Here is a 115,343-nt window from a genome sequence, read left to right as displayed (position 1 = left end):
CAACAATTAATTATGCAGAAGCATATCAACAAGCAATTCAACAAGGATTTTATGATGGTCATCTTTATACAGCACCATTATGGAATTCACCATCAAATTCAATGATTACGTTTGATGGCGCCAAACACATTAAATTACCAAGATTAACCATTTTAGAAGGCCGTAAAAATCGAGCAAGACCTACTATTACTGACATTACGCCAAATTACAGCAATGAATGGGATACTTATGAGCTCAAAAATGAAAGATATTGGAGCACATTAGTTGACCCATCAGACGTAGATGAATCTAATTATGTTGTTTCAATGGCCAATATTACTCGTCGGTTTAATTTAGATGAAAAAATGCCTGAAATGGATAAGTACATGTTTAGCAAGCTGTTCTTAGAAAAGCAAACTAAAGATGGTGGTAAGGGAATTACTAATAATACGCTTGATGAAAAGAATATTTTAACGGCATTTGACAGCATGATGGTTGATTTTGATGAAGCTCGTATTCCAAACCAAAATAGATACTTGTATGTCACGCCAAAGATTAACGCAATTCTGAAGCGTGCAGAAGCATTGAATCGTGGCTTAACATTAAAAGACCCTAATAGTATTCAACGGACAGTTTACAGCTTAGATGATGTAACGATTGTGGTTATCCCATCCGATTTAATGCAGACTGCATATGACTTTACCGTTGGTGCCAAAACCATTGACTCAGCTAAACAAATTGAAATGATGTTAATTTACAACGGTGTTCAAATCGCTCCAGAAAAGTACAGTTTTGCAGGTTTCGACCAACCAAGTGCAGCTTCAAGCGGTAACTATCTCTACTATGAGCAATCATACAACGATGTTTTACTGCTAAATACTAAGACAGCAGGTATTCAATTTGTGATTGCTGATAAGCCAGCGCAAGGCGTTAGTGGTCAATCACTAGAAGATGGTACTAAAACTGCCAAAAGTGGGAAGTAAAAATGAACGATGAACGTAAGCAAAAAATTAAGGATAAGGTCACCCAATTGCTTAGTGGCAAGGTTAATGCCGACATAATAGACTTTAGCCTTGATCGAGTAATTCGATCAGTTGCAAACTACACCAACATTCCGATGGAGGAACTACCACCTGACATTGACACTACGATTGCCGCAATGTGTGTGCAATTAGTTCAGACACACAATTGGACCAGTTGCAACAATGACATGGTCAATTCAATTAGTGAAGGTGATGTATCGGTTAATTTTGGTTCGCCAGCAGAAATATACGCTAAAGTGCAAGAGATTAATCCAATTACAGACGACTTCTTTGTAGATTTGAACCATTTTAGGAGACTGCAATGGTAATTGATGCATTTAACAAGTTAAAGTACATTGCTCCTAAGTTATGGACTGATAAGGTGACCATAAAAACCACCAAAAAGGTAGTTAATGAGCATCATATAGCCATTAGTGAGCCGGTAACGATTATTTCAGATGAGCCAGCTAAGGTTATCCTCAAAGGACTAAAAAGCAGTGAGCAGTCGTTTTTTGGTACGGACGAATATGATGCTACTCTTCTAATTAGAACAGGAATTGACATTCCAGCAGGAGCAACAATTGAAGTTACTGATATCAATGGCAAGGTTACCAAGTACAAGCGTTCAAGTAAGGGATATTCGGGCTATGTTAGTCATCAAGAAGTAGCAATGACAAGGGACGAAAAAGCATGAGTGCATTTGGGAGTTTTGATGATGAAGAGTTTCAAGAATTTGCTAAACATGTTAATGCAGTAGTTTCAGGCGATCAATTAAAAACTGAAGTTAAAAAGAGCGTAAAAAATGTTGGAGAAACTTATAAGCGTAATGCTCAAGCAAACACACCAGTTAAAACTGGCGATCTAAGACGCAGTTGGCAACTCAAGGGACCATTCTTTTCAGGTTCAGACATAACAGTCGAATTGCGGAATAGTAAAAATTATGCTTCATTTGTGGAAAATGGCCACCGGCAAAAAGTAGGACAGTATGTGCCAGCTATTGGTAAGAGGTTGAAAGCTAGTTGGGTACCAGGTCAGCACTTTTTACAAAAAGCAACGGACCAAACAAGTAGTCAAATGCCAGAGCTATTAACACCGGTTGTTTGGGATATGATGAGGAGGTTGATGGATGATTGACAATAATTGAACGTGTTGCTGACGAGATTGCACGGATATTTCCAAATGCAATAATTTACACTGAAAATCAAGCAGATGGTTTTAGCGAGCCGTCTTTTTTTATTGAGAAAATCAGTACAATCGCTACTCCAGAATTGTTTGATAGACAGATGCGTAAGCAAAGCTTTCAAGTTATCTACTTTCCTAATCCAAACAATCCTAAGACTGATATGGAACGTGTCGAAGATTACTTGCTAAGCGGATTGTTAGAACTAAAAGACTATGCGCCTCTTAGAAACATTGAAGTTACTCAGCAAGAAGACAATACGCTAATTTACAAATTCGAAGTGTGGGGTAGGTTTTACCCTGATAAAAAAGACGAAGTAAAGTTACAAAATGAGAAATTGAAAGGACAAATTAAATGAGTTGGAAAACACAAAACAAACGCCGACCAGGTGCCTATATCAATGTTGTTGGTAAGGGTAAAGGTAATACTGGCGCTGAAATTGGACGCACACTATTACCGGTTAGCACACAACTTAACTGGGGAGCAAAGGGAATTATCAAATTAACTCATGAATCTAATTTTAAAGCTTTGTTAGGTCATGACCTTAATGAGCCAGAGTTGCAGACTCTACATGAAGTGCTAAAAGGAGCCGATACAGTACTTTTACTTAATAACAATGATGGACAACCTGCTTCTAAAGCAGACCCTGCCTTACCATGGACGATTACAGCTATTTATCCAGGTACTAAAGGCAATGAATTACATATCTCTGTGCAAAGACAAGACAGCAAAGTTACAGTATCAACTCTATTTGGTACAAAATTGGTCGACCAACAAGTTATTGACGTTGATAAACCAGAGAAGCTAATTGACAATGATTATGTGAAATTCAAGGTAAATGGTGAGTTGGCTCCACAGCCTAGCCCACAAGATGATAGTTCGGGGAACAATACGCCAACGGTTATGTTATCTAAACTAGAGCAATTGCAAAATCCTATAACTGTTAATTTAACAGGTGGCACCACGGTACCAGTACAAATGACTGAATTGCTTAATGATGCGCTAGAAACTGAAGACTATGACGTAGCCACTACGGCGGGATTCCCAATTGATAGTCCTATTCATAAGCAGTTAGTAGAAGAAATTAAACATTTACGTGAGGACAACGATATTAAAGTACGTGGTGTTGTCCCAGTAACAACTGACAAGGTCAATTATGAAGGCATTTCCACGGTTGCAAACGGTGTGGTCCTCGGTGATGGTACAGAATTAGATGCCACAGTAGCAGCGGGTTATTTTGCAGGCGCATCAAGTTCAGCAACAGCCGCTAAATCACTCACTTATGTAGAATATCCAGATGCTATTAGTGCTTATCCGAAACTCAGTAACGACAAAACTATTGATGCATTAGAAAAAGGACAAATTGTCTTTACAACTAAGCGGAATGAAGCGGTAGTCATTGAACAGGATATTAATTCATTAACTAAAATTACTGCTGAAAAGCCAGTTTTCTTTAGCAAAAATCGTGTGGTTAGAACAATGGATACGATTGTGACTAGAATCAAACGTACGTTTGAAGAAATGTTTATTGGCAAAATTACGAACAATTTAACTGGTCGTGATTTGTTCAAAGCTAATATCGTAAGTTATTTACAAAGCCTATCAGATAACGGGATAATTAACGGCTTTGATACCAATGATATTGCTGTTGAAGCAGGGGATGAGCGTGATTCTATTTTAGTCAATTTAGCAATCACTCCATTGGATTCGATGGAGAAGCTTTACATGACAATGGTAGTTCAATAATTTAGGAGGTAAAAATAAATGGCAGACGAAACAGTAAGTACAGTAGGCAGTTTTTTAAATGGCCGAGATACCATTTCAACTAAAGATGCGAAAGTATATGTCACGATTAACGGCAATGTTATCCCATTAATCGAATGCAATGAATTCAGCGCTAAGCTGGAAAAAAATAAAGAAGATGTTCAAACCTTAGGCAGTCGGTGGAAGCACAAGAAGGTCACGTCCGTGGAAGGTACTGGTTCAATTGGGGGCTATTTAATTAGTTCCAATTGGACAAAATACGCTTTGCCATACGTACAAGGCGGAAAAGACCTTTACTTTGAAATCACATTTACAATTAATGATCCCACTAGCCAGGCTGGAACCCAGACTATCCATTTGGGTGAAGTCAACCTTAATGATATTCCATTAGCAGACTTTAAGGCAGACGATGGAGTTATGCAGTGGAAAACTGACTTTACTTTTGAACAGATTAACTTAGTAACACCGTTCACCGGGTTTGATTTATAAGGAGAAATAATAAATGACTATCAAAAAAGAATACAACGTTAACGATTTTTTAGCAGAAAATGTTAAGCAAGAACGTCTGACAAAAGAAATTAAAATTACAGGCTATAAGGAGCCATTTGTAATTCAGAGCATTACTTCTGAAGAATTCGATCAATTGCAAAAGCAAGCGACTTCTAGAATGATTAGCAAGAAAACTTATCAAGAAGTTGAAAAGTCTGATAGTAATAAGTTTACCGATTTACTAATCGAAAAGTCTGTCGTAGTGCCTAATCTACATGACGAAAAACTACAAAAAAGCTGGGGCTGTATCGCCGAACCAGCTAAAATGTTGCGGAAAATGATTGCTAAGGCGGGAGAATACGGCGACTTATTAGAAGCTATTTCGGAAATTTCTGGCTTTGATGCGGATAAATTAAGCAATTTTGTGGAAATAGCAAAAAACTAATTGAGTCCAATCGGGACTTCAATTATTGCTATTACTGCATTAACGAATATCATTGGACACCTAGCCAATATGGCAATTTAACACTAAGAGAAAAAGCAATGGTACAGGCTACAATTGACTTACGTGTTGAAGCCGAAGAAAAGCAACAAAAAGAAGCAGAACGTGAGGCTAGAAGATATAAATAGAAAGGAGGTAAAAAATGGCTACAATTAGTGGGACTCTTAGGATTAATGATGCTTTTAGTAATGTACTAAATAGATTTAATTCGGGAATGCAGCGTAGTATGTCCGCTGCTAACAGGCTTAAAGCAGAAATGAACAAAGGCTCTACCGGTATTGAGAGAATGGGTCACAGTGCCAATACAGCCAATATAGGGCTTAAGCAATTAATTGCTGGTTCAGCAATCGGCAGTATGATTAGTTCGGCAATGGGTGCTGCTGGAAATGGTGTTCGTGCTTTTGTAGGTGAATTAAATGATTCAACAGTAGCTTGGTCAACATTTGAAGGCAACATGCGTCAGATTGGTAAGAGTCCGGCACAAATTTATGCCGCTAAAAATTCGTTGCAGAAGTTTGCCCAAGATACCATCTATTCATCATCTGACATGGCTCAAACATATAGCCAATTGGCTGCTGTTGGAACAAAAAACACCACGGCTTTAGTTAAAGGCTTTGGTGGATTGGCTGCAGCTGCTACTGATCCAAAACAAGCTATGAAAACGTTGTCTGAGCAGGCTACCCAGATGGCGGCTAAGCCAATGGTTCAATGGCAGGACTTCAAGTTAATGCTAGAACAAACGCCAGCAGGTATGGCAGCAGTCGGCAAAACAATGGGTATGAATACTAAGGAATTAGTTAAGGCTGTCCAAGATGGTAAGGTTAAAACGGAAGACTTCCTTAACGCAATTGCCAAAACTGGTACTAACGCTAACTTTAGTAAAATGGCCACACAATACAAAACTATTGGTCAAGCATTGGACGGATTAAAAGAGACGCTAGCCAACAAGGTTCAGCCGCAATTCAAAAAGTTAAGTGAGATTGGTATTAAGGCAATCAGTAGCATTACTGATAAATTGGGGAAGGTAAACTTTGCCAATTTTGCCGATAAGATAATTGACGGAATCAATCGTATAAAAACAGCTGGTAGTGCCTTTATTAAAGGCTTTACTAGCCAATTCAGTAAAAAACAATTTATTGACATAATTCGAGATATTGGAGATAGCATAAGGACGCTGTTTAGTAGCTTGTCTAATAATCAAGGTCTGAAAGGGCTGTTTAATAGTATTGGCCAAGGTGTTGGAAGGTTTGCATTAACCATGGCTTCTGGGATTGCCAACGTTGTGCAGGCGATATCAAAAATTAATCCTAGCGCACTAAAAATGTTAGCAACTGCGTTTGTAGCATTAAAACTTGGCGTTAATGGCCTTAAGCTTGCCGCAATAGCAGCAGGTTTGAAAATAATTGGCTCGTTAGATCCAGGTCAACTGCAGCACGTTGCAACTGCTGTCACTGCACTAGCAACCGCCTTTGTTGCAATGAAAGGTACCGGTGCTATAGCTAGCGTTTTCGAAAAATTGTCAAGTGGTCTAAGTAATTTTATTTCAACAATTTCAGCCATACTGACGTTGTCTCAGAAAATTGCTCAAATTGGTAGCATGATAGGGGGGGCCTTTTCTGCAATCACGGGGCCTGTTGCTCTTGTAATTGCAGGAGTGACTGCTCTAATTATTGGAGCTGTCTATGCTTGGCAGACCAATCTTTTTAATTTTAGAAACACAATGTCTAATTTGTTTAGCAATATCGGGACAATATTTGCACCACTAAGTAGTGCATTTAGTAATTTGGGTGAAGCACTTGCACCAGCGAGTGGAGTTTTATCAGTAATAGGTAAAGCATTAGGTACTATTAGTATTGGAGTTATTTACGGCATTGCTATTGGCGTTGGTGCGCTTGCAGATGCGCTGACAAGCATTATAAACATAGCTTCAGCATTTGTGTATTCATTAAGGGCAGCTGGGAATAGTGTTAGAGCATTTGGTTCTGCCATTAACGATATTAAAAACGGTGATTTTAGTTTCAGCGGGATGCGTAAGGCTTTTAGTGACGCGGGTAATGACATTGGTCATATGTTCGATTCTTTAAATCGCGCGCACGAATTCAAAGCAACGGGTACAGTGATTAGTTCGCTTAAGGGAATCGATGCTCAAGCTAAAACAACTAAATCTAGTTTAGACAGTATTAAGATGCCAGATATTGTTCAGCAAAACAAAAAAATCAACAATTTGGACAATGTATATGCCAACAAACAGCTTCTTAAAAAAGCCAAAGTTAAAGTTGATTATCAATTCACTGATCCAACAAAATTGAACAATTTGAAGTCAAAATCAATAAAAGCGAAAATTAAGCCTGAATTAGATTCGACTACTGATGTTCAAAAATTACTACAATCTAAACCGTTAAAGGTGAAGTATTCAACACCAAAAATACCAACGCCAAAGATTCCAAAAATTAAGCCTCTACACGCTAAGGTAGCCAAGCCTAAGGTACCAACGCCTAAGACACCTAAGATTAAAACTATGCACGCTAAGGTAGCCAGACCTAAGGTGCCACAACCAACAATGCCTAAAGTCAAAACAATCCATGTTAAAGTAGCACGACCAAAAGTGCCGACTCCAATAATGCCTACAGTTAGACCGATTCCGGGTCCTAGAATGGGCAGAGCAAAAACTGCTGAATTTTTAGCAAGCGTTCAATCCGCGATTAGTCGAGCGGCTGCAATAGCTCAAGCAGGAGCTGGTCCGATGTTTAGCGCAGGAGCAATGATTGGACAAGGATTAGCAGCTGGAATGCGGTCAGCAGTAGGCGAAGTTGCAGCCGCCGCTGATGCATTAGTTGCCCAGGCAGATCGTGCCGCACGGGCTAAAGCGAAAATTCACTCACCGTCAAGGCTTTTTGCTGAAATAGGTGGTTATCTCGGTAAGGGTATGGCTATTGGGATGAACAGTACACAAGGCTTAATAGCAAGCGCTAGTGACGCCATGATTGCTACTGCAACACCTGATACGGTTGGCGCTAACTATGATGGCAGTGTTAATCAATCTGGCAGACCTAGTGGTCTTACCAATGCAAGATTTGGCGGAAACAGTACAAGCAATGACAACCGCTCATCGACAATCACAATCGAGAGTGGTGCAATTCAAATTAATAGTTCGGGTAGTGCCGAGTATGATGCAGATACGCTTTTAGCGGCGTTAGAAAATAAAATTATTGCTCAACAAGAGAAATCTTTGGGCTAAAAAGATAGAGGGAGATATTAATGGATGGCTTTGGCGTTTTTTTGACATACTATAAAAATAACAAAACTATCCAATTGCCGGTTAACCCGGCTGAGTTAAAGCTTAAATATGAGGGAGATGACCAGAGTCAAACGGTCGTCAATCTTGGTGAGATTAATCGGCTGGGTAATCTAAAATTGGTTGATATAACAATTGAAAGTACGTTTCCACTAAATGAGACTACTTATATAGCTGTAGATGAGCTTCAAGAACCAGAGTACTATATTGATTTCATTAAAAAAATCCAAAAAACTAAAGGACATATGCAGGTTGTTGTGGCTAATACCAAAATAAGTTTAGCGATGACTATTTCTAGTTTTGAATATGGCTTTGAAGATGGCTACGATGAAGAGTACAAGTATACGCTCGAATTGAAACAGTATCGTGAATTTAAAGCAATCAAAGTTTCTACTTCTAAAAATAAAAAGAAGAAAAAATCAAAAAAAGGTAAAAAGCGGATTTCACCACCAAAGAAATTCGGAGTTGGCTCAAGTGTTGTAGTTAACGGTAGATTGTATATGGATTCAAATGGCAATGGTCCTGGTGGCTACGAAAAAAATGCTAAGAGAACTGTGATTAACATTGCCACTGGTCATAAGTTCCCAATATGTGTTGGCATAAATGGTTCTGCACGTGGTTGGGTCAGAAAAAGTGATGTGAAGAAAGCATGACAGTCACAACTTTTAAGCTTAAACGTCGTAGTAATATGTATCGTAAATCTAAAAGTAATGGTAAAGGTACCACATATGATTTGAGGCAAGTAGTGACCAATATTAAATGGTCTACTGACTTGAATTTTAGTGCTGGCGAATTAACTTTTGACTTGATTCAGAATGCTCATCAAATTATTCCTTACACGGGCGATATCATTACCTTCAGGTGGGACCACCACAAGATTTTTTATGGCTATGTTTTTAAATACGAAGTAAAAGAAGACAATACAGTGAGCGTAACGTGCTATGACAAATCAAGGTATCTCAAGAACCAAGATTCAATTGTTTGGCAATCTGGAACAATTGCTGATCGGTTCAACAATGTATGTAAACGTGCAGGTATTAATCACAAGGTGGTTGATAAGCCTACCCATAAGGTTTCGGCTGAAGTTTGTGATGGTAAGACTTACTTTGATATGGTCAAGAGTGCGATTGTCAAAACTAGGATAGCCACCAAGCATATGTATTACATATACTGTAATTATGATGTGGTGGAGTTACGCAGAGCACCATATAAGAAGTTAAAAATAATAATTGGTAGTAAGTCGGCAATGACCGGCTTTTCTTATGCCGTTGATATTAATAATACGGCAAATGTGGTCAAAGTAATTCAGAAAGATACCAAGAAATCACAAGCGAAATCAGCTACTGCCAAGCAAGACGATCCTAAGCGGACTAGTTTTAAGTCGGCCAGTGCTGCAGGTAAATCGTCTGAACAGTGGGGTAAATTGCAAGAAACAATTAATAAAAAAAATAAAGCTAATCATGCGCAGATGGTCAAGCAAGCTAAAGATGAGCTACGCAAGAAAAATAGAGCTAACAAGGAGTTAACAATTGACTGTATCGGGCATATTGATTTAGTAGCCGGTAACGCAGTTACGATTAAAATTAATGACCTTGGGAAAACTCTGAAAAACTGTCCAATTCTAAAGGCAGAACATAATTTTGGTACTGATTATAATTGTCATTTAACAATGAAAGTAGGTGCAGAATGGCTGGGGAGCTCTTAATCAAGATGCTAAAGGAGCGTGGTGGTAAAGATAGTGAATATTCTGATGTGGTTTATGGGGTTGTGAACTCAATTAAGCCTTTAAAAGTACAATTAGCTAACAACATAGTAATTGATGATAACTTTATAGTTCTAGGCAAGCATATTGGCAAGTTTAAACTGCCAGGCAAAGCAAAAATTGAAGTTAAATCCCACAGTGATCAGATTGGGAATGTATCGGGAAATCGTCCAACAGTCAGTGAAGATATTACCTTTAAAGAAATGGAATTCGACAATAGACTTAAAAAAGGTGACAAGGTCACGATGATACGCATGGACGGTGGTCAGCAGTTTTACTTGTTTGAGCGAGAGGAGGCATAGTCATGGATAACGAAGACAACATTGTAGTCACTGATGACGATAATGAAGTTGATGATGCAGAATTGGACGATGAAGATATCGATATAGATGATGACGATGACGAATCATTCGAAGATGAACCAACCTTAACTTTTAAAATCGAAAATGGTCGTATTCGTGGCAAGATTGACGAACAAGAAGCTATGATTCAAGCAGTTGACAAGATACTGCGCACAGAGCGTCTAGTTTTTCCCATCTATTCAGACCAGTATGGTAATGATTTCAATGATTTGATTGGCAAAAATATGGCTTTTGCCAAAGTTGAAGTAGAAAGAATGTTAAAAGAAGCTTTACTAGCAGACGAAAGAGTCATCGATCTCAAGCTTGATGAAGTGATGCAGACAGCCAATGATACGTTAGTTGTAAGAGGAATATGCATAACGGTTTTTGGTGATATTAATATAGACAGTGAGGTGAGTCTTGATGAATCCTGACGAGTTAGCTGCTAATTATATGGCACAAGATTTTGATTATTGGCTAAATCTAATGTTAGATAATGTGCCAGATGACATTGACCAACGTGAAGGCTCGATTATATATGATGCACTAGCGCCAGCCGCAATGGTAATGGCACAACAGTCATTAGATAGGGCTAACATCATTAAACAGACATATATCAAGACTGCGCAAGGACAGTTCTTAGATTACAGAGCCGCTGAGCATGGTACAGCCAGATATGCAGCAACACAAACGGAAGTTAAAGCTAAGTTTTTAGATTCTGACGGCAATCCTATTAATAACGTACAAATGGGCGATAAATTTGCCAGTATTGGTGAAACGCCTATTTTTTATACTATTCAAAAGGTCAACGATGATCTTACGGCTGAAATGACTGCAGATGAACCAGGAACAATTGCTAATTCTTACATAGGTCAAATTTTACCAGTTACGGCAAACGATTCATTAAACTGGGCAGAAATAACGGAGATAGTGGCTCCTGCAAGGGATGAAGAAACAGATGATCACTTGCGTGATAGATTGTTACAATCTGATGACTGGATTGCTTATGGTGGCAACATTACGGACTATCTTGCTATGTTGTCTAAGATTAAAGAAGTTGGAGCTGGACAAGTTTATCCCGTCTGGAATGGTGCAGGAACAGTTAAGTTAGTTATTGTTGATAACACTCTAATGCCTGCTAGTGCCGACTTAGTTAAAAAGGTTAAAAATATCATTGACCCTGCTGACAGCGAGGGTAATGGCTATGGTCTAGCACCAATCGACCATCAAGTAACTGTTGTAGCACCCACACCTTTTACGGTTAACATTTCAGCAACTATAAATATTGACGGCAATCATGGTGTAGATATTGTTAAAGCTAACATTAAGACGGCAATTGAAGCCTACTTTAAGCTGCTACGCCAGACCTGGAATAGGGTTGACCCCACAATAGGTCGTGGTTATGCGCAAACAATCTATCGCTCTAAGGTGCTGTCACAAATTATGATGATTGAAGGCGTGGTCAATTCATCTGTCCCAAAACTAAACAATGCTGATAATGATATAGTTTTAACTTTTAACAATCAGACATCACAACTGCCAGTACTAGGGGAGGTGGTGCTAGATGGCTAACAATTTAATGGATTACTTACCGGATTACTATAATGGTATTTATGAAATGGAAGCAATCATGCACGCTCAAGGCGGTGTGCTGGATAGAGCTGAAAGTGAGCAGTTAAGACTACTTTTAAACCAGTTTGTAACGCAAACAGACGCTAAAGGGATAGCCGTTTTTGAAGACCAAGTTGGTATTAAGCCAGCATCAGGTGATACTTTACAAATGCGGCAGAACAAGGTACTAATGCGCTTGTTACCGCCTAGACCAATCACAATTAGGTACATGCGAGAGCTGTTTGTAACATTGAAGATACCTGCCACTATAAGGGTTGACTATCCCAAAAGGGATGCAATTGTCGAAGCCAAAAGTGCAGAAATTACTAGCAAGCAGATTGATAATGTCAAGTATCTACTCAATATTTATTTGCCAGCTAACATGGTCTATGAAATTAGAGTGGCTTTAAACGAAGTACAAATTACCAATAATATCAAAATTGGGGCTGGTATATGGTCCAGAGCAGATGTAACTGTACAGGCTAACCTGTCGCAAATTAAAAATTAAAGGAAGTGATATTTTTGTCAGAATACAATAAAACGATATTAACCAACCAAGGTCTGGATTTAATGGCCCGTGCGAATAAGGGGACAATAAGGTTTGCAATTACTAGAGCGGCAACTTCGACTGAACAACTAGCTAATAAGAGTATGGCTGACTTACAGCAACTAACTGAGTTGCCTAGTTTAATGCAATATGGGGTCATAAATAATGTAGCTGATTCAACGCAAGATAAAAGTATTGTTATTGGTACTGAACTACTTTTTAATAATAAAGATTTAGGTAATGGCTATAACATTAATACGATTGGGCTTTTTGCCAAAGAAGATGGACAAGATAAAGAGATACTCTATGCTATCACAACAGCTATTGCGCCTGAGTTTATGCCGGATTATAAAAATAAAGTCCTATTTAAGTTTAGCTTGACAATGTTTGTCGCTGTTGGACGTACAGATAATGTATCGGTGATTGTCGACGACTCGAATTCAGCAACAAAAGCAGATTTGACTAAAGTCAAAAAAGAGTTAGACGGTAAAGTAAATGTTGGAGACGTTTATTCTAAAACTGAAGTTAACGAAAAATTAGATCAAGCTGGAAAGCTGAAAAAGATTAGCGTTAACGGTGATACGCCAGTTGAACCTGATGACAAAGGAGTGGCAAATATCGTTTTACCCGATTTAAATCATCCAGATTATACAATTACAACGTCGCCTTTTGACCTAGACCTAGCCGTTAACTTGGGTATTTATCGTCTAAACGGCGTTGATTTAACCACATCTAAACGTATTGATGCTCTTACGGCTTTGCCTTCGACTGCAATTAAAGGAGCTAAAGGGTTTTTGATTCAAAAAAAATACGACGATTATTATAATATGCAAATTTTAGTATTATATGATATGCCCAATAATACAGATATAACGTGGTCTTTTAGATGCATAGGTATAGGAACGAGTGACTATCGTGACACTTTTAAGCGAGTAACAACAGATATCGACTACACAACATTGCTTAATCAATTAAATCAAAAAGCCAATATAGTTGATGTTTATACTAAATTTCAAACAGATAATAGGCTAAGCCTTAAAGCAAATAATAGCGATATTTACACACAATCACAAATTGATAATAGGCTGGGCTATAAAGCAAATGCAAGTGATGTTTATATACGGTCACAAATAGATACCAGACTTTCTACTAAAGCCAATACGAGTGATGTTTACACGCAGTCACAAATTGACAATAAGTTAGCATCAATATCTGTTGGAGGCGATATTGATGCCATTAACAGGAAATTGGCTGATAAAGCAAATGCAGGTGACGTATACAGCAAATCGCAAGCAGATAGCAAATTTGGTGGCGCAATCAAAACCATTGACGGGTACTATCCAGACTCTCAAGGAAGATACTATCTTGCCAATACCTATGAAACCATCAATAACGTTAGCACAAAATTAAAAAAGAAATTAAGTAATTTGTCTAATCCGGACTACTCATATACTGGTACCACTTTAGACGTGGATAATATTATTAATCCAGGAGCTTATTTTTTTGAAGAAACTAAACTTACTAGCTCTAAAAATTCACATACTTTTGATGATGTCACTAGCTTCCCATATAATTGTGGCTACCTGATTGTTGATAATTGCTATTTTATATCTACCCGGTGTCAAGCTCAATTTTTGCTTAATTTTAATTTAAATAGTCCTGCAATATCAATCTATGTCAGGCTAATAATGCCCGGCATAGGGTTTTATAGTACAAAATTTAAGGCTGTAGTAAGCTAGTAGATTATTAGTTAAAGATATAAAAAAGGAAAATGAAAAATGACAGAAGAAACGTACAGTACATACTATTACAGCGACCCGACTAGTTCGGACAGTAATATGCATCACTTAGTAATACAATCAATTTTAAAATTGGATGACTTGCCATGGCGCTGGCATGCAGAAAAGCCTGATGAGTCAATGGTTGACCCAATATGGGACAACAAAACAAATGGTTGGGTTGAAAACGATCCAACTAGCAAGACGCAAATAATCGCTAATTTGCAAACTAAAGCAAAACAGTTAGAGCAAATGAACAAGAACCAAGAAACTAGCTTAACTTCAATCTCAAAAAATCAAGCCGAAATGCTAAAAATGATGGCGCCACTACTAGCCAAAGGAGGCAAAACTAATGCTTGATTACTTCAAAGAAATGAGTCGAGGATTTTATAATGACGGTTTTTATACTAAGGCGGATATTGCCTCCTTTGTAGAGCTAACTCTGCTTACTAGTAGCGACTATAAAGAAATCACAGGTGACGACTATGTGGCACAGACTAACTAATAATATTAATAAAAATTTTAACCAAGTAGTAATAGGCCTATCAATTGTATTAATTGGTGGGTTTTTATTTGCTGATAAAAATTACTTTACATGGCCACCCCAGTTGAGGCCAATGATGAATAGCGAGTACTCTGACATCTTTTTTATTATTCTGGGACTAGTGTTGCTCTATTGTGCCGTTACAGGAAATAAAAATAAAGTAATACATGATATTACAATTACTGTTGCTGGCAGTGCGATCTTTGTACTGCTGACAGAACAATTGTGGCACGTTTTATTTGCCCATAACATAGAGATGACAATGGCAGTGATTTTGGATGCTATCTTATTTATTTTGATTATCAGGTGTGCATATACAAGCTAGGAGGCGATCACTTGCACGATTTACAAGTGTTTGCCAGCGCTGTTGGTGCATTAGTAACTGCTATTGCTGTAGCACATAAAACTAACAGAGCAGACTATGATGCAATTTTTAAGGAAAAGGACGCAATCATTAAGAGCAAAGACTCAATTAATAAAGAACTTCGCCTCGAACGAGATGAATTTAAAAAAGACTATTATGAAGAAAAAGCTTTACGAAAAAAGCTAGAAAAAGAATTAAAGGAATTGAAAAGCACTAGATCATAGTATCTAGTGCTTTTTTAGAAAGGATTTAAAAATGACTCAAATTATTAATATTCTAAATTCGGTAATTGTACTGCTTGCTGTAGGGGTTGTGGCTATCTATCCATATGCAAGACAGCATAATCCGGCAATTGCGGACAAAATGAAGTGGCTATATGACGTTGCTCAGTATATCGTGGCACAGCAAGCCACGCGTGATGCTAGTGGTGCAGATAAAAAAGAAACGGCAACTACCGCCTTATTAGAGCAAGCAAAGCTATCTAAGACCAAAATCACTCGTGATACTGCAGAAGGCTTGATTCAAAAAGCATATAACGAAACCAAGGAGGTTAAATAATGAAGCGTAATTATAAATACGCTTTAAGCGATAATGAGGGCAGCTCACAGTTAGCAACACCGAGATTTATTATTGCTCACTCAACAGCAACACCTAACGGGGAAGCTTGGGCGATTGCACGTAATATGAAGACAGGTATCAATGTAAGCCAGACTTACGTGCATTTGGTAATTGACGACAAAAGCATATATCAAGTGGGAGAGCTTGGCTATGTAGCATGGGGTGCTGGTAGTCCAGCTAATAGCTTGGCACCAGTACAGATTGAGTTGTGTGAGTTTAGCAATCACAGAAGAGCCCTGAAAGCATACAAGCACTATGTAAACTGGCTCAGATGGTCAGCTAAAAAGTATGGCATACCATTAGCTCTAGACACTAACTCATATCGTGGCATCAAAACTCACTCTTGGCTTGTACAGCACGGCTACAGCAATACCGACCACGTTGACCCATGGCAATATATGCCAAAAATTGGCATATCACGGGCTAAGTTTGCTAAAGACCTACAAAAAGGTTTTAGCGGTGTCAATATTGCACTAACTAAATAAACTAAAAAGAAGACCGCCTATAGAGTTTGATTACTCTATGGGCGGTTTTTTTGTCAAAAAGTTTTTAAAAATCAATATTTTTGTTCGCTATTTGTGAATTAATCTTGTAGAATTATACAAGAAGTAGAGGTGAAAAATTATGGCAACCTGTAATTTATCAATAAGATATGCGGGTGATGCAATTACTGATGGCAGAATTCCAATAAGAGATTTAGCTCCTTCACTACTGGCATTATCAGAATCTTTTCAGCAGATACAGCAAGTAATAGATCCAGATTCTGATCCGATTTCTTTAGATATAAAGGCAACTAGCAAAGGTTCCTTTATTGTGGACCTTGTTCTTGCTAATGGTAAGGACATAATTTCTCATGTTGTTAGTTTACTTAACAGTAATCCAACAAATGCAGTTTTAAATTTAAGTGGAATTGTTACTACATTTTATGGAGTAATTAAATTAATTAAGAAGCTTTATAATAAAAAAATAAAGAAACAAGAAACTTTAGCTAATGGGGATATAAAATTAACTTTGGATAAAAATGAGTCTATAATAATTAACAAAGTAATATTAGATTCATACCAGAATGTTAATATTAGAACCTCAGTACATTCGGTAGTTAAACCACTTGAAAAAGATGGAATAAATTCAGTAGAAATTAATTCAGATAAAAATTTGAACGTTTCTGTTGAGAAGAATGAATACAAAAAATTCGAAGTTCCTCAGGCTAAAGATAAGGAGCTTGATGACAAAGTATCTACAGAATATTTGCAAATAGAAAATATTGCTTTTGAACATGATAATAAATGGAAATTTTCAGAAGATACTAACAAATTTTGGGCAAGTATTAAAGATAAAGATTTTATTGACAGAGTAGAAAAGAATCAAACCCAATTTGGTTCTACTGATATTTTGAAAGTTAGACTTAGAAAAAAGACTTACTCAACTAATGAAGGATTGAAAAATGAATACATAATCGAAAAAGTATTGGAACATCAAAAAGGTGCTCAACAAATTGAACTTGATTTTGAAGATGATAAATAAGCCGCTCCGGATAATAGTCTGGAGCGGCTTATTTTTTGCATGTACAGCATGCTTAATTTATTAAAAAAGCTCCCTATTTGGGAGCTCAGTTAAAGATTTAAAGGAGATTTTAAAATGAAAACGAAACGATAAAATAGAACACAAAAAATAAGCCACTCAGATTAATTTCTGGGTGGCTTTTTTGTGTGTAAAAAATAATTTATATTCGATAATGTGTCATAAAACTTGATATATCAACGTTTCAAATAACTGATTTTATTTGATTTTTTACCAAAAATAGTTGATAATACACTATGATGAGTGTATTATATATGTAAGGAGGTGAGAGATAGATGACAAAAAAAAGAAAAAAATACTTCAACAAGAAAACCAAGTCAAAATTGCTAAATATACAGCAATAGCAGCCTGGTCAGCCCCAGTAGTTGAATTAATAAGGCTGATTAGAAGTCTTGTCAAAGCATTTTTAAAACAATAACCGAGTAGTGAGGATAAGCCCTCACTGCTTTGTCATCTAAATAATAACATGAGTAATAAGGAAAAGAAATATTATATATCTGCTTTTATAGCAATTATTATAGCAATCATATTATTTATTATAAGAAAGGTACTATTTTAAGTGACTAAGTTAACAGAAGCCAAAAAACGTGCTAACGAAAAATGGAATAAGAAAAATAAGGAGCGAATTAACTATCTAAATCATCGATCACAATCTCGCAGCTTTATCCGACGTTTTGCTACCAAAGAGGATCTAGATGAGTTAGAAAAATTAATTGCAGAAAAACGAAAAAAAATGTAATTTTCTGTTGACAATATCTAAGTTTAAACCTATAATAAAAAATATAAAGTTTAGGAGGAGTGATAGAGTGGTAAGTGACGCACAAAAAAGAGCTACCAAAAAATGGGCTGATAAAAATAAAGAGAAGCGTAAGTATATCGTGACTAAATCGCAAGCTAAAAAATTCGTTTCTATAGGTACAGATGAGGATTTAGAAGACTTAGCGAAATTAATCGAAAAAAAATTAAAAAACAGTTGACAATTATGGGTTTAAACCTATTATATATTTATAAAGCCACTCAGATTAATTTCTGGGTAGCTTTTTTTTGCTTAAAATTACGTTTAATTTTAATTTGTTAAAAAGTCTAGTTTTGGTAAATATGAAGTAAAATAATCAATGAAAACTTCAAAAAAGCGTTTTTTTATAAAATATTAAATAAGCACTCTGGGAGTAATTCCTGGAGTGCTTATTTTTATGCAAAAAATATAAATTAATTATCAAATATTGTTGACAATATACGCATTAGCGTGTATTATATATGTAAGGAGGTGATGAAATGAAGAAGAAAAAGAAGTCAAAGAAAAAAGCTACAAACCTAGAATTTCGCTTCAAAATCAATCTAGGAATTGTAGCATTCGAGATTACCATTAAAAAGTAATCAAGAACAAGTGGGGAACAAAATCACCTACTTGTTGTATCTAAAATTAATTATAATTAGTAAGAGGAATAAAAGCAATGAAAATTTATAGATATCATTTTCACAAAGGCAACACAACTATTAATGCTAAAGTTGATTTAAGACCTAAAACACTTTTATTAACAGGATTAATTGCATTAATAGCAATAGGAGCAGTAAGATGGCTGATAACAAAGTAAGTGAAGCACAAAGAAAAGCAAACAAAAAGTGGGACGAAAAAAACAAAGAAAGAAAATCATATATAAATAAGCGCTCAACTGCTAAAAGTTTTATTCTAAATTTAGCCACTCAAGAAGACTTGGAAACCATTAAGAAATATGTGGCACAACGCGAAAATGAATTGAACAAATAAAATAAGCCACTATGGACTGCGGTTTGGGATGGTTTATTTTTTCTTTGTAACTAATTTTATAATTAATTTAAGATTGATTGTAAGAAAAAAATAGTTTACAAATGAGTTTGCAATGTGTAGAGTTAGATGTAGAAATTAGTATTTTTCTAAGTTCTAAGGGAGGTATATTAGTATGTTTACTGAATTGAACATTATAATTAAAAAAGCTAGTAAGCTTTTAAGTGTATCTTATATATAGAACAGGACATAATTACAGCCATAATAAAACACCTTTAAAGGCTCCTATAGGAGGTTTTATTGAACAAGACTGGATTAACGTAGGAAATGATTTAAGACGTGGAATTTTAGATTATGGGACATCAAAATTTAAATAATGAGTCAGGAACAGAATATTAACATTAAAGCTGATCAAACTTTGAATCAGAATGAGGAAGGGCAAGAGCTTGACAAAGAAATTATTAAGCAAGTTGAAAATTCTGATATTCCAAAGGATGAGCAGGAACATATCATTGCGGCAATGTCGATGTATTCAGGTCCAATTCCTCACCCGAAGTTGTTAGCTGGATATGAGGCACTTTATAAAGGAGCCGCAAAAAAGATTATTGATAATGGTATTGCATAGTCTGAGCAACGAAGAAAATTAGAAGAAGAACGTCAAAGAAGACGTGGAAGGTTAGCTTGGGTTAGTTTGATTATAACAGGTTGCTTTGTTCTCTTTTTTACTATAGGTGCAGTTTATTTAATTATGAATGAACATCCTTATTTTGGTGGAGCATCAGGACTAATATCGTTTTTTACATTTATGGGTTCTATATCTAATAATATTGATACGTTATCGGGAAATGACGATTTAACTAACAATAAGGATCACGATAATATTGACTAAAATTAAATGCCATTCAGAATAGATTCTGAGTGGCTTTTTTGTGTGCTATAAAACTTGCTAATTCAAGCTTTTAAATAGAAAACATTTCAGAATATGTTGGGCAACGTAGGATTGAATTAAAAGCATAGTGTGATGCTCGCCAAAATGTTCGCCGACTTTGTAATTAGTTGTTATTAATTATGATTAATCAATTTATAAATATTGATATTTCAGTGATTGTGAGATGGTTAAATTATTTATTTTTAATAAATTAGACTGTACTCTCCTTAAATATGTTTAAAATGCTTGTAATATCAACGATTACAAGCTTTTTTAATACTTTCGCACGGCAAAAAAGACGGAATTAATTATCCGTTAATTCATCCTTATTGTAGATGCACAACTATGCCATACATTGAAGGCGTGCCTGATAGTTCCGAAAGATGGGCACGTAACCCTGAAACTGGTAAGGGTAAATATGTTGAAAACATGACCTTTGATGAGTGGAAGAAACAATATGGCCAACAGATTAGTTATGGTCACAAGTCTGACAGCAGCAGAAAAGCAAGGCTTAACCAACTATCTTTTATCATGGTCGTATAAGGTTAATGATAAATTACGCAGAGGCTTAGAACTGAGCGATTATGACAAGACAAATATTGCAAATCTTGACTCAGCTTTAAGCAAGTTACCTAAATGTCAGTCTGATAAACCTTTGCAATGCTCACTTAGTTTTTGGAATAAAGATGACTTGGTTGATTTCTTGAAAAAATGGAAACCAGGAGAAGTAGCCGTAGAACCTAGTTATACTTCTACTAGTAAAGGAATTTATAATAACAATGATAACGTTCAGATTATTATTAATAATAGTCAAAATGGTGTTGTTTTATCAGATTATGGATTGGCCGAAGAAAAAGAGGTACTATTTGGACGTAACACAAAATTCAAAATTCTAAAGGGCTATACTAAAGGTGAACAGATAATATTGGAGGTTGAAGAAATTGACTAGGAAAGAGCCTTATTCAGACTTGCGCTGGTACTTACCTACCGGTGGCAAGGTAATTGGAAGAGATCATCCAGAAACCGAGGAAGAAAGAAGGCAGACAGAGGAACTGATTAAGTTTGCTAAGAACCTTCCTGATTCAGCCTTTAATAATAAGCACCATAAAAAATTAAGAGAACAAATTAAGGCAGCAAACAAAAAATATGGTTTGCCAGAAGATGAGAATCTATAACCAAAAATTAAAGTAGCACAACAGCTGCTTTTTATTTTGCCCTGAGCATGGCGTAAAAAAGGCTTATTTTTTATGCCTTGAATGTGGTCGCCCCACGTAAAAGATTGCGAGAGAGGAAATAAGATGAGACGTGAAGAATTAAAAAAATTAGCTTTAACCGATGGACAGATTGACAAGGTCATGGGTCTGCATGGTGCTGATGTCGAAGCAATGAAAACCAAGACAGATGAGATATAAGTATTATAGGGTAGAAACTGGTAGGAATAGTTTACAACATAAACTGCTCTGAAAAACTTTATTTTTGCTATCGAGCTTATCCAAGTGATATAGCCGCTTTAAGCTAAGTATCTAAAAATGGTACTGTTGCAATGGGATTAACTATTGGTCATGATGATAGTATGTATTGGTATATCTAGTCTGATAAAAAATTTAAGAAAAACGACAACTTAAATTACAGTATTAGACTAAAGAAGAATCATCATATGAGTTATAATGAAGTTGTAGCTCAAGAAGCTACTTTAGCAGAATTTGCTAATAAATATGGGTTTAAATTTGGAAAGATAGGTGATTAGTCTAATGAAAGAACCAACTAAGGATAGAAAAAAGTGGATAGCTAAGCAGTTGAAACAAACACCAGCTGATAATTTTCCTACTGAAGAAGAAGATAATCTCAACATGCCTGATTGGTTAGATCAACTAACTGTTGAGGAATTAGATTGGTTATCTAACGAAGACGCAAATTTAGGAAAGTTAGAAGAAATTTATAGCTCAAGATAATTGTATATGTAATTCTAAAATGCTTGATTACTTGAAGCAAGGTAAGTATATTTCAATTGAATGAAATTGCTAGTCAATATAATGATTAATATTGGAATTATATTTTGACCAATATTAATAATGATGGCTACATTGTAGGTATTAAATTTATTAACACATTAGGTGGTAAGTCCATTAAATATGACAATGTGCAAATTACTCCGAAAGGAATTGAATACTTATTCAGTAATTCAATGATGGAACGTGTCAAAAATACGTTGAAAGATATTAAAGGAATTATTCCTGGATTTTGAAATAAGGAAGATAAGTATGGATCCACATAAAATGTCATTAGTTGAGATTTTAGAGCTAGAAAAGTAACTTTTACATTGAAAGACGGTACAAAGCGAACAATTTTTGTTAATGAAATTGAAGATGAATCTGATAATCAACCAGAGTTACTGTTTATGGCAGATGATCCTAAAGATGATATCTGGATTTCGGATGTAGTTAGTGCGATACCGAGTAGAGGTGTATAAAAACATGCTGAAAAATGATTATGAAACTGTTACATATAAAATATTACAGTATTTTAAAGAATGTCATGATAATATTGTAAGGATTGATCCAGAACAGTTACAAAAGATAATGAATAATGTGGGTTCAGAAAAATTCATCAATGTTTTAAAAGACTTGATAGAAAAGGGCTATGTTGATGAAAGAGCTTTTAATATAGATTTTCAAAATCACATGACAGTAAATATTTTAGAAACTAGTCCTATAACAGATGATGGGTTACTTTATTTATTAGAAAACTCTGACATGACAAGATTGTATAAGCTATTAAAAGAAGTCAGAGATTGGCTACCCTTATAATTTAGTAAAAGAATTAAGTAGCTGATTAGCTGCTTTTTATTTTGCCCCAAGCATGGCGTAAAAAGGCTTATTTTTTTACTGTATAGTATGCTAATTCAAACTTTTAAATAGAAATTTTTTCGATTATATTTAAAAAATGTTGTTGATAATATGTAAGGAGGTGAGAGATATGAAAAAACGGAAAAAGAAAAAAGCTACAGTAGAGATAACCATCAGAATCAACCTCTATTTTGTAGCTTTTGAATATCATATCTCATACGAGAAACAAGACAGGCAAGGAAGGCATTGCCTTCTTTGCCATATCTAAGTTAATTATAAATGCTAGGGAGGGAATTTACAATGAAAAACTATTATTACCATCGGGAAAGGCCCCTAAAAAATAAAAACGGTATTGTTAAAACTAATTTTCAATTTTACCCAAAACGGTTGCTATTACTAATATCAATTATGGCAATTATTGGCGGAATAATTTTATGGGCAAAATAAGTGAAGCAAAGAAACGTGCTAATAAAAAATGGAACGATAAAAATAAAGTAAGGCTTCTTCACTTAAATATTTTTAAAAAAGCTTGTAATATCAATAATTACAAGCTTTTTTATTACTTTCGCACGGCAAACGCACGGCAAAAAAGACGGCGTTAATTCATCCTTATTGTAGATGCACGACGATGCCATACATGGAAGGGTTGCTTGATAGTTCCGAAAGATGGGCACGTAACCCTGAAACTGGTAAGGGTGAATATGTTGAAAACATGACTTTTGATGAGTGGAAGAAACAAATTGAAATTAGACATGTTAATGAAAAGGAACAAAATCGTATTAATAAATATGAAAAAGTTGTTCCATCTATAAAAGAAATGCATAACATGTCAACTAAAGGTAAACCACTATCAGTTATTGGTAGATTATACAAGGGTAAGTTGGTTAAATATAGATATTACGATGAAACAGGTTTTGTTGACAAAGATTTAGACTTAACTGACCATGGCAATAAAAAAATGCATATGATCGTACCTCATGTGCACTTTTGGGTAAAGCAATTTGATAAAAGCCGTGGTAAAATAAGATTATATAGAAGAAGTGGTAGACCATTAACTGAAAACGAAATTGAGGACTTAAGGAGGTGGCACAATAATGAGCAAGATTAAGAGTTTAGCTCAATTTAGAGAATTAATTGAAATAGGATACGAAATAGAGTTCACTTTAAATAAGCGGCGTTGGTTATTGGAGCCTGACCTAAATGCACCTGACTTTTCAGAGAAACGTGAGCTAGGTAGTGGCGACTATATAAAAAAGTTCAAAAATATTAATGAAGTATTGAACTTTGAAATTGATGGTAAAAAGTTATCAGAACTATATTCTAAGATGGATGATGTTCAATGGTAGTTATTGTATTTTTATAAGTAAGAAGTATTTTGCAGAAAAAGCTAGAAAAAAATATTCTGAAAATAATAATCAAAACTAATAAAGTAGCTTAACAGTTGCTTTTTATTTTGCCCCGAGCAAGGCGTAAAAAGCCTTATTTTTTATACCTTGAAAGTGGTCGCCCCACGTAAAATATTGCGAGAGAGGAAATAAGATGAGACGTGAAGAATTAAAAAATTAGCTTTAATCGATGAACAAATTGACAAGGTCATGAGCTTGCATGGTGCTGATGTCGAAGCAATGAAAGCTAAGACAGATGAGCTAGGCAAGACTAATCAGTCGCTACAGAGCCAGATTGCAGAGCGTGACAAGGATTTAAAGACGTTCAAAAAGCAAGCTGGAGACAACGAAGGTAGCTCACAGTTAGCTACACCACGCTTTATTATTGCTCACTCAACCGCTACACCCAATGGGGAAGCTTGGGCTATTTCACGCAACATGAAAAATGGTATCAATGTAAGCCAGACGTATGTGCATTTTGTCATTGACGACCACTCAATTTATCAAGTTGGCGAATTAGGTTATGTTGCTTGGGGTGCAGGTAGTCCTGCTAATAGTTTGGCACCAGTCCAGATTGAATTATGCGAGTTCAGCAATCACAGACGAGCCCTAAAAGCCTACAAAAACTATGTAAATTGGCTTAGATGGTCAGCTAAAAAGTATGGCATACCATTAGCTCTAGACACTAACTCATATCGTGGCATTAAGACACACTCATGGCTTGTGCAACATGGTTACAGCAATACCAATCATGTTGACCCATGGCAATACCTGCCAAAAATTGGCATATCAAAAGCCAAGTTTGCTAAGGATTTGACCAAAGGTTTTAGCGGGCTAAATATTGCATTAACTAAATAGTTGATGTATACTTATATATGAATGGAATATGAATTAAATTTTTATCACATGATTTAATTCCTTTTTGAAGTCACTCTAGGTAAAACTAGGGTGGCTTTTTTTTAAAAAAAAGTTGACAGTACACGTTATATAGTGTATTATATATATGTAAGGAGGTGAGAAATAGATGGCAAAGAAGCAAAAAAGACTTCAACAAGAATCAAATGAAAAAATTGCTAAAGCCTTTTGTAAATAACCAAAAGATGTGGAGCTAAGCTCCACTCTTTGCTATCTATTATAACATGACTGATAAAGAAAAAAAGTACTATAGATCAGCAATAATTGCTATCTTGCTTGGAATAATATTATTTGAAATTGGTGAATTATTATGACTTTAAGTGAAGCAAAGAAACGTGCTAATAAAAAGTGGGACGAGAAGAATAAAGACCGAAAAAAATATTTAGTCTACAGGTCACAAGCCAAGAGTTTCATTCGTCGCTTTGCTACCAGCGAGGATTTAGACGAATTAGAAAAAATAATTGCAGAAAAACGGAAAAAAATATAAATTTCTGTTGACAATATTATAGATATAAAGTTAAGAAAACAAAGGAGAACTTAAATATGTAGACGAAGAGAAATACGGCACTTTAGAGTTCGATAAAGAACAAAACTGTTGGATGCTATGACCAGACATTATTGATGAATTAAACTTTATAAAAAAAGACGCCTAGAAATTAATCTAGGCGTCTTTTTTTATAAAGTTAAGACCGAAAACATCGGAGTAAAAGCATTATACATCTTTTTGATTTTTTTTGCAAAAAATCCTTGATAAATTAAAAAAGCCACCCGCTTTTTTAACTTAATTTAACGCGTAAAGCATCAGTTAATAACTTTGAAAAGTTAACTCCTGCTTTTTCACCTTTAATGGCTAAATCTCTTGGGATAGTTGTATTCTTTTTAACAGTCGCTGGTTTAGTGATTTCTCTAGCTTCTTCCATATCGGCCAAAATATATGTGACAATTTTATTAGGATTGTCTTTTTTTACTTTTTCAATTGGACTATTAGTATATGGCTCATTTGAAGCAATCAAAATAGATTCTAAGCCCTCTTTACCACTGGCAATAGCTTCAGAAATACCTTTTCCCTCTCCGATAGCACCTGGCACATCTGGAAACGTTACAGTATATGTACCTTTTTCATTTTCAGAATCATCTAGTACCGCAGGATATGTATAAAATTTTTCTTTGTAGTATTTTGTCCCTTTATACATTTTAATTTTACCTCTCTTTTTATTTTCTATTAACAATATTATACGCATTAGTACGCATATAAGTCAATAAAAAAACAGTTATGACTGTCTTTTAAGTAATTACTTACTATCAAGCATTCTGACGATTGATTTATACGTTCCAATGCTAATACTATCTTTCAAGTGAGTGTAGGGAATAGAAATCATTTTTCCGGATTTATTCTTATAGATATGGTGGTCACCAGTTGTATGATGCTCTTCATATCCTTTTTTCTTAATTAAGTTAATGATTTCTTTGGCGCTATGTTCCGTCATATTTTTCCTCCTTTAACGTGCATAATTATTTTTTATTCGCAAATAAACAATACGCCTATATACGTATTGTAGCACAACAAGGAATTTATGCAATTGGTATACTTTGTGAAATTGTATTTTGGACGAAAAAAAGAACCCTATAAAATTAGGATTATTAAGTGTGAAACATGATAATTTCACAAAGTTTTATCATGGGCAATTATTAGCCTTGACTTAGTAGTGTTTTTTAGCTATTTCTGATAATGCGCATTATGTAAAGTTGGTACTGGTCTAGTTATAGTAATCTGCTTTCTAATGCTTCAGTTAAAATTTTAGAAAAATTGATTTTTTCTTTTTTTCCTAAATCCACCAAATATTCTGGTAAGGATACTGTTTTTCTGACTGTCTTTGACGCCCGTTTTCTATAATCTTTAATATTGACAGGTACAAGTGTTGTGATTGCTTTTTTAGCCTCGGCAGGAATGTCAACTTCATTAAGCGGTGTTGCTTTCGGATAGTTGGTGGTATCAGCCAACATACAGCCAATTAAATCGCCTGCCATATAGATAGCATTATCTAAGCTGGTTCCTTGTGTCGCTAGACCTTTTTCCCCTAAATCTGGAACAAAAACATTATAGCCTTTTTCAGCAGCCCAAATAACTACTGGATATGTTAATAGATCTTTTTCTTGCATAATTTTTTACACCTCTATTTTTTAAAGGATAACATATATAGCAAAGAAGGCTTATTTTAAGCCTGCTTCCTTCAGAATTGCGTCTTGCGTGATTCTTTGCCGCCATGAATGGGAACTGGAACTGAGATATTTTTATTTTTGTTATACATTATTAAATGTGAGGTTCCATTCTTGCGTTTTTTCACAAAACCGTTTTTCATCAACAATTTTACCATTTGTTATGGTTTCATTGTCATATCTGTTATTCCTCCCTTCTCAACTTTATATAACTTTTATACGTAATTTACGTATAAAAGTCAATAGTATTAAAAATAAAGTTTTGATTTTTCGATGTGTTATAATGGTCAGAGCTCTTACTATCTTTAATTGGTCGAGTTATTTTTACATTGAAAAATAAAAGCCATTCAGGAAGTAACGTGGGTGGCGTCTTTTTATGCGTAAAATTATGTTTAATTTTAATTTGTTAAAAAGTCTAGTTTTGGTAAATTATGAAGTAAAATAATCAATGAAAACTTTAAAAAAGCGCTTTTTTACAAAATATTAAATAAGCACTCTGGGGATAATTCCTGGAGTGCTTATTTTTCATGTATAAAAATATAAATTAATTGTCAGATATTATTTACAATGTACGCTATCTAATATGTAAAGAGGTGAGAAATAGGTGGCAAAGAAAAAAATGCTTCAACAAGAAACTCAAGCTAAAATCGCTAAATATACAGCAATAGCAGCTTGGTCAGCCCCAGTAGTTGAGTTACTAAGGCTTATCAGAAGTCTTGTAAAAGCATTTTTGAAATAACTGAGTAGTGAGGATAAGTCCTCACTACTTTGTCATCTAAATAATAACATGAGTGATAAAGAAAAGAAATATTATACATCTGCATTTTTGGCAATTATTATAGCAATAATATTATTTGCAATTGGTGAATTATTATGACTCTAAGTGAAGCAAAGAAACGTGCTAATAAAAAGTGGGACGAAAAAACAAAAAAATAAAATCATATATAAATAAGTGGTCTACAGCTAAAAACTTTATCCTTAATTTAGCTACAAAAGAAGACTTAGAAAATATTTTAGAATAGGTTGAACAACGTAGGACTGAATTAAAAGCATAGAGATGTTTGCCAACTTTGTAATTAACCATTATTAATTATAAATTAATCACTTTAATCTCCTTAAATGCTTTTAAAAAGCCTATAATATCAACGATTACAAACGGTAAAAAATTAAAAATGCACTGTTTTGAATAATAAAGCGACTTTTTAAGTATAGTTTATTTTGGTATTAACAATTGCCCTATAATTTCCTATCTTTAAGTTGCGACTTATGTTAAACTGTAATTGTTCAACTAGAGATTTATTTCTATTTATCGATTTCCTTATTGATAAATTTGAACATAGCTACTAAGAGAATGGTCTCTCTTAGTAGTTTTTTATGTAAGCTAAAAATTATGCAATCAAGTATCTATTTTTCTACTATTAGTAAATTTAGGCGAGGGTAAGTTGGCTAAATAATGCTGCGACTAAGCGAAAACCTAATAGAAAATAGCATTGACGATAAAAGAATTGCGTTGATTATTGGAACTAGACTAAAGTATTTCCCATTTTTGGGAAAAAAGTGAGTTTAATTGCAACTATATGGTAAAAAGCTTATAAATATTTATAGATGATAACAACAGAGAAGAGTTTGGTTGCTGTTGTATATAAATTAGTGTACTATGAAAAGAAAAATAACAATGAACAAAATTTATGAATTTAAAAAATCAAAGGATAATTGGACAATTAAAACAAAAATCGATTTGAGACCAAAAATAATAATTAAAACTGTAATAATAAGTCTAATTATTGCCATGGTAATTGAAAATCATAAATATAATTATAAGAAAACTTTTAAAAATAAAAAGGTGTTCTTAACTTGGGTTTTATGGAGGAATTAACAGAAACTAGAAAAAGAGTAAGCAGAAAGCGTGTTAATAAGATAAATGTGCTACTGTAAAAGTCATCGTTTCATCTGGAAGCAACTTCTTAACTATAATTCCTTGATATTAAAAAGCCCGCAAGATTATTTCTTTTCGGGCTTTTTTTATTTTAACGCTCACTTAATCTAACTATTGTATTTATTATGGAAAATTATCTAAAAAGTTACTGTTGCAGGTAGATATTAAAGTTGCAGGTAGATATTAAATAAGTTTGACATAATCTATTTTTAAAGCAACATTATATGAACTAGTAATTTGATATGAGTAATTAAAAATATTAGCTTGCCTTAGTCCACACACCAAGGCTTATAATACCTAAAAAGTATGATTAAAAAGATATTGAGGAATAAAGACATGGAAAAAGTTAAATTAAATAATGGAGTTGAAATGCCACTTTTAGGCTTTGGAGTTTTTCAAATTACTGATGCAGAAATGGTGGAAAAATCTGTCTTGTCAGCACTTGAAGCAGGCTATCGCCTGATTGATACCGCAAGTTCTTATGGGAATGAAGCAGCAGTCGGACGAGCAATTAAAAATAGTAAGGTATCACGGGAAAATTTATTTATTACCACTAAGCTTTGGGTATCCGATACAGGATATGAAGCAACTAGAAGAGCAATTAAAGAGTCGTTAAATAAATTACAATTGCAGTACCTTGATTTATATTTAATTCATCAGCCATACGGTGATGTCTATGGTTCCTGGCGTGCAATGGAAGAAGCATATAAATCAGGTATAATTAGGGCAATTGGAGTTTCAAATTTTGAGCCAGATCGTATTTTAGATTTAACGTTATATAATGAAATAAAACCAGCTGTTAATCAAATTGAGATCAATCCATGGATGCAACAATCCAAGGCAGTTAAATTTTTAAAAGAAAAAAAGATTCAGCCAGAAGCTTGGGCTCCTTTTGCTGAAGGAAAAAATGAACTTTTTAGTAATTCTTTGTTGACTAAAATTGGTCTGCAATATCATAAATCAGTCAGTCAGTCAGGTTATTCTACGATGGCTAATTCAAAGAAAAATTGTGGTTATTCCGAAATCTGTTCATAAAAAAAGAATAATTGAAAACAGTAATATTTTTGACTTTGAATTAACAGCTAAAGAAGTTACATTAATTAATTCTTTAGATCAAAAGAAAAGTCAATTCTTCAATCATCAAGATCCAGCTGCGGTACAACGTATTTATGATATGATACAAAAAGTAGATAAAAAGGGGTAGTTTGTGAGTATTAATGAAATTAGTAAAAAGTTTGTCTTATCAAAAGATACGTTACGCTATTGGGAAAAAGTGGGTTTACTGCCAGCAATTAAGCGCGATAACCACGGCTATCGCCAATATAGCGAAATAGATCAAAATTGGATTTTTTATATTAAAGTTTTACGTAATGCGGGGATGCCTGTATCCCAACTAAAAGTATTCCTATTCAATTATCGTCAAAAAGAAACAGCGCAAAAACGGTTGAATTTACTAATTAAGCAACGTGAGCAATTAGAGCAACAACAAGCCCAGCTTCAAAAAACAATAAATTATTTAAACTATAAAATTGACCATTTTGACGATAAATTACTTACTTATGAAAAAGAAAAATTAGCCTATGAACAAAAAATATAGTTTATAGCTCTATTTGTTATTAACTTTTGGTTAAACTCTTGTTTCTATCTGTTCAAGAATGTTATGATTGAGAACGTGTTTTTTAACCAATGACTTTTAAGAAAAGGTAGGATAATACATGAAATTTGAACCAAATACAAATGTATTTAAAATAAATTGGTACGTTAACCAAATGCAAGGTTGGAGTTTTAAAACTTATATGCTCTTAATGCTCGGAATTGGTGTGATTATTGGTACAACAATCTCTGCTCCAATTAATTTAATTACATTTGTAACAATGATCGCGGCAATTATGGGTTTTACTTGTACGTTAGCAATCACTAATGCTAAAGCAATCAACGGGGTATTAGGGTTACTATCTTCAATTATTTACATCATAATATCAATTACAGCTAAAAATTATGCCAACATTGTTTTGCAAGCATCATATATTTTTCTGTTAGATTTGCCAGTCTTATTATTGCCAGCTTGGAATAAAGATGCCGCAAAACATATTCGCGGATTGAATGCTTCTAAATGGCTGTTAACGTTTTTCTTTTTTGTAGTAACTACTGGATTGCTATATTTAATGGATACAAAAGTTTTCATTAGTCCGAGACCTTTAATTGATGCAGTTGCAGGTGCAATTGGCTTAACTGGTTCACTTTTGTGTACCTTGCGGTTTCGGGAGCAGTATTACTTTTGGACAATTCAAGGTATCTTATCTGTTGTTCTTTGGGGAGTAACGGCCTTTCAAGGAGATGCTAATTTAACTTTATTTTTTACTTACATTTTGTATTTGAGTAATGACTTATTAGCGTTTACTGATAAGCATACGCATTGGTTCCATTAAAAAATTAGCTAATCGAAGAATCATAAGCAAAATAGTCTGCTACTTCAATTTTGTAATTTAAAAAGAATAAAAATTTCTTAAGAGAAGTAAATGACACTAAGAAAATCACTAGTATGTTGAAAATATTTTTTGCGTGAAACTATAGCTATCTTAAAAGGCAGTCCCATTATTAATGGGACTGCCTTTATTTAGTTAAATATTTTTTGACACTTTTGATTAAAATTTCGGTTGCTCCCTTACCAGCTTTATCATCATAGTACGAACGATAACGTTTATCGCGTTGATAACTATTAACAATACTTAGATGAATTTCTGGAGAATAATTTGGCATAATAATTTTAAGCCACGCTTGATGATTTTGGAAAATTTGCTTACTAAGTTTATTTTCTTCTTCAGGATGACTAATTACGGTTTGTAAATCACGTACTAAATCGGCCTCAGCTATTTTTAGTTTATTGAATTTTTCTTCGATAAGTTTATCAGCATTTTTTGACATGTTTTCATTGCTCCTCATAATTATTTATGTCAATAACTACTATAGCAAGATTAACTTGAAAAAACATGTTTTGAATTAATAAATTGATTTGGGCATTAATTAACATAACTCTTTTATTTTAGTTTTGAATCTAAATCGGCGTCACTGTTTAGTGGTTAGCCAATTGACTATTATTTTAATTGTTAGAAGTTGACTATTTACTTAAAAATAGTGATAATTAAATAATAAATGTTATTTAACGGCTGGAGGCTCAAAGTGAATAGACGTTATGTAAATAAACAAGGCAAAAAAATTGTATTGACTAGTGCGACTGCTGCAACACTAGGTATATTTCTTTTAACAAATAGTAAGACAGCTAAAGCTGATGATATTATTGAAAATCAAGAACAAAAAAATGTGCAAACGAATAATAGCAATAAAAGTAATTTAAATAAGGCTGATGATTATGATAATCAATTACAAGAAGAAAATATTTCAGAAGATATAATTAATCGTATCGATATGCCTGATAATACAGATTATGGGCAAGACATAACTAAGACAAATGATTTAAATACTGAAAAAAAAATAAAGCAAGCTAATCTTCCTAGAGAAATTTCTAATCCTAAACGTTCCCTTATTAATTACCTTTGGAATGGAATATCAGTGACCTACGATGATGTTTCAAAAGTTTTGACTATTCCTGGGGGTACAGAAACTTCTCCCAAAATTTTAAATGATCCAGAACGAATATTCGATAGATTTAAGCAAATTGAGATTAAGCAAATCAAAATAACTGGAAAACTAAAAATTATTGGTTCTGCTTGCTCCATGTTTGGCAATTTACACAATTTGATTCAGATAGATGGTTTAGATAATCTCGACACTACTGAAGTGACCAATATGCAAAATATGTTTAGAGGTTGTTATAGCCTTGAATATATTGATGTTAGCAGGTTTAATACTGCTAATGTTACAGATATGTCTTCGATGTTTGAATATTGCTATAATGCAAAAACGATAGATGTTAGTCGATTTAATACTTCCAAAGTTACTAGCATGAGAATGATGTTTTATATGACGCATATTAGTGGAGGTTTCGTTCGACGTTCTAAATTGACTAACCTAGATGTTAGTGGCTTTGATACTAGCAAGGTTACGGATATGACGTGCATGTTTTCTGGGTGTACGGAGCTTACGAAGTTAGATGTCAGTAATTTTGATACGGCAAATGTAACTAATATGCATTGTATGTTTAGCGAGTGTACTAATTTGTCTAGTTTAAACTTAGATAAATTTAATACAGCTAAAGTAACTGATATGGGGGGAATGTTTTCCGGTTGTGCAAATATTGAAAAATTAGACTTAAGCCATTTTGATATGAGAAGTATCCCGCGCTTTAATCAACCACCTATTGGTTCCGCTGATCAAAATACTGTTGCAATGCTAGTAGGAACGGATAAGTTAAAAATTTTAGTATTAAATAAAAATTGTGATATAAAAAATAGTTATATAGGTGGCTCGATTAGTTTTGAAGATGGTTTCCATGGTCAACCACCAGACTGTCGCTGGGTAAATCTAGCTGGGGGAACTTTAACCAATGCTAAGGGTTCTAATATTTGGTTTCCATGGGAGATGTCAGACGAATACCAAGCGGGAAAAGATGCTGATACCTATATTCGTTTTGGTAGTGTGACTACTCAATATCGAGATGAAGATGGTAATATTCTGGCGCCGGATCAGGTTAGAAGGGGGTTAATCGATGAGCAATACACTGATGTTTCAAGAATTAATGTTCCGGGCTATATATTAAAAGAAATAGTTGGTGATACAAGTGGCCGATTTGAAGATAGAAAGAACAAGATTGTTACCTTTGTTTATGCTAAGGCGCAAGTGCTTGTTCAATATGTAGATGAGACTGGGACCAAAATTGCAGCTGATGAAGTTTTGAAGGGGAAAATTGGTGATGTATATTACACATCAGCAAAGCTAATTCCTGATTATACTTTTAAAGAGGCTAAAGGTTCAGTTAATGGCTATTTTACCGAGACGCCGCAGTCTGTTACCTATATTTACAGTAAGAATGTAATAAGTGATCCAACCAAACCAGACAAGCCGACTAAACCAGAGGAGCCAACCAAGCCAGATAAGCCGACTAAACCAGAAGAGCCAACCAAGCCAGATAAGCCGACTAAACCAGAAGAGCCAACCAAGCCAGATAAGCCGACTAAACCAGAAGAGCCAACCAAACCAGACAAGCCGACTAAACCAGAGGAGCCAACCAACCCAGATAAGCCGACTAAACCAGAGGAGCCAACCAACCCAAATAAGCCGACTAAACCGGAGGATCCAACCAAACCAGACAAGCCAACTAAGCCGGAAGAGCCAACCAAACCAGACAAGCCAACCAAGCCAGATAAGCCGACTAAGCCGGAAGAGCCAACCAAACCAGACAAGCCGACTAAACCAGAGGAGCCAACCAAACCGAATAAGCTGACTAACACAGATAAACTAAAAGATCCTATAACTACTGTGTTACCTAAAACTGGAGCAAAAAAGCAGAGTAATATGGTATTACTTTCTGTAGGAGGAGCATTGCTATTATCTGCAGTTGGTCTTTTATGGTTAAAGCGCAAAAAAGATTAATAATTTGCCTTTTAAGTCTGTAAAGCCCCCCTTGCTAGAAATTATTTATAATTATTAATCTTTAAAAATAAAATTAAATTTTGGTTGACAAGATTAATTTTAAGTGCTAAATTAATAAACAATTAAATAATTAATACATCTTGAAAAGCAGAGTAATTATGCCAGTTACTAATAAAGAGAGCTGAGGTTTGGTGAAACTCAGTTAGTAAAAGCTAGTGAATATGGGCTTGAAATGATGTCTGCTGGTGATATTTAGCTAGTAGCGGTGTTGCATCCGTTATATTTGCAAGCTATTGTTTGATAGCTAATGAGGTTTATTACGTGAGTAATAAATGAAATTAAGGTGGTAACGCGAAGCACTCGTCCTTTTGCTAAGGACGAGTGCTTTTTTGCTTGTTTAATTTTGGAGGTTGTAAAATGACAAAAAAAAATAAAAATATTATTATTGGATTAATTGCTATAGCAATAATTGGTATTGCTGGTTGGTTTAGTTTTAGTCAAAATAAGACTACTAACAATAAAAAAAGTCATGTAGTTACAGTTGGAATTGTGAGTTCGACTAAAGCTAAGCAGGACATTTGGGACCACGCAGCTGCTTTAGCAAAGAAAAAGTATGGTGTAACTATTAAAATTAAAAGTTTCACTGATTATAATCAACCCAATAGTGCAGTTAAGGATGGCGATATTGATTTAAATGCTTTCCAACATTATGCTTTTTTAAAGGCATGGAATAAGGCAAATCATAACGGTGTAGTTGCAATTGGTAGAACTGAAATTAATCCAATTAGACTATATTCAAAAAAGTATCACCAATTAAGTCAGTTGCCTAGTGGTGCAACAATTGCGGTTCCTAATGATGCAACTAATGAATCTCGTGCTTTGTTTGTTTTAAAAAATGCTGGTTTCATTAAATTACGTCCAGGCAAGGCCTTGGTTACAATTGCTGATATTGTTAAAAATCCTAAGAAGCTAAAAATCAAGGAAGTCAGTGCTGATCAATGTGGTCGGGTAGTTAGTTCCGTAGATGCAGCAGTTGTTAATAATGACTTTGCTAGTCCAGCCGGTCTTGGTAAAAAGGAAACTATTTTTGTTGAACCAGTAAATAAGGATTCCTTGCAATGGGTTAATATCATCTGCACACGTAAAGGAGAAGAAAATAATAAAGATTATCAAGCGGTAGTTAAGGCTTATCAAACTGCTGAAACTAAAGCATTAATTAAAAAATATTACGGTGATGCAACAATACCAGCTTGGGATGTTAAGTTTTAATAAACGGAGATAAATTTAATGGCAATTATTGAATTAAAACATGTAAATGTCGATTTTGCTAATCATACTGATAAAACGGTTCATGCTGTTCATGATGTTAATTTATCAATCGAAAAGGGGACAATTTTTGGCATTGTTGGCTTTTCTGGAGCGGGTAAATCAACTCTGGTAAGAACGATTAACCTATTACAAAAGCCAACTGCGGGTACAATTAAAGTTAATGGTACAGAATTTATCAAAGATGGTCAGCAAATTATTACTAATAAAAATTTACAAATTGCTCGTAGAAAAATCGGCATGATTTTTCAAAACTTTAATTTATTAAATGAAATTACAGTTATTGAAAATGTGGCTTTTGCCTTAAAACACTCTGGACTGAAAGAAAAAGAAATTAATGCCAAAGCACTACAATTATTAGAATTAGTTGATTTAAAAGATAAAGCAAATTTTTATCCGATTCAGCTTTCAGGTGGTCAACAACAACGTGTAGCTATTGCAAGGGCTTTAGCTAATGAACCCGATATTTTGATTTCGGATGAAGCTACTAGTGCGCTTGATCCTCAAAATACTCAACAAATTTTATCTTTATTAAAAAAATTGCAACAAGAATTAAATTTAACGATTGTACTGATTACCCATGAAATGGCAGCAGTAAAACAAATTTGTGATCGAGTCGCATTAATGCAGTTGGGTGAAATTGTTGAGCAAGGGAATTTGCATGACATAGTGCTTAGGCCGCAATCTGACTTAGCAAAAAGTTTTGTTGGCGGTTCAGGTGCAGTAATTAATACCTTGAAGTCCTTAAAATTAGCCGAATTAAAAGATAATGAAGTAATATATCAACTTGTCTATAGTATGGCGAACGTTACTAAAACAATCGTGATTGACCTATATCGCGAAATAGGCGTTGAAGCCAGTATGTTATATGGTAATGTAGAACTTCTTGATGGGGAACCAATTGGCACATTGCTGGTTTTAGTTAAAGGTAATCCAACTAAGCAAGAAGCAACGCTTAAATTTCTTAAAGAAGCAAAAGTAACAGTTACTAGATTAGATGAGAAGGGGAATTTGTATGGTTAGTTGGTTCAGCAAGATTTTTCCAAATGTTGTAAATTTAGGCTGGTTAGGTGATACTGGCTGGGGGACTAGTATTGGTCAAACACTTTATATGACTTTTTGGTCGGCTATTTTTGGGGGACTTTTAGGCATCATTTTTGGTATTGTCTTGGTATTAACTAATAGCAACGGTATCCGGCCTAACCATTTTTGGTTTAATTTTTGTGATAAGGTGGTATCAATATTTCGTGCAGTCCCATTTATCATTTTACTTGCCTTTATTGAGCCAGTTACTGAGAAAATCGTAGGAACCAAGATTGGAATTAGAGCAGCTCTTGTCCCTTTAACTTTGGGTGTTTTTCCTTTTTATGCTCGTCAAGTACAAGTAGCATTAGAAAGTGTCAGCCATGGTAAAATTGAAGCTGCACAAAGTCTCGGGGCAACTATTTGGGATATCATTTTTACTGTTTATTTGAAAGAAGCACGCTCAGAATTAATTCGAGTATCAACTGTAACAGTCATTAGTTTAATTGGGTTAACGGCGATGGCTGGAGCAATTGGCGCAGGTGGAATTGGCAATACAGCTATTTCTTATGGCTATACTCGTTATGATAATGATGTCACATTTATAGCTACTGTACTAATAGTAATTATGATTTTTATTGTACAAGTGGTAGGTGACTTTTTTGCCAAGAAATTAAATCATCAAAATAGATAAAATTTATAAAAAAAGCAGCGATTTTAATCGTTGCTTTTTTTATAAACTTATTTAACTGCATCTTTTAATGCCTTGCCAGGCTTAAATGCAGGTACCTTAGTTGCTGGAATAGTTAAAGTCTTACCTGTTTGAGGATTTCTACCTTTTCTTTCTGCCCGGTCACGAACTTCAAATGAACCAAAGCCGATAATTTGTACTTTTTCGCCTTTAGCCAAGTTCTCCTTAATTGATTCAATTAAGGCATCGATAACCTTTTCAGCATCTTTCTGCTTAAGTTCTGTCTTCGCTGAAACTTCTTTAGTAAGCTCAGATTTATTAATTGAAGCCATATTTCCTTCTCTTTTCTATAAAATTTATTACTAGTCAAAGCAAGTTCGCAATAAACTATACGTAAACTCTGTAAAGTATTGTCTCACTTACCCTTTGACAACTTTTATTATTTTAGCACAGTTAGCTAGTCCTTCAATAGAAAAAAGCTAAATCTTATAATAATTTTGGTCCGCAAGTATTCTTTTAACCATTTGCTGATAATTAAGGTAAAGTACTTTGAAACGTGTGTGATTTTCTTTTTGCTAAATAAGCTGAATATGCACGTGCATCATGGTGCCAATTAATTTCTGGGATTTTTAAGATATTTTGCCCGTACAGATAATTTAAAATATCTTGGTCTGGTAAAATTAAAATGTCATGATATTTTTTAATTGTAGAAGATGTAGCACTCAAACTAATTTTTTCGCTCATTTTATCTAAATCCATTACCATAACACCAGAATTAAAATAGCCATTCTTTGTTCCCAGTCTAATACTATTGAGTGAACTCATAATGTCTGTTAAGCCCTCATGCACTTGCTACAGCAAATATTTTTTTATTTAAAATGCGCCATAAGGGCTTAATTAATTACTAAAATATCTGGATCCAAATAGATAATTCGATGCAAACTAGTAGGTGAAATTTACCCAGTTCGAAGCCAAAAATACATTTCTTGCGGGTAATCATTGAAGTTAAGCAATGATTTTGAAAAATTCAGCTTTTTTATTAATTGTTAATGGTCTTAGTTCTATGACAATTTTTTTACTAAAAATTTCAATTGTTTCGGTAAATTTTTGTTTCATTATTATTCTCTTTTAAGAAAAATTTACAATATTTAAAAGATGAGACTTGTTTGTTCATATTTCAAGTTATTATAAAAAGAAAGTTGTATAATATGTTTAATTCAGTTTAAAAATATGGACGAGGTTTAAGTATGAATAAAAAAATATTAATTAGTTTTGTCGGTACAGCATCTGCCCTTATTGGCTTAAGTGCTAGTATACCAGTATCAGCAGCTGAGGCGAATAGTCCAGTGGTCAGTAAAACAGAATTAGAAGCAAGTAATTCTTCTAAGACACCAGTGTCAGATGCGAATAAAACTGATAATAGTAGTAATAAAACAGCTACCGAGACTCCGAAATCTCCAGAAAAGCCTAATGGTAATACTAATGCTATTTCTTTAATGGGCAAAACGGTTAGATTAACCCGAAATTCTTATGTTTATGATAAGCACGGTAAAAGAGTAAAGAATAAAAAGTTGAAGAAAGGTTTAATTGTTGGTATTAGTAGTTTTACTACTGTAAATGGTAAACCCCTAATTGGCTTTAATAATAAAGAGAATCAATTTATCAAACCAGCTAATGTGAAAATTTTAAAGGCAGTCAGATACAGAGTTAAGCGAAATGCTTTTGTCTATAATGCAAAAGGAGTAAGGGATCCTCGTTATTATGTAAAAAAAGGTAAAAAAGTAGTGGTATTTTCAACTAAGAAAGTTAAGGGAATTAAACTTGTTGGTATATCAGAAAAGCAATTTATTAAATGGGCTGATTTGGATTCAAAAAGTGCAGAAGTTTTAGCTGAATAAATATTTATTATAGTAAAAAAGGTAGTCAACCATAAATGATTGACTACCTTTTTATTTTTTTAGGATCAAAATTACGTAAAATTTCAATTCCTTGACGTTGATACTTATTAGGGACAAAACTTTTACGCATTGCAATTTGCATATAAGCCCAAAGTTTTTGTCCAGGTCGTAGGTGAATAATATGAATTCCCTGTTCATCCTGAATACTACTTTCCATCGCCAGGGCAATACCTACATTGCGCTTAACCAAATCAATCATTAATTTCATTGTCGGTGCAGTGTAAATAATATTAGGGGTGAAATCACCTAATTTTGCTTCCTCTTCAAGACATTCACGAGTTAAAAAGCCACGTGCTCGCGCAATAAATTTACGGTTACGCAAGTCTTTAGCCCTAATCTCGTGTACATCCTTCCATTGATCGTTTGTACCAGTGATTATTACTAATTCTGTTTTTTGTAAGTTATGAATAAAATATTCCGGATCATTAATGGGTACCATCCAAGAGTAAATTGCTACATCAACATTCCCATTTGTTAAGTCTGCAAAAGCATCTGCAGAACGTTCAATATGAGTTTCGATTAAATTAGTAATGTTTGCTTGATGAAATTGTTGGACAATGTCTGCTATATATAAACTACCGGCTTCGCCAGAAAAGGCTAAACGAATTTTTTTATCGCTGGCATGTTTAACATCATAATTGATACTAGCAATATCTTGAAGTAAAATTTTAGCTTTTTGGTATAACAAATCACCAGCGTCGGTTAGTATTATTTTACTTTTACGATTTTTTTGTATGATCAACGGATCATCAAATTTTTCAGCTAATCGTTTTACGGCCATTGAAATCGTTGGTTGGGTTACATCAAAAAAAGAAGCAGTTGCTGTATAATTTCCCGTTTCAACAAGCTTACAAAAATATAATAAGTCTTTTTCATTCATATGCTTACCTTAAATTAAATAAAAAAAATTTATAAATGTATCTGTTTAAATTATATTAAATTTTAAATAAAAATGCAAGAACACTAGATAGAGTAGCATATAGCTCATGTTGTCTGCCCTTTTTGGAGAAAAAATTTAATTAGACTAAATTTAAAAGACAGACTATATTGCATGTAGTAAATATTTCTTAAGAAAGTGATGGTAATTAATTTGATCTATGATTCAACTCAAAAATGGGATGCAGTCTATGATGTAATTGTCGTAGGTTTTGGTGGAGCTGGGGCTGGAGCTGCAAGATTTGCTGCTGATAATAAGGCTAAAGTTCTATTAATTGATGCGGCTCCAGAAGGTCATGAAGGAGGCAATACCCGTTATGCAGGTGGGGCTTTTGCATGGAGTGATAACTTCGATGACTTGCGCGAATATTATAAGCAAACTTATTATCCTTTTAAGTATGATCCTAAAGACTTGGATACTTTTGTAAACAATGTTTTGCAAATGAAGGAATATGCTAAAAAATACTTTGATATTGAAGCTCAATATACAGGACGCCGACCTAAAGGTGAATATCCTGAATATAATCATGCTGAAACTATGCGTTCGCAAAGTATGACTACAGGAATGTATAATGGTGGATTTTGGAAATTATTACGTAAAAAAGTATATGAACGTCTTGATCAAATAGATATTTGGTTCTCAAGTCCAGCAGAGCATTTGATTCAGGATCCAGAAACTAAGACTATTTTAGGAGTACAAATTAAACACAGCGGAATCAAGCGTAATGTTGCAGCTCGCAACGGGGTTGTTTTAGCTTGTGGTGGCTTTGAGAATAACCAAGATATGGTGCAAACTTTTTTGGGCCAGGGATCATTAGCGCCAATCGGTACACTTTATAATCAGGGTAAAGGAATCGATTTAGCAATTGAAGCTGGAGCAAGATTATGGCATATGTCTAATTACGATTCACATGGTTTTTCCTTAAATGAAGGTAAGCCACGTGAAAAATTTGCGTATATGATTAATTGGAAGAGCTTGTTTAATGGGAGCATTTTTGTTGCCGGTGATGATGGTACTCGTTATTACCGTGAAGACGAAGAAGATCGTCATGGTTACAAGTATAATCATGGCAACTGGATTATGCTTCCTAATCAGAATCATCCGCACATTGTAATGGATGAAAAACAATATCATCAGTTAGCCAATGATGATTCAGCTCAAGCCGATCAGATTAAGCAATTAATTTCGTATGCAGTCAAAGCAGATTCGCTTACAGAATTAGCGGAAAAGATTGCTGCCCCTAAACTAACTGAAGCAGTTGCCGATTTTAATTATCTGGTTGAAAAACAAAAACGTGATATGTTCCTCAATCGCAAGCTTGAAACGATGCGTGCCTTTGGTGCAGGACCATATTATGCAATTCCAATTAGACATAATATTTTACATACTCATGGTGGAGCACGGCGAAATGAAAAATGTGAAGTGCTTGACTTGCAAAATAACGTAATACCACACTTATATGAAGCTGGTGAACTTGGCGACATATTTGCGACCAAGTATGTTGGTGCAAATAGCATTGCGGATTTGTTAATTTCAGGCAAGATTGCTGGTGAAAATGCTGCTTTAGTAAAGCGTAAGCTACCTGCAGTTGATGTGGTTACTGGCGCTTCAGCAAATCCTGAGCTCAAATCCGATGCCCATGCTTTGGCAACTGATTATGAAGCTGGCGAAAATCAAGGCATTGGTATTAGTGAAAACGGGATTAATGATGTACCAATAGTGGTTAGAGTTACAGTTAATGGTAAGCAGCTGACCCAGATTGAAACTTTGCAGCAGAAAGAAACACCTTTGCTGGGTGGTAAAGCGATTCCAGTATTGACTAAGGAAATGCTAGAGAAGCAAACAACTGATGTTGATGTAGTCAGTGGCGCAAGTACGACTAGTGCTGCCTTTAAAGAGGCAGTTAAGCAAGCAATTAATAATATTCAAAAGCATTAATTTATACTTGATAATACGCTAATTTTAAATAGAAAGTAGAGAAAATGTTAGATAAATTTGAATGGAAAAAGTGGATTTTGCCACTTGTATTAGGCTTAGGGTTATGGCTTTTAACGCCTATCAGACCAACAGCTATTAATATTCAGGCATGGCACTTGTTTGCAATTTTTATTGCAACGATTGTGGCGTGCATCACTAAGCCATTGCCTATGATGGCTACTACAATTATTGCTATTGTAATTGCCACCTTAACCGGTATTTTTAAAATGGAAGAAGTCACTGCTGGCTTTGGGAATTCAACTGCATGGATGGTAGCAATGTGTATGTTCATGGCAGCTGGTTTTATTAAATCAGGTTTAGGAAAAAGAATTGCTTATTTCTTTGTTAAAACTTTTGGTAAGCGAACATTAGGTTTGGCTTATGCCTTATCCATGGTTGAAACAGTGCTCGCCATTGGAATTCCAAGTAATAATGCTAGAGTCAATGGTATTATGTATCCAATTATTGACAACCTTTCTAAAGAGATGGGATCAGATCCTAAAAAGGGAACCCAAGCAGATATGGGATCTTACTTGGTTTTTAATGAATATGAAGTTAATATTGTTACGTCAACGATGTTTCTGACTGGATTGGCCGGGAACATGGTAGCTTTAGGAATTGCGAAAACGCAAAATATTGAGATTTCTTGGATGCAATGGTTCTTAGCAGCAATTGTACCAGGAATCATTTCTTTGTTAGTTATCCCGTTTGTTTTATATAAAATTTATCCGCCCAAAATCAAAGAAACTCCTAATGCGCATGCTTGGGCAGATAATAAGTTAAAAGAACTAGGCAAAATGACCTTAGCTGAAAAAATTATGGCTATAGTTTTTATTTTAGCAGTAGCGCTTTGGTTAATCGGGCCTAAATTTGGTATTGATGCTACTTTAGTTAGTTTTATTGCCGTGGCTTTATTATTAATTTGTGGTGTTATTAATGTTAAAGACATTCTTGGCCAAAGTTTTGCATGGAATATTTTGACTTGGCTTTCAATTATTATGTTAATGTCACAAAAATTAATGCAACTTGGCTTTTTCCCATGGTTCTCAAAAACTCTGGGAAGTATGTTAAATGGTATGAATTGGGTCTGGGTTTTAGTAATTTTGTATCTAGCTTATTTCTATTTACATTATTTATTTCCTAGCGTTTCCACTCAAATTTCAGCCTTATATGCTGGCTTTCTTTCAATTGCGATTGGTGCTGGTGTACCTCCAATTATGGCCGCATTAATGTTGGCGCTAGATGGTTCATTATACTTGTCAACTACCAGTTATTCCGCTGGTCCGGCTGCACTCTTATCATCAACTGGTTATGTTTCAAATAAAGACTGGTGGCGGCTTAGTGCAATTATCGGAATAATTCTTAACATTATCTGGCTTGGCGGCGGTCTTTTATGGACTAAAGTTATTGGTATGTGGTAATTAATTGAAAAATTTCAGTCTTTGAAGTGCTCCATAATAGTTAGACATTAATTTAACTATTAGGAGCGCTTTTTTCATGACTAAATATTCAAATTGAAAGGGGGAGTTTATGAAAAAGATGGTTAAACAAAAGTAATTTCAACTATACAAGACTCTTAGTTGGGTATCGCCGAATATTTTGGATGTGCATTATCATTTGTAGACTCAGGAATAGGGAAAGCAACGTTAGTAAAGGCAATATCTGGCCAATATGGTATATCTTGTAAAGGATAAAATATTACAAGTCAAAAAAGAAAATATTATTTGTTTAAATTAACCTTTATGTCCTGGTGCTGTAGTTGATAATATTACTTTAAATAATAAAGAAGTAAAATAAAATCTACAACTTCTAAGTTCATGTATCAGCTTTTACTAAACCAAAAAAAGCAGGATTATAATTATAGTTTAAACAGATAATAAAATATCTAAAATAGGGAAAGTAACCTAATACAAGCTGTTGACCTTGATAATGGTATTATGAATAGAAAACAATTGAATCATGTGAATTTAAGAACATCAGTCGATATTTGATTGTTTAATAGAGCAATTTTATTAATGCGTTAGTTGGTTATAACCTTAAATATATTCTATTTTGCTAAGACATCTAATGTAGGTTTAGCTACAATAGCTGGATTTTTTTGGTAAGTAGAGGTGCTTTTATAAATGAATATTTACTTTTGTTTTTTGATACGTTTACATTTCAAGTGAAAAACAATAAAGACGGTGTATCTTTTGATAAAAATATTACGATTTTATATGATAATGAAAATTTAGAAGTATTGGGCACAGATGTAGATGACAAATCTTCTGAAGAGAATGTTGAACAACTTAAAAAAGTGGAAAGTGCTTGGAAACAATCAAGAATATCTAATAAATTTAAGACAAGAGAGATAAAGTAATGACAACAACAATAATATACGCACATCCTTACACAAAAAGCTTTAACCATGCAATACTTAATAAAGTTATAAAAGCGATGAGAGATAATAAAGAAGATCATACAATTATAGATTTATATAATGATAAATTTGATCCAACATATTCTGCTAAAGAGTTATCTTTATTTAGTGTTGGAAAAACAATTGATCCTTTAGTTAGTAAGTACCAGAAGATTATCAAAAATACAGATAAAGTTATATTTATTTTTCCAATATGGTGGAATGATACGCCGGCTATTATAAAAGGCTTCATAGATAAGGTAATGAAGAAGGACTTTGCTTACAATGTAGGCAGTACTGGGTTAATAGGAAACCTTAACAATATAAAAAAGACGTTAGTTCTTACAACCTCGACTTCTCCGACATTTTATTTGAAGATGTTTTGTGGCAATGCTATTAAAAAAGTTTTTATTAATAGTACACTTAAGCAGCTTAAATTTAAAAATCGAGTATGGAAAAATTTTGGTAATATTGATCATAGTAGTATGAACAAAAGAAATGAATATTTGGAAAAAATAGCTAACTACGTAAGTGAATGGGTAGTGAAAAATAATTGAATAGGGTAGTTGTAACTGGTTTGGAATAATTAAGCCCTTAAGTGATAAGGTTACTTCGACTTGGAAAGCGGCTCACCTTTTGTCATACAAGAAAATTTAAGCCGTATATATAATAAACTCATTGGTGAAAGACAATCTTTATCTGATATAGGAGCAATAGTTGCTAAATATTTTTAGGTTCAATATTCAGCAGATGTAAAATCTTGAAGTTAGCAGTTACTTATGGCAGTTTCAATTTTGAAAATGAATATTGCTAGGTATAAAGAAAAGAATGAAGGACGCAGGTAAAGCGCCCTTTTTTGTGAGAAATAAATCTTGTAACTAGCATGTGATTTTTCATGGCTTTGTATTCGCTTAATAAAATTTTTGCTTTAAATATAGAATCGCGATTCTAAGAATAAGTACGTAAAGTTATCAATGTAAGTTAATAAAAAGCTCCTTAGAATCGTCCCCTCAGCATTACATCATCTAATTGAAACTACTAGCAATCGTAATGAAGTAAGTATTGCTTTATTCAGTGGCTATGCTTTTTTTAAGGATAAAACTAGAAGCAAAATATATCTATCATTTACAATGTAATTGACTTCTGTTTATGCCAACTGTGAGGCTACTATAAGAGTAGAGCTTAAAGCTAATGAAAGAAGTTATTGGGTTGGCTTGGCAACCATTACTTTTTTAAATAATCTCAAAAAATAGCTTATACACTAAAAAGATCAATTCTAACGAAACTTAGAATTGATCTTTTAATTTTAATTTACATCATTTACATTAAAGGTATGTATAGGAGGTACAGCTGGCAGTTTTGCCTTCGGTGGAACTAAGACTACTAAAACCTCCCCATATTGTCTACTTTCAAATTCATTTTTACTTTGCGGTACTACATAAGCACCAATCTTATAGCCTTTAAAATCTGAAAATGTTTTACCTTTGCGTGCTAATTGAAATTTTAAGCACTCTTTTTCAAATTCAATAAGACCATCTGGAGAACCGGTATATCTTTCATCAGATTCAAAGCAATTATCATGATTACCTTTACCAACGATATGATCTAATACATAATCTCTGTCACTGGTAGCATCACCTTCTTGAAAAACAATACTTGCTAAATTAGCACCAAATTGTACTTGACTATCCTTAATTGTACCAGGGAACAAATCCGCTATTTGATTATTTAAATTATTATCAATTAAATTAGCGGGAATAGCAGTCCCTGTGTCAATCGGATCATAGTAAACATCTCCTAATTTAGGCAAGACAGCATCTTTTGGGATTAAGAACACAATAAAGCGACCGTAATTTTTATTATTGCTGGGATAAACATATGAACCAACTTTATAATTCGCAAAATCAGAGATTGTCTTGCCTTGCGCAGCTAGTTGCTGGTTTATTTGCTCTTTTTCAAATTGAAGCAACCCAGCAGTAGTACCTTCATATTTCGTATTATTAACAATTTTTATGATGTTAGCAGAATTTTCAGTACCTAATATATCATTTTGAAGTTTTTGAAGTGATGTAGATAAATGATCTCCATTTCTATTAGCTAAATCGGCTGCTAGCTGTACTTGCTTATCCGGTTCGGCGCCAGTGAATAAAGCAGAAAGTTGATTATTCAAACTACTGTCAATATATTTTTTTCCTGTATACGTTACCGGAGGCACCGGATCGTAATATTTCTCAGCTGGATCATGCACATCTATACTACCATCTGTATCATCTGAGTAAACATAGGCACCCTTTGTTAAAAAGCCACGCCAAATATAACCACTATGCTTTTTATTGCCACTAATAACTTTATAATAGACAGCCTTAGTAGAGCCGTGGCGCATGGTTACTGAAGAAGTTGCATACCAAGTTGTATGGGGAAAATTAACTAAATCATGTAACTTATGTGTGTGATTCCAATTCCAAACGGCTACACTCGCTTGAGGGTCTTTGGCATGATACGGTCTAGCAGAGTATGAATAGTTTCGTACCCAATGATATTTTTCGGCATGAACCTGTGTAGTAGAAACACTTAAACCTAAAGCTAATGATGCGGCTGCTAAAAAAGTCCCAATCATTTTTTTGTTTTTCATGATATATACCTCCTAATCATGATTAGCTATCAAAAATGTTATACCACAATTTGCTGTTAATTTGCCATTAATTTTCCGCAAATATCATTAAATTAATTTTATTATATAAGCGAATCGAAGATAGTAAGTCTTTGGTTTAATATCAGCTGATATATTTGTTAATAATATTTAATTTTAAAATGAAAGGGAAAAATTAGAGAACAAAACCGATCTGCCTAATAATTGGACAGATCGGTTTTTAATATCTTTATGGCTAGGTCACTCTGATAATATATTAATCAGCATATGGTGAGTAGTCATGTTTTTTACTTAGTTCTTTTATTTCATTAATAATCTTGTTTGTACTAATGCTTTACTTTTTTCATTTTAAAAGTTAAATTAGTAGCTTTAAGAATTGAAATGTCGTTTAATCCATTTCCAAAACTTATTGTAAATTATTTTTTCATTTACTTACAAATTTTCAATTAAGTACAGGCTTACATATTATTGAAGTATGTCCGAACGATGTAATTGAGAGCATTGAACAATAATAAATAAACTAGTAGTAAGTAATTACAACCAACAGCTGGGAAAATTATCCAAGATACAGTTTCTTATAAGGAATCAATTCCTGGAAAAACCTATACTTTGCAAGGTATTGTTATGGATAGGACATAAATAGTGCTGTTCTTAATATATGGTGAAAAAGTAGAATATTCTAAGACTTTTATACCAACAAGTGCTAATGGTGAAGTCACAATTGACTTCAAGGTCGACGATCATCACTATCGTGATAGACATTTAATTATTTTTAAAACTCTTAATTAGACAGACTATAAATTTTTGACCATGTTGAAGTAATTTGCTTAGTTCGTTTAATATTTCTAAGATAGCGATCTACTGCGATTTGACGATTAGGATATGCTGTTTCTTCAGCAGAGACTTGATGTGAAGGAAAGATAGAAAGTGCTAAAAGTAAAGTGAAAGCACTCATAATTAAATATTTAATTAATTTTTTCATTTTTAACTCCTAAATTGATAAAGCGCTTTCGATATTTAATACTATAAATAAATTAAGGCATATTATAATAAAGTTGCTTGTATTACTTGTTAGTCTTATGTTTAAAATTATTTGGTGGTTCAATCATAAATAAAATTCCTGCGTCTATGGGAATTAAAGAATCACTTATATTATTATAATTGAAAAATAAATAAATTAGTCCACTAAAAAACAAGACAATTCCTATTAATTGCAATCCTTTTTGATAGCTAGTCATATCTTCTTTTTTTACTTTTTTAGTATATTTACAGTGGTTAGAAAAAGAAAAAATCTCAAAAAAACTTCCGATTATTAAAAAACTTCCAAAAAGAACAAAGCATATATATTTATTTACTGTAAATAAGAAAATGATTCCAATCAAAATTTGAACTAAACCAAAAATTCTCATTGCTTGACTATTGGTTAGTTTATTTTCAAACATATTTTTAACCTTTACATCAATAAAAGCACACAAAAATACTTTTACGTGTACTTTTTGTTAATTATAATTGATTATCCCATATATCCTATTCCTGCACCAACAGCAGCACATGCGGCTAATCCCCAAGGACCAATTCCTTCTGCTAGCCATTTGCATGCACCCAAACCTGCAGCTGCACCGCTTAATGCATTATTCCATTTATTACCCCACTTGTTTCCACCAGTAATGTCAACTAGTTCTTCTTGATTAAGAGTTTTGTAATTATTCATTTCTTAACTGGAGGTAGGATTAATAAACAGAATCCAAAATCTATTGCAAGTAAGCCGGAATAAGGATCTTTTATTATAATTATTGTAATTAACCCAAGAAGACAGGAAATTATTCCTAAAATTTGATCTCCAATGTCTATCGCAGTCATTTCATCTTTTTTTGCATTCTTTTTAAATGATATCCTAGGAGAAAAGGACGCAAAGAAAAATAAAATTGCACATAAAATAAAAATCATAAAATATACAAAATGATACTTTTTGCTTTCAATGAATAGAAATATTATTCCTATAAATATTTGCATCAAACCACAAAGAAAAAAAGCCAACTTATTAGATAATTTGTTTTCAAACATATTAAATTCCTAATCTGTTTAATGATTTAATAACCAAATAAGCATATATATTTATATACTTTTTACTGCTATTTTTTACTGCTATAATTTCCATCAATTAAAATATACAAAAATTTTATGACTATATATAGTTTTCGAAACACAAATTTTATATTAAAGCGCTTTTAAAAAAATGTCAATAATTATTTTGTCTTTTCAAAATTTTAACTTTTTTTAATTTTATTAGTATAATTATAAATATAATACTGTAAGCTTTTGTTTATGAAGAAAATTATGAGAAATAAAATTTATATATCACAAGTTAAAGTGGTTGACCGTCAATTTCGTTAACGTTAGCCGCATTAATGTAACCACCGTGACCAATGCTGTAATAATATTTACCCTTGATTTTTTTATAAGGCAACCATGATTGATTGTAGTTGTCATCATTTAGTAGATAGTATTGTTTGCTGTCTTTTTCAATTGGTTGGACTGTGCCGGAATATTGTACATTGGTTCCTTTGCGTAAGTGAGTGTTAGACCAACTGCCACAATATTTTTTAAGACGCCTACCTTTTTTATTATAGACATATGCACCGTGAATTAATTTTAGAGTGTTATTGTTAGATGTTGTTGCTGCAGTAATAGGGGTAGATTTAAGTTGTTGTGACACCGGCAATCCAGCCCCCAAAGTTAAAATACCAGCAATAGATCCAAGCAAGATTTTTTTACTTAATTTCATGTATTTCACCTCATAAATAGAAATAATAATTATACCCATTATAGTTCAATAGCAAACTAAGTTTAAACAATAACTTTTTTCTTTTTCAAACGTGTGTTAAGGATGTTGTAGCTAAACCGCTAAATACGGTAACTGATTTAATACTAGGTCAAACTTATTCTGTTAGAGGTAAGTTAATGGACCAAGTACTGGATTACCTGTTGTTAAAAATGGTGTACCTGTCATAGCAACAGCTACCTTTAAGCCGAATATAACCATGGTACAGTAAACTGCAAATACTATCACTAAGTATTGTATTTATGTTTGGTGGTTTCGTTTACTTTACGAGAAAAGAACAAGCTACTGGCTTAAATTAATAGTAGAAAATGTAAAAGAAATTTAATTTTTAGACAAAAAGATAGATCAAGTACTTCTTTTGGAAAAGACTTGATTTATTTTTTTGCTTTTTTGTGCTGAAAAAGAAACCGGATTGATAATCATGCTAAAGACTAAAAGCAATAACTCCTTCAACATATTGTGTTTTTATTATAGTTAAAGTACAATATGTTGTGGAAAATAAGTGATAAAAAGGAGAGTAGATTTTATTGAAAAAAAATCAAAAATTAATTATGTCAATTGTCGCAATTGGAACACTAAGTTTTTTGGGTATTGTAATTGAAACAGCGCTTAATATTGCTTTTCCAAAATTAATGGTAAAGTTTAAAATTCCCGCTAGCACAGTTCAGTGGTTAACAACTGGTTACATGTTAGTTTCTACTGTAATTATACCCTTCGGAGCATATTTGAGAAAACGATTTCGTGCAATTACGTTGTTTAGAGTAGCAATAATTAGTTTTTTTATTGGAACAGTTTTAGCAGGAGTTACTTCAAGCTTTTTCTTGCTTCTATGTGGTCGAATTATCCAAGGAATTGCTGATGGTATTGGCTTACCATTAATGTTTTCAATTATTTTAGAGCAATCTCCTAAAAAGAAAGTAGGCTTTTTTATGGGACTAGGAAGTTTAGTAATTGCTTTTGCCCCTGCAATTGGTCCAGTTTATGGTGGAATTGTTTTAAAGTATTATAGTTGGCAAACTTTATTTATACTAATAATACCTATAATATTAGTTATTTGGCTATTAGGTGAATTTAGTATTACGCAAAAATTTAACGTTTTTAGTATTTCTTTTGACTATCGTGGTGGTATTACGTTAACTGGTTTATTAATAACTACACTATTATTAATAGTTAGTACAGCAAGTAAAAGTAATTATCGTATTTTTTTATTGTTAATTGCTATTATTTGTTGTATTCTCTTTATTTATTTTGAAAAAAATAATAAAAATTATATTATTGATATATCTTTGTTTAAAAATCGACAATTTGATATATTTCTGATTTCTTTTTTTCTACTACAGTTAATGTCATTAAGCATGTCATATTTAATGCCGAATGTTTTAGAAATAATATTTCATTTATCAACGGCAAAAACGGGCTTGCTTGTATTACCAGCAGCAGTAATTGATGCCATAATGTCAGCAGTTGCTGGAATAATTTATGATAAATTAAATCATAATTTTCCAATCTTGTTAGGAGAAGGACTTATTTGCGTCTCTTTTCTATTAGCAAATATTATATCAGTTGCACCAATTAATCTGATTATAATTTATTCAATTTTTATGTTTGGATTGGGTTTGTCGTATAGTAATATTATGACAAGAAGCTTAGCAAATTTACCTATTCAATCGACCAATGACGGCAATGTAATCTATATGACTGCACAATCATATTCTGGAGCAATGGGAACAGCAATAGCAGCCTCAATTTTAACATTTACACAAAACGATTATTTTAATTTTATAAATGGAACATTAGCTGGCCTAAAGATTAACTTTAAAGTTTTGTTCTTTTTATCGATAATAGTTTTGATATTTTGTACAACAATAATTTTAAGAGATAAAAAAAATGACTAAAATAGAAAATATAATAAAATTTGCAAAAGAAAAAATGTGTGATGATGCAACAGGACATGATTTTTTACATGCGTCTAGAGTAGCTATTTTGGCTAAAAAAATGAAGGACTTTATCCTTTATGGGGAATAGATATATTTATTCTTCTAGATTAGAAGATATGATTAGAAAATTATCTATTGCTTAGGTGTCGATGTTTACAAGAATTTCTAATGACCAACCTATTATTAGTTTTAAAGAAGGTACTTTTAATTATCGGAAAGATTTTTACCATAATTTAGAACAACTTATTTTTTCTGCTCCTGAGCAATGGGTAGGAGCTAGTGAATACCGAAAATTAATTATGTAGTAATGATTAATAAGCAATTATTAATATTAAGCAAGGAGCAATTATGATTGTTAGATATTATACTAAATGGAAGCTTGCAGCACTTATAATACTTGGAATAATTGCTAGTACGCAAAACATTGTGATGGCTTATGTGTTAGAAACTATGACAAATGCATTAGCAGACAAAAATTTGCATGAGCTACCTCATATGTTTTTAGTTGCGCTAATTTTATTCTTAATTGTTTTAGTAGCCGAGTTAGGCTATAATTATTTAAAAAATGATGCTGTTAGGGAAGTCAATACCCTTTTGAGAACTAAAATTCTCGCAGGAATGTTAGAAACTTCTAAAGAAGATAATGCTTCAGCTTTAGGTTTTTTAACCAATGATTTTAAATTATTAGAAACTAATCGGTTTAATGCTGAAATTAATATTACCTTTTATTTTGTGACGGTGGTAATTTCATTAATTTATGCAATATATATTAATATGATTTTGACGGTATTTTTTCTAATCGGTTCTACGCTTCCAATACTAGTTTCAGCTTTATTACAAAAGCCAATACGTAAAGCTTCAAAGCAGTGGACTGAAGCCAATAGTAAGTATGTTAGTCAAATAAAAAATATCTTAGCAGGAACGGATTTATTAAAGTTATATCACAAGCAAGCCAATGCTGTTAATGAAAATTTACCAAAAGTTTCAAGATTAGAACAAGCTCTGTGTAAGATGAATTTATTGAGTAATAATATTCATACAGTTGTAGGCTTTGTGGGAATTTATGGTACATTTGTCATTCCAGCCTATTTAGGTGGGCTAATGGTATTACACGGGCAAACAACGATGGGTGTTCTGTTTGCAATTGTTCAATTATCAAATTCATTTATTAATCCGCTTATGCAAATTTTGGAAGAGCGCAATCACTTATCAACGACTCAAGATATTGTAAAAAAGGTTAATTATTATTTAGATTTGGCAGCTACCAAGGAATCAGCAGCCAAATATACTTTCCATAAACAAGTCAATTGGCAAAATATCTGTCTGGTAAGGGATAAAAAGCAACTTTTCAGTGGGCTTAATTTAATTATTAATCCTGGAGAAAAGATAGCAGTTATTGGGCCTTCTGGCAGTGGTAAGTCTACTTTGCTCTATTTTCTGATGTCTAATAAATTTGGGAAAGCATCAAATATTTTGCTTGATAATCAAGAAGTCAAAGCTGATCAAATATCTAATCTATTTGCATATTCCAGTCAAGCACCAGTTATTTTTGCTGATACACTTTGGTTTAATTTAACCTTAGGTGAAAAATTACCTGTGACCGAAGTTAAACAAGTTTGTGAGCAACTAGAGTTAAATACTATGGTAGAAGAAAAAGGATTTGATTATCAATTAGGGGATAATGCCGACAAGCTATCTGGTGGACAGTTAGCGAGAATTGAATTAGCAAGAGCAATTTTATCGAAACGTCCAATTTTATTACTTGATGAAATCAATGCTTCACTTGATCAAGCGACTTCAGCCGCAATTCATCAGATATTATTGCATTCAAATTTAACCTTCGTAGAGGTAATTCATCATTATCAAATTGCTGATTTAGACAAGTATGATCAGGTAATTAATTTAGCGGATTATCAAGATAGATAAATAATAAAATGTCTAACCTTTTCGTTGCACTACATTTGTTAGAGATTTTTTATCAGAAAAATAGCCTTATTTAACTTAATATACTAAAATAAAAAATTATAAAACTAATGAGTAAGTAACTAATCACTCATAGGTTAGGAGAAATTCACCTATCTAATGAGGCTAAACTGAAAGGATTAATTATGCTAAAAGAAGCTTGCGTTGAAAATTTTACTGCTATTCCCCAAATGATTGCTGCTGGTGCAACACGAATTGAACTTAACAGTGATTTAGCTCAAGGTGGACTTACACCATCATTTGGTGTGATGAAACAAGCAATATTATATGCGCACCAACATGGCGTAGCAGTTGTAGTTATGATTAGACCACGTAGTGGTGATTTTGTCTATAATGAAACGGAGTTAAATATAATGATTAATGATTTGCAACTAGCTGCCTTGTTAGATGCTGATGCGGTCACCTTTGGTTGTTTGAAAGAGTCAGGGGTACTTAATTGCGAACAGATGCAAAAATTAATTACTTTAGCTCAGGAACTGAATTTAGAAGTGGTTATGCATATGGCATTTGACCAACTACAATTGGCACAGCAACATTCAAGCTTAGATTGGTTGGCAAATCATGGTGTGAAAAGGATTTTAACTCACGGTGGACCACTAACGGAGCCAATTGAAACTCATCTTGCCCATTTGAGCGAATTGATTACTTGGTCAAAGGGGCAAATAACGATTTTGCCAGGAGGAGGAATTACCGTTGATAACTGTAATCAAGTAGCGCAATTACTGGGAGTTAATCAAGTTCATGGTACAAAAATAGTGATTAAATGATTAGGCTATCAGATAGCATAAATTAAATTTAAAATTAGCAAAAATAGATATTAATTTAAAGATGAACATATTTCATCTTTTTTATTTGGCTTATTTTTCTTGCACATATGATTGTTAATAAACAAATCTAGACGTAATTAAAATTATATTCTGACAATTACGCAAAATAGGTAAAACTAAAAAATAACATTTTTATAATTTGAGCCTCTTCTTTGACATCATTTACCAAGCAACGTAAATTAAAGGTAACTAGTTATAGATAGGATTGATCAAAAAGGATAGGACACAAATATGAAAAATATGGATATGGGGCATGAACAGCACCTAAAGCAAGCAGATCAAAAAGATAACATGCAAATGAAAAATGATTCTCAGCAAGCGATGAGTGACCATAAGATGATGATGCATGGTGGTCAGATGATGCAGATGGGAAATTTAAAGCAAAAATTTTGGTGGTCTTTTATTTTAGCACTACCAATTTTATTGTTATCGCCAGCAATGGGATTTAAGTTGCCATTTCAATTCTCTTTTCCGGGTTCAGATTGGCTAGTGGTTATTTTTGCTACTATTTTATTTTGGTATGGGGGAGAAATATTTTTACGAGGAGCTTATGCGGAATTAAAGCAAAAAAAGCCAGAGATGATGACGCTAATTTCCTTAGGGATTGTCACTGCGTATCTTTATAGCGTATACGCCTTTATTCAAAATAATTTGGTACACAGTCAAATGAAGGTAATGGACTTTTTTTGGGAATTAGCAACTTTGATTTTGATTATGCTCTTAGGTCATTGGATTGAAATGACTTCTGTGATAAAGGCTAGTAGTTCAGTTCATGACTTGGCAAAATTATTGCCAGATAAAGTACATGTACAAATAAACAATCAAATTGAAGAAATCAAGATTAACGATGTTCAAAAGCAAGCAACTATTATTGTAAAACCTGGTGAAAGTATCCCTTTAGATGGCATAATTATCAGTGGTTCGAGTACTGCTGATGAGTCTTTAGTTACCGGTGAAGCAAGGCAAATCACCAAGCAAAAGGGGCAGCGAGTAATTGGTGGTTCAATCAATGGCTCAGGTACACTGACTATCAAAGTTACCCAGACGGCTAATTCTGGTTTTCTGGCTAGTGTCAATAAGTTAGTTCAGTCTTCACAGGCAGATAAATCGAAATTGCAGACTAAGGCAGATCAAGTTTCAGGTTGGTTATTTTATGCTGCATTAATAATTGGACTTTTGGCTTTGATTGTTTGGACTAGTTTTCAAGGAATCGCTAGTGGATTAGAGCGGATGGTGACCGTGTTAGTAATTGCCTGTCCACATGCCTTGGGACTGGCTATCCCATTGGTAAATGCTAAGAGTACTGCTCTTGGTGCTAAACATGGTCTACTTATTCGCAATCATAATGCAATAAGTTTAAGTTCCCAAATTAATTATTTATTGCTAGATAAAACGGGAACATTAACTCAAGGAAAGTTTCAAGTTCGGCACTATGCTAGTTTAACTAATAAACTTGATTCTAACCAAGTCTTGACCATTATGGCATCGCTAGAACAGGATTCAACTCATCCTTTAGCTCAAAGTATTTTACATTATGCTCAATCTAAAAAGATAAACCTATTGCCATTAACTAATAGTCAGAACATGACAGGTGCAGGCGTCAGTGGAACTATTGAGCAGCACACTTATCAACTAGTTAATGAAAAAGCAGCACGCAAACAAGTCAGTAATTTCCCTAAGCTAGCAGCTGATAAAGATACAATTAGTTATCTTATACAAGATAGTCAACTTTTAGGTTATATAGCAGTGGGGGATCAGATTAAAGCATCAGCTTTTACTTTAATTAAGCAAATTAAAGAACGTCAAATCACCCCCGTAATGCTAACTGGTGACAATCAAAAAGTAGCTGATAATATAGCTCTTCAACTTGGAATTGATCAAGTTTATGCTGAACTTTTGCCTCAAGATAAAGAAAAGGTAGTTAAAAAACTACAATCTGCAGGTAATAAGGTTATGATGGTGGGCGATGGCATCAATGATGCTCCTAGTTTAGCTAAGGCTGATATTGGAGTAGCGATTGGGACTGGGACTGATGTTGCGGTTGATTCTGCTGATGTGATTTTAGTCAATAGTGAGCCAGAAGCAATCATTAGTTTCTTGGACTTAGCGCAGAAAACGCAAACCAAAACAATTCAAAATCTCTGGTGGGGCGCAGGTTATAATATCATTGCCTTACCCTTAGCTGCTGGAATTTTAGCACCATGGGGCTTAGTTTTACCGCCAGCGGTAGGCGCAATTTTAATGTCACTGTCAACAGTTATTGTTGCAATCAATGCTGAATTTTTAAAAATTTAAATAAATAGCAATTATTTTTAAATATTGAAATAAAAAAATATAACAGGTATGATATTCATGAAGATAAGTCATGATAATTTTTAATAGTAAGGAGAATTACAATGAGCGAAGCAGAATATCGTATTGAAAGTGACACAATTGGACCAGTTAAAATTCCTCAAGATGCTTTATGGGGGCCACAAACTGAAAGAAGCCGCCACAACTTTCCAAGTGGGGAATTAATGCCCTTAGCGATTATCCGTGCTTTTTTAAATTTGAAAAAAGCCGCTGTAGAGTCAAATGTTGAAGTTGGTGATGAGCCAAAAGAAAAAGGTGAAGCAATTGAAGAAGCAATCAATCAATTGCTTGCCTTGAATGACACTGATTTACGTAAAGATTTTCCATTGCACGTTTTGCAAACTGGGTCAGGCACTCAGAGTAATATGAATGTAAATGAGGTTGTAGCTAATTTAGCTAATAAATTACATCCTGGTTTAAATATTCTACCCAACGATGACGTAAATCGCGGCCAGTCATCAAATGATACTTTCCCAACAGCTATGAATATTGTGGCAGTTGAGGCCCTTGATAAGTTGGAGCCGGCTGTGCACCATTTAATTGCTGAATTAAAAATTAAGCAAGACAAATACTGGCAGACAGTTAAAGTAGGGCGTACCCACTTGCAAGATGCAACTCCAATTACTTTTGGTCAAGAAGTATCGGGTTATATTTCTGCATTAAAGCATGATCTGACTTATATTCAGAAATTGAAGCCCACACTTTACGAATTAGCAATCGGCGGTACTGCTGTAGGCACTGGCTTGAATGCAGCAGCAGGCATGACTGAAAAAATTGCTACTAAGTTATCTAAAATTTATGGGCATGAATTCAAAGTTGAAACAAATAAGTTTTGGGGGTTAGCACATCATTCTGGTATTGCAGTGGTTCATGGGGCCCTTAAGACTTTGGCCGACGACATGTTTAAAATTGCACAAGATATTCGTTTCTTGGCATCAGGTCCGCGCGCTGGATATCACGAACTAAATATTCCCGCTAATGAACCTGGTTCATCAATCATGCCCGGTAAGGTTAATCCTACTCAAGCAGAGGCAGTTACGATGGCGGCTGCTAAAGTTTTTGGTAATGATACTACGATTACCTTCACTGCCGCACAAGGTAATTTTGAGATGAACGTTTACAAAACAGTGATGATCGCCGCTTTTCTGGATAGTTGTGATATTTTGACAGGAACAATTACTGGTTTTGCTGATAAGATGATTGCTGGCTTGACTGTAAATTCGGAAAAGATGGATGAGTTACTGGAAAATTCATTAATGACCGTTACAGCTTTATCCCCCCACATTGGTTATCATGCTGCCGCTAAAATTGCACAGGCGGCTGATCAAGAGGGTATTACTCTAAAAGAAGCTACCCTTAAGAGTGGTAAAGTTTCAGAAAAGCAGTATGATGAATGGATGGATTACATGCAAATGACTAACATTGATCGTACTAAACCAGAAGACTAGTGAAATAAAAGAGGAGAATAATTTAAATGGCAAAATTTGTCTTTACCCCTAATCAAAGTACTGAAATCGCTAATTATTATGACGCAGTTATTGTCGGTACTGGTGGTGCCGGGTTAACTGCAGCCATTCAAGCCCATGAATTAGGCTTGCAAGTTGCAGTTTTTGAGAAAAATACTGCTTTAGGTGGTAATACAATGCGCGCTTCTTCAGGTATGAATGCATCTGAGAGCTTAGTTCAACTAGCTGAAGGAATTATTGACGATAAAGAAGATTTCTATCAAGAAACGCTTAAAGGCGGCGGCCTTATGAATGATCAAGAGTTATTGCGTTATTTTGTCGATCATTCAGCAGCAGCTATTGACTGGCTTTTAAACCATGGAATTGAGCTGACTAACTTAACTATTACTGGTGGAATGAGTAAAAAAAGAGCTCATCGCCCGGCATCAATGGCACCAGTTGGTAATTATTTAATTACTAATGCCTTAAAACAAGTTCAACAAGCAAAAATTCCAGTGTTCAATAATGCTGAGGTAAAAAAATTATTACAAGATAAAAATAAAAATGTGGATAGCGTTGAAATTAAAACTGCAGATGGGGTTAAGACTGTTAAAACTAAGGCAGTTTTACTTGCTTCTGGTGGTTTTGGTTCTTCAAAGGAATTAATTAAAAAATACCGCCCAGATTTAGTTGATTACAAGACAACAAACCAACCAGGCGCAACTGGAGATGGACTAAAACTAGCTAATCAGGTTGATGCCCAATTGGAACAGATGGATCTTATTCAGGTTCATCCTACAGCTCAAACTGACACTGATCACGTGTATTTAATTGGTGAAGGCCTACGTGGTGAGGGTGCAATTTTAGTCAATAAATCGGGTAAGCGATTTGTTAATGAAATGGATACGCGAAAAATTGTTTCTAATGCTATTACAGCTTTGAATGAAAATGGTGCTTACCTGATTTTTGATCAAAGTATTCGCAATAATTTTACCGCGGTAGAGTTTTATGATCATATTGGCTTAGTTGAACACGGTACAAGTTTAACTGATCTTGCTCAAGCAATTGGTGTTGCTAGTTCTAATTTAGAAGCAACTGTTAAAACTTGGAATACAGCTGTAGATAGCAAAGTCGACAAAGAATATAGTAGAACAACTGGCATGGAGCGCGCGATCAATCAGGGCCCATTTTTTGCCATTCATATTAATCCAGCTATTCACTATACAATGGGTGGAATCCATATTAATTCTAAGACTGAAGTTTTGGATACTAATGGAAATGTGATAAATGGTTTATATGCTGCTGGTGAAGTTTCTGGTGGCCTTCATGGCAATAACCGAATTGGGGGAAACTCTGTCGCGGAAACAGTCGTATTTGGACGTCAAGCAGGAATGCAGATGACTAAATTTGTCCGCAATAAAAAATAAAGAATAAAAGTTAATTGCTGGGTTTAAGTAAACTAAGTAATTAACTTTTTTATTTATCTAAGTTTTAAAAATATTTTTAAATTTTAAAAAATTTAAATTTAAATAATTTATTTTGAATATTGCAAATAGAATAATTCAATTCTATAATTAAATATGTAAAGGATTACATTTTTTCATAAATTGAAAGGAAACAACTATGAATAGAAAAGTGTTACTCGTTGGTGATGGGGCAGTTGGGTCAACTTTTGCCAATGACTTACTACAACAGACACATGTTAATGAATTAATTATTGCCGATGTTGTTAAAGAACGTCCAGTTGGCGATTCTATGGATCTTGAAGATATTACCCCCTTTGTTGGTGACTGTAATATTCATCCTGGAGAATATTCTGATGCAAAAGATGCAGATGTCGTTGTAATTACTGCAGGAATTCCCCGCAAACCTGGCGAGACTAGATTAGATCTTGTTAATAAGAATGCTGCTATTTTAAAGAGCATCATTGAACCGGTTGTAGCTTCTGGCTTTAATGGAATTTTTGTTGTGTCGGCTAACCCGGTAGACATTTTGACCACTTTAACCCAAAAATTATCTGGTTTTCCGAAAAATAAAGTTATTGGAACGGGAACTTCACTTGACTCAGCTCGTTTACAAGTAGAGTTGGCCCAAAAATTAAGTGTTCCCATCGCTAGTGTTAATTCAATGGTGCTTGGTGAACACGGAGACACATCATTTGAAAACTTTGATGAATCAACGGTAGCGGGCAAGTCTTTACGCCAGTACAGTGCAATAAATGATCAAGTTTTAAGCGAAATTGAAACTGATATTCGGCAAAAGGGTGGCAAAATCATTGAAAATAAGGGCGCTACTTTCTATGGAATTGCCATGATGTTGGCTCAAATTGTTAGTGCAATTTTAGATAACCATGCAATTGTTTTACCATTGTCAGCACCAATTAACGGTGAATATGGCATCCAACATGAATTATATTTAGGAACGCCAACTGCAATTGACGGTTCAGGAATTAGTCACGTAATTGAAGCAAATTTGTCAGATCGCGAAATTAAGAAAATGATTAATTCGGCTGATAAAATGCATGAAATTTTGGTCGATATTAAGGTAGATTAAGCATAAAGAAGGCATAAGTATGCAAGTTGGAAAAAGAATATTTTTGAAAAGAGAGCTACCGGACAAAAATCTCATTGAAAAATATAAAAAATTACCATCATCTAATGTAGCAGATTGTATGAATCGAAGAGGAGCAATGGCTCCGCGAATCAAATTAATGTCTAAGCCTAAAGCGGAAATGTGTGGGCCAGCTTTTACAGTTCATAATCGTCCTGGAGATAATTTGACAATTTACGCCGCTTTAAAATATTGTCATGAAGGTGACATTATTGTGATTGATAATGAAGGCGATAATACTCGAGCTGTTATTGGCGAAGTAATGATGACTTGGCTACGTGACCAAAGACATGTAGCAGGAGTTGTGGTCGACGGACCAATACGTGACATTGATAGTTTGCGCAATTGGGACTTGCCTATTTATGCCGTTAGTACAACACCAAATGGACCATATAAAGAGGGCCCAGGCGAAATAAATGTTCCAATTTCTTGTGGAAATATTAGTGTTAATCCGGGTGACTTAATGCTAGGGGATGCAGATGGTGTTGTTAAGATTGCTCGCGAAAAAGCAGCAGAACTTTTACCTATAGTAGAAGAATTTCATCAAGAGGATGAGGCCAAGGCTGCTAGCTTTCATAATGGCACCGGAAATATAGATTGGCTTGATGAAAAATTAAAGAATAAAGATTATAAAATTATTGACGATATTTATCGCCCGTAACTAAAAGGGAATAATGATGAAGACGTTAGAAAAAGTAAATTATAAAGGTTTTATTTTGCCACTAATAATTGGTATTGCTCTGTGGTGCTGCACGCCACTAAGACCAGCTGGATTGTCTGTTCAAGCTTGGGAAATGTTTGCCGTTTTTGTGGCGACAATTATAGGTTGTATTACTAAGCCCTTACCAATTGGGGGGACAACATTATTGGGCTTGATTGTAACTGTTTTGGCTGGTTTAGCCCCAATTAAAGATGAAGTAAATCCTAAAACAGGAGCGGTTACTTCCGGAATATTGAGTGCATTTAGTAATTCAGCTTCTTGGCTAATTGCGATGGCTTTTATTATGGCATATGGTATTAGTAAGACGGGGTTAGGGAATCGGATTGCTTATTGGATGATTCGACGCTTTGGTAAGCGCTCAATCGGTATCGGATATGCAATAACTGTTTTAGAATTAATTCTTGGGGCATTAATCCCTTCCAATAGTGCACGAACTGGTGGAGTAGTCTGGCCAGTTACCGAATCAATCTCTAAAGATTATGATTCTCTACCTAATGATTCTTCTCGTAAGAAAATCGGAGCTTATTTAAGTTTTACCGCTTTTCATGCCAACATCTTATCAACTGCGTTGTTCATTACCGGTGCGGCGCCTAATATGGTGGCTTCACAGATGGCGTCGCAAAAAGGTTATACGATGACTTGGATTGGCTGGTTCACAGCAGCTATTGTTCCAGTATTAATTGCCACTGCTGTAATTCCGATAGTTATCTATAAAATTTTCCCACCAGAAGTTAAAGAAACGCCTAACGCCAAAAAATGGGCTGACGATCGTTTGCAAAAAATGGGAGCGATTACTAAGCCTGAGAAAATTATGTCAATTGTTTTTTTACTGGCTATTATTTTATGGGTTTTATCTGGAATTTTTGATATTCCCCAATTAGATTCAACTTTCATTGCTTTTTTAGCAGTCGGATTACTGCTTTTAACCGGTGTTTTGACAATGAAAGATGCTTTAAATCAAACTGGAGCATGGAATATTTTAATTTGGCTTTCAATATTGGTTTTTATGGCTAGTAAGTTGATTTCATTTGGCTTTATTGACTGGTTCTCTAAAACTATTCAAAGTGGATTGCATGGCATTAGTTGGGGTATTGTCTTAGCCATTTTAATTGTATTAATGTTTTATACGCATTACTTCTTTGCTAGTGGTACTGCCCATATGACTGCTTTATACTTACCGTTTTTGTCAGTAGCTGTTGCAACTGGTACTCCGTTGGCCTTAGCTGCAATGTTACTAGCATTTACTGGTGCAATTAATGCGTCGACTACTCACTATGCCAACGGTCCCGCTTCGATTTTAGCTACTACTGGCTATATTAAGCAAGGTGAATGGTGGAAGTATAACTTTATTCTAGGCATTATTTATTTGGTTATTTTTGGTGGAATTGGGACACTTTGGATGAAAATGATTGGAATGTGGTAGATGATTCATCAAGCAGATTTAATAACCAATGATGGTATAAGAATTCATTATTATGATACTCAATTAGATAAACAACCATTATTAGCTATTCCAGGTATCGGTGGATCTGCTTTACTTTGGGAAAAAGCATTGGAACGGTTTCAGTCAAAATTTAGAATTATTATTATTGATCCACGTAATCAAGGTAAGTCTGCAAGAACTTTTCAAGGGCAACGAATTAGTCGGCATGCAGCAGATTTAGCTGAGTTAATTCAAAAGTTAGATTTATCCCATATTATTGGCATTGGCAATTCAATGGGAGCTGCCAATTTCTGGGCGTATATTTCTATCTATGGTTCTGATAGATTAAATGCACTAATTGATTTAGACCAGCCACCCAAGATGATTAATGATTCAACTTGGAAGTTTGGTTTTAAAGATTTAACATGGGCTAACTTTCCTGATTACTTAAAGCTTGATTTTGGTAGTGGTATTTATGCTCAAATAGACGATGTGATGTTTGAAAAAGCACATCATTTTGCACAAAAATATCCTTATTTTCCAAAAAGTAATTATTTGTGTCGAATTAATCATGCGGAACAAGATTGGCGCGATGTGTTAGTTAATTTGAAAATTCCAATGTTAGTTTTAGCTGGAAAAAATTCCCCTTTCTTTAATTATCATTTTGCTTATAAAATGACTGAACTCAATTCTCAAATTAGCGCTAAAATTATTCCTGAATGTGGACACATTATTCAAGCTGAGCAACCCAATGTTATGTATGAAGAAGTACTTAATTTTTTGGTTGAAAAGGAAGTGACTTAATGGATAAAGTAGTGGATTTATATTTGAATAATCCAGCGACAAAGAAAAAATGGCAAAATTTTTTGTTAAAAATGGGTATAACTGATTTTGGCCTGCGTGAAATAGCGGCAATTGATCATACTTTAGCCCTAATTGATGAAAATGGTCAGCTGGTTGGCACGGGTAGCATTGCAAACAATGTTTTAAAGTATATTGCGGTGTGTAATCAAGACGCCGTCCCCGGTGCACGCTTTAATCAGATGGTAACTGCCTTGCAGCACTACTTATTTGATCAGAAAGTATTTCATAGTTTTGTATTTACAAAAGCAAAATATGCTACTAGTTTTTCACATTTAGGTTTTTCCGAATTAGCACATACTGAACATGCTGCCTTTTTAGAAAGTGGTACTCCAGATATCAACGACTTTATAACTGCAATACCTAAAATTGAAGATCAATCTAATAAACAAGTGGCAGCAATTGTCATGAATGCCAACCCATTTACTTTGGGACATAGAAAGTTAGTTCAGCTGGCTAGTCAAGAAAATGACTTAGTTTATGTATTTGTTGTAGCGACTGATCTTTCCTTGTTTAAAACAAAAGAACGAATGCAGTTGGTCAAAAGCGGAACTAGCGATTTGAAAAATGTTTTAGTAGTAAGCGGTGGTGATTATATGGTTTCACAATCAACTTTCCCCGCATACTTTTTAAAATCTTCGGCTGATTTAATTACAACCCAAACAGATATTGATGCTTTAGTTTTTAAAAATTTTATTGCACCTCAGTTAGCAATTAAGCGCCGTTACTTAGGGACGGAACCATTCTCAAGAACAACTAACTTTTATAACCAAAGCTTAACAAATAAGCTAAGTCCCTTAGTAGATGTTAGAATTGTTAATCGATTTCAGATTAACGGAAAAGTAATAACTGCAACCCGTGTGCGACAATTAATTAAGGAAGATAATTTGACAGCCATTTCAAACTTTGTACCACCGCAAACAATGCAATTTATTTATCGTCAAAAAGAAGTCCTACAAGCTAGAATTAAGGAAGGAATAAATATTAATGGAAATTAAAACAATTGGTGTAGCAGGCACCTTGGAATCATCAGATATTCAAATCATGATTGCTAAGGGTACCAATGGAATTCAAATTGATTTAGATTCAGAAGTTATTAAAGCCTATGGTGATCAAATTAAAGAAGTGATTATTACTACCCTAAAAAAATATGGTGTTCAAAATGCTAAGGTTAAAGCTACTGATAAAGGAGCGCTTGATTGTGTAATTGCTGCTCGAACTTTGACGGCAGTCCAACGTGCTACAGAAACTTCGGATCAACCTAAATTGGAGGTATTGTAATCAATGACTTATGTAAAAAATCGTCTACGTCGAACAATGATGTTTGTTCCAGGTAACAACCCTTCAATGATTAAGGATGCTGGTATCTATGGTGCAGATTCCATCATGCTCGATCTGGAAGATGCTGTTTCTTTGACAGAAAAAGATGCAGCACGAATGCTAGTTTATAATGCTATTAAAACTGTAGACTTTGGTGGAGCCGAGATTGTAGTTCGGATTAATGGTCAAGATACTCCATTTTATGAAGAAGATGTCAAAGCAATGGTTCGTGCTGGTGTAGATGTAATTCGACTACCTAAGACTGAATCAGCTGCAATGATTCAAAAGCTAGTTAAAGATATGGAACAAGCTGAAGAAGAGTATGATATTAAAAAAGATTCAATTGGGGTTATGGCCGCAATTGAAAGTGCGAAGGGAGTATTAAATGCGCCTGAAATTGCTACAGCAACTTCTTTAATGATGGGATTAGCCGTATCAGGAGAGGACTATACAGCGGACATGCATACGCGTCGTTATCCTGATGGACGTGAGTTAGAATTTGCCCGTAATATGGTTTTACAAGCTGCTCGAGCAGCGGATGTTTATGCCTTTGACACAGTTTTTTCAAATATGAACGATCCTGAAGGGTTTTATCGTGAAACCAATTATATTTACGAATTAGGTTATGATGGAAAATCATTAGTTAATCCGCGGCAAATAGAGATGGTCAATAAAGTTTTCAATCCCACAAAAGATGAAATTGAAAATGCGATGGCGGTTCAGAGTGCAATTCGTGAAGCTAAGGCTAAAGGCTCCGGCGTCATTTCAATGAACGGTAAAATGGTCGATAAACCAGTTGTTGAAAAAGCTAATCGGGTAATTGAGACAGCTAAGGCATCAAGTTTGATTGACGAAGAGGGTAATTATATTGGAAAATAAAGTAAAGCGTAATTTACCAGATAATCTAATGTCAGAAATGGGTTTAAAGCCTTTTGAAACAGTAGATATTGGCAATCCCGAAGTAAACAGGGTAGCACCTAAAGTTCGAGTTACGACTGGTGCAGATAAAGTCGTTAATTCGCTTGAAGAAGTAATTAAAAGAACCGTGCAAGATGGAATGACTATTTCATTTCATCATCATTTTAGAAATGGTGATTTTGCTTTTAATAAGGTAATGGATTTAATTATTAAATTGGGGTACAAAAACTTAACCTTAGCCCCATCCTCTTTGACCGGAATTATGAACGATAAGGTTATTGAAGCCATTAAAAAAGGAGTGATTACGGATATCACTTCTTCAGGAATGCGTGGCAGTTTAGGCGATTTCATTTCTCATGGTGGGTTGAAAAAACCAGTTATTTTTCGTTCACACGGTAACCGAGCTCGATCCATTGAAGAAGGAGAAATTAAGATTGATGTTGCCTTTTTAGGAGTGCCAAATGCGGATCCAGCTGGTAATGCCAATGGTCAAGAGGGAGACGCTATTTTTGGTTCACTTGGTTATGCTTTAATTGATGCCCAATATGCTAATAAAGTAGTATTGTTAACTGACAATATTGTTGATTATCCCAATACACCAGCTTCAATTAAACAAACTCAAGTCGATTATGTTGTCAAGGTTGATCAAATTGGTGATGCTGATAAAATTGGTTCCGGTGCAACTCGTTTTACTAAAGATCCTAAAGAATTAAAAATTGCTCAAATGGTTAATCAAGTAATTGTTAATTCGCCATACTACAAAGAAGGCTTTTCTTTCCAGACTGGATCAGGTGGCGCAGCATTAGCTGTTACTCGCTACTTGCGGCAATCAATGATTAATGATGGTATTACAGCATCTTTTGCATTAGGTGGTATTACTAAACCAACTACCGATTTGCTTGATGAGGGTTTAGTTAAGAAAGTTATGGATGTGCAGGACTTTGACAAGGGTGCTGCTGCATCAATGGCTAAGAATAAAGATCAACAAGAAATTGATGCGTCTTGGTATGCTGATCCACATAATAAAGGTGCGGTAGTCAATAATTTAGACATTGCAATTTTATCTGCTTTGCAAATTGATACCGACTTTAACGTTAATGTAATGACAGGATCTGACGGAGTTATTCGTGGAGCAATCGGTGGACATCAAGATGCAGCTTTAGCTAAAATGACAATTATTACTGCGCCACTTGTTCGTGGTCGAAATGCTACTGTAGTTCCAGCTGTTGCAACAGTTGTAACTCCGGGAGATTCAATTGATGTTTTAGTAACGGAACGCGGAATTGCTATTAATCCAAAGCGGCCAGATTTACTTGCTGCTTTTAGTAAAGTAACAAATCTAAATATTATTGATATTAAAGAATTGCAAAAAATGGCTGAACAGCAAGTTGGTAGCCCAAAGGCACTGGAATATACTGACAATACAGTTGCTCTTATCCAATACCGCGATGGTTCAATCATTGATACTATTAAGCAAGTTAAAGAATAAAATTTGCCATAAAAATTTTTAAAAATAGCTTTCGATTTTAGTTAAATTCAATTAACAAATTTAAGTATGTTTAATAAAATTCATTTGGGAACATCAATATAGCGAAAACCTAACAAAAATGTTAGGTTTTTTGTTTAGTAGCTAAAATAAAATAGTAATATTAAGTAAGTCGGTCTAATTTAATATGTTGATTTTTACTATGAATATATCTGAAAGGAAAGAAATGAATCAGTCAATTTTTATTGAAGGGGAAAAATTAAGTATTGATCAAGTTTTAAAAAATAAAGATCAACGAGCATACCTACAACAAGAAATATTTCAAAAATATCCGCATGATACTTTATTAGATATAAAATTAAATATTCCAGGTCCAATAAAAAATAACAGTTATTTAGAAAATATTTTTTATGCAGGAATTTCTGAGCTTGAACAAGCATTAACTAAAAATAAATTACCTTTTGTTTTATTGCAAAGTCAGAATCAACCTGCAGGTTGTGAAAATTTTTATCTTTTAACTGCAGATAAAATTGAAGTTAAAAAAGTAGCGATTGAATTTGAAGATTCTGCGCCACTAAATCGTTTATTTGATGCTGATGTCTTAGTTAAAAATAAAAAACAGGCCTTATCAAGGTCTGAAATTGGCTATTCTGGAAGAAAATGTTTTTTATGTAAGCGACCAGCCAAAGATTGTGCTCGCTCTAGACGTCATTCTGTGCAAGAATTACAAAATTATATCAGCAATTTATATAAAAAAACATTTAGTTAATGTTTGCTTTTTGCAGTACTCTTTGGGCAATACCACTAGTTGTTACCAGATGTGTAATTATGCCGCTTCTTAAAGCTCCTAATAGGGCATCATCTTTAAAACGATTTTTAACTACGATGAAACGAGTAGGAATTTGTAATATATTTTGCATGCTAATGCCGCAGATATGTGATTCAATCGGCTGATAAAAATTGCCATTTATGTCATAAGGTCTGCCAAAGATCACACCAGCAATTTGACTATAATCAAGATCTTTTAATAATTTATCAGAATAATAGTCCATAAAAAATTTCCCAGATTCAAGTGATTTAACAGTACCAATACTGGCAAAAATTAAATCTATTTTTTTGAAATATTGATCAATATATTCATAATATGGTTCCTTTTTAATTTCTTTTACTAATTTAGAATTTATTGTATAAAGTGGGGCAGGCATATTTAGACATTTGGCATTGAATTTTTCAGCTGCTTGCTGGGTTAATTGATTTTTTCGTTTACTAGTGTTGACTGCTAGACCAACTAATTGAACAAAGGTCAAATCTTCACGACTACTCTCAGTAAAATTGTCAATAATGTCTTTAATTAAGGTTCCCCAACTCAGACCAATTACATGAGCTGGTTTAATATAATTTTGAATTTGCTTAGCAGCATAATGAACAATCATTTCATTATCTTGATTTTTTGTTTCTAAGTCTTCTAATATATAAGCTTCTTTTAAATTGAATAATTTTTGAAATTCTTGCTCTAATTTATGTGCTCTTTTTGGCCGCTGATATATATTTATTTTAACAATTCCTTTGTCACGAGCTTCATTAATCGCTTTATCAATTAAGTAGCGCGAAAGATCATATTTTTTAGAAATATCTGCAATATTTAAATTGCTCAAAAAATAATCGTGAGCAATATTTGCTAGCTGTTCATCACTTAATAATGTCATTTTATAATCCCTATCTTTTATTTTAATTTACATTGTATTACAAAAGTGCTGTTTATTTAAAGGTAAAATGCTAAAAAATTATCAAATTATAAATTTTAAAATATACATAAGATAGTTAATTTTTATTTTTTATTAAGTCACAGAATGTTCCATTTGTAATTCTTTTTAAATCGCTGGGTTTGAGATACACACTACGCCCGATTTTACCACTCGAAACAGCAATTTTGTTTTCTTGCATCATGCTACTATCTAGATAGATGGGAAAATGATGATTAAAATAGATGCCGATGGGAGTATTAGCCCCATGGACGTAACCAGTTGTTTTTTCTAAATCTTTTAGTGGTAAAAGTTCGCATTTTTTATTACCAGATACTTTAGCTAATTTTTTCATATCTAAATGTTCCGTTACCGAAATAACGCCAACTAAGACACCAGTCTTATTTCCTAAACAGACAAGTGTTTTATAGATTAAATGTTCATTCTCGTTTAGAATAGAAGTATCCATTTGTGCTATACCACCAGAATCTGAATGAGTAGGGAATTGGGCTTGCTGGTATAAAATTTTATTTTGATCTAAAATTTTTTCAACCAATGTTTTTTCAATTTGTCGTTTCTTCTTTACCATAAAAATCACCTTCTTAAATAATAGCATTGATAAAAGATAAATAAAAAGGGAGTTTAAGCATGAAAGTACTAGTTATTAAAATTGAAACCAGTCATGAAGTAGAAGATGCACTTAATGTTTTTAGTCAAGATATTCTTCATTGCTTGGGTACAGAAACACGTAAACGTTCTGATTTTGAAGATGCAAATACAAAGCATGATTCTACTATTGTAGATTTAAATGAAATTGTTGATTTGCCACAAGATATGGAATTTGCTGCTTATTTTGCAGCAGATCAAAGTCAAGTTCAATTAATTAATGCTTATAAAAATAAATTAGTCGAATTGAAAGGATACGGTTTAAACATCGGTTTAAATAAAATTGATTATACCTATATTGAGGATAGCGATTGGAATCGTGTTTGGCAAAAATTTTACCATGTTGTTAATTTTTCACGCCACTTAGCCATTGTTCCTGAATGGGAAAACTATCAAGCTAAATTTAGTGATCAACATTTAATTAAACTCGATCCAGGTCTTGCTTTCGGTACCGGTAACCATAAAACTACTCGTTTAGCAATGATGGGACTTGAACAAGTGTTGGTTGAACCTAAGACTGTTATTGATGTCGGGACTGGTTCAGGAATTTTAGCTATTGCAGCTGCCTATTTAGGAGCAAACAGGGTAATGGCAACTGATATATCTGATCAGGCAATTACAGCTGCCCAAGAAAACGTTGCTTTGAATAAATTAACTAATATCGATATTAAAAAAACAAGTTTACTACAAGATGTTAATGAAAAGTTTGACATTATTGTTGCTAATATTTTGGCTGAAATATTACTTGAACTAATTCCACAATTAGATCAACATTTAACTCGAGCAGGAAAAGTGATTTTTTCAGGAATAGATTATTTGCAATTGGATAAGGTAGCCCATTCACTTGACCAAAATGGTTTTAAAATTATCCTTACTTTAAAGCAAGATCGCTGGATTGGTTTAATAATTACGCGAAAAGATAATTGAAAAGAGTTATAATATGAAATTAAGTTAAATTAAGTAAGGAATTATTAAATTGATTGATAAGTTCAAACAAATATCTTTTATTCGCAAGATAAACCAGTATAAGCCAATGCCAGTAATTTGGTGGAGTATTTTAGTTGTTACTTTACCTTTTATTTTTAGTCTATTGAAAATTTCAGTTATTTGGCGAGTGGGACTATTATTCACTGTAATTAATTGCTTCATCGGATATCACGTAGGTAATTTGGTTAAAACTATCAATATAAAGCATTATTGGCTACTTCTTTTACCAACATGTTTTTGTTTGATAGTATTATTAAAATATGCAAATTATAATCTATTATTTGGTTTAATTTATCTTATTTTTGAAATTTTTGGCTTAATGGATAAGCAAATATATAGTTGAAGGTGATTAAAATGTCTAAATACGTAGAAATGACATATGATGAAGTAATCAATGCGTGTCAAAAATATATGAATGAGGAGCAATTAGCATTTGTTAAGCAGGCCTATGACTTTGCTCAAAAAGCGCATCAAAATCAAAAACGTGCTTCTGGTCAACCATATATTGTTCATCCCACTCAAGTTGCTGGAACTTTAGCAACTCTAGGGCTTGATCCCGACACGATTGCAGCGGGGTTTTTGCATGATACAGTGGAAGATACTCCAGTAACTAATAATGATTTAAAAGATAAATTTGGTAAAGATGTAGCCTTTATTGTTGATGGAGTCACCAAGCTAAATAAGTATGAATATAAATCACATCAAGAATTTTTGGCAGAAAATCATCGAAAAATGCTAATTGCTATGGCAAAAGATCTACGTGTAATTATGGTTAAATTAGCAGATCGCCTCCATAATATGCATACTTTAGAGCATTTACGCCCTGATAAACAGAGACGTATTGCCTCTGAAACAATGGATATCTATGCACCACTTGCCGATCGCCTTGGAATTGGAACAATTAAATGGGAATTAGAAGATATGAGTTTTCACTACTTAAATCCCAAGGCATATTATCAAATTGTAAGTTTAATGGATTCTAAGCGTAGCGAACGAGAAAATTATATTCAAGACACAATCAACACGCTAACTGCAAGTTTAGACGGCTTAAATATTAAATATGATATTCATGGGCGACCTAAACATATTTATTCCATTTATAAAAAAATGGTTGACAAACATAAAGATTTCGCAGAAATTTATGATCTCTTAGCTGTACGAGTAATTGTGCAAACTGTTAAAGATTGCTATGCAGTTTTAGGAGCTGTCCATACGAAGTGGAAGCCAATGCCGGGGCGTTTTAAAGACTATATCGCTGTTCCGAAGGTTAATGGCTACCAATCTTTGCATACAACGATTATTGGACCAGGTGGGCGACCTTTAGAAATACAAATTCGAACGCAACATATGCATGATGTAGCTGAATATGGTGTGGCAGCACATTGGGCATATAAACAGGGCAACTTTAATGGGGTTGAGCAAACAAGTTCAAATGAAAAACTAGATATGGTACGTGAAATTCTTGAATTAAAGGATGAAACCCAAGATGCTGGTGAATTCATGAAAAGTGTCAAAAGCGAAATTTTCTCGGACCGAGTTTATGTCTTCACGCCTAAGGGGGAAGTATATGAATTGCCTAAGGGAGCAGTTACTTTAGATTTTGCTTATGAAATTCATACTCAAGTTGGTAGTCATGCAGTTGGAGCTAAAGTTAACGGAAAGCTAGTTCCGCTTGATTATAAATTGAAAAATGGCGATGTCATTGATATTATGACCCAAACCAATGCAACACCATCGCGCGATTGGATGGATATGGTTAAGACTTCTAGAGCGCGCAATAAAATTCGTCGTTATTATCGTAATCTTGATCGCGACCATAGTATTGCTCAAGGGGAACAAATGATTGCTGAACAGCTTCGTAGCCAGGAACTTTCACCTAAAGAGTTTATGGATAAGGAGCATGTTGCAAAAATTTTGGCTCAACTGAATTATCATACAGTTGATGAAATGTATGCTGCAGTTGGTTTTGGCGATTTGTCTGCCGTTAGTATTGTTAACCGCCTAACATCTGATTTGCGCCGTGAAGATGAGAAAAAAAAGCAAAAGCAACTAGAAGAAGAAATTTTGAACTCTGGTCAAAAAGCTGCTAACAAGTCAGTTAACGGTCGTTTAGATGCTGCAACACTTAAGTCAAAACATAACGATGGCGTTACTATCCAAGGAATTAACGATTTGATGCTCCACTTAGCTAAGTGTTGCAATCCAGTTCCCGGCGATGAAATTGTTGGCTATGTTACTAAGGGACGTGGTGTCACTATTCACCGCAATGACTGTCGTAATATTGTAAACAATAATGATAGTTTAGGTAGATTAGTAGAAGTTTCTTGGGAAGGCACTGAGTCAAATAATAATCAATCATTTAATGCAAATATTGAAATATTTGGTTACAATCGGGCCCAGCTACTTAGTGATGTAATCAACCGCTTAAATGCACTAACGCCTAATATTGATAATCTTTCAGGTAAAGTTAATGACGATAATATAGCACACATTTATGCTACCGTTGCTGTGAACAATTCAAGTCAATTAGCCAGTATTTTAACTAAATTAAGAGACATTCCTGATGTTTATAAGACAAGGAGGGCAGATAATTAATGCGAGTTGTAATTCAAAGGGTTAACCAGGCCAATGTAAAAATAGCTGGGGAAATAGTTGGTAAGATTAATCAAGGGCTACTCTTATTAGTTGGTATAGGTGAGGGGGACGACTTAGCAATTATTCAAAAAGCTGCAAACAAAGTTTCTAAGATGCGTATTTTTGAAGACGAGAGTGGTAAGACTAATTTGGCAATTAAGGATGTTAATGGAAAAATTCTTAGTGTAAGTCAATTTACTCTATTAGCAGATACCAAAAAGGGAAATCGTCCTAGCTTTGTTCAAGCCATGAAACCACCAAAGTCTGCTGAATTATGGCAATCTTTTAATCATGAATTAGAAAAGTTGGGCTTAGAGGTTGAAACAGGACAGTTTGGAGCGGATATGAAAGTTGATTTAGAAAATGATGGTCCGTTCACGATTGTATTAGATATGTAAAAATTGGTGCAAAATGATACTACAGGTTGACTTTTTGCTAGTAAAAATATAAGCTAAAAAAGAATTATCAATGACAAAGAATGAAGCTTAGCAATTTTATTTCAGAGACTGTCTATCTATGGTGCAAGGACAGATAATGAGCTAACTGTGACCCCTTTAACAGATAATAAACGTTTCGCGAGCGTTAATCGCAGCAGGCAAAAGGTGGTACCGTGCTAATTTGAAGCGCCCTTGATTTAATTCAAGGGCGCTTTTTAGATTAAAAGGATGATTAGATGAGAGTGCAAAAACCTAAAGGAACAGTTGATATATTGCCAGGGCAATCCAGTTCATGGGAAAAAGTTGAACAAATATTGCGTGATTTTTTCAAACAGGCAAACTATCAAGAAATTAGAACACCAAGTTTTGAAAACTATGAGGTATTTTCTCGATCAAGTGGTGAGACTTCGGATGTAGTTGAAAAAGAAATGTATGATTTCAATGACAAGGGTGGACGTCACATTGCTTTACGTCCAGAAGGAACAGCTGGCGTTGTTCGAGCATATGTTGAAGACAAGCTTTATGCTCCAGAAATGGCTAAGCCATTTAATGTTTATTATATTGAGTCCACCTTTCGCTATGAACGCCCGCAAGCTGGGCGGCAGCGAGAATTTCATCAAATTGGCATTGAAAGTTTCGGCTCAAGTAATTTTTTAGCTGATGTTGAAACCATTGTTCTAGCTAACGATTTATTGGCTAAACTTGGTGTTAAAAATTATGAATTACACATTAATACCTTGGGTAATAGTCAAGTGCGTCAAAGTTATCATGATGCACTAGTTAACTATTTTACGCCCCTAAAAGACCGGCTTTCCGATGATTCTAAACGACGTTTAGAGAAAAATCCGCTCCGAATTTTAGATTCTAAAGATGAACAAGATAAGCAATTTTTACCTAATGCACCAAAAATTATTGATTATTTAGATCAAGCTTCTAAAAATAATTTTAATCAAATTATTCAGATGCTGGACCAGTTAGATATCCATTATGTAATTGATAATGATTTGGTTAGAGGGCTGGATTATTATTCCGGGATTATCTTTGAATTTATGGTTGAAGATGCTAGTTTATGGGAATCGGCTACAACGATTCTTGGTGGTGGACGTTATGACCACCTAGTTGAAGAATTTGATGGTCCTGCAACCCCAGCAGTTGGTTTTGGTATTGGTGAAGAACGCTTAATGCTAGTTTTGCAAAAACAAAACCCAGGCTTATTTACTGATCAAGGAATTGACTTTTTTATTACTAATATTGGTGAAGAGACTGAAATTAAAGTTGTTGAAATTGCTCGTTTGTTACGTAAGCAAGGTTTTAGGGTTCAATATGACGTTGATCAAAAGAAGTTAAAAGCGCAATTTAAAAAAGCTGATCGAGTTAAGGCCAAATATGTAATTACTATCGGAGCTAAAGAAATAGCCGAGGGTAAGTTGAATATTAAACGCTTAGCTGATGGACAAAAAATTGATTTGCTGTTAAGTGATTTAGCAAATATGCATTCAGTCTTAGAACATTTAAAGGATTAAAATTATGGAAAAAAGAACAAACTATTGTGGTAATATTACTGCTAAATATATTGGTCAAAAAGTTAATCTATATGGTTGGGTCCAACGAGTTCGTAATTTAGGTAATTTAGTTTTTATTGATTTACGTGACCGTGAAGGTCTAGTTCAAGTAGTCATTAATCATGACTCAGGCCAAGAATTGATGCACCTTGCTGATCAACTTGGTAATGAATATGTTATTCAAGTTAAAGGTGAGGTAGTTAAGCGTTCAAGCATTAATCCAGAAATGAAAACAGGAGAAGTTGAAATTAATGCGCAAGAACTTATTATTTTAAATAAATCACAAAATCCACCTTTTGAAATTAAAGATAATATTGAAGTAGGCGAGCAAACTAGGCTAAAATATCGTTATCTAGATTTGCGGCGCCCCAGCTTACAAAAAGCGCTTATTTTACGTTCGAAAATTTTACAGGCAACGCATGAATATTTTGATGAAAATGGTTTCATTAATATTGAAACACCAATTTTAGGAAAATCATCACCAGAAGGTGCACGAGATTATTTAGTTCCTTCGCGAATTTATCCAGGTAGTTTCTACGCTTTGCCGCAGTCACCTCAATTATTTAAACAACTGTTAATGGGAGCAGGTTTTGATAAGTATTACCAGTTATCTAGATGCTTCCGCGATGAAGATTTAAGAGGCGATCGTCAACCAGAATTTACCCAAATTGATATGGAAACGTCCTTTACTGATGAAGAACAAGTGCAAGAATATACTGAAGGACTATTAAAGAAAGTTATGAAAGATGTCATGGGGATTGACTTAAAAACGCCAATTGATCGCATTACTTGGACTGAAGCAATGAACAATTATGGTACTGATAAGCCTGATCTTCGCTTTGGCATGCAAATTCATGATTTAAGTCCAATTTTTAAAAATAGTGACTTTAAAGTATTTTCTAATGCAATTAGTGCGGGCGGTTTTGTTAAAGGGATTGCGGTTAAAAACGGCGCTGAGACTTATTCGCGCAAACAAATTGAGAAAAAACAAGATTTCATTAAACGTTTCCACGCTAAGGGTTTAGCTTGGGTTAAATTTGAAAATGGGGAATTTAATGGACCAATTGCGCGCTTTTTAAATGAGGAAAATCAAGCTGCCCTAATTAAAGAATTTTCTCTTACAGGTAGTGAGTTATTGGTCTTTATAGCTGATAAATGGAAAGTCTGCTGTGATTCATTAGATCATTTACGCCGGGAATTTGCTAAAGAGACCAATATTATTCCTAAGCATGTCTTTAATTTTGTTTGGGTAGTTGACTGGCCCCTATTTGAATATGATGAAGGCATAGGTCGTTGGATTGCGGCTCACCACCCATTCACTATGCCGGATGATGAGGGAATTAAATTACTTGATACTGATCCGCACAAGGCGCATGCTCGTAGTTATGACATTGTGATGAATGGTGATGAATTAGGTGGAGGTTCAATTCGTATCCATAAGCGTTCAATTCAAGAAAAAATGCTTAAAGCACTTGGTTTTAGTAAAAAACGGTCATATGAACAATTTGGTTACTTATTAGATGCTCTTGATATGGGCTTCCCGCCACATGCTGGGTTAGCTATTGGCTTAGATCGTTTTGCAATGCTACTAGCAGAAAAAGATAATATTCGTGATGTCTTGGCCTTCCCTAAAAATGCTAATGCTTCAGAGCCAATGATGCACGCACCTGCTCCAGTTGCTGAGCAGCAATTAGCTGACTTGGGGATTGAAGTTGAAGCACAGTATCACGAAAGTGTAGCTAAAATTGAAACAACTCTTAAGCAACAAGCAGAAGAAACTGCTGCTAAAAATACTTCTTGGGATGAAAATTAATAGATAAATTTAAAGAAAATAAGCTGCAAAACTGACTGTTTGATGTAACCTTCTAGTTTTGTGGCTTATTTTCATAATGTATTTAATAGCGATTGGAAACAAAACAATGCTTAGAAAATATCATTATGCCTTTGGCTGTTATGGAATAATTGGTAATCAGTCCGAACTTGTTGTCATTAAAAAGAATGGTGGTCCATACACTAATCGTTATGATTTACCGGGTGGTAGTTTAGAGGATGGAGAGGGGCTGGATCAAGCTATACTACGGGAAATAAGAGAAGAGACCGGCTTATTAGTTCAAGTTTATCAACAATTAGGGATTACATCATTTAAATATCCTTGGGACTATGAAAATTGGCATTTTAACCAGCACTTCTGCGTTTTTTATAATATTCAAAAAGCTGTCGGGCAATTAAAAGGTGAGGTTAGCCAATTTGATGGTCAAGACTCATTAGGAGCAGTACGCGTACCTTTGAAAAAGCTCAGTTTCACCAATGCTTCTCCTTTAGTTATGTGGGCTAAATTGTATCTCATCAATCCTGAGCAAATGAATTTAGAAGATCAAACTTTTTCTACTTGGCAAGTTTTACAACGACCAGTTTTTTAAACAAGATTTTAAACAAAAAGCAACTAGTATTTTACCTAGTTGCCTTTTTCTTTGCTTAATTTAAAGTATCTAAGAATGCTAAAGCTGCATCATAATTTGGTTCATTCGTCATTTCCACAATTAATTCTTGATAAAGTATTTTTTGGTTAGTGTCAATAATCCAAATACTTCGTGAATCAAGTCCCATTTTTTCAATAAATAGTCCCATCTTCTTACCAAAATCAAATTTTTCATCAGAGAGTAATTCCATTTTTACTACTCCTTCTGCTGCACACCAGTTACGTTGGTCACTGGGTGAGTTAGTTGAAATGGTATAAAAATTAATATTGTCGTATTTGTCAACTTCACTATTAAAGTGCTTGGTTGAGATGCTACATACACTAGTATTAATATCGGGTACTACGCTAATTAAAGTGGGTTTGTTAATTAATTCTGACAAGTTGACGATAGATCCATCAGCTTTTTCAATTTTTAAATCGGGTAATATCTCGCCAACTTTTGGTGGTTGACCATTAGTCGATAATGGGGTACTTAGTCTTGTAATTTGCATTTTGTTTACTCTTTCTTTAAAACTGTTTACTCTAAAGTCTAAACTATATACTGAACTGGACCAAAATAAAATGCTTGCTAATTATTTAAAGCTGCTCATTTACGTAAGTTGTAATGCGCTCAACGGCAGTTCTTAAACATTTTTCAGATGATGCATAGGATAAACGTACAAATCCTTGACCACCAGCCCCAAAGTAACTACCAGGAATTACTCCTACCTTAACTTTATTGGCTAAGTCAGTAGCAAAAGCTACATCATCTGTACCGAATTTACTTGGAATTTTAGCAAAAATATAAAATGCGCCTTCAGGTGTAGCCATTGTAAACCCATTTTTTTCAAGACCTGTTTGAATTATGTGTAATCTGCGTTCATAAATTGCGCGGGCCTCGATATAATCTTGTTCACCATGACTGATAGCTTCTGCTGCCCCAATTTGAACATTATCAGTAACTGAGGTAATCATAAAGGAATTGATTTTGGAGATTGTTTGCATAATTTCTTTTGGCGCTGCAATATAACCAATTCGCCAACCAGTCATGGCAAAATTTTTAGATAATCCTGAAAGAAGGATAGTCCGATCTGGAATAATTTGTGTAAGCGAATAGTGCTTTTTCTGAGCATAAATTAATTCGGCATAAATTTCATCGCTTAAGGCAAATAAATTATAATCGACAATAACTTTTGCTAGCTCTTTTAAATCTTTTTTAGCATAAACTCGTCCGGTCGGATTAGATGGATCAGTTAAAATGACTGCTTTTGCTCCTTTTCCTTCATTTTCCATAACTTTTGCTAGATGTGCAGCAGTCAAAATAAAATTATCAGCAGAAGTATCTACTTCTATAGGTACGCCGCCAGCCATTTTTATAATACCAAAATAGACCCCCCAAACAGGTGTAGGAACAATTACTTTATCACCGGGGTTAAGGATAGCCATAAAGGAAACATTTAAGGCTGCTGATACTCCGACAGTTGCACAAATTTCATTTTTGGGGTTATAGTACACGCCTAAACTCTTTTTGAGATAATCACTTACTGCATTTAAGTATTCTTCTTTACCAGCTTCTGGCGCATAGTGTGAGTCATCGCGGTTAATATCATCTATAGCGGCTTGCTTAATGTGGTCGGGAGTGTTCAAGTCGGGTTCACCGACAGTTAACTTAACTATTCCAGGAATCTGAGATATTTTTTGACTAAATGAACGAATTTCGGATTTAGGTAATTTTTCAATCCTTTTGTTAATTGTATCAGATAAATTATTTGCTAGAGTTGGCATAATAAAAGAACCTTTCTTGAATTTTGATATAGATACAATTATAACGCAGTAGTCGCTTTAAGAATATTTAAATTAATATTAATTTAGCAATTAATTTTTCGGTTGTTCAAAAATAGATTTATGATAGTTATTTAAGGAGAGTGACAATAATGGATCAAGAACAAAAAAAGCAGCAATTAAAGCATTTGTCCAAAGAGCAATTCGAAGTGACGCAGCATGGGGCTACCGATTATCCTTTTAAGGGTAAATATGATGATTTTTACCAAAAGGGAATTTATGTCGATATTGTTTCTAAGGAACCGTTATTTTCGAGTGAAGACAAATACGATGCTGGTTGTGGGTGGCCTAGCTTTACTAAGCCAATTCAAAAACTAGTTTATCATCGTGATCAGTCTCATAATATGGAACGCACCGAGGTCAAGAGTCCTGAGGCTGACTCTCATCTAGGACATGTCTTTACCGATGGTCCTGTAGATCAAGGAGGCTTACGTTATTGTATTAATTCTTCAGCTTTAAAATTTATTCCTTTTGATCAATTAGAAAAAGAGGGATATGGCGAATATCGCAAACTTTTTAAATAATAATAATTATGTAAAGTATAAAAAAGCAAATCGATTTCTTTAATAAATTAGATGCTTTTTTATTTTTAGCTCTCTTAATTTAACATTTTCTAAAAACTTGATAAGCTAATTAGTATGAGGCAATAGCAAATAGTCCATCTTCAAAAGCAAAAAGTACTATTGCGCTAAATGGGTACATGAGAAAGGAAGAATAATGACAAAATTACAGACAATTAGTTCCCAGTTATGGACACTGACCAATGAGCTAGAGACTAATCGGGATACAACTGAATCCAAAAATTATATTTTAGCCTTCATATGTTATCGTTACTTGTCCGAACAGCAAGAACAGTATCTTGTTAGTAGCAGTGCTATAAATGTTAAGAAAGGCCAAGCAATTAATGAAGCTTACCTAGAACAAGCAGGCGGTGCTGAATTAAATGCTTATCTTAAGGATATCTTTTCAAATCTTGGTTATGCCATTGCGCCACTTGACACTTGGCAGTCATTAGTAAATAAAATTGACAAGGGCCAAGTAAATCTAAGTGACTATCAAACTATTTTTGCTAATTTTGATAAGAATGCTGCACTATCTAAAGCGGCAGGTCAAACCTTCAAGGGGATCTTTAGTAATCTTAACTTAGGCGATTCCTACCTGGGGTCATCAGCTAATGAACGAGTGAAGTCTTTAGCGAAGATTGTCAAATTAGTTGATAGTATTGATTATCAAGATGAAGCTGGTAAAGATATTCTTGGTGATATCTCTACTGGTTTAATTAGCAAATATGCAGCTGGTAAGAAGGGGGCTACTTTTTGCACACCACCGGCAGTTGCAAAATTAATAGCTAAAATAGTGACAGCAGATTTACCTAAAGGAACCCAATCGTTCACAGTATATGATCCTAGTTGTGGGGTAGGTTCAATTTTGTCAGCGCTAGCAAATGATAATAACTCAGCAATTGTCAAGTTGTATGGGCAAGAAGCAAATTTGACCGCTTACAATTTAGCTAGAATAAATTTAATGTTGCACCATGTTTTATTTACTAATATGACATTGTTCAACACTGATGCGCTCGAAAACGATTGGCCGGCCGAACCAAATACTAAAGAAATTGATTATCCACGTACCTTTGATGCGGTTGTGGCTAATCCACCAGATCCTCAATCTTGGAATAATAACCAAAATAAGTTAACGGATCCCCGTTTTCGTAATTATGGCAAATTGGCTCCCTGGACTAAGGCTAGTTTTGCTTTTGTTTTACAGGGTCTTTATCATTTAAACGAAAAGGGAATCATGGCGATTGTTCTTCCTAACGAAGTTTTATTCCGTAGTGCTGCAGAAGCTACAATTCGCAAAAATTTGGTTGAGCATCCAGATGGTAATCAGATCGATGCTGTAATAGGGCTACCGCCTAATCTATTTTATGAGAGCATAAGGCCAATGATTATTTTGGTACTAAAAAAGACGCGTACTAGCGAAGATATTCTTTTTATTGATGCTTCAAAAGAATTTGCTAAAGGTAAAATGAAAAATTATTTAACTCAAGAAAACATTGATAAAATTTTCAAGACCTATCAAAAACGTGTAGCCATGCCACAATATGCTTATTTAGCGTCTATCGAAGAAATCCGTGCTAATGATTATAATTTAAATGTTTCACAATATATTACTACTTCTGAAAATAAAAAAATTGATTTAACTGAAATCGATAGATTATTGGTCCAAGATAAAAAAGACATCGCTGCACTAGAAGCTAAAATTGCTAAAGACTTAAAAGTCTTAGAGATTAAAAGGGACCAGTGAGTTTTTATATAGTGGCAAGTATTAGCTTTTTAATCAAATTAGTACATCAATTATAAATAATTCAAATAAAGAATAAAGGATTTTTCAAAAAAGGAAGAAACAATATTTAATCAATTTGACAAATATGCTATTATATCAATGAAAGGGAGCGATTACATGGATTCATTAATGCGGCATATTTTTGGCCTACAAAAGAAGAAGGTCAAGCATCAAAAACATAGTAAATACAATAATAAAAAACGAAAGTCGTTAATTTGCGGGCATACTTTCTTTGGTATATTTTAAGTAAATAAATTAATAAAGACATATCTTTGGTCATGAGATATGTCTTTATTAATTGTAAAAGAATGTGAGATTTATGAATAAGAAAATAAAGCTGTATGCAATTTCTTGGCAGTTCATTTTAGGGCTTATTTTAGGGATTTTAGGTACCTTTATTGAGGTTTTGATACCTTTAATAGTGCGACAATTTATTGACGGTAAAACGCACATAAGCGCCCATATAAATTTTCGTTTAGCTGCGGTAATCGTGTTAACCATTATTTTTAGTGCAATTATTAGTGCTTTTTGCCAATACTTGATCAGTGTGGCCGGAAATTTAAAAATTGCTGAAGTTAGAATGGAAATTGAGCAAAAGTTACTTACTTTGCCTATGAGCTTTTTTACTAATCAAAAAAGTGGTCAACTTTCTAGTCATTTAATTAATGATGCTGAAGTAGTTCAAGATTTTATGACTAGTAGTATTCCAGCCACCATTAATAGTTTAATTGCAGTGCTAGGATCATTCATTGTTTTATTTCATTTAGATTGGCAATTGACGGTATTTATTGTCTTATCTTTTTCACTAATTATCTTAATTGCATATCCAATTGGAAAAATTAGTGAAAAATTGTCGCTCACTACCCAGAATAAATTAAGTGAACTTTCTGGTCAAAGTACAGAAAACATATATAATATCCGCAGTATTAAGCTGAATAATGCTTATCGCCCAGTCTGGTTAAATTTTAAGCAGGTAGTAGTTGAATTATTTAAAGTTTCAAATAAAACTGATTGCATATTTTCAATTGTAGGTCCCATTCAAACAGTTTTTACTTTAGGAATTATTCTTTTAATTATTATTTATGGTGGTATTCGTGTACAACAGGCTAGTTTGAGTATTGGCACCTTAGTATCCTTTTTAATTTATCTCTTTCAGGTAATTGAGCCAATCAATATGTTGGGTAATTTTTATACCAGTTACAAGCAAGCTAAAGGAGCTACTTGGGAATTAAATAAGATTTTGAATACACCAGGAGAAAAAAATGTTTATCAAGTTAATTCTCAAATATTGTTTGCTAAGAATAGTTGTTTAACGTTGAAAAATGCCTCTTTTTCATATCAAAAGGAACCGGTTTTACAAAATATTTCTTTAAGTTTTAATAGTGGCCAAAAAATAGCAATAGTTGGCCCCTCTGGTGCTGGTAAAACAACAATTATTAATTTATTAACTAGATTGTATGAATTAAATGAAGGACAACTTTTATTAAATTCAGTAAGTGCTACTAACTACGATCTAAATACTTGGCGTAATTTGTTTGCCGTAGTAACCCAAGAAAACACGATTATTTCAGGATCAATTTATTTAAACCTAACGTTTGGTTTGACTGCTATTCCTGAAGAAAGTGACATTTGGGCCGCCCTAGACAAGGCTAATTTGTTAGAAGATGTGCAAAAAATGCCCAATGGCTTACAAACTTTAGTTGGTGAACAAGGAATTGGTTTATCGGGTGGTCAAAGGCAAAGATTACAGATTGCTCGCGCATACTTGCGCCAAGCCAATTTTTTAATTCTAGATGAAGCAACTTCTAACCTTGATCCCGATTCGGAGAAAATTATTACTAATACTTTGAATGAGTTGCTTGCTAATCACCAGACGACTTTAATTGTCATTGCTCATCGCTTATCGACAATTGTTGATTCAGACAAAATTTATTTTTTAGATAATCATCAAATTACCGGCAGTGGTACCCACCAAGAGTTGATGCAATTGGTTCCTAAATATAAACAATTTGTTAATGAAGAAATATTAGCAGTTGAAAAATAATTAAAAGGAGAAAACAGATAAATGGACTTAACTGGTAATGAATACATGGAATTTGTTAAAAACGACCGTTCACTTTTTTATTATCCTAATGATGAACCAAAAAATAAATTTAAATTTACAAAACCTAAAACTAGCTTTCAAGAATCAACTGATAGCTATTGGCATTATATTTTATTTGATCATAAATTGCCCCAACAAGGCTGGAAAATTCATCTAACTGCTAATATTAAGGATGCACAAAAACTATTATTGACGGTGAGCCAGTACTTAAACAATCAACAAGTTAGTTATAAATTTATTGATACAGTAGATGCAATGCTTTTAAGTAATTCCAAATATAGTGACCGAACAGAGTCGGGAAAGTTTATTACAGTTTATCCCGTAAATACTACTGAATTTGTCCAACTTCTGCCTGCGTTAGCAGAAATCACCCAAGATTTTTTAGAGGGGCCATATATATTAAGCGATCAAGAATGGCAAGATAGCCATGTCTTTTACCGTTACGGTGCCTTTAAGGCAATGAAAACGGTGATTGACGGTGCAGAAGTTTACGCCATTATTGATAATAAACATAACTTAGTTGAAGATAAACGGTTACCATATTATTATCAGCCTGATTTTATTGTAGAACCTGAACAATTGAAAAATAATGTGCAACATTATGATCAAAATGAATTCAAAAAACTAATGAATTATAATGTTGATTTTTCTTTGCACTATAGCAATGCTGGTGGAGTTTATCATGCAGTTTTCAAGGGTAAGGAATGGGTTCTAAAAGAAGGCCGTGCTTTTGCGGGCTTAGATGCTAATGGCAATGATGGTTTTAATCGGATTAAGCACGAGTATAAAATATTAAAGAAACTAGCCGAGATACCAACAGTTGTTAATGTTTATGAGAGTTTTAAGGCATGGAAACATCAATATTTAGTTGAAGAGTACCTTCAAGGAGATACTCTAGCTGATTTTGTTGATAGTCAATATCCCTTTACCGCAAATAAGCAAAAGAAAAATGAATATCTTACAAAGACGGTCAAAATTATTACGGCACTTTTAAAGGCAATTAACCAAATTCACCAAAAGGGAATTGCAATTGGTGATTTACAACCGGATAATATAATTATATTAGACACGGATAAAGTAAAGTTAATCGATTTTGAAAATGCTCAAAAAACTTCAGCAGCCTACAATCCTGGTCTGGCAACGCCTGGCTATTCTGATTTTAATGCGCAGACTTTTGCAGAAGCTGATCGAATTGCGTTATACAAAATTGCACGTTATATGATTTTGCCAACCGCAACTGGCTTTGATTGGGCGCCTGAATTAGAAGCCGTGCAAGATAAGAATATTAGCAATGAATTTGGCAAGCAAATTGTAGAATTTTTGCATAATTTAAAAAAGCAATTAAATTTGAATTTTAATTCTGACTCACGCCACCCGCAGTATTATTATCAAAATTTAACAGTACCGTCTACACCATTTTCACTGAATCAGTTAAATCAAAATATAGCCGAAGTAGCTAAGGGAATCAGCGACAACTTGAATTACAACTTTAAAGGATTAATTTATGGTGACATTCCGCAATACAGTTCTGAAATTAGTTATTATTCCGTGGCCAATGGTGCTTTTGGCGCTATAATGGCTTTAAATAGATCACAGACTTTAGATCAGAAAAGTGAGCAAGAAATTAATATTTGGCTCGAACAACAATTACCAAATTTAAAAAAATTGTTAGCTGAGCCAACAACAGATATCGGATTATTTACTGGCCTAAGCGGTATTGCTACTGTTTTGTATGAACTAGGCTACACTAAAATTAGTTACAGTATAATGAGAAAAATACAGACTAATGTGGCACTTAAGTTAACCAATGACATTTCAATTTACTCTGGTTTAGCCGGAGTTGGGCTAGCTTTTTTATGCTTTTATGGACAAACCAAAAAAACTATTTACTTACAAAATGCAATTGATCTTGGTAAACAAGTAATGCAAATCATTAAGCATGAACGCTATACCGAAAAAACTGATAGTGGATTAATTACTGGCTGGTTGGGTGCAGCATTATTTTTATGGAAATTAAGTATTGTTACAAAGGCAAAGCAATATAAGCAAGCAGCTTTAAGAATCTACCAGGTAGTAATAAAAAATTCATTACAACTTACAAGTGACGGTGCATTTATTAAAGATAATTCCTACTCATATGAACGTTTAATCCCGTATGTTAATCATGGTAGTGCTGGCTTAGCCTTATTAATGATAGAATTTTTACAAGATGATTCTAAGGTTTTTACCAAAAAAGAATTAGAAATTTTATTAAAAATATTAAAGCAAAATGATGTTTTTGTAACTTTTTTTGCCGGATTATTCGATGGTTTTCTTAGCCTGCTGATTTTAGATAATGCCTTTGCAATTTGTACCAATAATAAAGTGACTTTAAAGAAGAAGTACAATTTACTTAATAATTACTTAGTTGCTCAAAATGGCGGCGTAATGGTACCTGGCAGATTTGGCTTTAAGTGTTCTTTAGATTTGACTACTGGAAGCAGTGGCTTACTGCTACTTTTAACAGATATTAAGCAACATACCTGGAATGCTTGGCTACCACTTCTAAGAAGTAAATAATTTTTTAATTAACATAACTAAAAAGCCATTCCATTTATCATGGAGTGGCTTTTGTGGTATCACATATAGATATATTTTAAACAATTTCTTGTTCTTTAAATGTCCCATAAACACGTTCTACTTCGGTGACACTCATGAAGGCATAGGGATCACTTTTTTGAACAATTTGTAAAACATCGTACATATCATAGCGATTAATAACTGTTATTAAAACTTTTTTTTCTATGTGACTGTACGCTCCTTCGACATCGTGAAAAATTGTGATGCCGCGATGCATTTTTTCTTGAATTCCATCAATAATCGCTTGTGGCTGATCTGTGACAATTGTGACTTGCAATTTTTGGTGTTGGGTATAGACAGCATCAATTACCCGTCCATTAATAAAAATAGTCAGGGCCGAGTATAAAGCACGATTCCAGCCAAAGGCAACACCGGCAGCGACAATAATTACTAAATTAATAAAAATACTTACCTTGCCATAACTTGTGCCCGTTTTTTTCTGAACAACAATTCCCACAATATCTAAGCCACCAGTTGAGATACCATTTTTTAAGGCAAAACCAGTTCCCAAGCCATTAATCATTCCCCCAAAAATTGCGCAAACAAGGGGATCAACATGCATATTAACTGGTTGTAGCACGCGCATCATAATCGAGCCCAAAATTACCGTGATAATTGTAAAAAAAGTAAACTTGTGTCCAATCTTAAACCAAGCAACTAAAAGTAGTGGCACATTTAAGGCAAAATACATTACCGAAGTTGTCAAAGTGAAGGGGAGATAACGTTCACTCAATGTATTAATTAATTGAGCAAATCCGGTAATACCAGAAGAATACATGTGCCCCGGACCCCAAAAAAGATTTAACGCAATTGCTACTGCAATTGAATAAAAAAATGAAGCTGAAATCTTTGAAAGTAAATTATAACGTCTGTTAAAGGTATCGAGTCGATCCATTATTCACATTTTCCTTTTGTCCTAAATAATAGTAATTCATTTAATTCAGTGTAACAAAAGTTGGGGAGGTAACCAACTGAGCAAATTCAGTTAATTTTATTTTTGCCAGTGTTCTTTGATAAAAGTTAACCGACCACCAGCTTCCTCTAGTGCATAGCGATTGGGGGCCTTTTTATAGAAATCTTGATGATATTCTTCAGCTGGATAAAAAGGTTGAGCCGGTTCTATTTTGGTAACAATCGGTGCAGTAAATCTGCCACTTTCTTGGAGCTTCTGCTTTGATTTTTCGGCAGCTAACTGTTGTTGGACAGAATTATAATAAATAACTGGGCGATAATTATCACCGCGATCTTGAAACTGGCCCATGGCATCAGTTGGATCAGTTACTTGCCAATAGTATTCTAATAATTGCTCATAAGACATCAGCTCTGGATCATAAGTTATTTCAACTGCTTCTGTGTGCCCAGTCAATCCACTAGCTACTTGTTCGTAAGTAGGGTTAGGGACGTGACCGCCGGTATAGCCAGAAATCACCTTTTTGACACCAGGTAAAGTGTCAAATGGCTCTACCATACACCAAAAGCAGCCCCCAGCAAAGATGGCTTTTTGAAAATTTTGTTTTTTATCCTTATTTATATTTGCCATTTTATTGACCTCATTTCATCTTGCCGGACTTAGGTAAAAAATATTTAAGACCGGTCTTAAGTGCTTGTTTATTCTTCAATTCCCAGATGATCTAAAATCAAGGCAGCCGTTTCCTCGATTGACCGGTTAGCAACATTAATAACAAAACACCCCAGTTCATTGTAAAGCGTTTGGGCAGAATCAAGTTCTTTTTTAATTGCGTCTGTATTTGAATAAGTGGTATCGGGATTTAACCCATAGGCAATCATTCTTTGCCGTCTAATTTCATTTAATACGGATAAGTCATTGGTCAGACCAATAATTTTTTTAGGATTAACTTGATATATCTCCTTTGGAATATGCGTATCTGGTACTAATGGTAAGTTAGCTACTTTTAAATTTTTATTAGCTAAAAATAAAGAGAGTGGTGTTTTTGAAGTTCGAGAAACACCTAATAAAACGACATCAGCTTCTAAAAAGCCCTTTGGATCTTTGCCATCGTCATACATTACGGCAAACTCCATTGCAGATATTCGATCAAAATATTTTTGATTCATTTTATGTTGGGCACCAATTTTCTTAAGCGGTCGGCTACCAGTAGCGCTTTGAATTGCTTCAACCACTGGAGATAAAATATCAATCCCATGGATATTATGTTCCCGAATAAAACGAATTACTGGTAACTGCATTTCATCTTTAACTAAACTATAGATAATTACCAAATTAGGATACTTTTCGATTTCTTGAAAAGTTTCTGCCAATTTTTCTTTATTATAAACGAATGGATATCGCCGATAGTTAATTTGAGCATCGGGGAATTGCGCTGCTGCTGCCACTGCATTATTAAAAGCAGTATCACCAGCAGAATCAGAAATAATTATAATATTAACTTCTTTTTTTGGGGTTTCGTCAGTCATTGTCTGCTCCTTTTTTCATTTATTATACAATCTCTCTTTAATATTAACAGATTTTAAATAGCTAAAACGGTAATGAAAAATAATTTTAAAAAATATTGCTTGTATGTATTGACCGATGAATATGGTTTGATATAATTTAAATAAATGTATGACGGAAACGTCAAGAAATGGAAGGAGGGATCACATATGGCCAAGACTGTTGTTCACGAAAACGAGTCTATTGATGATGCTCTTCGTCGTTTCAAACGTTCCGTTTCTAGAAGTGGTACTTTGCAAGAATATCGCAAGCGCGAATTCTATGAGAAGCCAAGTGTACGTAGAAAGCTGAAGTCAGAAGCAGCTCGCAAGCGTAAGCATTATTAATATAAAAAAACGACTTCTATCAATTATGGTAGAGGTCGTTTTTTAGATATTTTGCTAAGAATATTTATTTTATACCTATAACAAGATTTGTTATAATTTAAGCAAGCTATATTAGAAAGAAGGGATTACTGTGAGTTTATCAGAACAGATAATGGCTGATATGAAAGATGCGATGAAGGCACATGATAAAGTTAAGTTGAACACTGTGCGGATGATTAAGGCTGCTTTAATGAACGAAAAAATCAAAGTAGGGCGTGAATTGAATTCCGATGAAGAATTAACAGTTTTAAATCGTGAAAAAAAGCAACGTGAAGAATCATTGGCTGACTTTGTTAAAGCTAAGCGTACTGATTTAGTTGAGGAGACTAAAAAAGAATTAACCGTTATTGAAGCCTATATGCCTAAGCAACTTTCACAATCTGAGTTGGAAAAAATCGTTAGTGCAGCAATTGCTGAAGTCAGTGGTGCAACTAAAGCTGACTTTGGTAAGATTATGAAAATTTTAATGCCTAGAATCAAAGGTAGGGCAGATGGAAAAGTTGCCTCTAACCTGGTTAAAAACAAACTGAGTTAAGCAAGAAAGGGAGAAAAGATATTGGCTCAAACCAATTTTATTCCTAGAAATCCAGAAAATATTCAAAAGTTAGTTGGGGTTAATGACAGCAATCTTGATTTGTTAGCAGAGGGATATGATATCAGTATCACTGATACTGGAAGCCAAATTCTGCTTGCAGGCGATAGCAATAATTGTCAAAAAGCAATTGCTGTTTTAAAAGCCTTAGACAATGTAGTTAGTGCTAATATTAATATCAGTGCTCCTGATATTGTCAGCGCAATGAAAATGGCGGATAAAGGGATTACCGAATATTTTCCTGATCTATATAAAAAAATTCTAATTCGGGATGCTAAAGGTAAACCGATTAGGGTGAAAAATATCGGTCAAAAAAATTATGTTGAAGCAATCGAAAAAAATGATGTCGTATTTGGTATTGGTCCTGCTGGTACTGGTAAGACATTCATTGCCGTTGTTTGCGCAATTGCAGCTTTTAAAAAGGGTGAAGTTTCACGCATTGTTTTAACCCGACCAGCAATTGAAGCAGGTGAGTCACTTGGATTTTTACCTGGAGATTTAAAGGAAAAGGTTGATCCATATTTAAGACCAATTTATGATTCTCTTTATTCTATTTTGGGTACTAATACGACTGATCATTTGATGGAACGGGGAGTAATTGAGGTTGCTCCACTTGCGTATATGCGTGGGCGTACATTAGATGATGCATTCATAATATTAGATGAAGCTCAAAATACTACTGATGCGCAAATGAAGATGTTTTTAACTCGTTTAGGATTTAATTCCAAGATGATTGTTAATGGTGACATGACGCAAGTCGATTTACCTGGACGCCAGCGTAGCGGTTTAGTAGACGCTGAGCATATTTTAAAAGGTATCAGTCATATTAAATTTATTCAGTTTTCAGCTAATGATGTTGTTAGACATCCAGTTGTAGCTAAAATCATTAATGCATATGAAAAGAAAGAACAAAGTTAATGACCCCAATCGATATTACTTATAATGATGAAGTTGATTTTTTACAAGATAAAAAATGTAACTGGCAAAAGTGGATTACTGACCTATTATTGTTAGCCAAAAATGAAATTGGTAAAGAAAATAATTTAGAAATGAGTATTAACTTTGTCAATGAAGAGCGTAGTCAAAAAATCAATTATAAATATCGTGATAAAAATCGACCAACTGATGTAATTTCCTTTGCGATTGAAGACGGTGAAGATAAGTTTGAGATTGCCGCTTTTGCAGCAGATCCTGATTTTTGTGAAGATATTGGTGATTTGTTCATGTGTCCGAGTGTCATAAGAAGACACAGTGAAGAATATGGTACTGGTTGGCAGCGTGAGTTTGGCTACACCCTTGTTCATGGTTTTTTACACCTTAATGGGTATGATCATATAGAACCTGACGAAGCAAAAGAAATGTTTGCCATTCAAGGTAAAATTTTAAAAAACTATGGCTTGCCTTTATATGCAGACCAGTTAGATGAGGGCAGAGGTAAATAATGTCGAATAATGAAAAAAATAAGTCTGGTTTTGTTGCGTTAATTGGTAGACCCAATGTTGGTAAATCAACTTTAATGAATTATTTAGTGGGGCAAAAAGTCGCAATAACTTCTAACAAACCGCAAACAACGCGTAATAAAATATCAGGTATTTACACTACGTCAGGTATGCAGGTAATTTTCGTTGATACACCAGGAATATTTAAGCCACACGGTGAACTTGATGACTATATGGACAAAGCAAGTTTATCTAGTTTAAATGATGTTGACTTAATTTTATTTATGGTTGAACCAGAAAAAATGGGTAAAGGTGACGAATATATCGTTAATCTTTTACAACAAGTTAAGGTACCAGCATTTTTACTAATTAATAAAGTTGATCAGGTTAATCCAAATGACTTATTAGGAATAATTGATGAATATCGTCAATTAAATCTTTTTAAAGAATTTTTACCAATATCTGCTACTCAGGGAATCGGTATTTCTGACTTAAATCAGGTTTTATATGATTATTTACCAGAAGGTCCAGCCTACTATGATCCTGAGCAAATTACTGATCGGCCAGAATATTTTATGGTTAGTGAATTAATTCGTGAGCAACTTTTAAATTTAACTGCCGAAGAAGTACCCCATGCAGCTGCCGTATGGGTTGAACAAATGAATCAGCATGAAAATAACAAGCTGCAAATTGAAGCTACAATTTATGTCGAAAAAAGTGGGCAAAAAGGGATTATTATTGGTAAAGGAGGGAAAATGCTTAAGCAAATAGGCATTAATTCCCGTAAACAAATTGAGGACTTATTAGGTGAAAAAGTTAACCTGCACTTGTGGGTTAAAGTTCAACGTAATTGGCGATCTGATCCCCGCTTTTTGAAGCAGATTGGTTATAATAAGAAGGATTTGTCCTAAAAATGGCACGAGAACTCAAAGAAGTTCAAGGAATAATTTTTAAACGGCAAAAATATAATGAAGCTGATGTCTTAGCTAAAATTATAACTAAAAATTACGGCATAATTACCATGCTTGCTCGCGGAGCACTACGTCCCAAGTCGAAGTTAGGCGCAGCCTTACTTAACTTTTCTTACGGTACTTACATTATCTATACCAATGGTCATGGGCTTAGTAATTTACGAACTTATAAAAATATCAAACAATTTAATCATATTTTTACTGATATAAATAAAAATGCGTATTCTTCTTTCATTTTAGATTTAATTGATCATGCCTTTATTGAATATCAACATATAGATCAATATTACTTATTAGCTGATTTTGCTTTGCAAAAAATCAATGCTGGAGTTGACGCAGAAATGATTACTCAAATCGTTCAAATGCAACTTTTAGCTGCATTTGGGGTAAAGCCAGAACTACGTCACTGCATTATTTGTAGGAAAGAAAAAGGCAATTTTGATTATTCAATAAAGTATGGCGGGGTTTTATGTAGCGACCATTTTTATACTGATCCTAATCGCCTCCATCTAAAGCCTAAAGAGACGGCTGTTTTAAGAACGATTGGGCTATTACCAGCTGAACGATTGGGTGAAATTACAATTAGCGCTCAAACTAAAAAAGCAACGCGAAAAGCAATTGACCAAATTTATCAGGCAACGATTGACTTAAACTTAAAAACCAAAAAATTTTTAGACGAGTTAAATTTATTAACTTAGTTTGCTTTAGCTTATCCTTGGATTATGGTAAAATTAATTTGTATTTTGGCAATGATAAGGAAGAAGAAAAGTACCAGTCAAGCGAGTGTTAGATAGTGCAAGGACATCTGGGAAAGGGCACCTTTAGTCAATAATTAAGTGCAGGGTATATTTTCCCTGAATTAGGGTGGAACCGCGATTAAATCTCGTCCCTATGCAAGTTTTGCATAGGCTTTTTTTTATGGTCTAATGCAGAAAGGATTAAAAATGACAAAGAAAAAATTAAACATTCAAAATATGATTTTTAAATTAGAAGAATTTTGGTCATCCAAAGGCTGCATGGTTATGCCTTCATATGATGTAGAAAAAGGGGCTGGTACAATGAGCCCGTATACATTTTTACGGGCTGTGGGGCCAGAGCCATGGGCTGCTTGCTATATTGAGCCATCAAGAAGACCAGCTGATGGGCGTTATGGTGATAATCCTAATCGCTTATTCCAACATCATCAATTTCAAGTAGTAATTAAACCAGCGCCAACAGATATTCAACAATATTATTTAGATAGTTTAAAAGTTTTAGGAATTAATCCACTTGAGCATGACATTCGCTTTGTTGAAGATAATTGGGAAAATCCTTCAATGGGGTGTGCCGGTGTCGGTTGGGAAGTATGGCTTGATGGAATGGAAGTAAGTCAGTTTACTTATTTTCAAGTTGTCGGTGAACTCGAAGTTAAACCAACAATGAGTGAAATTACTTATGGGGTTGAACGTTTAGCTTCATATATTCAAGATGTTAACTCTGTTTTTGATTTGGAGTGGGGCAATGGTGTTTTATACCGCGATATCTTTAAAGAAGCAGAGTATGAAAATTCAAAATATGCGTTTGAAGAATCAAACCAGGAAGACTTGTTAAAATTCTTTGATGTTTACGAAAAAACAGCACAGGAATTGATTAAATTAAACTTGGTTCAACCAGCATATGATTATATTTTAAAATGCTCGCATACGTTTAACTTGCTTGATGCACGCGGAGCAGTTTCAGTGACGGAGCGGGCGGGATATTTAGCGAGAATTAGAAATCTTGCCCATGAAGTAGCTGTTTGTTTTGTCGAAGAACGGGAAAAAAGAGGTTTCCCGCTATTAAAGAGTGCAGAAGATAAGAAAGCAGGGCTTGAAAATGACTAAAGATTATTTATTTGAAATTGGGACCGAAGAGATGCCAGCACATGTTGTCACCCGTAGTGTTAATCAACTAGCTGACAAAACCACAAAATTCTTAAATGAAAATGGTTTAAAGTTTAAGAATATCAAGACTTTTTCTACGCCAAGACGTCTAACGATTTTAGTCGAAGAACTTGCTGAAAAGCAGGATGATATTGATGAAATCAAAAAAGGACCAGCTAAAAAAATCGCCCTAGATCAAGATAATAATTGGACTAAAGCTGCTCAAGGTTTTGCTCGTGGACAGGGAATGTCCGTTGATGATATTTATTTTGAAGAACTTAAAGGTGTAGAGTATGCCTATGTTCATGTTAAAAAAACTGGGAAAAAAGCGAGCGAAATTTTGTTAAACATGAATAAGGTAGTTAAGGCCATGACTTTCCCTACTAAAATGCGTTGGGCGGCTAATGATTTTGAATTTATCAGACCAATTCACTGGATTGTATCTCTTTTTGGCAATGAAGTCGTTCCCGTCAAACTATTAGATATTACAGCTGGTCGTAAAACTGAAGGTCATCGTTTCTTAGGTGATTCAGTAGTATTAGCTAATACGGGCGATTATGAAGATGCCTTAAAAGATCAATTTGTCATTGTTGACGCAACTAAGCGCAAAGAAATGATTGTTACGCAAATGTCCGAATTGGTTAAAGAAAATAATTGGAAAATCAAACCAGATTCCAGTTTGCTTGAGGAAGTGACTAATTTGGTTGAATATCCAACTGTTTTTGCAGGAACATTTGATGAAAAATACTTACAAATGCCAGCAGAAGTATTAATTACCTCAATGAAAGATAATCAACGGTACTTTGAAGTTTACGATCAAGATGATCACTTAGTTAATCATTTTATTTCTGTGCGTAATGGTAATCAAGATTTTCTGGAAAATGTTATTTCAGGGAATGAAAAAGTTTTAGTTGCACGTCTTGATGATGCCCAATTCTTTTATGATGAAGATAGAAAATATCCGCTTAGTCATTTTGTACAAAAGCTCGATAATGTTTCTTTCCATGACAAGATTGGTTCAATGTCAGAAAAAATCAAACGTGTTCGCATCATTGGTAACTTTTTAGCTGAGAAATGGCAATTAGATGAACAAACAATCGCTGATTTTAATCGGGCCAGTGAATTATATAAATTTGATTTAGTTACTCAAATGGTGGGTGAATTTGCTGAATTGCAAGGTGTGATGGGCATGCATTATGCTAGCTTAGCTGGAGAGAGACAAACAGTCGCTGTTGCAATTAAAGAGCATTACATGCCAACAACTGCCGAAGGTGAATTACCACAAACTATTGTTGGTTCTCTTTTATCAATTGCAGATAAATTGGATACAATCATTACCTTTTTTGCGGCAGGTATGATTCCCAATTCATCAAACGATCCATATGCTCTACGCCGTTATGCATATGGGATAGTGCGTATTTTATTAAATCAAAGTTGGTCTTTACCATTTAATAAAGTTTTGCCTGAAATTGTAACCGAACTTGACGGTCAAACCTCGGCTAAGTTACCTAAGACTGAGCTGCAAGATGATGAGATTGCTTCATTTATTCGGGATCGGATTAATCAATACTTACAAAGAAATCAATTTAAGTATGACATTATTGATGCCGTGTTAGCTTCCAATCAACAAGATCCGATTCAAATTTTGTCAGCAGCTAATGTGTTGCAATTGCACCATGATGATGAACAATTTAAGCCAGTTGTTGAAAGCTTAATTAGAATAAATAATATTTTAAAGAAAGCTGAATTCAAAGGGCAAAACATAATTAATCCAGACTTGTTTGAAAATGAAAGTGAGAATAAGCTATTTATCGAAGTAAATAACTTAAGTAAGCTTACCAATTTGACAGCTTTATATGAAGGCTTTGTTGAAATACAGCCAGTTATAAATCTTTATTTTGAAACTAATATGATTATGGCCAAAGATGAAACAGTTAAGAATAATCGCTTAGCACAGCTTAAGTTGATTTCAGAATTAGCTACTGGATTAGGGGATTTAAGTAAGCTGGTTATTAAATAGTTATTTGTAGGTGATGAAGTGGCTGGATTAATACCTGAGCAAACAATTGCTAAAGTACGAGAAAATATCAATATTGTGAACGTTATCAGCCAATATGTATCACTTGAAAAAAAAGGTAAAGATTATATTGGCCTGTGTCCTTTTCACCAAGAAAAAACTCCTTCCTTTACCGTTAACGAGGGTAAACAATTCTTTAAATGTTTTGGTTGCGGTAAAGGCGGTAATGTTTTTACCTTCTTAATGGAAAAGGATGGTTTGACTTTCCCGGAAAGTGTTCAAAAGGCAGCGGATTTTGCGCATATTGATATTGGGGACGTAACCCATGCTAGAGCAGAAAACTCTAATATTTTAATTAAAATAAATGAGCAAGCAGCAAAATTTTATCAACGTGTACTAGTTTCAACGAATGCAGGAAGACGTGGACTTGAATATGCCAAGCAGCGAAAACTAGATGCGAAAATAATTGACCATTTTAAAATTGGCTATGCGCCCCGGCAAAACGACTTACTTTTGACTTACTTAAGAGGACGTGATTTTCAAGATAGTGACTTGTTAAAAAGTGGCTTATTCGTTCAGACAAAAAATGGCAGCCTGCTTGATCGTTTTCGTGACCGGTTAATGTTTCCGATTGCAAATGAGGGTAGTTATGTCATTGGTTTTTCGGGAAGAAGAATTGCTAATGACAAAACTGAAGCAAAATATATTAATAGCCCAGAAACAAAAATTTTTGCAAAATCAAAGGTACTCTTTCATTTTGCTGAGGCCAAAAAAGCCGTTCGTGATGAAAACCATTTAGTTTTATATGAAGGATATATGGATGTAATTGCAGCCTATCAAGCCGGGATAAAGTCAGGAATTGCTTCTATGGGAACAAGTCTTACCGATCAGCAACTTTATATGATTCGTAGAATTACTAAAAATATTATTATTAATTACGATGGCGACGAGGCTGGCATTCATGCGGAAGATCGTGCAGTTAAAATGTTTGCTCAAGCTGGTGGATTTAATCTAGGTATTGTAATATTACCGGAAAAATTAGACCCAGATGAATATATAAAAAAATATGGCGCAGAAAATTATACTAAAGAAGTTAAGGGGGCATTGACACCAACTGACTTTTTCTTGAAACGCTTGGCTAAAAAATATAATTTAGATAATGACCGCGAAAAATTAGCATATATTGATGAAGCAGTTAAAGCAATTGCTAAATTAACTAATCCCGTTGAACAAGATTTATATTTAGATAAAATAGCGCGCGAGCAAAATGTCTCTTTTGATTCTTTAAAAGCGACCTTAGCACGCTATAGACGTCAATTTAATATTGCTCAACGTCGTAAAGAAAATAGTGGGTTTGATCAAAGTAGGCAAATGCCTCCAATTAAATCGATTCAAGAGACCGCAATTGATCCGATTCAAGTGCGTTTATTATATTTATTCATTCATTCTACTCATGCACGCGATTATTTATTAAATAGAAAATTTTTATTTCCAGATGAGGCTTTTCAAAGATTAGCGGAATTATGGTTAAGTTTTAGTGAAGAACAAGAAAATCCATCCGTCAATAGTTTCTTAAATTTTATTCCAAGTCAACTTCAAGGTATAATAGTTAATACCGAAATGACAGACATGCCCCAGGATTTTTCAGATCAAGAAATTGATGAGCAAATTGATGCATTAAAAATGCGAGAAATTCGTACGCAATTGCATCACTTAATGAATGAATTGCAAGATGCCAAAAGAAAGACGGACACTAAAGAAATAATGACAATTACTCAGAAAATTTTAGAGTTAAAAAGAATTCAGGGTTAAAGGGGGGCTTTATTTTGACAGAAAATAAAAATACCAATAATAATGAAGAATTGTCTTTAGACAAAGTTGTTAAGCAAGTTGTCAAAGACGTAAAAAAAGATAAATCGATTACTGAAACTGAATTTGTAGATCGCCTAGTTAAGCCTTATGATTTACAAAATAAGGCTGTCGATCAATTAATTCAGGAATTTGAAGACAACGGTATTAGTATTGTCGATGAGAATGGCGATCCTTCTAAATTAGCTTTAAAGAAACAAAAAGACATTGAAAAAGCCGAACTAAAAGATATGTCGGCTCCATCAAGCGTGAGGATGAATGATCCTGTGCGGATGTATTTAAAAGAAATTGGTCGTGTACCACTTTTAAACGCCGATCAAGAGATTTCTTTAGCTAAAAGAATTGAAAAAGGTGACGAAGAAGCCAAACAAGAATTAGCTGAAGCTAACTTACGTCTGGTTGTCTCAATTGCTAAACGATATGTTGGTCGTGGTATGTCTTTTCTTGATTTAATTCAAGAAGGTAACATGGGGTTAATGAAAGCTGTAGATAAATTTGATTATAGCCTCGGTTTCAAGTTTTCAACTTATGCGACCTGGTGGATAAGGCAAGCCATCACCCGGGCAATTGCAGATCAAGCACGGACAATTAGAATTCCGGTTCATATGGTAGAAACAATCAACAAATTGATCAGAATTCAAAGACAGCTATTGCAAGATTTAGGACGTGAACCAACTCCTGAAGAAATTGGTGCCGAAATGGATATGCCAACTTCTAAGGTACGTGATATCCTTAAGATTGCTCAAGAACCAGTTTCACTCGAAACACCAATTGGTGAAGAAGACGATTCTCATCTTGGTGACTTTATTAAAGATAAAGATGCAACTAGTCCAGAACAACATGCTTCATATGAAATGTTGAAAGAGCAGTTAGAAGAAGTTTTAGATACACTTACTGATCGTGAAGAGAATGTTTTACGCTTACGTTTTGGTCTTGATGACGGCCGAACTAGAACTTTAGAAGAAGTCGGTAAAGTGTTTGGTGTTACTCGTGAACGTATTCGCCAAATTGAAGCCAAGGCTTTACGGAAATTGCGTCATCCTAGTCGTTCCAATCAGTTACGTGATTTTTTGGATTAACTTTATACTATACAAAAAGTTTCACTTCGTTTATTGTACGAAGTGAAGCTTTTTTGCTTTATCTTAATTTTAACTTTTTCTCTTATAAATTTAAAATGCCTTTTTATTTAATCCTTGAAGATTCAAATTATATTCGACAACTTTTTTACGTTTACCTGTAACTAGAAACAAAGCAAGGCCGAGATAAATTAAAACTATAAAAATTAATAATTGCCAGTCAAATATTGTAGGACTTAACATCGAAATACTCCCAGACGCAATCATCCCCGCTAAATCATATAAGAAGTGGTATGCGATATTGCTAATAATTGTACCAGTGTATAAATAGAGTGCTGAAAATAGTATACCTACTGTCATTGCATTAATCACTTGCAAAATAGTAGCTGATAATGGTTGAACAGGAGTATTTAAAAAATGAATTAGACCAAAAATTAAGCCATCAAGAAATATTGCCCAAAAGATTTGCCTACTAGAATTTTGGAGTAACTTCAATAAAAAACTTAAAATGCAAAAGCGCATCATCCATTCTTCACCAATTCCAGCAGCAAAAGCATTTAAAGTTAAATATAAAAGATTACTATTTGAAGCTACCCTAAAATTCCAGTTAGTAAGAATACCGTTCAATGAATTGGCATCATTAAAACCATTAAACAGACAATCTATGACAATAAAAATAATTAGAATACTCAAAATTACCTTTGAAACTCTTGAACTAAACTTAAAATTAGGAGTAACAAATCCCCATTTTTTCATCACAAACCATGTAGTAACAACAAAACTTAAACTACCAATAATTGCACTATTGGTACAAGCCTTTAAAAAAGGGTTAGTGGGAATAGGATAAGTAGATTCTATTTCGATAATCAAATATATAAACCATAGTAAACAAAAACGTCCCCATTTATTCTGAACATTTCCCATAGCCAATTCGCCCATAGGAATAAACATAAAAATTTTATAAATTGTAATAAGACACAAAACAAATGTTGTTATAGTCTCATTTGTATACTTAATTAAAAGATCATTTACAAAAGTAAAGAAAAAAATTGGGGTACTAGTGATACTAATTGCCTGAAAATAATAATTGCATTGAATTAACTTACTATTTACATTTTTATTTAATACTGAAAACTGTAAACTAATCAAAATTATCAAAATAAATGCTTTAAAAGTAGTAATCCCACCAGCATGAATAAATAAACTATAAATTAAACTAAATATTACAAGTAGCAATTGTAATAAGGTCTGCAGTAGGTGCCAACTTCTTATTTTTTTCTCTGTAACCATTAGAAACCTTTCTAGACTTAAAACAGTTCATCACGCTTGCCATCAAGTAGATGTTCATCAATATCATTATTAAAATAAACTTTTAAATCGCGGTCAAAGTTATAGGCAAGCTTTTCTTGTTGCAATTCTTTTTTGGTCATCCAGATCAACTCTCCTTCTTTTGATGCTTTTAGCTGCCCACTAAACTTTGTAGCAATATAAAAAAAGACGATATAGCGATTATTATTATCGTCATAAAACTGTTTAATTCCCACTAAATGTGGCTTCTTAATTGTTAAATTAGTTTCTTCTTTAATCTCTCGGATGACCGAGTCGTGAAATGATTCATGCGCTTCAACATGTCCGCCGGGAAAGGTGAGTCCAGGCCACGTTGGATCGTTACGATTAATCACTAATATTTTTTGCTTATTTTCAATCATACACATATTTGTTAATGTTACTCTTTCAGTTCTATCCATTCCGTATAACTTCTTTCATCTTTTTATTGAATTTATTATATAAAAAAGATGAAAGATTAACTAGGTAAATTTACAATACATTAATTTACTTACAGTCAATAACTTTATTAAAAATCTGGTCTTTTTTGTTTATTTTTGTACTATAATAGTATAGTAATACAATATATAAATGATATTAAAGTTTACACTTTTAGGGGAATTAACTATGGAATTAGATATCAAAAACGTATCATTAAAGTTTGGTCAAAGGCTAATACTTGATAACATTAACCTTAACTTACATTCAGGTGGGCTCATTGGACTAATTGGTCCTAATGGCGCTGGGAAATCAACTTTATTGCGGATAATATCAACTATTTTGCAACCTGAAAAAGGAAGCATATTTTTAGATGGAGTAGACATTGTTAAATATCCCAAAAAGATGCGAATTTCATTAGGATATTTACCACAGCAAGTTCCATATTATCCTCATTTAACTGCAATTGAATATTTGCAATACATTGCGGCTCTTAAAGGTATTTCTAAAAAGCAAGCACGAAGTAATATTGAAAATTTACTAACTAAATTTCATTTGATTAATGCAAAAAATACAAAATTGGCCGACTTTTCTGGCGGTATGCGACAAAGAGTAGGTATAGCCGCCACATTACTAGGTGATCCAAAAGTAATTATTGTTGATGAACCTACAGTCGGATTAGATCCATTAGAAAGAGTAACTATTAGGAATGTTTTGGCAGAAATGGCTGTTAATCATATTGTTATTTTATCAACTCACATTATTTCTGATATAGAAGCAGTTGCTTCTAAAATTATTGTTTTGAAAGAGGGGCAAATTTTATATACAGGTTCACCGGAAGGACTTTTACAGAGAGTAACAAATTCAGTTTGGGAATATACTGCTCCAGTTAATCAGGTTCTTAATCAACTAGAAAATGTTAGTTCTATTACGCAAGAAATTGATGGTGTTCATATTAGAGTAATCTCTCAATCTAAACCTAATGCAGAAGCTGTTAATGTAACACCACGCTTAGAAGATGCCAGTCTGGCTATCTTAGAAAGCGGTGATTAGTTTGACTAGAATTGTTAAAGCTACATTTTTAGAACGAAGTCGACGCTTGTCATATTGGGCTCTAATAATTTTGGCCTTAATCGCAGCTGTTATTGGATATCCAAGAATTAAGGGTCCAATTAAGGTATTTGTACTTGAGCCGAATTTATTTATTCAAGCAAGCAATCCTAGTTGGGTTCCAGTTAGTGTGGTGTTAGTATTAGGCTTGTTTTTACCAATTATTAGTTACCTGTTTTTAAAAAATACAATTGGAATTGATGATCAAAATCATACTAATGTTTTAATGGCGTCAGTTTCCTTTTCTAAAATTAAGTACATTGGTGGAAAATTCTTGGCGAATTGTTTACTTTTATTTATTCTCTGGATTGTTATCATATTAGCGACAATTATAATGGTGATTTTACAGTTTCCAGGGAAATTTATTGACTTTTATCAGTTCTTAACGCCATTTTTAACTTTATTACCTGGTATTTTCATAATTTCGACGCTTGCGATATTTACAGAAATTGTTCCTTTTCTAAGAGGTATTCTAGGAATAATTCTTGTTAGCTTTTTTTCATTAATTTGTTATGGAGTTAGTATCGAAAATTATAATTCCTTTTTTTTAAAGATAATTAATCCATCTGGTAGCTCCTATTTATTCAAAATGATTCAAGATACTTGCGTTAAGACCGTAGGGCAACCATTAAAGCAAACAATGCTACTTAGTTCAGGAAATTTTAAAGAAACAGGAAAGCAGACTTTATTTTTTTTACCGATTAAATTTACTCAGCAAGATCTACTAATTTTTATTATTCAGCTCATAATTTGCATTGTAATGCTAATTTTAGCAGGTTTTATTTTTTCTCCGCACAAATACTCAAATAAAATTCGTAAAAATTCCATCCCTATTAACTTAGTTCACGACCATCATAAATTGAAAACAATCAATTCAAAATCGGCTAGTAGTAGTTTATTAAAAACTTCATTTGCTTTATTATGGAGACCACTATCTATTTATAATAAACTTGCATTAATTATTTTGTGGTTAACAGCATGGCTTAGTTCATTAGCCATAAAGCAATTAATAATTTTACCTTTAATCTTATTAACAGAATTACCATTATTGAGTAATTTAGGTTCACAAATTACTCAATTTAGTTTCTATCAATGGCTGATGACGATTCCTAAAGCACAAAATAAGCAACAATTTTTTGAATATGTAGCTAGTTTAACATTTACACTAATCTTGTTTTTACCTTTCATGCTAAAGTCAAGTTATACTGCTTTGTTACTAGTATGTTTTAGCATTATGATTTGCATGCTAGCACAAGTTTTAGGATTAATTACCAAGGGTAACCGCATGTTTATTTTTTTAATGGTCATTTTTTGTTTTATCTACCTAAATGGAATTACTAACTTGTTACCCATAAATAAACTAAATCCATCTGTCTGCTTAGTATATCTTGGTGTAACCCTAGTTTTATTTTTAATAAAGTGTAGCTTAAAGCAGTTAATTAAATAATTGGTATAAGTATTCATATTAAATTGTTCTTTATTAGCTTCATTTTGAATTAAACTCAAAATGAAGCTTTTTGGTAAAGCTAAATTTTATTCAAGACACCAATTTTCAAAAACATTTAATTCTTAAACCAGCTTAAGTAATATGCTAAAATTTCAGTATGTAGAAAGTAGGGGAAAAAGTGAATTTACGTTTAAATACTTTAGCCAATATGGTAGATACAGGTAGTCGGGTTGCCGACATTGGTACTGATCATGCTTATTTACCAATTGAATTAGTTAAATCAGGTAAAATTGATTTTGCCATTGCTAGTGACATTGCATCAGGTCCCCTAGCAAATGCAAAGCAAGATATTATTGAAGCCGGACTTGCAGAAAAAATTGAACCACGCCTAGGTGCAGGACTTGACACAGTTAATAAAGAAGATCAGATTGATACTGTGGTAATCGCTGGTATGGGGGGCAAACTCATGACCCAAATTTTAACTACTTCTTGGGAAAATGGTTTAAGTTTTGATACGCTAATTTTAGCGCCAAATATTGGTGAGTATGGGGTACGAAAATGGCTAATTAAGCACTCTTATCATATTCAAGCTGAACAAATTATTGCTGAAGCAGGTCATATTTATGAACTAATTAAGGCTAAAAAAGTAGCTAAGTTAGAAACATTAACTCAGGCACAGTTATTTTTTGGACCAATAATTATTAAAGAAAAAAATCCAGTCTTTTACCAAAAGTGGCAAGACCAGTTACATTATCATGAGCGGCTTTTAGATAATTTAAATAAGGCTAAACAAAAGGATTCCTTGCGTATCAAAAAAGTAGAACAAGAAATCGAGTTAATTGAAGGAGAATTAAATGACCAAAGTTAAAGATATTGTCACCACTCTTTGCCAACACTTTCCTGAAGAAATTGCTAGTAAAGGTGACCCCGTAGGACTGCAGATTGGTTCACTTGATCAAGAAGTAAATAAAGTAATGACTACTCTTGATGTGCGACCAGAAGTAGTAGATGAGGCAATTCAAAGGGGAGTTAATTTAATTATTAGTCATCATCCGGTTATATTTCGACCTGTTATTAATCTTAATTTTGCTGATCCACAAAATGAAATGTATGGCAAAATTATTGCTCACGGAATTGCTGTCTATTCAATTCACACTAATTCTGATAAGGCACAAGACGGTTCTAGCGATTGGCAGGCAACAGAACTAGGTTTAATTGATGTTAAACCTTTCTGTTTTGATGCTGATGGTATAGCCATTGGCCGTAAAGGAAAATTACCACACCCATTATCAGCACACGATTTTGCGTATTATGTTAAAGCTAAAATGAAAGTTAAGATGGTACGGTTAATAACTGCTGATTCTAATAAGATGATTTCATCTGTGAGTTTTATTTGTGGCGATGGTAGCAAGTTCTGGCACCAGGCGGTTGCAGAAAAAATTGACGCATTTATTACTGGTGACGTCTATTATCACACCGGTCATGATATAATTTCTTCAGGATTAACAGTTATTGATCCTGGTCACTATACAGAAAAACTATTTAAAGATAAAATGTATCAAAAGTTAACTCAATGGAATAAAGAAAACAATTGGGACCTACAAGTGGAAAAGTCTACTGTTTCAACTAATCCATTTCAAGATTTATTTTAATAAAGGAGAATTATGGAATATCCAAACTTACTGCCAAGATTTTTAAAATATGTGCAAGTCAATTCACGATCAGACGAGCATGCTGATCGTTTCCCCTCAACTAAACGTGAAGAAGATTTTCAAAAAGAAGTAATTATCAAGGACTTAGAAGAATTAGGTCTAAGCGATGTTCATTATAACCAAAATTCCGGCTGTGTAATCGCTGAAATACCCGCTAATATTGATTTTAAAGTTCCAACAATGGGCTTTTTAGCTCATTGTGATACGGCAGACTTCAATTCCGAAAATGTCAAACCGCAAATTCATGAAAACTATGATGGCAAATCAAAAATAAAATTAGGAAATTCCGAATTTTACCTTGATCCCGCAGTTTTTCCCCATCTTGCAAATTATAAGGGGCAAACTATTATTACCACTTCCGGTGATACTTTACTGGGGGGCGATGATAAATGTGGGGTAGCAGAAATAGTAACTTTAGCAGAATATCTTTTAACCCATCCAGAAATTAAGCATGGCAAGATTCGTTTAGCTTTTACGCCAGATGAAGAAATTGGCACTGGAGCAGGGCATTTTGATGTAACAGAATTTGGAGCTGATTTTGCTTTTACCGTTGATGGTGAAGCACCAGGAAAACTTGATTGGGGCACTTTTTCTGCTGCCCAATTTGGGCTTGATATTCAAGGAGTGAACGTTCATCCAGCAGTAGCCAAAGGACAAATGGTTAATGCACTTCAAATCGCAATTGATTTTCAAAATCAATTGCCAGCAGATGAGGTTCCAGAAAAGACTGATGGGCGACAAGGATTCTTCCATTTGATGAATTTAACCGGAACGGTTGATAATGCCCATATGGACTATATCATTCGCGACTTTGAGCGCGAAGGGCTAGAAGAACGAAAAGCATTAGTCAAATCGCTTGTTCATAAAATGAATGAAGCATTTGGTACTGAACGAATCAAGTTAAAAATGTGGGATCAATATTATAATATGGCGGATGAATTAGCTAAACGTATGGATATTATTAATTTAGCTCGTGAAGCTTATCGCAGTGAAGGATTATCAATTAATGAAGATCCGGTTCGCGGTGGCACTGATGGGTCTCAGTTAACTTATATGGGTCTGCCATGTCCTAATATTTTTGCTGGACAAGAAAACATGCATGGACGCTACGAGTACACAGTTTTAGAATCAATGTACAAGGCAGTTGACGTTATGGTAAAAATGGTTGAATTAAATGTGACAAATAACAAATAGTGAAACAAAATTATAGCTAATCACACTTTTTTAATAAGATGATTAATTTTTTAAAAAGCTTTTATACCAGGTATAATTGGCTGTTTTTTAAAATCAGCTAATTATACACATCTATTATAAAAAAATAAATTTACTCACAGAAACATTGTTTTAGATGGCTTTGTGGGTATTTTTTTGCCTTAAGTAAATAAATTTCATAGTCGTGAAACAACGAAAAACTTATTAAAAAAAGTTGAAGCCTTTTTAAGTGGCTATAGAATAATATGGTATTAATCTAATGATACTTAATATAGAAAATTTAAAAATACTAATGAAAGGATATCATCTAAAATCACTTTGCTTGATCTAGCTTTTAGCGGCCAAATTTATGTTAATAATCACAAATAGCTGCTGACGCAGCTGGCCAGCTTTTATAAAAAAATTAGGCTTTATTTTTCAGAATTACTATTATTGAAAAGTTTACCAGTTTGTCGTAGCCATGTCTTTGTTAGGTAAAAGTAGTTAATAATATGAAAAAACATAAATATTGCATAAATTAACAATTTACGATATGATCGTGTAATAGAAATATAATACAGTGTATAAAGGATGGTGTGCTAGTGGAATTTAAGGACAATATACCTATTTATCTCCAAATCAAACAGTACCTTTATCGGCAAATTATTACTGGTAAATTACAGCCTGGTCATAAAATACCTTCTGTAAGAGAATTAGCGGTTGAGTTAACGGTCAACGTTAATACTGTTCAAAGAGCTTTACAACAAATGAATGCTGAGGGTATTTTGTTCACTAAAAGAGGCGAAGGCAATTTTGTCACCGAAGATACTGCTTTACTTGAACAGACAAAGGCTAAATTGATTAAGGCTGAATTAGAAAAGTTTGTTCAAAGTATGAATGCTTTGGGAGTAGCTGATGATCAAATTAGTGTTATTTTATCAAATTATCTAATAGGAGAATAAATATGGATAATCTTTTAGAAATTAAAGATTTAACCTATAAAAAGAACCAAAAAATCATCTTGGATAAAATTAACTTAGAGTTACAACCAGGAAAAATTGTGGCGCTTTTAGGTGAAAATGGGGCAGGCAAGACTACTTTGATGCGTATCATTGCTGGAATGGCTAAAAACTATCAAGGTAGTGTTACACTTCTTAATGAAACTAAAGAAGCTATGAGAAAAGCGCATTTATCATTTACTGATGGGTTAACCGGGTTTGGTGAATCAACGAAAATCCAGGATATTGTGCATTTTTATCAAGTTATTTATACCGATTTTGATGACGAGCAATTTAATCAATTAAGAAGTTTTATGAAACTTGATCTTAATATGCGCCTATCTCATCTTTCAAAAGGGATGCGTGAAAAATTAATTATTGCATTGACTTTTTCACGTAAAGCCGATTTATATTTGTTAGATGAACCATTTTCAGGGATAGATGCAATGGCTCGCAAAAAAATAATTAACTCAATTATTCTCTGGAAGGCTGATCAAGCGACGATTTTGATTTCCGATCATTTTGTTAACGAAATTGCGACCATGCTTGATGAAGTTGTCGTTATTAAAGATAAAACGGTGCTTACACATCAATCAACTGAAGCAATTAGAGCAAATAATCTGAGTATTGAGGAATATTATGAAGGGCTTTACTTAAAGGAGGATGAATAATGTCAATTTTTAAAAGTTTATTTAGCCAGCAATTTAAACAAAAAACTAAAAATTTGTATTTAATCCTGTTAATCGAGTTCATTGGTTCAATTGCCATTACTTTTTTCTCTAGTAGGTATGATGCTTACTCTTATAATGGTTCTGTATTAGATACTTTTATGATTAAATTACTTTCTATATATGGCACTATTATGATTTTTTCAACTTTTGCTTTTTATATTATTATTTGTTTTATAAATGAAAAAATCAATCTTAGCCAAACCTGGCGGCTCACACCAATTAACGATAGTTTATTTTACATTAGTAATATCTTAAGTTCATTTGTCACCATGGTTTACTTTAAATTACTTGAACTAGTAACCGTAGCCATATTTAGTGGTATTTATTACGTAATTAGTCCTCAAGTTCGAACAAATGTTGCAGTTACACTTAATGAGTTAAATAAATATACGAATTCCCGTCTTGGCGATTTATATAATATTTTTGATAAAACATTAATTTTCATCACAATTATGATCTTGTTTGCCTTACTAACTTATCTTATCATTAGCTTTTTAAATTTCACGAGTCGGGCAATTATGAACTTCCTGCCCTACGTATCAGGCAGAGGAGTATCAAGTATTATTCGGTTAGTCATAATTTGGTTAATTGCGTGGCTGTTAGTAAAAATTAGTAGTTTAATTAAAATGAACAATATTTTTTCCGGCTTTATGGTAGATGATAAAAGTTCTTTATTAATCATTTTGGTTTTACTAATTTTGAATCTATTTTTCCTAATCGTTAACGTTTTCTTAATGCAACATTACTTTGAAGCAATTGAGAAAAAGTAACTATTTAATAATTATTAAAAGTAAAAACCATCAAGGCTTAACTTGATGGTTTTTACTTTAATTTGTTTTTTTAATGACTAACAGCCAAATAGTCATACAACTGACTAATTTCTTCAGCTGTAAATTCACCTTTACCAGTTTTCATAGAATGAATTTTTTCTACTGATAAATGACTAGCAAAAGCTAAATCAGTATCAGTTACATGGTGTTTAACTTGATAATTAATAATTGCATCGGATAATTCTTCTAGTTGTTGATTCATAATAAATTGCTCCTCTAGAATTTATTTTTGCTAAAAAAATTAAAATAACCTAAAAAGTTTGGATTCGATTAAATGGCCAATAGCGTAATACTACTTTACTTACAAGATTACTACGCTTAACTGGTCCAAACATATGAGAATCCTTAGAAATATCGCGGTGATCACCCAAAACAAAATAATAGCCCTGGGGTACTTTATAAGTAAAGTTACTGGTATAAGTTTGCCCAGCATCATTAGCTGCTTTTTTGAAAGAATTTTCTAAGTAGGGTTCTTTCAAAAGCTTACCATTAATGTACATTTTATCATTTTTGGAAACCAAAGTATCTCCAGGTAGACCAATTACACGTTTAATATACAAAGCTCCAGGTGCGTCGTTAGCAGCTTTCGGCGCAAGTAAAACCACAACATCATTTCTTTTTGGGGTGAAATGGCGCGTTGAGATTAACCGCTCATTATTTTCAAAAGTTGGCTGCATCGATGGTCCCGATACACGATCATTTGAAAGTACAAAATTAAATAGTAGGTAAAAAATTCCAAGAATAATTGCCATCATTACTACAACATCTAAAAGGAACTTTCCCCAACTTTCTTCCTGCTCGTCTTGTTTATTTACTATCTTTTTTGCCATAAAATATTCTCCTTATATTCCATTACCTTTTATTATAACTGAAATCTTGGCAATTGAATGTTAAAATCATTATTAGGTATTTGATAATGACAGAATTTTTAAATAAAATTAACCAATTAGATAGTGAAATTGATAATCAGTCGGTTCATGAGCAAGTGCAAATAGTTAATCAAATGATTTCTTTTACCAGACAGAAGAAAATCATGCCACTTGCTCCAAAAAAACTAGGCTTTTTACCAGATGAAATTGAAGCAATTTGTTTTCAAGTTGCAGCAAATAAAAAGAAAAAAGTAAGGATAATTAATCAACTTTTAAATAGTGTACGCCAATTTTTATCCATTAAATATGGTATTTGGTCCTTACCAAACTTAGCAACGGCTAAATTGATAAAAGATTATTTTCAAATTGATCAAGCACTAGAAATCATGGCCGGCAATGCTTGCTGGGCTAAAGCTTTAACTGAAGTTGGGATTGAAACTATTGCAACTGATTCACTGGAATGGGCTAAAACTTCCTTAACTGGAAATAATCCATATATGGCAGTTAAAAATTACGATGCCCCTAAGGCAATCAAAAAATTCGCTACTGCACAATTAATTATCTGCTCCTGGGCTCCTAATTTTACCAAAAGTGATCTTTTAGCAATTAAAGCATGGCAAAAATATAATCCACAAAGTCATTTGCTTTTTATCGGCGAAAAAAACGGGGCCACCAATTCGATGGCATTTTGGCAAGAAGTTAAGTTTAACTATTCCGAAAAACTTGATAAAATTAATCAGTCCTTTAAAAGTTACGATTTTATTAATGAACAAATATTTGAGATAAAGCATGAAATTTAAAAAAATAATAATCTTTGTGACAATCTTTTTGTCCCTTTTGGGCATTGGCTCTATGTTATCTAATATACAGTCCAGGGAAGCCGATCAACTTCTCGAAGCCTATGGTTTAAGTAATAATACACGTTATATAGAAGTCAAAAATAATCAAACAATTAGCTCTTTTTTGACATATTTACAAAAAAATTATGCAAAATATAAAATTCAACTACATTTTAAAAGTAAAATAGATCCTAAGCAAACACTGATTTGGGCTAACCATAATGTAATTACTTTGCCAACTGAAAGTGGGCGTTATTTTACAGCTGACGATTTTCAAGGCAGGGTATCCTTTGCCGTCTTAAGTCTTAATGCTAAAGTTCAAACTCTAGCAACTCAAGGAAATGAATATGTCGTTTTGGATAATAGTTACTATTCAGTGATTGGAACGTTAAAACATTATCATCAAATGAAACAAAATGGTTACTATCTTTCTACTGGTCCAAAACAACCAACAGGAAAAGCTAAGCTAACAAATTACATCATTATAATTGATAGCTCAAGTAAAATGATAAATAAACTAGCTTCACGCTACAAAGTAAAAATTAAAACACCAGTTTTTGTTAAAAATCATCAAATTCATAAGTTTTCAATAATTAGAGAAATCAGTTTAGTGATAGTTTTTACCATAATTGCTATGTCCTGCAGTACATTATTAGCACTTTTTGACTGGTCTGTGGTAAAAAATACTGCGTTAACTGGGCAGCTTTTGCATAATTGGCTATTTAATCGGGGAGTCAGAACAATTCTATTAGAATCAGCCCTAGTACTGGGAGCATACCTTTTTCTTTCATGGCATGCTTTCATCTCTAAACCTCAGCAAATGATTTTGTTACTATTACTTAGTTGGTTTCTTATCATTGCCGCTTATAGCTTTACTATTTTACAGCATTTAAGAAAGGAAAAAAAGCATGCTTAAATTACCAGTTGATTTTCTAAATAAGTATCAAGCTTTACTAGGAGCTGAAAAGGCTAAAGAACTATTTACTTCACTTGAATATTCACCCAAAAAAGCTTATCGAATTAATTCATTAAAATGGCAAAATCAGGTTTCTTATAAGCAAGATGAACCAATTTTAAATATTAATGCCGCTTTTTATGGAAAAATAACTGGTCTTGATCCTGAATGGGTTAGTGGTACAGTTTATTCGCAAGATCCAGCTGCCATGTTTCCAGCTATGATTGCCGAGGCTAAGCCTGGTGAGCGTGTTCTTGATCTATGTGCTGCTCCTGGAGGTAAGAGTACTGCTCTAGGAGAACAATTACAAAGTCAAGGTCTGCTACTTGCTAATGAAATTTCCCGTTCACGGGCAAAAATATTACGCGAAAATATTGAACGCTGGGGAATTAGCAATGCTTTGATTACAAACGAGACCCCGCAAAAATTAGCATCACAATTACCACATTTTTTTGACAAAATTGTTGTTGATGCTCCCTGTAGTGGTGAAGGAATGTTTCGGAAAAACAATGAAGCAATCAACTATTGGTCACCTGACTATATTTCGGTTTGCCAAAAAAGGCAAAAAGATATTTTAACTGAAGCAGTTAAAATGTTACGTCCAGGAGGTGAATTAATATATTCGACTTGCACTTTTGCTCCTGAAGAAAATGAACAAATAGTTTCTTGGCTAGTCACCAACTTTAATTTCGAAATTTTACCAATTAAATTAGCAAAAATAGCAGTAGACCATGGACATCCAGAATGGGCAGATGGAAATTTGTCATTGCAAAACACCTTACGTTTTTGGCCTTTTGATGAATTAGGTGAAGGGCAGTTTGTTGCAAAACTAAAATTAGTTAAATCTGAATCCCAGCTAGTAAAAAGCTCACCAAAAAAGAGACGTAAACGCGGAACTAACCAGAATTTACTTAATAAAGAACAAATTTTATTAATCAAAAAAGTTTTAGAGCCCTTTAATTTACCTAATGAATTAAAAAACTGGTCAAAATTAGGTCTTTTCCAAAATAATCACGTTTGTATTCCAGCATTTCCTGAAGTTGCCAGTTTACATCTAAAAATCATCAATAATGGAATAGACTTTGGGATTTTAAAGAAAAAAAGATTTGAACCCAGTCATCAATTGGCAATGGTTTTAGGTCAAATCAAACAAAATCAAGTAATTAATTTATCTAAGCAAGATTATTTGTGCTATTTACATGGCGAAACTGTCCGAATTGAAACTGAAATACGGGGCTTCGTTTTAATTAGTTGTCATAATTTAATCTTTAGTTTTGGTAAAGTAAGTGGGGATGGTATTTTAAAAAATTTTTATCCTAAAGGGTTACGTACAGTAAAGAAAGGATTACAAAATGATTAAGTTAATTGCAACAGACATGGATGGCACCTGGTTAACTGATGAAAAGACGTATGATCATGAACTATTTTTACGCGAATTTGAGTTAATGAAGAAAAGAAATATTAAGTTCGTAGTGGCCAGTGGTAATCAATTTGAAAATATTTATCAACGTTTTCCAGAAGTTGCAAGTCAAATATACTTTGTTGCCGAAAATGGAGCTTTAGTTGCTCACGGCCGACAAGTTATGCATACAGCTAGCATATCTGAAACTGATTGGCAAACACTTTTGGAAATTATTAATCGTTTTGATGAAAAGGTAACCGTTTCAGGGCTAGCAAGTGCTTATGTTTTAACTAAAGATGGCAAAGCTTACGCTCAGGAACTTAAAAAATATTACGAAAAATTGACCTTGGTCGCTAATTTTGAAGATTTGGCTGATAAAATCTTTAAAGTAACTTTTGACGTATCAGCAGCAAAACTACCTACCTTAATTGATTTACTTAGACGCGAATATCCGCAATTAGGTTTTGTAGCTGGCTCAGCCACCTCAATTGATATGTCCACTAAGGGGATGAACAAGGCAATTGGTCTTGACTACCTAAGTCAAAAATTTAGAATTAATCCACGTGAAATGATTGCCTTTGGTGATAGCGGCAATGATGTGGGCATGTTCAAATATGTTGGCCAAAGTTTTGCTACCGCTACAGCTTTACCAATTGCTAAAAACGCTGCTAGTCGTGTCATTGGCTCAAGCAATGACAGTGCGGTACAAAAAGAAATTTGGCAGATTTTAAATAGTTAATAAAAAAGACATCCAATGAAAAAAATCTCGAAAGTTTGACAACTCTTGAGAT

128 protein-coding genes, 2 pseudogenes and 1 other annotated feature (1 of these 131 cut by a window edge) are annotated in these 115,343 nt (G+C 33.9%); of the genes and pseudogenes, 105 read left to right on the top strand and 25 right to left on the bottom strand.

Annotated elements, in window-relative coordinates; genetic code table 11:
• The 41 genes from F5ESL0225_RS04385 to F5ESL0225_RS04210 all read left to right on the top strand — a co-directional run.
• Positions 1-962, top strand: partial view of a capsid protein gene (locus tag F5ESL0225_RS04385; RefSeq protein WP_199716446.1) — the 3' portion only. Its footprint begins 7 nt before the window's first position; the window shows 962 of its 969 coding nt (coding positions 8-969); its start codon lies beyond the left edge, outside the window; its stop codon occupies positions 960-962.
• Positions 963-964: 2 nt separating this feature from the next.
• Entirely contained in the window at positions 965-1,330 is a 366-nt protein-coding gene (locus F5ESL0225_RS04380; RefSeq protein WP_122047931.1) for a hypothetical protein, read from the top strand.
• Positions 1,330-1,695 (top strand): hypothetical protein, encoded by a 366-nt coding sequence (locus tag F5ESL0225_RS04375; protein ID WP_122047983.1) that lies wholly within the window; start codon positions 1,330-1,332, stop codon positions 1,693-1,695. Before F5ESL0225_RS04380 ends, F5ESL0225_RS04375 begins: the two co-directional genes overlap by 1 nt.
• Entirely contained in the window at positions 1,692-2,135 is a 444-nt protein-coding gene (locus tag F5ESL0225_RS04370; RefSeq protein ID WP_122047930.1) for an HK97-gp10 family putative phage morphogenesis protein, read from the top strand. Before F5ESL0225_RS04375 ends, F5ESL0225_RS04370 begins: the two co-directional genes overlap by 4 nt.
• Positions 2,132-2,539 carry a DUF6838 family protein gene (locus F5ESL0225_RS04365; RefSeq protein ID WP_122047929.1) on the top strand — a complete coding sequence of 136 codons (408 nt, stop codon included), beginning with the start codon at positions 2,132-2,134 and terminating at the stop codon, positions 2,537-2,539. Before F5ESL0225_RS04370 ends, F5ESL0225_RS04365 begins: the two co-directional genes overlap by 4 nt.
• Positions 2,536-3,927, top strand: a complete 1,392-nt coding sequence (locus F5ESL0225_RS04360; protein WP_122047928.1) for a phage tail sheath C-terminal domain-containing protein — start codon at positions 2,536-2,538, stop codon at positions 3,925-3,927. The genes F5ESL0225_RS04365 and F5ESL0225_RS04360 overlap by 4 nt, the downstream gene beginning before the upstream one ends.
• An 18-nt stretch (positions 3,928-3,945) precedes the next feature.
• Complete coding sequence (locus tag F5ESL0225_RS04355; protein WP_118896691.1) at positions 3,946-4,434, top strand: phage tail tube protein; 489 nt, start codon at positions 3,946-3,948, stop codon at positions 4,432-4,434.
• A 13-nt stretch (positions 4,435-4,447) separates the two neighbouring features.
• A complete protein-coding gene (locus F5ESL0225_RS04350) occupies positions 4,448-4,879 on the top strand; it encodes a hypothetical protein (protein ID WP_122023016.1) in 432 nt (143 codons plus the stop codon).
• Between the two features lie 199 nt (positions 4,880-5,078).
• A complete protein-coding gene (locus F5ESL0225_RS04345) occupies positions 5,079-8,174 on the top strand; it encodes a tape measure protein (protein ID WP_122047927.1) in 3,096 nt (1,031 codons plus the stop codon).
• Positions 8,175-8,194: 20 nt separating this feature from the next.
• Positions 8,195-8,884 (top strand): hypothetical protein, encoded by a 690-nt coding sequence (locus tag F5ESL0225_RS04340; RefSeq protein ID WP_122047926.1) that lies wholly within the window; start codon positions 8,195-8,197, stop codon positions 8,882-8,884.
• Entirely contained in the window at positions 8,881-9,936 is a 1,056-nt protein-coding gene (locus F5ESL0225_RS04335) for a hypothetical protein (RefSeq protein ID WP_233554100.1), read from the top strand. The genes F5ESL0225_RS04340 and F5ESL0225_RS04335 overlap by 4 nt, the downstream gene beginning before the upstream one ends.
• Positions 9,918-10,295 carry a DUF2577 family protein gene (locus tag F5ESL0225_RS04330; protein WP_122047925.1) on the top strand — a complete coding sequence of 126 codons (378 nt, stop codon included), beginning with the start codon at positions 9,918-9,920 and terminating at the stop codon, positions 10,293-10,295. Before F5ESL0225_RS04335 ends, F5ESL0225_RS04330 begins: the two co-directional genes overlap by 19 nt.
• A 2-nt stretch (positions 10,296-10,297) precedes the next feature.
• Positions 10,298-10,768 (top strand): DUF2634 domain-containing protein, encoded by a 471-nt coding sequence (locus F5ESL0225_RS04325; protein WP_199716445.1) that lies wholly within the window; start codon positions 10,298-10,300, stop codon positions 10,766-10,768.
• A complete protein-coding gene (locus F5ESL0225_RS04320) occupies positions 10,758-11,906 on the top strand; it encodes a baseplate J/gp47 family protein (protein ID WP_122047924.1) in 1,149 nt (382 codons plus the stop codon). The genes F5ESL0225_RS04325 and F5ESL0225_RS04320 overlap by 11 nt, the downstream gene beginning before the upstream one ends.
• Positions 11,899-12,453: a putative phage tail protein gene (locus F5ESL0225_RS04315; protein WP_122047923.1), complete on the top strand. Its 555-nt coding sequence runs from the start codon at positions 11,899-11,901 to the stop codon at positions 12,451-12,453. The genes F5ESL0225_RS04320 and F5ESL0225_RS04315 overlap by 8 nt, the downstream gene beginning before the upstream one ends.
• Before the next feature lie 14 nt (positions 12,454-12,467).
• Positions 12,468-14,231 (top strand): hypothetical protein, encoded by a 1,764-nt coding sequence (locus F5ESL0225_RS04310; protein WP_122047922.1) that lies wholly within the window; start codon positions 12,468-12,470, stop codon positions 14,229-14,231.
• A 39-nt stretch (positions 14,232-14,270) separates the two neighbouring features.
• Complete coding sequence (locus tag F5ESL0225_RS04305; RefSeq protein WP_122047921.1) at positions 14,271-14,630, top strand: hypothetical protein; 360 nt, start codon at positions 14,271-14,273, stop codon at positions 14,628-14,630.
• Entirely contained in the window at positions 14,623-14,775 is a 153-nt protein-coding gene (locus tag F5ESL0225_RS04300; RefSeq protein WP_122047920.1) for an XkdX family protein, read from the top strand. The genes F5ESL0225_RS04305 and F5ESL0225_RS04300 overlap by 8 nt, the downstream gene beginning before the upstream one ends.
• Entirely contained in the window at positions 14,756-15,139 is a 384-nt protein-coding gene (locus F5ESL0225_RS04295) for a hypothetical protein (protein ID WP_122047919.1), read from the top strand. The genes F5ESL0225_RS04300 and F5ESL0225_RS04295 overlap by 20 nt, the downstream gene beginning before the upstream one ends.
• Positions 15,140-15,150: 11 nt before the next feature.
• Positions 15,151-15,402: a hypothetical protein gene (locus tag F5ESL0225_RS04290; protein ID WP_122023006.1), complete on the top strand. Its 252-nt coding sequence runs from the start codon at positions 15,151-15,153 to the stop codon at positions 15,400-15,402.
• A 31-nt stretch (positions 15,403-15,433) separates the two neighbouring features.
• Positions 15,434-15,736, top strand: coding sequence for a phage holin, LLH family (locus F5ESL0225_RS04285; protein WP_122047918.1), 303 nt, complete (start codon positions 15,434-15,436; stop codon positions 15,734-15,736).
• Positions 15,736-16,281 (top strand): peptidoglycan recognition family protein, encoded by a 546-nt coding sequence (locus tag F5ESL0225_RS04280; protein ID WP_122047917.1) that lies wholly within the window; start codon positions 15,736-15,738, stop codon positions 16,279-16,281. Before F5ESL0225_RS04285 ends, F5ESL0225_RS04280 begins: the two co-directional genes overlap by 1 nt.
• A gap of 139 nt (positions 16,282-16,420) precedes the next feature.
• Positions 16,421-17,320, top strand: coding sequence for a hypothetical protein (locus F5ESL0225_RS04275; protein ID WP_122047916.1), 900 nt, complete (start codon positions 16,421-16,423; stop codon positions 17,318-17,320).
• A 616-nt stretch (positions 17,321-17,936) separates the two neighbouring features.
• Positions 17,937-18,116, top strand: coding sequence for a hypothetical protein (locus F5ESL0225_RS04270; RefSeq protein ID WP_122047915.1), 180 nt, complete (start codon positions 17,937-17,939; stop codon positions 18,114-18,116).
• Positions 18,117-18,183: 67 nt separating this feature from the next.
• The gene (locus F5ESL0225_RS08400; protein ID WP_199716444.1) at positions 18,184-18,354 is read left to right on the top strand and encodes a hypothetical protein; all 171 of its coding nucleotides are present in this window, start codon (positions 18,184-18,186) and stop codon (positions 18,352-18,354) included.
• Positions 18,355-18,831: 477 nt separating this feature from the next.
• Positions 18,832-18,972: a hypothetical protein gene (locus tag F5ESL0225_RS08350; protein ID WP_158592395.1), complete on the top strand. Its 141-nt coding sequence runs from the start codon at positions 18,832-18,834 to the stop codon at positions 18,970-18,972.
• Entirely contained in the window at positions 18,954-19,145 is a 192-nt protein-coding gene (locus F5ESL0225_RS04265) for a hypothetical protein (RefSeq protein WP_122047914.1), read from the top strand. The genes F5ESL0225_RS08350 and F5ESL0225_RS04265 overlap by 19 nt, the downstream gene beginning before the upstream one ends.
• Before the next feature lie 373 nt (positions 19,146-19,518).
• Positions 19,519-19,767: a hypothetical protein gene (locus tag F5ESL0225_RS08445; protein ID WP_122047913.1), complete on the top strand. Its 249-nt coding sequence runs from the start codon at positions 19,519-19,521 to the stop codon at positions 19,765-19,767.
• A 648-nt stretch (positions 19,768-20,415) separates the two neighbouring features.
• Positions 20,416-20,613, top strand: a complete 198-nt coding sequence (locus F5ESL0225_RS08345; protein ID WP_158592394.1) for a hypothetical protein — start codon at positions 20,416-20,418, stop codon at positions 20,611-20,613.
• A complete protein-coding gene (locus F5ESL0225_RS04250) occupies positions 20,528-21,019 on the top strand; it encodes an ADP-ribosyltransferase (protein ID WP_158592393.1) in 492 nt (163 codons plus the stop codon). Before F5ESL0225_RS08345 ends, F5ESL0225_RS04250 begins: the two co-directional genes overlap by 86 nt.
• A complete protein-coding gene (locus F5ESL0225_RS04245) occupies positions 21,012-21,245 on the top strand; it encodes a hypothetical protein (RefSeq protein ID WP_122047910.1) in 234 nt (77 codons plus the stop codon). The genes F5ESL0225_RS04250 and F5ESL0225_RS04245 overlap by 8 nt, the downstream gene beginning before the upstream one ends.
• 576 nt (positions 21,246-21,821) lie before the next feature.
• Positions 21,822-22,022, top strand: coding sequence for a hypothetical protein (locus tag F5ESL0225_RS04240; protein WP_122047909.1), 201 nt, complete (start codon positions 21,822-21,824; stop codon positions 22,020-22,022).
• A 101-nt stretch (positions 22,023-22,123) separates the two neighbouring features.
• Positions 22,124-22,315, top strand: coding sequence for a YjcQ family protein (locus F5ESL0225_RS04235; RefSeq protein ID WP_122047908.1), 192 nt, complete (start codon positions 22,124-22,126; stop codon positions 22,313-22,315).
• A gap of 75 nt (positions 22,316-22,390) precedes the next feature.
• Positions 22,391-22,540, top strand: coding sequence for a hypothetical protein (locus F5ESL0225_RS08340; RefSeq protein ID WP_158592391.1), 150 nt, complete (start codon positions 22,391-22,393; stop codon positions 22,538-22,540).
• 4 nt (positions 22,541-22,544) lie between these two features.
• Positions 22,545-22,877, top strand: a complete 333-nt coding sequence (locus F5ESL0225_RS04230) for a YjcQ family protein (protein WP_122047907.1) — start codon at positions 22,545-22,547, stop codon at positions 22,875-22,877.
• 169 nt (positions 22,878-23,046) lie between these two features.
• Positions 23,047-23,184, top strand: coding sequence for a hypothetical protein (locus tag F5ESL0225_RS08335; RefSeq protein WP_158592390.1), 138 nt, complete (start codon positions 23,047-23,049; stop codon positions 23,182-23,184).
• A 32-nt stretch (positions 23,185-23,216) separates the two neighbouring features.
• Positions 23,217-23,363: a hypothetical protein gene (locus tag F5ESL0225_RS08330; protein WP_158592389.1), complete on the top strand. Its 147-nt coding sequence runs from the start codon at positions 23,217-23,219 to the stop codon at positions 23,361-23,363.
• A 181-nt stretch (positions 23,364-23,544) separates the two neighbouring features.
• Positions 23,545-24,024, top strand: coding sequence for a hypothetical protein (locus F5ESL0225_RS04225; RefSeq protein ID WP_122047906.1), 480 nt, complete (start codon positions 23,545-23,547; stop codon positions 24,022-24,024).
• Positions 24,011-24,262 carry a hypothetical protein gene (locus tag F5ESL0225_RS04220; protein WP_122047905.1) on the top strand — a complete coding sequence of 84 codons (252 nt, stop codon included), beginning with the start codon at positions 24,011-24,013 and terminating at the stop codon, positions 24,260-24,262. The genes F5ESL0225_RS04225 and F5ESL0225_RS04220 overlap by 14 nt, the downstream gene beginning before the upstream one ends.
• 207 nt (positions 24,263-24,469) lie before the next feature.
• A complete protein-coding gene (locus F5ESL0225_RS04215; RefSeq protein WP_370466408.1) occupies positions 24,470-25,159 on the top strand; it encodes an N-acetylmuramoyl-L-alanine amidase in 690 nt (229 codons plus the stop codon).
• A gap of 364 nt (positions 25,160-25,523) precedes the next feature.
• Entirely contained in the window at positions 25,524-25,703 is a 180-nt protein-coding gene (locus F5ESL0225_RS04210) for a hypothetical protein (protein WP_122021742.1), read from the top strand.
• 289 nt (positions 25,704-25,992) lie between these two features.
• On the opposite strand, the gene F5ESL0225_RS04205 is transcribed toward F5ESL0225_RS04210, so the two are convergent.
• The 4 genes from F5ESL0225_RS04205 to F5ESL0225_RS04190 form a co-directional block, all read right to left on the bottom strand.
• Entirely contained in the window at positions 25,993-26,409 is a 417-nt protein-coding gene (locus F5ESL0225_RS04205; protein WP_118906835.1) for a type II toxin-antitoxin system HicB family antitoxin, read from the bottom strand.
• 99 nt (positions 26,410-26,508) lie between these two features.
• On the bottom strand, positions 26,509-26,703 hold the full coding sequence (locus F5ESL0225_RS04200) for a type II toxin-antitoxin system HicA family toxin (RefSeq protein WP_090092124.1): 195 nt from the start codon (positions 26,701-26,703) through the stop codon (positions 26,509-26,511).
• A gap of 274 nt (positions 26,704-26,977) precedes the next feature.
• On the bottom strand, positions 26,978-27,376 hold the full coding sequence (locus F5ESL0225_RS04195) for a type II toxin-antitoxin system HicB family antitoxin (protein ID WP_090092122.1): 399 nt from the start codon (positions 27,374-27,376) through the stop codon (positions 26,978-26,980).
• A 71-nt stretch (positions 27,377-27,447) separates the two neighbouring features.
• Entirely contained in the window at positions 27,448-27,591 is a 144-nt protein-coding gene (locus F5ESL0225_RS04190; protein ID WP_369931588.1) for a type II toxin-antitoxin system HicA family toxin, read from the bottom strand.
• A gap of 446 nt (positions 27,592-28,037) precedes the next feature.
• On the opposite strand from F5ESL0225_RS04190, the gene F5ESL0225_RS08515 reads away from it, so the two are divergent.
• The 4 genes and pseudogenes from F5ESL0225_RS08515 to pnuC all read left to right on the top strand — a co-directional run bounded on the left by F5ESL0225_RS08515 (position 28,038) and on the right by pnuC (position 31,798).
• Positions 28,038-28,172: a hypothetical protein gene (locus tag F5ESL0225_RS08515; protein ID WP_255409271.1), complete on the top strand. Its 135-nt coding sequence runs from the start codon at positions 28,038-28,040 to the stop codon at positions 28,170-28,172.
• A 1,533-nt stretch (positions 28,173-29,705) separates the two neighbouring features.
• Positions 29,706-30,573: pseudogene (locus tag F5ESL0225_RS04180) on the top strand (aldo/keto reductase).
• 3 nt (positions 30,574-30,576) lie between these two features.
• The gene (locus F5ESL0225_RS04175; protein ID WP_122021740.1) at positions 30,577-30,966 is read left to right on the top strand and encodes a MerR family transcriptional regulator; all 390 of its coding nucleotides are present in this window, start codon (positions 30,577-30,579) and stop codon (positions 30,964-30,966) included.
• 118 nt (positions 30,967-31,084) lie between these two features.
• Positions 31,085-31,798: a nicotinamide riboside transporter PnuC gene (pnuC, locus tag F5ESL0225_RS04170; RefSeq protein WP_122021739.1), complete on the top strand. Its 714-nt coding sequence runs from the start codon at positions 31,085-31,087 to the stop codon at positions 31,796-31,798.
• Between the two features lie 184 nt (positions 31,799-31,982).
• On the opposite strand, the gene F5ESL0225_RS04165 is transcribed toward pnuC, so the two are convergent.
• Positions 31,983-32,294 (bottom strand): TipAS antibiotic-recognition domain-containing protein, encoded by a 312-nt coding sequence (locus F5ESL0225_RS04165; RefSeq protein WP_158592388.1) that lies wholly within the window; start codon positions 32,292-32,294, stop codon positions 31,983-31,985.
• Positions 32,295-32,549: 255 nt separating this feature from the next.
• On the opposite strand from F5ESL0225_RS04165, the gene F5ESL0225_RS04160 reads away from it, so the two are divergent.
• The 4 genes from F5ESL0225_RS04160 to F5ESL0225_RS04145 all read left to right on the top strand — a co-directional run bounded on the left by F5ESL0225_RS04160 (position 32,550) and on the right by F5ESL0225_RS04145 (position 37,962).
• Positions 32,550-34,919, top strand: coding sequence for a BspA family leucine-rich repeat surface protein (locus tag F5ESL0225_RS04160; RefSeq protein ID WP_158592387.1), 2,370 nt, complete (start codon positions 32,550-32,552; stop codon positions 34,917-34,919).
• A gap of 131 nt (positions 34,920-35,050) precedes the next feature.
• Positions 35,051-35,290: a binding site (T-box leader), on the top strand.
• A gap of 46 nt (positions 35,291-35,336) precedes the next feature.
• Entirely contained in the window at positions 35,337-36,188 is an 852-nt protein-coding gene (locus F5ESL0225_RS04155) for a MetQ/NlpA family ABC transporter substrate-binding protein (protein ID WP_122021736.1), read from the top strand.
• 18 nt (positions 36,189-36,206) lie between these two features.
• Complete coding sequence (locus F5ESL0225_RS04150; RefSeq protein WP_122021735.1) at positions 36,207-37,268, top strand: methionine ABC transporter ATP-binding protein; 1,062 nt, start codon at positions 36,207-36,209, stop codon at positions 37,266-37,268.
• Positions 37,261-37,962 carry a methionine ABC transporter permease gene (locus F5ESL0225_RS04145; protein ID WP_122021734.1) on the top strand — a complete coding sequence of 234 codons (702 nt, stop codon included), beginning with the start codon at positions 37,261-37,263 and terminating at the stop codon, positions 37,960-37,962. The genes F5ESL0225_RS04150 and F5ESL0225_RS04145 overlap by 8 nt, the downstream gene beginning before the upstream one ends.
• A gap of 47 nt (positions 37,963-38,009) precedes the next feature.
• On the opposite strand, the gene F5ESL0225_RS04140 is transcribed toward F5ESL0225_RS04145, so the two are convergent.
• Both F5ESL0225_RS04140 and F5ESL0225_RS04135 read right to left on the bottom strand, forming a co-directional pair.
• Entirely contained in the window at positions 38,010-38,291 is a 282-nt protein-coding gene (locus tag F5ESL0225_RS04140; RefSeq protein ID WP_090092084.1) for an HU family DNA-binding protein, read from the bottom strand.
• A gap of 202 nt (positions 38,292-38,493) precedes the next feature.
• Complete coding sequence (locus F5ESL0225_RS04135) at positions 38,494-38,784, bottom strand: glycosyltransferase (protein ID WP_122021733.1); 291 nt, start codon at positions 38,782-38,784, stop codon at positions 38,494-38,496.
• A 422-nt stretch (positions 38,785-39,206) separates the two neighbouring features.
• Between F5ESL0225_RS04135 and F5ESL0225_RS04130 the strand changes: the two genes are divergently transcribed.
• Entirely contained in the window at positions 39,207-39,857 is a 651-nt protein-coding gene (locus F5ESL0225_RS04130) for an SLAP domain-containing protein (RefSeq protein ID WP_122024695.1), read from the top strand.
• 43 nt (positions 39,858-39,900) lie between these two features.
• Here F5ESL0225_RS04130 and F5ESL0225_RS04125 read toward each other — a convergent pair whose 3' ends face one another.
• Complete coding sequence (locus F5ESL0225_RS04125) at positions 39,901-40,797, bottom strand: LysR family transcriptional regulator (RefSeq protein ID WP_122047901.1); 897 nt, start codon at positions 40,795-40,797, stop codon at positions 39,901-39,903.
• A 198-nt stretch (positions 40,798-40,995) separates the two neighbouring features.
• Between F5ESL0225_RS04125 and F5ESL0225_RS04120 the strand changes: the two genes are divergently transcribed.
• The 4 genes from F5ESL0225_RS04120 (at position 40,996) to F5ESL0225_RS04105 (ending at position 45,786) form a co-directional block, all read left to right on the top strand.
• On the top strand, positions 40,996-42,792 hold the full coding sequence (locus tag F5ESL0225_RS04120; protein ID WP_370466398.1) for an FAD-binding protein: 1,797 nt from the start codon (positions 40,996-40,998) through the stop codon (positions 42,790-42,792).
• A 44-nt stretch (positions 42,793-42,836) separates the two neighbouring features.
• Positions 42,837-44,252 (top strand): DASS family sodium-coupled anion symporter, encoded by a 1,416-nt coding sequence (locus F5ESL0225_RS04115; protein ID WP_122024694.1) that lies wholly within the window; start codon positions 42,837-42,839, stop codon positions 44,250-44,252.
• Positions 44,253-44,929: 677 nt separating this feature from the next.
• Positions 44,930-45,190, top strand: a complete 261-nt coding sequence (locus F5ESL0225_RS04110; RefSeq protein WP_122047900.1) for a hypothetical protein — start codon at positions 44,930-44,932, stop codon at positions 45,188-45,190.
• Positions 45,190-45,786 carry an NAD(P)H-dependent oxidoreductase gene (locus F5ESL0225_RS04105; RefSeq protein WP_122047899.1) on the top strand — a complete coding sequence of 199 codons (597 nt, stop codon included), beginning with the start codon at positions 45,190-45,192 and terminating at the stop codon, positions 45,784-45,786. Before F5ESL0225_RS04110 ends, F5ESL0225_RS04105 begins: the two co-directional genes overlap by 1 nt.
• 749 nt (positions 45,787-46,535) lie before the next feature.
• On the opposite strand, the gene F5ESL0225_RS04100 is transcribed toward F5ESL0225_RS04105, so the two are convergent.
• Positions 46,536-47,861, bottom strand: a complete 1,326-nt coding sequence (locus tag F5ESL0225_RS04100) for a hypothetical protein (protein WP_122047898.1) — start codon at positions 47,859-47,861, stop codon at positions 46,536-46,538.
• A 567-nt stretch (positions 47,862-48,428) separates the two neighbouring features.
• On the opposite strand from F5ESL0225_RS04100, the pseudogene F5ESL0225_RS08320 reads away from it, so the two are divergent.
• Positions 48,429-48,668, top strand: a pseudogene (locus tag F5ESL0225_RS08320) (VaFE repeat-containing surface-anchored protein); the annotation flags it as partial.
• Here F5ESL0225_RS08320 and F5ESL0225_RS04095 read toward each other — a convergent pair.
• The 5 genes from F5ESL0225_RS04095 to F5ESL0225_RS04075 all read right to left on the bottom strand — a co-directional run bounded on the left by F5ESL0225_RS04095 (position 48,661) and on the right by F5ESL0225_RS04075 (position 50,664).
• Positions 48,661-48,861 (bottom strand): hypothetical protein, encoded by a 201-nt coding sequence (locus F5ESL0225_RS04095; protein ID WP_122021727.1) that lies wholly within the window; start codon positions 48,859-48,861, stop codon positions 48,661-48,663. The pseudogene F5ESL0225_RS08320 and the gene F5ESL0225_RS04095 sit on opposite strands and share 8 nt — an antisense overlap.
• Before the next feature lie 82 nt (positions 48,862-48,943).
• Complete coding sequence (locus F5ESL0225_RS04090; protein WP_122021726.1) at positions 48,944-49,321, bottom strand: hypothetical protein; 378 nt, start codon at positions 49,319-49,321, stop codon at positions 48,944-48,946.
• Positions 49,322-49,392: 71 nt separating this feature from the next.
• A complete protein-coding gene (locus tag F5ESL0225_RS04085) occupies positions 49,393-49,590 on the bottom strand; it encodes a Blp family class II bacteriocin (protein WP_122021725.1) in 198 nt (65 codons plus the stop codon).
• Positions 49,587-49,943, bottom strand: coding sequence for a hypothetical protein (locus F5ESL0225_RS04080; protein ID WP_122021724.1), 357 nt, complete (start codon positions 49,941-49,943; stop codon positions 49,587-49,589). Before F5ESL0225_RS04080 ends, F5ESL0225_RS04085 begins: the two co-directional genes overlap by 4 nt.
• 301 nt (positions 49,944-50,244) lie before the next feature.
• Entirely contained in the window at positions 50,245-50,664 is a 420-nt protein-coding gene (locus F5ESL0225_RS04075) for an SLAP domain-containing protein (RefSeq protein ID WP_158592385.1), read from the bottom strand.
• A 584-nt stretch (positions 50,665-51,248) separates the two neighbouring features.
• On the opposite strand from F5ESL0225_RS04075, the gene F5ESL0225_RS04070 reads away from it, so the two are divergent.
• From F5ESL0225_RS04070 to citX, 17 genes are all read left to right on the top strand, one after another.
• Entirely contained in the window at positions 51,249-52,616 is a 1,368-nt protein-coding gene (locus F5ESL0225_RS04070) for an MFS transporter (RefSeq protein WP_233554099.1), read from the top strand.
• Positions 52,609-52,746 carry a hypothetical protein gene (locus F5ESL0225_RS08315; protein WP_158592384.1) on the top strand — a complete coding sequence of 46 codons (138 nt, stop codon included), beginning with the start codon at positions 52,609-52,611 and terminating at the stop codon, positions 52,744-52,746. Before F5ESL0225_RS04070 ends, F5ESL0225_RS08315 begins: the two co-directional genes overlap by 8 nt.
• Before the next feature lie 61 nt (positions 52,747-52,807).
• A complete protein-coding gene (locus F5ESL0225_RS08310; protein ID WP_158592383.1) occupies positions 52,808-52,963 on the top strand; it encodes a hypothetical protein in 156 nt (51 codons plus the stop codon).
• A gap of 43 nt (positions 52,964-53,006) precedes the next feature.
• Entirely contained in the window at positions 53,007-54,584 is a 1,578-nt protein-coding gene (locus tag F5ESL0225_RS04065) for an ABC transporter ATP-binding protein (protein WP_122047895.1), read from the top strand.
• Positions 54,585-54,766: 182 nt separating this feature from the next.
• On the top strand, positions 54,767-55,408 hold the full coding sequence (locus F5ESL0225_RS04060) for a copper homeostasis protein CutC (RefSeq protein ID WP_122021721.1): 642 nt from the start codon (positions 54,767-54,769) through the stop codon (positions 55,406-55,408).
• Positions 55,409-55,699: 291 nt separating this feature from the next.
• Positions 55,700-57,763, top strand: a complete 2,064-nt coding sequence (locus tag F5ESL0225_RS04055) for a copper-translocating P-type ATPase (RefSeq protein WP_233554098.1) — start codon at positions 55,700-55,702, stop codon at positions 57,761-57,763.
• Between the two features lie 101 nt (positions 57,764-57,864).
• Positions 57,865-59,268, top strand: a complete 1,404-nt coding sequence (locus F5ESL0225_RS04050) for a class II fumarate hydratase (RefSeq protein WP_122047894.1) — start codon at positions 57,865-57,867, stop codon at positions 59,266-59,268.
• 26 nt (positions 59,269-59,294) lie between these two features.
• Entirely contained in the window at positions 59,295-60,692 is a 1,398-nt protein-coding gene (locus F5ESL0225_RS04045) for a flavocytochrome c (protein ID WP_122047893.1), read from the top strand.
• A 196-nt stretch (positions 60,693-60,888) separates the two neighbouring features.
• Entirely contained in the window at positions 60,889-61,818 is a 930-nt protein-coding gene (locus tag F5ESL0225_RS04040; protein WP_122021719.1) for an L-lactate dehydrogenase, read from the top strand.
• A gap of 19 nt (positions 61,819-61,837) precedes the next feature.
• The gene (locus tag F5ESL0225_RS04035) at positions 61,838-62,536 is read left to right on the top strand and encodes an RraA family protein (RefSeq protein WP_122021718.1); all 699 of its coding nucleotides are present in this window, start codon (positions 61,838-61,840) and stop codon (positions 62,534-62,536) included.
• Between the two features lie 16 nt (positions 62,537-62,552).
• Complete coding sequence (locus F5ESL0225_RS04030) at positions 62,553-64,019, top strand: DASS family sodium-coupled anion symporter (RefSeq protein WP_118897854.1); 1,467 nt, start codon at positions 62,553-62,555, stop codon at positions 64,017-64,019.
• Positions 64,020-64,823, top strand: a complete 804-nt coding sequence (locus tag F5ESL0225_RS04025; protein WP_122047892.1) for an alpha/beta fold hydrolase — start codon at positions 64,020-64,022, stop codon at positions 64,821-64,823.
• Positions 64,823-65,878, top strand: coding sequence for a [citrate (pro-3S)-lyase] ligase (citC, locus tag F5ESL0225_RS04020; RefSeq protein WP_122021715.1), 1,056 nt, complete (start codon positions 64,823-64,825; stop codon positions 65,876-65,878). Before F5ESL0225_RS04025 ends, citC begins: the two co-directional genes overlap by 1 nt.
• Entirely contained in the window at positions 65,868-66,161 is a 294-nt protein-coding gene (gene citD, locus F5ESL0225_RS04015) for a citrate lyase acyl carrier protein (protein ID WP_122021714.1), read from the top strand. The genes citC and citD overlap by 11 nt, the downstream gene beginning before the upstream one ends.
• A gap of 3 nt (positions 66,162-66,164) precedes the next feature.
• On the top strand, positions 66,165-67,079 hold the full coding sequence (locus F5ESL0225_RS04010) for an aldolase/citrate lyase family protein (RefSeq protein WP_122024690.1): 915 nt from the start codon (positions 66,165-66,167) through the stop codon (positions 67,077-67,079).
• Positions 67,069-68,607, top strand: coding sequence for a citrate lyase subunit alpha (gene citF, locus F5ESL0225_RS04005; RefSeq protein WP_122047891.1), 1,539 nt, complete (start codon positions 67,069-67,071; stop codon positions 68,605-68,607). The genes F5ESL0225_RS04010 and citF overlap by 11 nt, the downstream gene beginning before the upstream one ends.
• 223 nt (positions 68,608-68,830) lie before the next feature.
• Complete coding sequence (gene citX / locus F5ESL0225_RS04000; RefSeq protein ID WP_122021711.1) at positions 68,831-69,373, top strand: citrate lyase holo-[acyl-carrier protein] synthase; 543 nt, start codon at positions 68,831-68,833, stop codon at positions 69,371-69,373.
• Here citX and F5ESL0225_RS03995 read toward each other — a convergent pair.
• Positions 69,366-70,310 (bottom strand): sugar-binding transcriptional regulator, encoded by a 945-nt coding sequence (locus tag F5ESL0225_RS03995; RefSeq protein WP_122021710.1) that lies wholly within the window; start codon positions 70,308-70,310, stop codon positions 69,366-69,368. The genes citX and F5ESL0225_RS03995 overlap by 8 nt on opposite strands.
• A 115-nt stretch (positions 70,311-70,425) precedes the next feature.
• Positions 70,426-70,935 carry an aminoacyl-tRNA deacylase gene (locus tag F5ESL0225_RS03990; protein ID WP_118896533.1) on the bottom strand — a complete coding sequence of 170 codons (510 nt, stop codon included), beginning with the start codon at positions 70,933-70,935 and terminating at the stop codon, positions 70,426-70,428.
• A 59-nt stretch (positions 70,936-70,994) separates the two neighbouring features.
• On the opposite strand from F5ESL0225_RS03990, the gene prmA reads away from it, so the two are divergent.
• The 6 genes from prmA (at position 70,995) to F5ESL0225_RS03955 (ending at position 79,052) form a co-directional block, all read left to right on the top strand.
• Positions 70,995-71,939, top strand: a complete 945-nt coding sequence (gene prmA / locus F5ESL0225_RS03985; RefSeq protein WP_122024687.1) for a 50S ribosomal protein L11 methyltransferase — start codon at positions 70,995-70,997, stop codon at positions 71,937-71,939.
• Positions 71,940-72,353: 414 nt separating this feature from the next.
• Positions 72,354-74,594 (top strand): bifunctional (p)ppGpp synthetase/guanosine-3',5'-bis(diphosphate) 3'-pyrophosphohydrolase, encoded by a 2,241-nt coding sequence (locus F5ESL0225_RS03975; RefSeq protein ID WP_122047890.1) that lies wholly within the window; start codon positions 72,354-72,356, stop codon positions 74,592-74,594.
• Positions 74,594-75,031: a D-aminoacyl-tRNA deacylase gene (gene dtd, locus F5ESL0225_RS03970; RefSeq protein WP_122021707.1), complete on the top strand. Its 438-nt coding sequence runs from the start codon at positions 74,594-74,596 to the stop codon at positions 75,029-75,031. The genes F5ESL0225_RS03975 and dtd overlap by 1 nt, the downstream gene beginning before the upstream one ends.
• Positions 75,032-75,306: 275 nt before the next feature.
• On the top strand, positions 75,307-76,593 hold the full coding sequence (hisS, locus tag F5ESL0225_RS03965) for a histidine--tRNA ligase (protein ID WP_122021706.1): 1,287 nt from the start codon (positions 75,307-75,309) through the stop codon (positions 76,591-76,593).
• Positions 76,594-76,597: 4 nt separating this feature from the next.
• Positions 76,598-78,445 (top strand): aspartate--tRNA ligase, encoded by a 1,848-nt coding sequence (aspS, locus tag F5ESL0225_RS03960; RefSeq protein ID WP_122024685.1) that lies wholly within the window; start codon positions 76,598-76,600, stop codon positions 78,443-78,445.
• A gap of 106 nt (positions 78,446-78,551) precedes the next feature.
• On the top strand, positions 78,552-79,052 hold the full coding sequence (locus tag F5ESL0225_RS03955; RefSeq protein WP_122021704.1) for an NUDIX hydrolase: 501 nt from the start codon (positions 78,552-78,554) through the stop codon (positions 79,050-79,052).
• 55 nt (positions 79,053-79,107) lie between these two features.
• Here F5ESL0225_RS03955 and tpx read toward each other — a convergent pair whose 3' ends face one another.
• Both tpx and F5ESL0225_RS03945 read right to left on the bottom strand, forming a co-directional pair.
• On the bottom strand, positions 79,108-79,602 hold the full coding sequence (gene tpx / locus F5ESL0225_RS03950) for a thiol peroxidase (protein ID WP_122021703.1): 495 nt from the start codon (positions 79,600-79,602) through the stop codon (positions 79,108-79,110).
• 85 nt (positions 79,603-79,687) lie between these two features.
• Complete coding sequence (locus F5ESL0225_RS03945; RefSeq protein ID WP_122021702.1) at positions 79,688-80,875, bottom strand: aminotransferase class I/II-fold pyridoxal phosphate-dependent enzyme; 1,188 nt, start codon at positions 80,873-80,875, stop codon at positions 79,688-79,690.
• A 149-nt stretch (positions 80,876-81,024) separates the two neighbouring features.
• On the opposite strand from F5ESL0225_RS03945, the gene msrB reads away from it, so the two are divergent.
• The 5 genes from msrB to lanKC all read left to right on the top strand — a co-directional run bounded on the left by msrB (position 81,025) and on the right by lanKC (position 87,941).
• Complete coding sequence (msrB, locus tag F5ESL0225_RS03940) at positions 81,025-81,456, top strand: peptide-methionine (R)-S-oxide reductase MsrB (RefSeq protein WP_090092018.1); 432 nt, start codon at positions 81,025-81,027, stop codon at positions 81,454-81,456.
• A 193-nt stretch (positions 81,457-81,649) separates the two neighbouring features.
• Positions 81,650-83,239 carry a type I restriction-modification system subunit M gene (locus F5ESL0225_RS03935; RefSeq protein WP_122047889.1) on the top strand — a complete coding sequence of 530 codons (1,590 nt, stop codon included), beginning with the start codon at positions 81,650-81,652 and terminating at the stop codon, positions 83,237-83,239.
• Between the two features lie 156 nt (positions 83,240-83,395).
• Positions 83,396-83,524: a hypothetical protein gene (locus tag F5ESL0225_RS08510; protein ID WP_255409268.1), complete on the top strand. Its 129-nt coding sequence runs from the start codon at positions 83,396-83,398 to the stop codon at positions 83,522-83,524.
• 73 nt (positions 83,525-83,597) lie between these two features.
• Positions 83,598-85,322 (top strand): ABC transporter ATP-binding protein, encoded by a 1,725-nt coding sequence (locus tag F5ESL0225_RS03930; RefSeq protein ID WP_122047888.1) that lies wholly within the window; start codon positions 83,598-83,600, stop codon positions 85,320-85,322.
• Between the two features lie 21 nt (positions 85,323-85,343).
• Entirely contained in the window at positions 85,344-87,941 is a 2,598-nt protein-coding gene (gene lanKC, locus F5ESL0225_RS03925; protein ID WP_122047887.1) for a class III lanthionine synthetase LanKC, read from the top strand.
• 76 nt (positions 87,942-88,017) lie between these two features.
• Here lanKC and F5ESL0225_RS03920 read toward each other — a convergent pair whose 3' ends face one another.
• From F5ESL0225_RS03920 to F5ESL0225_RS03910, 3 genes are all read right to left on the bottom strand, one after another.
• The gene (locus tag F5ESL0225_RS03920) at positions 88,018-88,896 is read right to left on the bottom strand and encodes a YitT family protein (protein ID WP_122047886.1); all 879 of its coding nucleotides are present in this window, start codon (positions 88,894-88,896) and stop codon (positions 88,018-88,020) included.
• Between the two features lie 96 nt (positions 88,897-88,992).
• On the bottom strand, positions 88,993-89,541 hold the full coding sequence (gene msrA, locus F5ESL0225_RS03915) for a peptide-methionine (S)-S-oxide reductase MsrA (protein ID WP_122024679.1): 549 nt from the start codon (positions 89,539-89,541) through the stop codon (positions 88,993-88,995).
• A gap of 68 nt (positions 89,542-89,609) precedes the next feature.
• The gene (locus F5ESL0225_RS03910; protein ID WP_090092009.1) at positions 89,610-90,437 is read right to left on the bottom strand and encodes a pyruvate, water dikinase regulatory protein; all 828 of its coding nucleotides are present in this window, start codon (positions 90,435-90,437) and stop codon (positions 89,610-89,612) included.
• 186 nt (positions 90,438-90,623) lie between these two features.
• Between F5ESL0225_RS03910 and rpsU the strand changes: the two genes are divergently transcribed.
• The 10 genes from rpsU to rpoD all read left to right on the top strand — a co-directional run bounded on the left by rpsU (position 90,624) and on the right by rpoD (position 100,707).
• The gene (gene rpsU / locus F5ESL0225_RS03905; RefSeq protein WP_046306945.1) at positions 90,624-90,800 is read left to right on the top strand and encodes a 30S ribosomal protein S21; all 177 of its coding nucleotides are present in this window, start codon (positions 90,624-90,626) and stop codon (positions 90,798-90,800) included.
• Positions 90,801-90,930: 130 nt separating this feature from the next.
• Positions 90,931-91,374 carry a GatB/YqeY domain-containing protein gene (locus F5ESL0225_RS03900; protein WP_090092007.1) on the top strand — a complete coding sequence of 148 codons (444 nt, stop codon included), beginning with the start codon at positions 90,931-90,933 and terminating at the stop codon, positions 91,372-91,374.
• A 21-nt stretch (positions 91,375-91,395) separates the two neighbouring features.
• Positions 91,396-92,349 (top strand): PhoH family protein, encoded by a 954-nt coding sequence (locus tag F5ESL0225_RS03895; RefSeq protein WP_122021695.1) that lies wholly within the window; start codon positions 91,396-91,398, stop codon positions 92,347-92,349.
• The gene (ybeY, locus tag F5ESL0225_RS03890; RefSeq protein ID WP_090092004.1) at positions 92,349-92,873 is read left to right on the top strand and encodes an rRNA maturation RNase YbeY; all 525 of its coding nucleotides are present in this window, start codon (positions 92,349-92,351) and stop codon (positions 92,871-92,873) included. The genes F5ESL0225_RS03895 and ybeY overlap by 1 nt, the downstream gene beginning before the upstream one ends.
• Positions 92,873-93,781, top strand: coding sequence for a GTPase Era (gene era, locus F5ESL0225_RS03885; protein ID WP_122021694.1), 909 nt, complete (start codon positions 92,873-92,875; stop codon positions 93,779-93,781). The genes ybeY and era overlap by 1 nt, the downstream gene beginning before the upstream one ends.
• A 2-nt stretch (positions 93,782-93,783) precedes the next feature.
• Positions 93,784-94,539: a DNA repair protein RecO gene (gene recO, locus F5ESL0225_RS03880; protein WP_122021693.1), complete on the top strand. Its 756-nt coding sequence runs from the start codon at positions 93,784-93,786 to the stop codon at positions 94,537-94,539.
• Between the two features lie 246 nt (positions 94,540-94,785).
• Complete coding sequence (gene glyQ / locus F5ESL0225_RS03875; protein ID WP_118896514.1) at positions 94,786-95,703, top strand: glycine--tRNA ligase subunit alpha; 918 nt, start codon at positions 94,786-94,788, stop codon at positions 95,701-95,703.
• Complete coding sequence (glyS, locus tag F5ESL0225_RS03870) at positions 95,696-97,762, top strand: glycine--tRNA ligase subunit beta (protein WP_122021692.1); 2,067 nt, start codon at positions 95,696-95,698, stop codon at positions 97,760-97,762. Before glyQ ends, glyS begins: the two co-directional genes overlap by 8 nt.
• 18 nt (positions 97,763-97,780) lie before the next feature.
• On the top strand, positions 97,781-99,571 hold the full coding sequence (gene dnaG, locus F5ESL0225_RS03865) for a DNA primase (protein ID WP_122021691.1): 1,791 nt from the start codon (positions 97,781-97,783) through the stop codon (positions 99,569-99,571).
• A 14-nt stretch (positions 99,572-99,585) separates the two neighbouring features.
• Complete coding sequence (gene rpoD / locus F5ESL0225_RS03860) at positions 99,586-100,707, top strand: RNA polymerase sigma factor RpoD (RefSeq protein ID WP_122021690.1); 1,122 nt, start codon at positions 99,586-99,588, stop codon at positions 100,705-100,707.
• A gap of 90 nt (positions 100,708-100,797) precedes the next feature.
• On the opposite strand, the gene F5ESL0225_RS03855 is transcribed toward rpoD, so the two are convergent.
• Positions 100,798-101,994, bottom strand: coding sequence for a CPBP family intramembrane glutamic endopeptidase (locus tag F5ESL0225_RS03855; RefSeq protein ID WP_122047885.1), 1,197 nt, complete (start codon positions 101,992-101,994; stop codon positions 100,798-100,800).
• 17 nt (positions 101,995-102,011) lie between these two features.
• On the bottom strand, positions 102,012-102,452 hold the full coding sequence (locus F5ESL0225_RS03850) for an 8-oxo-dGTP diphosphatase (RefSeq protein WP_122021688.1): 441 nt from the start codon (positions 102,450-102,452) through the stop codon (positions 102,012-102,014).
• 205 nt (positions 102,453-102,657) lie between these two features.
• On the opposite strand from F5ESL0225_RS03850, the gene F5ESL0225_RS03845 reads away from it, so the two are divergent.
• The 8 genes from F5ESL0225_RS03845 (at position 102,658) to F5ESL0225_RS03810 (ending at position 110,427) form a co-directional block, all read left to right on the top strand.
• Positions 102,658-103,521: an ABC transporter ATP-binding protein gene (locus F5ESL0225_RS03845; RefSeq protein WP_122021687.1), complete on the top strand. Its 864-nt coding sequence runs from the start codon at positions 102,658-102,660 to the stop codon at positions 103,519-103,521.
• A gap of 1 nt (position 103,522) precedes the next feature.
• Complete coding sequence (locus tag F5ESL0225_RS03840) at positions 103,523-105,025, top strand: hypothetical protein (protein WP_122021686.1); 1,503 nt, start codon at positions 103,523-103,525, stop codon at positions 105,023-105,025.
• Between the two features lie 178 nt (positions 105,026-105,203).
• Positions 105,204-105,893, top strand: coding sequence for a class I SAM-dependent methyltransferase (locus F5ESL0225_RS03835; protein WP_122021685.1), 690 nt, complete (start codon positions 105,204-105,206; stop codon positions 105,891-105,893).
• Positions 105,880-106,677 carry a Nif3-like dinuclear metal center hexameric protein gene (locus F5ESL0225_RS03830; RefSeq protein WP_122047884.1) on the top strand — a complete coding sequence of 266 codons (798 nt, stop codon included), beginning with the start codon at positions 105,880-105,882 and terminating at the stop codon, positions 106,675-106,677. Before F5ESL0225_RS03835 ends, F5ESL0225_RS03830 begins: the two co-directional genes overlap by 14 nt.
• A 12-nt stretch (positions 106,678-106,689) precedes the next feature.
• Entirely contained in the window at positions 106,690-107,931 is a 1,242-nt protein-coding gene (gene pepT / locus F5ESL0225_RS03825) for a peptidase T (RefSeq protein ID WP_122021683.1), read from the top strand.
• A gap of 599 nt (positions 107,932-108,530) precedes the next feature.
• Positions 108,531-108,890 carry a GntR family transcriptional regulator gene (locus F5ESL0225_RS03820; RefSeq protein ID WP_122021682.1) on the top strand — a complete coding sequence of 120 codons (360 nt, stop codon included), beginning with the start codon at positions 108,531-108,533 and terminating at the stop codon, positions 108,888-108,890.
• A gap of 2 nt (positions 108,891-108,892) precedes the next feature.
• Entirely contained in the window at positions 108,893-109,597 is a 705-nt protein-coding gene (locus F5ESL0225_RS03815; RefSeq protein ID WP_122021681.1) for an ABC transporter ATP-binding protein, read from the top strand.
• Positions 109,597-110,427: a hypothetical protein gene (locus tag F5ESL0225_RS03810; protein WP_122047883.1), complete on the top strand. Its 831-nt coding sequence runs from the start codon at positions 109,597-109,599 to the stop codon at positions 110,425-110,427. The genes F5ESL0225_RS03815 and F5ESL0225_RS03810 overlap by 1 nt, the downstream gene beginning before the upstream one ends.
• A gap of 70 nt (positions 110,428-110,497) precedes the next feature.
• Here the strand turns inward: F5ESL0225_RS03810 and F5ESL0225_RS03805 are convergent, their stop codons facing one another.
• The gene (locus F5ESL0225_RS03805) at positions 110,498-110,689 is read right to left on the bottom strand and encodes an LBP_cg2779 family protein (protein WP_122047882.1); all 192 of its coding nucleotides are present in this window, start codon (positions 110,687-110,689) and stop codon (positions 110,498-110,500) included.
• A gap of 49 nt (positions 110,690-110,738) precedes the next feature.
• Positions 110,739-111,317: a signal peptidase I gene (lepB, locus tag F5ESL0225_RS03800; RefSeq protein ID WP_122047881.1), complete on the bottom strand. Its 579-nt coding sequence runs from the start codon at positions 111,315-111,317 to the stop codon at positions 110,739-110,741.
• An 86-nt stretch (positions 111,318-111,403) separates the two neighbouring features.
• Between lepB and F5ESL0225_RS03795 the strand changes: the two genes are divergently transcribed.
• The 4 genes from F5ESL0225_RS03795 to F5ESL0225_RS03780 are packed head-to-tail and all read left to right on the top strand — an operon-like array spanning position 111,404 to position 115,291.
• A complete protein-coding gene (locus tag F5ESL0225_RS03795) occupies positions 111,404-112,156 on the top strand; it encodes an SAM-dependent methyltransferase (RefSeq protein ID WP_122047880.1) in 753 nt (250 codons plus the stop codon).
• Positions 112,146-113,111: a hypothetical protein gene (locus F5ESL0225_RS03790; RefSeq protein WP_122047879.1), complete on the top strand. Its 966-nt coding sequence runs from the start codon at positions 112,146-112,148 to the stop codon at positions 113,109-113,111. Before F5ESL0225_RS03795 ends, F5ESL0225_RS03790 begins: the two co-directional genes overlap by 11 nt.
• Positions 113,104-114,510, top strand: coding sequence for an RsmB/NOP family class I SAM-dependent RNA methyltransferase (locus F5ESL0225_RS03785; RefSeq protein ID WP_122047878.1), 1,407 nt, complete (start codon positions 113,104-113,106; stop codon positions 114,508-114,510). Before F5ESL0225_RS03790 ends, F5ESL0225_RS03785 begins: the two co-directional genes overlap by 8 nt.
• Positions 114,503-115,291 carry a Cof-type HAD-IIB family hydrolase gene (locus F5ESL0225_RS03780; RefSeq protein WP_122024663.1) on the top strand — a complete coding sequence of 263 codons (789 nt, stop codon included), beginning with the start codon at positions 114,503-114,505 and terminating at the stop codon, positions 115,289-115,291. The genes F5ESL0225_RS03785 and F5ESL0225_RS03780 overlap by 8 nt, the downstream gene beginning before the upstream one ends.
• Positions 115,292-115,343: the final 52 nt, after the last annotated feature.

The sequence above is a fragment of the Lactobacillus sp. ESL0225 genome, assembly GCF_003692905.1.
GTDB lineage: Bacteria > Bacillota > Bacilli > Lactobacillales > Lactobacillaceae > Lactobacillus > Lactobacillus bombicola.
The sequence above is the reverse complement of the archived record's forward strand: the minus strand, read 5'-3'. Positions and strand labels throughout refer to the sequence as shown.

Bases quoted from the DNA above. Each gene is read 5' to 3' on its own strand.
- F5ESL0225_RS04080 (WP_122021724.1), bottom strand. From the start codon at position 49,943: ATGTTTGAAAACAAATTATCTAATAAGTTGGCTTTTTTTCTTTGTGGT.
- F5ESL0225_RS04055 (WP_233554098.1), top strand. From the start codon at position 55,700: ATGAAAAATATGGATATGGGGCATGAACAGCACCTAAAGCAAGCAGAT.
- dtd (WP_122021707.1), top strand. From the start codon at position 74,594: ATGCGAGTTGTAATTCAAAGGGTTAACCAGGCCAATGTAAAAATAGCT.
- glyS (WP_122021692.1), top strand. From the start codon at position 95,696: ATGACTAAAGATTATTTATTTGAAATTGGGACCGAAGAGATGCCAGCA.
- msrB (WP_090092018.1), top strand. From the start codon at position 81,025: ATGGATCAAGAACAAAAAAAGCAGCAATTAAAGCATTTGTCCAAAGAG.
- F5ESL0225_RS04300 (WP_122047920.1), top strand. From the start codon at position 14,623: ATGCTTGATTACTTCAAAGAAATGAGTCGAGGATTTTATAATGACGGT.
- F5ESL0225_RS04045 (WP_122047893.1), top strand. From the start codon at position 59,295: ATGGCAAAATTTGTCTTTACCCCTAATCAAAGTACTGAAATCGCTAAT.
- F5ESL0225_RS04150 (WP_122021735.1), top strand. From the start codon at position 36,207: ATGGCAATTATTGAATTAAAACATGTAAATGTCGATTTTGCTAATCAT.
- F5ESL0225_RS04075 (WP_158592385.1), bottom strand. From the start codon at position 50,664: ATGAAATTAAGTAAAAAAATCTTGCTTGGATCTATTGCTGGTATTTTA.
- F5ESL0225_RS03805 (WP_122047882.1), bottom strand. From the start codon at position 110,689: ATGAATCAACAACTAGAAGAATTATCCGATGCAATTATTAATTATCAA.
- F5ESL0225_RS04025 (WP_122047892.1), top strand. From the start codon at position 64,020: ATGATTCATCAAGCAGATTTAATAACCAATGATGGTATAAGAATTCAT.
- F5ESL0225_RS04325 (WP_199716445.1), top strand. From the start codon at position 10,298: ATGGATAACGAAGACAACATTGTAGTCACTGATGACGATAATGAAGTT.
- F5ESL0225_RS08335 (WP_158592390.1), top strand. From the start codon at position 23,047: ATGAAAAAACGGAAAAAGAAAAAAGCTACAGTAGAGATAACCATCAGA.
- F5ESL0225_RS04060 (WP_122021721.1), top strand. From the start codon at position 54,767: ATGCTAAAAGAAGCTTGCGTTGAAAATTTTACTGCTATTCCCCAAATG.
- F5ESL0225_RS04145 (WP_122021734.1), top strand. From the start codon at position 37,261: ATGGTTAGTTGGTTCAGCAAGATTTTTCCAAATGTTGTAAATTTAGGC.
- F5ESL0225_RS04355 (WP_118896691.1), top strand. From the start codon at position 3,946: ATGGCAGACGAAACAGTAAGTACAGTAGGCAGTTTTTTAAATGGCCGA.
- F5ESL0225_RS04350 (WP_122023016.1), top strand. From the start codon at position 4,448: ATGACTATCAAAAAAGAATACAACGTTAACGATTTTTTAGCAGAAAAT.
- F5ESL0225_RS03790 (WP_122047879.1), top strand. From the start codon at position 112,146: ATGAAATTTAAAAAAATAATAATCTTTGTGACAATCTTTTTGTCCCTT.
- F5ESL0225_RS03920 (WP_122047886.1), bottom strand. From the start codon at position 88,896: ATGGATCGACTCGATACCTTTAACAGACGTTATAATTTACTTTCAAAG.
- F5ESL0225_RS08330 (WP_158592389.1), top strand. From the start codon at position 23,217: ATGAAAAACTATTATTACCATCGGGAAAGGCCCCTAAAAAATAAAAAC.
- tpx (WP_122021703.1), bottom strand. From the start codon at position 79,602: ATGCAAATTACAAGACTAAGTACCCCATTATCGACTAATGGTCAACCA.
- F5ESL0225_RS03785 (WP_122047878.1), top strand. From the start codon at position 113,104: ATGCTTAAATTACCAGTTGATTTTCTAAATAAGTATCAAGCTTTACTA.
- citX (WP_122021711.1), top strand. From the start codon at position 68,831: ATGAATCAGTCAATTTTTATTGAAGGGGAAAAATTAAGTATTGATCAA.
- F5ESL0225_RS04155 (WP_122021736.1), top strand. From the start codon at position 35,337: ATGACAAAAAAAAATAAAAATATTATTATTGGATTAATTGCTATAGCA.
- F5ESL0225_RS03935 (WP_122047889.1), top strand. From the start codon at position 81,650: ATGACAAAATTACAGACAATTAGTTCCCAGTTATGGACACTGACCAAT.
- F5ESL0225_RS04280 (WP_122047917.1), top strand. From the start codon at position 15,736: ATGAAGCGTAATTATAAATACGCTTTAAGCGATAATGAGGGCAGCTCA.
- F5ESL0225_RS04195 (WP_090092122.1), bottom strand. From the start codon at position 27,376: ATGCAAGAAAAAGATCTATTAACATATCCAGTAGTTATTTGGGCTGCT.
- F5ESL0225_RS04130 (WP_122024695.1), top strand. From the start codon at position 39,207: ATGAATAAAAAAATATTAATTAGTTTTGTCGGTACAGCATCTGCCCTT.
- F5ESL0225_RS04225 (WP_122047906.1), top strand. From the start codon at position 23,545: ATGCCATACATGGAAGGGTTGCTTGATAGTTCCGAAAGATGGGCACGT.
- F5ESL0225_RS03945 (WP_122021702.1), bottom strand. From the start codon at position 80,875: ATGCCAACTCTAGCAAATAATTTATCTGATACAATTAACAAAAGGATT.
- F5ESL0225_RS08510 (WP_255409268.1), top strand. From the start codon at position 83,396: ATGGATTCATTAATGCGGCATATTTTTGGCCTACAAAAGAAGAAGGTC.
- F5ESL0225_RS04090 (WP_122021726.1), bottom strand. From the start codon at position 49,321: ATGTTTGAAAATAAACTAACCAATAGTCAAGCAATGAGAATTTTTGGT.
- F5ESL0225_RS04065 (WP_122047895.1), top strand. From the start codon at position 53,007: ATGATTGTTAGATATTATACTAAATGGAAGCTTGCAGCACTTATAATA.
- F5ESL0225_RS04315 (WP_122047923.1), top strand. From the start codon at position 11,899: ATGGCTAACAATTTAATGGATTACTTACCGGATTACTATAATGGTATT.
- F5ESL0225_RS03930 (WP_122047888.1), top strand. From the start codon at position 83,598: ATGAATAAGAAAATAAAGCTGTATGCAATTTCTTGGCAGTTCATTTTA.
- F5ESL0225_RS04100 (WP_122047898.1), bottom strand. From the start codon at position 47,861: ATGAAAAACAAAAAAATGATTGGGACTTTTTTAGCAGCCGCATCATTA.
- prmA (WP_122024687.1), top strand. From the start codon at position 70,995: ATGAAAGTACTAGTTATTAAAATTGAAACCAGTCATGAAGTAGAAGAT.
- F5ESL0225_RS03855 (WP_122047885.1), bottom strand. From the start codon at position 101,994: ATGGTTACAGAGAAAAAAATAAGAAGTTGGCACCTACTGCAGACCTTA.
- pepT (WP_122021683.1), top strand. From the start codon at position 106,690: ATGGAATATCCAAACTTACTGCCAAGATTTTTAAAATATGTGCAAGTC.
- F5ESL0225_RS04190 (WP_369931588.1), bottom strand. From the start codon at position 27,591: ATGGTAAAATTGTTGATGAAAAACGGTTTTGTGAAAAAACGCAAGAAT.
- F5ESL0225_RS04205 (WP_118906835.1), bottom strand. From the start codon at position 26,409: ATGTATAAAGGGACAAAATACTACAAAGAAAAATTTTATACATATCCT.
- F5ESL0225_RS03850 (WP_122021688.1), bottom strand. From the start codon at position 102,452: ATGGATAGAACTGAAAGAGTAACATTAACAAATATGTGTATGATTGAA.
- F5ESL0225_RS04035 (WP_122021718.1), top strand. From the start codon at position 61,838: ATGCAAGTTGGAAAAAGAATATTTTTGAAAAGAGAGCTACCGGACAAA.
- ybeY (WP_090092004.1), top strand. From the start codon at position 92,349: ATGACCCCAATCGATATTACTTATAATGATGAAGTTGATTTTTTACAA.
- F5ESL0225_RS04320 (WP_122047924.1), top strand. From the start codon at position 10,758: ATGAATCCTGACGAGTTAGCTGCTAATTATATGGCACAAGATTTTGAT.
- F5ESL0225_RS08310 (WP_158592383.1), top strand. From the start codon at position 52,808: ATGTTTACAAGAATTTCTAATGACCAACCTATTATTAGTTTTAAAGAA.
- F5ESL0225_RS04125 (WP_122047901.1), bottom strand. From the start codon at position 40,797: ATGAATGAAAAAGACTTATTATATTTTTGTAAGCTTGTTGAAACGGGA.
- F5ESL0225_RS04030 (WP_118897854.1), top strand. From the start codon at position 62,553: ATGAAGACGTTAGAAAAAGTAAATTATAAAGGTTTTATTTTGCCACTA.
- F5ESL0225_RS04230 (WP_122047907.1), top strand. From the start codon at position 22,545: ATGCTGAAAAATGATTATGAAACTGTTACATATAAAATATTACAGTAT.
- F5ESL0225_RS04200 (WP_090092124.1), bottom strand. From the start codon at position 26,703: ATGACGGAACATAGCGCCAAAGAAATCATTAACTTAATTAAGAAAAAA.
- F5ESL0225_RS04050 (WP_122047894.1), top strand. From the start codon at position 57,865: ATGAGCGAAGCAGAATATCGTATTGAAAGTGACACAATTGGACCAGTT.
- F5ESL0225_RS04105 (WP_122047899.1), top strand. From the start codon at position 45,190: ATGACAACAACAATAATATACGCACATCCTTACACAAAAAGCTTTAAC.
- F5ESL0225_RS04285 (WP_122047918.1), top strand. From the start codon at position 15,434: ATGACTCAAATTATTAATATTCTAAATTCGGTAATTGTACTGCTTGCT.
- F5ESL0225_RS04380 (WP_122047931.1), top strand. From the start codon at position 965: ATGAACGATGAACGTAAGCAAAAAATTAAGGATAAGGTCACCCAATTG.
- aspS (WP_122024685.1), top strand. From the start codon at position 76,598: ATGGAAAAAAGAACAAACTATTGTGGTAATATTACTGCTAAATATATT.
- F5ESL0225_RS04295 (WP_122047919.1), top strand. From the start codon at position 14,756: ATGTGGCACAGACTAACTAATAATATTAATAAAAATTTTAACCAAGTA.
- F5ESL0225_RS04085 (WP_122021725.1), bottom strand. From the start codon at position 49,590: ATGAATAATTACAAAACTCTTAATCAAGAAGAACTAGTTGACATTACT.
- F5ESL0225_RS08445 (WP_122047913.1), top strand. From the start codon at position 19,519: ATGAGTCAGGAACAGAATATTAACATTAAAGCTGATCAAACTTTGAAT.
- citD (WP_122021714.1), top strand. From the start codon at position 65,868: ATGGAAATTAAAACAATTGGTGTAGCAGGCACCTTGGAATCATCAGAT.
- F5ESL0225_RS03845 (WP_122021687.1), top strand. From the start codon at position 102,658: ATGGAATTAGATATCAAAAACGTATCATTAAAGTTTGGTCAAAGGCTA.
- F5ESL0225_RS03810 (WP_122047883.1), top strand. From the start codon at position 109,597: ATGTCAATTTTTAAAAGTTTATTTAGCCAGCAATTTAAACAAAAAACT.
- F5ESL0225_RS03910 (WP_090092009.1), bottom strand. From the start codon at position 90,437: ATGACTGACGAAACCCCAAAAAAAGAAGTTAATATTATAATTATTTCT.
- F5ESL0225_RS03975 (WP_122047890.1), top strand. From the start codon at position 72,354: ATGTCTAAATACGTAGAAATGACATATGATGAAGTAATCAATGCGTGT.
- F5ESL0225_RS04305 (WP_122047921.1), top strand. From the start codon at position 14,271: ATGACAGAAGAAACGTACAGTACATACTATTACAGCGACCCGACTAGT.
- rpsU (WP_046306945.1), top strand. From the start codon at position 90,624: ATGGCCAAGACTGTTGTTCACGAAAACGAGTCTATTGATGATGCTCTT.
- F5ESL0225_RS04220 (WP_122047905.1), top strand. From the start codon at position 24,011: ATGAGCAAGATTAAGAGTTTAGCTCAATTTAGAGAATTAATTGAAATA.
- F5ESL0225_RS04345 (WP_122047927.1), top strand. From the start codon at position 5,079: ATGGCTACAATTAGTGGGACTCTTAGGATTAATGATGCTTTTAGTAAT.
- F5ESL0225_RS04040 (WP_122021719.1), top strand. From the start codon at position 60,889: ATGAATAGAAAAGTGTTACTCGTTGGTGATGGGGCAGTTGGGTCAACT.
- F5ESL0225_RS08315 (WP_158592384.1), top strand. From the start codon at position 52,609: ATGACTAAAATAGAAAATATAATAAAATTTGCAAAAGAAAAAATGTGT.
- F5ESL0225_RS03955 (WP_122021704.1), top strand. From the start codon at position 78,552: ATGCTTAGAAAATATCATTATGCCTTTGGCTGTTATGGAATAATTGGT.
- F5ESL0225_RS04265 (WP_122047914.1), top strand. From the start codon at position 18,954: ATGGCTGATAACAAAGTAAGTGAAGCACAAAGAAAAGCAAACAAAAAG.
- F5ESL0225_RS03990 (WP_118896533.1), bottom strand. From the start codon at position 70,935: ATGGTAAAGAAGAAACGACAAATTGAAAAAACATTGGTTGAAAAAATT.
- F5ESL0225_RS04010 (WP_122024690.1), top strand. From the start codon at position 66,165: ATGACTTATGTAAAAAATCGTCTACGTCGAACAATGATGTTTGTTCCA.
- F5ESL0225_RS03780 (WP_122024663.1), top strand. From the start codon at position 114,503: ATGATTAAGTTAATTGCAACAGACATGGATGGCACCTGGTTAACTGAT.
- recO (WP_122021693.1), top strand. From the start codon at position 93,784: ATGGCACGAGAACTCAAAGAAGTTCAAGGAATAATTTTTAAACGGCAA.
- F5ESL0225_RS04115 (WP_122024694.1), top strand. From the start codon at position 42,837: ATGTTAGATAAATTTGAATGGAAAAAGTGGATTTTGCCACTTGTATTA.
- F5ESL0225_RS04250 (WP_158592393.1), top strand. From the start codon at position 20,528: ATGGCCAACAGATTAGTTATGGTCACAAGTCTGACAGCAGCAGAAAAG.
- msrA (WP_122024679.1), bottom strand. From the start codon at position 89,541: ATGGCAAATATAAATAAGGATAAAAAACAAAATTTTCAAAAAGCCATC.
- lanKC (WP_122047887.1), top strand. From the start codon at position 85,344: ATGGACTTAACTGGTAATGAATACATGGAATTTGTTAAAAACGACCGT.
- F5ESL0225_RS04370 (WP_122047930.1), top strand. From the start codon at position 1,692: ATGAGTGCATTTGGGAGTTTTGATGATGAAGAGTTTCAAGAATTTGCT.
- F5ESL0225_RS03795 (WP_122047880.1), top strand. From the start codon at position 111,404: ATGACAGAATTTTTAAATAAAATTAACCAATTAGATAGTGAAATTGAT.
- F5ESL0225_RS04335 (WP_233554100.1), top strand. From the start codon at position 8,881: ATGACAGTCACAACTTTTAAGCTTAAACGTCGTAGTAATATGTATCGT.
- F5ESL0225_RS04095 (WP_122021727.1), bottom strand. From the start codon at position 48,861: ATGAAAAAATTAATTAAATATTTAATTATGAGTGCTTTCACTTTACTT.
- F5ESL0225_RS04135 (WP_122021733.1), bottom strand. From the start codon at position 38,784: ATGAGTTCACTCAATAGTATTAGACTGGGAACAAAGAATGGCTATTTT.
- F5ESL0225_RS04140 (WP_090092084.1), bottom strand. From the start codon at position 38,291: ATGGCTTCAATTAATAAATCTGAGCTTACTAAAGAAGTTTCAGCGAAG.
- F5ESL0225_RS04120 (WP_370466398.1), top strand. From the start codon at position 40,996: ATGGTAATTAATTTGATCTATGATTCAACTCAAAAATGGGATGCAGTC.
- F5ESL0225_RS04165 (WP_158592388.1), bottom strand. From the start codon at position 32,294: ATGTCAAAAAATGCTGATAAACTTATCGAAGAAAAATTCAATAAACTA.
- F5ESL0225_RS04340 (WP_122047926.1), top strand. From the start codon at position 8,195: ATGGATGGCTTTGGCGTTTTTTTGACATACTATAAAAATAACAAAACT.
- F5ESL0225_RS08345 (WP_158592394.1), top strand. From the start codon at position 20,416: ATGCCATACATTGAAGGCGTGCCTGATAGTTCCGAAAGATGGGCACGT.
- F5ESL0225_RS04360 (WP_122047928.1), top strand. From the start codon at position 2,536: ATGAGTTGGAAAACACAAAACAAACGCCGACCAGGTGCCTATATCAAT.
- F5ESL0225_RS04240 (WP_122047909.1), top strand. From the start codon at position 21,822: ATGAAAGAACCAACTAAGGATAGAAAAAAGTGGATAGCTAAGCAGTTG.
- pnuC (WP_122021739.1), top strand. From the start codon at position 31,085: ATGAAATTTGAACCAAATACAAATGTATTTAAAATAAATTGGTACGTT.
- F5ESL0225_RS04330 (WP_122047925.1), top strand. From the start codon at position 9,918: ATGGCTGGGGAGCTCTTAATCAAGATGCTAAAGGAGCGTGGTGGTAAA.
- era (WP_122021694.1), top strand. From the start codon at position 92,873: ATGTCGAATAATGAAAAAAATAAGTCTGGTTTTGTTGCGTTAATTGGT.
- F5ESL0225_RS03830 (WP_122047884.1), top strand. From the start codon at position 105,880: ATGACCAAAGTTAAAGATATTGTCACCACTCTTTGCCAACACTTTCCT.
- F5ESL0225_RS03815 (WP_122021681.1), top strand. From the start codon at position 108,893: ATGGATAATCTTTTAGAAATTAAAGATTTAACCTATAAAAAGAACCAA.
- glyQ (WP_118896514.1), top strand. From the start codon at position 94,786: ATGACAAAGAAAAAATTAAACATTCAAAATATGATTTTTAAATTAGAA.
- lepB (WP_122047881.1), bottom strand. From the start codon at position 111,317: ATGGCAAAAAAGATAGTAAATAAACAAGACGAGCAGGAAGAAAGTTGG.
- F5ESL0225_RS04275 (WP_122047916.1), top strand. From the start codon at position 16,421: ATGGCAACCTGTAATTTATCAATAAGATATGCGGGTGATGCAATTACT.
- F5ESL0225_RS08350 (WP_158592395.1), top strand. From the start codon at position 18,832: ATGAAAATTTATAGATATCATTTTCACAAAGGCAACACAACTATTAAT.
- hisS (WP_122021706.1), top strand. From the start codon at position 75,307: ATGAGAGTGCAAAAACCTAAAGGAACAGTTGATATATTGCCAGGGCAA.
- F5ESL0225_RS03995 (WP_122021710.1), bottom strand. From the start codon at position 70,310: ATGACATTATTAAGTGATGAACAGCTAGCAAATATTGCTCACGATTAT.
- citC (WP_122021715.1), top strand. From the start codon at position 64,823: ATGGATAAAGTAGTGGATTTATATTTGAATAATCCAGCGACAAAGAAA.